This is a genomic window from Archangium lansingense, from assembly GCF_026626635.1.
Classification (GTDB): Bacteria; Myxococcota; Myxococcia; order Myxococcales; family Myxococcaceae; genus Archangium; species Archangium lansingense.
In genome coordinates this window covers 11,372,632-11,487,974 of the sequence record NZ_JAPNKA010000001.1, presented here as the reverse complement: position 1 = coordinate 11,487,974, position 115,343 = coordinate 11,372,632, and the positions used below count along the sequence as shown (strand labels likewise).

Sequence of the window (115,343 nt, the reverse complement as noted above, 5' to 3'; positions counted from 1 at the left end):
GAGGACCTGTCCGTTGGGCGCGACGAACATCCACGGGTAGTAGGGCAGGAGGCGGGAGGCCCCGGTGAGCTTGCGCCAGGAGTTCGTGGCGGGGGACCAGACCTCCGGGATGGTGTTGGCGACTCCGTCCTCGGTGCCACCCGCCACCACGAGCACCTCTCCATTGGGCAGGGTGGTGTTGGTGGGGTACCAGCGGCCCTTGTCCATGTCCGGAAGCCGCGTCCATTGCAGGGTGAAGGGATCGAAGAGGACCGCGTCCGGCAGGCCGTGGTCGTCCATGATGTGGCCGCCTGCGATCAGCAGCCGCCCGTCCGCCAGGAACGAGTGCCCCGCGCAGAAGATGTTGAAGCCCGGTGGCGTGAGTTGCTGGAGACGGTCCACCGTGGGGTCCCAGAGATAGGGGCCATCGTCTCCCGCGTCCCACTCGGAGAAGAACAGCACCTTGCCGGTCGGCAGCAGGTGGGCGTGCACCGCCGGGACGGGCCATTCCTTCACCGGACCCCACTGTCCCACCACCGAGGGGTCGGCGGTCTGTGCCCCCGCCATGGCGCCCAGGCAGAGCACCCACGCGCACAGCGCCCAGCCCAGGTACCGCCCATGTGCCAATGGTTTCATGCGCCCACTCGCTGAAGCTTGAAGCCCAGAGGGTAGACACGGTCCGCCGCCGGACCATCCCTGCCCCGAGTGGGTAGGAGTGTCGCGAACCAGACGCTACGCACGAAGCGCTCGAAGACGTGGGGAAGCCTGTCCGGCGCGATGCCGATGCCGTGGTCCCTCACCGTGAGGCGCGCGATTCCATTGTCCGAGGTGACGGAGAGCTCGACGGGCTTGTGGTCGCCGAACTTGATGGCGTTGGCCTGAAGGTTGGTGATGACCTGCTCGAGGCGGCTCCTATCCCAGCGGCCCATGACGGGGGTGTCCGCCAGGATGAGGAACCGATGCTCTTGTCCTGGGCGATGAGCGGCACGGCCATGACGGACCGGATGTCGAAGGAGCGCATCACCTCGAGGTGCTCGGCATCATGGCTGAGGGCCCGGAGGAGCTCCTCGGAAATCTCGGGAATGACCTGCGGCTCTCCCGTGCGCAAGGCCACCACCCCCGGCTGGCGTATAGGCGGGATAGAAGCCATGTAGAGGGTGAGGGCTGGAGAGGAGTGGCCGAGAAGGGCCGCAGCCGGGGCCAGCAAGGCCGAGCGCCGCGCCGGGACACGGGACGGAGCAACCCCATGGGGCACCCCCCAGCCCTGGCCGCCCACGATTGAGGCGTGTCGCGCGGCCCTCCTGGACGACCACCTTCCCAGGCCCTCTCCCGCACGCTCAGATGGTCGCTATCAATGAAATACAGGAGCGCACGCCGCGATGAACGGCCCATCCACCGCCCAGGGAGGCTTTACGGGTGGACGATCGTGCCCGATCCACCGCCATTGGTATAAACGAAGGCCAGGCAGTTCCCGTCGGCAGTCCTCGTCATGGTGATGTCCCATCGCGTGAGCGTGCCGCCTTCATTGGCGGTGAAGACGCCATGCCAGGGCCACTGACCTTGGTACCACGTGTCCGCGAAAGCCCGGTCTTGCCCACCCGAGTTGTAGTTCAGATCGTTGAAGGCCAGCAGCGCACGTCCATCGATCGCCACGGTCGTCTGAACGGTTCCGGTCGTGACCACGGGTGAATTCGCGAAGAAGAAGGCCTCGTTGTCGGTGGCAAAGCCGTAGCCGCATGTCACGTCGAGCTCGAAATGCTGGTTGCTCGATTGGAGCTGGAGATAGCCACCGCCGAACATGCCTCCGCTGCCCGGAATCGTATAGACCGTGCCGTCGGTGCTGGAAACCAGGCCCTGAACGTTCTGAGCGTGCTGAGCGCCCAGAGAGTCCTGAAGCCTCTGGGGCCGAGTCGCAGTTGGGACGCCCTGAGGCTGAGCTGGACTATGAGGACCGGTGTCGCCCTCGAAGCCCTGCTGCCCCTGGGGCTCGGGCTCGCCCTGAGGGCTGTTCATCTGGCCGTTGCAGGCCGCAAGGGAAATCATTGCCAGAAGTGTCAGTGAGAGTCTCATGTAATTTCCGTCAGGCAAGAGGTGACCCGAAAGGCCGGGGAGTCTGAAATGGACTCTCCGCGCTCGATAGCAAGCACTGGGCCAGCACGGGTTGAGGGTGCATCGCGAGGGGCGCTCCGCGCTCTGCCAGAGGGCGTGACTCCCAAGGTGAACGTCTGTGAGGAAGACATCGAGGGCTTCGAGGGACGTGCCGACATGCCGCCGACATGCCGCCGACATGTCGGCCCCTGGCCGGGCCGGTGGAGGCGCGTTCCAGGCTCCACTGGCCGCGGGCAGCGCCCTCTCGAGAGCACTGCGTCCGCCCAACAGGGGCCCAGTCCTTCCGCTGCTCCCCGTCACGCTCCCGTCACTCCTGCTCTGTTACACAGGCCCGTATGCAGGCTTTCGAGAATCCTATTGAAATCCTTCAGCCGAGGGCGAATACCATGATGAAGCCATCCAGGAAGTGGAACCTGGCCGAAGTGTTGCGGACGCGCGGCGTGATGATTCTCGGTGCGGCGCTCGTTTTGTCAGCCTGTGGGAGCCTCGAGGAGGCCTCGGCTCCCGTCGAGCAGGCGCTCTCGACCGCGAAGCAGGCCGCGGCCTGCGAGGATTGCGAACCCGGGGGCGGGGGCGGAGGTGGAGGGCCCGTCACTCCCCACATTGAATTCTTCGAAGGCAATAATGCCTCCCAGGACTCGCTGGGCAAGGTCTACCTGCCCCCCAACGGCGAATTCCGTTCCTATGATCTGACCGCAGCGGGGACCAACATCGGCATCCCCAACGACGAGGCACGCTCCATGGTGCTTCGCAATATTCCCGCGGGGACCCTCATCGTCCTCTGCGACTGCCCCCACTCGGCGGAGCAGTGCCTGTTCGCGGACTGGGTCTACTACAAGGTCCGGTATGAAACCATCGTGTCGAAGACCATTGGCTCATTCGAGGAGGACCTCCCCTCAAGTTCGGAAAACCTCGTCATGGGCTATTGGCAGCACCCCTGGCGCAGCGGCAGCGAGCGGGTCATGGATGGCAAGGTGTCCGTCATCCAGGTGTTCGCTCCAGGGGTCCCCGACGAGGTCGTCAGCTCCGTGGGCTGTGACTACTGAGCCCGCGCTCCACAACAGGGGGGCGCTGACTCCGTGCTTCAGGGAGCTCCCCTGCTGCCTGCCGGCCTCAGCGCTTGGATTCACTGTGCCCACGCCAATTTCAAAAGTGCGTCAGAACTGAATTTTTCTCAAGATTCGTCCAAATCAGTTAACAGGGACGTTCCTTGGTCGATGGACGGTCGGGACCAAAGACAGCGCTCCAGCTGGGCCTGGATGTCATCGCCGCCGTGGCGCTCCGCGGAGTACCCTCGGGAGAGCTGTCCGCAGGCTGCTTCACGGTCAGGGGTGAGCAACGATGGTCAGGTGGTGGGGCGGGCCGGGGCCGCCACCGGAAGGACGGTGTGCGCTGCGCGCAGCCGTCAGGAGGGACACTCATGTGGAATGGAATGGGCGCGGGAAGCTTTCGCTCCGCGCTGAAGGTCAACCTACTCTCGGCGGCTGCGCTGATGCTGTGCGCATCCTGCGGAACGCCGGAGCGGGGGACAACAGAACGAGAAGGGCAGCTGGGCTCGGTTGCATTTCAGGTCCAGACCCCCAGCGTCGACACGGACGACGATGGCATGGACGACGAGTGGGAGGCCCAGTACTTCGGGAACCTGTCACGCAACGGGACAGATGACTTCGACAGCGATGAGATGACCGACCTGGAAGAGTACAGCCAGGCGTTCAACCCCACCGTCAAGGACTCCTTCCAGGATGCGGATGGAGACCGCTACCCCAACATCTTCGAGCTGCGCAACGGAGGAGATCCGAACAATGCATCGAGCCATCCGTCGCCGACGTACACGGTGAATGCGGCGGGAGGAGGCACGCACACGACGGTCAACGCAGCCGTGACGGCAGCGAATGTGACGAACGGCGCGTATCAGATCATCGCAGTGGCACCGGGGGTCTATGCTGGCAGCGGGAACGTTGGAATCTCCATCGCCGCGTCGAAGCCGAAGCTGCTCATCATCGGCACGGGCGGGGCGGAGAAGACAGTCATGGACGGGGGAGGCACGACGACAGGGTGGACTGTGAACAACTCGTCTGTCATCGAGTCGCTGACAATCCGAGGGACGACGCGGGCATTGTACATATCCAACTCGACGCAGCAGGAAGTGCGGCTGGTGGACGTGTTGGTGAAGGACAACGCCGGGTCATCCCTGCCTGGCGGGCTGTACGTGGGGAGTGGAGCGAAGGTGTACGTGACGGGCTCCACGTTCCTCAACAACACCAACAGCAGCACGTCCACGACGGCTGGACAGCAGGTGGAGGTGAATAACGGAGTGCTGACACTCACCAACACGGTGGTGTGGGGCAGCGGGACAACCGGCACGCCGCTTTACCTCAACCCCACCAATGGCCAGCTGGTGAGTCAGCACAGCCTGGTAAAGGGGAGGACGTTGACGGGGACGGGCAACCTGCCCGGAGACACCGACCCGAAGCTGCGGTTTGACGGGCGGTTGCAGTGGAACTCTCCGCTGCTGCGCGCAGGCGTGGTGGGCACCTTCTCCCAGTGGGACATGGACCTGGAGGCGCGGCCAGCGACGACGCCGGACGTGGGTGCGGACCAGTGGGTAGACGCGGATGGGGATGAGCTGGCGGACGTCTGGGAGATGGAGCAGGCGGGGAACCTGACGACACTGACGGGCAGGGCGCAGGACGCCGACAGCGACGGGCTCACCAACGAGCAAGAGTATGGGCTGGGCGCCAAGGCAGCCGTCGCGGACACGGACGAGGATGGCCTCTCGGATGGTGCGGAGCTGAACCAGCATGGAACCAACCTGCACAAGGCGGACACGGATGGTGATGACATGCCGGACGGGTGGGAGGTGTCCAACGCCCTGAACCCGCTCGTCGCGAATCGGTTCGAGGACGCGGACGGGGACCGTTACCCCAACGTGTTCGAGTATGCCCGGTCGAGCAACCCGCAAGATGCTCAGTCCACGCCGACGCCCAACTACACGGTGAATGCGGCGGGAGGAGGCACGCACACGACGGTCAACGCAGCCGTGACGGCAGCGAATGTGACGAACGGCGCGTATCAGATCATCGCATTGGCACCGGGAGTCTATGCTGGCAGCGGGAACGTTGGAATCTCCATCGCCGCGTCGAAGCCGAAGCTGCTCATCATCGGCACGGGCGGGGCGGAGAAGACAGTCATGGACGGGGGAGGCACGACGACAGGGTGGACTGTGAACAACTCGTCTGTCATCGAGTCGCTGACAATCCGAGGGACGACGCGGGCACTGTACATATCCAACTCGACGGAGCAGGAAGTCCGGCTGGTGGACGTGTTGGTGAAGGACAACGCCGGGTCATCCCTGCCTGGCGGGCTGTACGTGGGGAGTGGAGCGAAGGTGTATGTGACGGGCTCCACGTTCCTCAACAACACCAACAGCAGCACGTCCACGACGGCTGGACAGCAGGTGGAGGTGAATAACGGAGTGCTGACACTCACCAACACGGTGGTGTGGGGCAGCGGGACAACCGGCACGCCGCTTTACCTCAACCCCACCAATGGCCAGCTGGTGAGTCAGCACAGCCTGGTAAAGGGGAGGACGTTGACGGGGACGGGCAACCTGCCCGGAGACACCGACCCGAAGCTGCGGTTTGACGGGCGGTTGCAGTGGAACTCTCCGCTGCTGCGCGCAGGCGTGGTGGGCACCTTCTCCCAGTGGGACATGGACCTGGAGGCGCGGCCAGCGACGACGCCGGACGTGGGCGCGGACCAGTGGGTAGACGCGGATGGGGATGAGCTGGCGGACGTCTGGGAGATGGAGCAGGCGGGGAACCTGACGACACTGACGGGCAGGGCGCAGGACGCCGACAGCGACGGGCTCACCAACGAGCAAGAGTATGGGCTGGGCGCCAAGGCAGCCGTCGCGGACACGGACGAGGATGGCCTCTCGGATGGTGCGGAGCTGAACCAGCATGGAACCAACCTGCACAAGGCGGACACGGATGGTGATGACATGCCGGACGGGTGGGAGGTGTCCAACGCCCTGAACCCGCTCGTCGCGAATCGGTTCGAGGACGCGGACGGGGACCGTTACCCCAACGTGTTCGAGTATGCCCGGTCGAGCAACCCGCAAGATGCTCAGTCCACGCCGACGCCCAACTACACGGTGAATGCGGCGGGAGGAGGCACGCACACGACGGTCAACGCAGCCGTGACGGCAGCGAATGTGACGAACGGCGCGTATCAGATCATCGCATTGGCACCGGGAGTCTATGCTGGCAGCGGGAACGTTGGCATCTCCATCGCCGCGTCGAAGCCGAAGCTGCTCATCATCGGAACGGGCGGAGCGGCGAAGACAGTCATGGACGGGGGAGGCACGACGACAGGGTGGGTTGTGAACAACTCGTCTGTCATTGCGTCGCTGACAATCCGAGGGACGACGCGGGCGCTGTACATATCCAACTCGGCGCAGCAGGAAGTCCGGCTGGTGGACTTGTTGGTGAAGGACAACGCCGGGTCATCCACGCCTGGCGGGCTGTACGTGGGGAGTGGAGCGAAGGTGTACGTGACGGGCTCCACGTTCCTCAACAACACCAACAGCAGCACGTCCACGACGGCTGGACAGCAGGTGGAGGTGAATAACGGAGTGCTGACACTCACCAACACGGTGGTGGGGGGCAGAAGGACAACCGGCACGCAGCTTTATCTCAACCCCACCAATGGCCAGCTGGTGGGTCAGCACAGCCTGGTAAAGGGGCAGACGCTGACGGGGACGGGCAACCTTCCTGGAGACACCGACCCGAAGCTGCGCGCGGATGCACGCCCGCGCAGCACCTCCCCGCTCCGAGGAGCGGGCCTGACCGTGCCTTCCTCCAGGTTCGACATGGAGCTAGAGAACCGGCCACAGGTGAACCCGGACATCGGGGTGGACCAGTGGGGAGATCAGGACGCGGATGGGCTGCCGGATGGGTGGGAGCTGGCAGAGACAGGAGGCCTGTCCGCGCTGAGCGGCACAGACGCCGATGCGGACGAGTTGAGTGACCTGGGGGAGTACGACTGGGAGACCGAGCCACTCAATCATGACACGGACGGCGACCTCGCCCCGGATGGACGCGAGGTGCAGTTCGGCACCAACCCGAACGTCCCGGACAGCATCGACATCGGAGTGGACCTCAACCAGGACGGAATCCTGGATGGAATCGGGGTGCAGCTGGGCTACCTGTTGGGCAGCCTCGACATGGACGGCGACTCCCTCTCCAATGCGGATGAGCTGCTGAGAGGGACGAACCCGCTGCGGGCTGACTCGGATGGGGACGGGGTCTCCGACGGGCAGGATGTCTTCCCGCTGGACCCGCTCATGAACTCGTTCCCTCAGGTGCCTTCGGACGTGACGCCTCCGCTCATCCAACTGACGGCCCCCTGGAACGCTGTCCCGCTCTAGACGCCCTCTCTTCGCCAGACGCGAACACAGGAATTTTCAAATGAAACACAACGCTCGCATCATCGGGCTGGCCCTGCTCATCCTGGGGGGCTTCATCATGGCTGTCGGCATCCTCAAGCCCGCCACCCCTCTTTTCAGGTTCGACCCCACCCTCTCCAGGACCCCCCAGCCGAGCAAGAGCCTGGAGCTGGTGGAGGACTGGGTGCCGCCGGAGCCCATGCGGACCGCCGTGGCGACACGGCAGGCGCGCGTGGAGCGGCCGAAGGAGTTCGGCTTGTCCTCGCGCCCCGTGAGCGCCGAGCCCTCCGTCGAGGAGCTGCGGAGCCTGCCCTTCTTCTCCGAGCCGCTGGTGCCCGTGCCCGGGAACTCCTCGGCTCGCGAAACGCAAGCCCTTGCAGCCGCGCTGCAGGAGTATCAGTCCGCTGCCGACGTGGAACGGACGGAGCCTCTCCTGCGGTTCGTCCGGGAGTACCCGGACTCCCGCTGGTCGCCGGGCCTGCTCCTCAACCTGGGGACGATTGCTTACGAGACGGGCTACTTCCAGCAGGCGCTCGGTCACTGGCAGCGCGCCTGGGAGCTGGCAAAGGCAGGCACGGACCTGGAGTCCCAGCAGATTGCCAACCGCGCCGTGGCTGAGTACGCGAAGATGAACGCCCGCGTTGGCCGCGCGGACGAGCTGGACCGCATCTTCGACGAGGTGAAGGACCGCACCTTCATGGGGGACGCGCGCGTCAAGCTGGAGGGCGCTCTGGAGGGCCGCTGGGTGATGAAGAACCGGCCGGGGGTGGCGTTCCGCTGCGGCCCCTACGCGCTCACCAACATCGCGCCGTTGCTGGATGCCGAGGCGGCCAGGCGCTCCTCGGAGTTCCTCGCGGGCGTCCAGTCTCCTCCCGAGGGCTTCTCCCTGACCGAAGTCATGGGCATGTCCCAGCAGCTGGGGCTGAAGCTCCAGATGGCCAGACGCGCTCCTGGCAGCAGCGTCATCGTCCCGGCTGTCGTCCACTGGAAGGTGGGCCACTTCGGCGCGCTGGTGCGGGAGATGGGGGGCAAGTACCTCCTCGAGGATCCCACCTTCGGAAACGAGGTGTGGCTGAGCCAGGCCGCGCTCGACCATGAGGCCAGCGGCTACTTCCTGGTGCCGGAGGGGCCGCTGCCTTCCGGGTGGGCACCGGCGATGCCGGAGGAGGCCAGCCAGATCTACGGCAAGGGCCATTCGGGCAGCACGGACCCGGATGAGACGGGAGAGGACGACGAGCAGACGCCCACCGACTGTCGGGACGATCCGAATCTGGCGATGGCGACCTACAGCTTCCACATCCTGCTGGCCAGCTTGAGCATCGTGGACACGCCGGTGGGCTACCCGGCCGCCCTGGGGCCGGACGTCCGCGTGCGGGTGAGGTACAACCAGCGCGAAGCCAGCCAGCCTGCGACGCCACAATTCACCAGCTTCAGCCCGCAGTGGGTGAGCAACTGGGTGTCCTACCTCGAGGACAACACGAGCAACCCGGGGGCGGACGTCAAGCTCCGCCTGCGCGGCGGCGGTGGAGAAGTGCACAAGGGCTACAACAGTCAGACGCAGACGTATGCACCCCAGTCCAAGAGCGGCGGCGTGCTTCACAGGCTGTCTGCCAATACCTACAAGAAGGTCCATCCCGATGGGAGGGAGGAGTACTACGAGCACTACATCGGGACGGTGGGGGCCCAGCGCAAGGTGTTCCTGAGCCGCGTGCGAGATGGCCAGGGCAACGAGGTGGCCCTGGAGTACAGCCCCACGTACCCCACTCGTATCCACCGGATCGTGGACGCGACGGGGCTTCCCACGACCTTCTCCTATGAGTACTCGGGCCAGCCCTACCTGGTGACCCGCGTGGAGGAGCCGTATGGCCGCGCGGCGACCTTCACGTACGCCTCCTTCGGCGGGGTGCTGCGTTTGCAGTCCATCCAAGACGTGTATGGGATTATTTCCTCCTTCACGTATGCCTCGAATGGGGAGGTGGTGGCGCTCACCACGCCCTATGGACAGACGACCTTCGAGCTGAGCCCGCTGAAGATCGGGGGCGGCTATGACCTGATCCGGTATGCCGTCGCGACGGACCCCTACGGGAGCAAGGAGCGCGTCGAGTACAACACGGACACCGCGCAGACCGGTGTCCCGCCCACATTGGAGCAGCCCTACCCGAACTCGGCGCTGGTGAGCTTCCAGACGTCTGACAACGACGATCGCAACTCGTTCTACTGGGACAAGCAAGCGATGAAGCTGGGAGAGGGGGACTACTCGAAGGCCTACCTGTACCAGTGGATACAGCCGTCATCCGCGGACGTGGCCATGAGCATCCTCCAGACCGAGAAGCCGCCGCTGGAGGGACGCATCTTCTACAACTACCCGGGACAGACGAGCTCCGCGATTCAAGGCACGCTGGCCCAGCCCTCCGTGATCGCGCGGGTAGTGAGGGACGCGCAAGGCGTGAACAGGACGCAGGCGTACCGCTACCAGTACAACACCATTGGCAATCCGACGAGGTTCATTGACCCGCTGGGCCGCGAGACCGTCATCGAGTATGCGCCGGGTGGCATCGACATCCTCTCGGTGAAGCAGAAGGTGGGAGAGTCCAACGGGCAGCCCGTGTGGGCGACACTGGTGACGTACACCTATGACCCGAGCTTCCCGCCGCACCTGCCCGCCACCCTCACCGACGGCTCCGGGAAGACGACCCACTTCACCTACTCTCCCCAAGGGCAGGTGCTCACCCTCACCAATGCCAACAACGAGGAGGTGACCTTCACATACGAGACGGAGCCGACCCAGAACGGCTACCGGCGGCTGCTCTCCATCACCGGCGCCGTGCCGGGCGGAGACCGCACCTTCACGTATGACAGCTTGGACCGGGTGCGCACGGTGACGGACTCCGAGGGCTTCACCGTCACATATGACTATGACAGCCTGGACCGCGCCCGGACGGTGACCTTCCCGGACAGCTCCTTCGAGCAGGTGGAGTTCGTGGACCACAGCGCGGTGGCCTCCCGCGACAGGGAGGGCCGCTGGACCCGGTACGCCTACAACAAGCTTCGCGAGCGGGTGTTGATCCGCGACCCGGAGCAGCGTGTGACGCAGCTCCAGTGGTGCCGCTGTGGGCAGCTGGGCCGCCTGGCGGATGGTGAGGGCAACGTCACGGAATGGAAGCGGGACGAGCAGGGCCGCGTGATGCAGAAGACCTACGCGAGTGGCGGCTTCACGACGTACGGGTATGACTTCTCCGGCCGGCTCCTCACGCAGGTAGACCCCATGGCCCGGACGAAGACGTACGAGTACACGCTCGACGACCAGGTGTCGAAGGTGGACTACAGCGACTCCGCCACGGCCGACGTCACGTATGCCTATGAGCCGTGGTTCCCGCGGATCAGCTCGCGGACGGATGGCTTGGGGACCACGGCGTACGCCTACAAACCCTATGATGGTATCGCGCTGGGCGCAGGAGAGGTGTCGGACATCGACGGTCCGTTCTCCGATGACTCGCTCAAGTACACCTACGACGCGGTGGGGAGGCTCAAGAAGCTGGAGGTGGTGGACGACGCGACGAAGACCGTCGCCAGCTACTCGGAGGACTTCACCTACGATGCGCGTGCGCGGGTGACGGGCCTCACGAGCGGGCTTGGCACCTTCACGCTCGGCTACGTGGGGCAGTCCTTCCGTCCCTCTGTCGTGGACTACCCCAACGGGATGCAGGTGGCGTACGACTACTACGGACCCACGGGAGACTACCTGCTGAAGCAGATCAAGAACCTCTCCGCGGGCCCTGCCGCCCGGACCGTACTCTCGCAGTTCGACTACACCTTCAACCCGGACCGCACCCTCAGCACGTGGACGGTCAGCCGGCCTCAGGGTGGGCCCACCACCTGGACGTTCGGTCACGACGGTGCGGGACAGCTCACCCGGGCCGAGCGTCGCGACGGAAGCAACACCCTGCTCGAGTCGGCGCGGTATGGATACGACAAGGCCACGAACCGGACCCAGGCCATCTCCGGCGACGTGACGCCGGTGAACGGCGAGTTCAACAACCTGAACCAGCTGCTCTCGGAGCGCGGCTTCGGGCCGACGAACTTCGAGGGGACGGTGGATGAGCCCGCGGCGGTGGTGGTGAACGGGAAGCCCGCGAAGGTGACGTCGACAGCGGGCGGGCCGCCGTACCGGTTCCAGGCCGAGATCGACCTCCCCCAGGGGACGAGCCAGATCGTTGTCACCGCGACGGACGGAAACAACAACTCCGCGAGCCAGACCTATCAGGTGACGGCGGAGGGGACGACGGCGCTCTACGAGTACGACGCGAACGGGAACCTCCGCTTCGAGCGGGACCCGGGGGGCGCCGTGCGCAAGGAGTACCGGTGGGACCAGGAGAACCGGCTCGTTCGCATCCTGGAGGGAGCACACGAATCGGTGTTCGAATATGACGGCAGCTCGCGCAGGGTGCGCATCTCCAAGCTGGAGAACGGAGCCGTGACTCAGAGCCACACCTTCGTGTGGTGTGGCCCCAGGAGCTGCCAGAAGCGCAATGGCGCAACGGTGGAGCGGAGCTACTACCAGTACGGCTACACGGACGGCGCCGGGGCCCACTTCTATACGCAGGACCACCTTGGCAGCATCTGGGATGTCGTCGCTGGCAACGGCACCACGGTGGAAGCGCGGCTCCGGTACAGCCCGTGGGGCCAGGTGACGGAGGAGAGCGGTGCAGGTGTCACCGACTTCGCCTACACCGGCCACTATCTCGACCGGCCGAGCGGACTCAGCCTTGCTCAGTACCGGGCCTATGATTCGAGGAAGGGCCGCTGGCTGTCACGTGACCCGCTGTTCGATCGCGACAGGAGTGGCCACCTCAGCGCATGGTATTCCGGTCAGGCGACCAACCTCTACGCCTATGTCGGAAACAGGCCCCTGGAGCTCGTGGATCCGGATGGGCTGGCCTGGAGGAACTGGAGGAGGGCCGGGCAGGTCTTCGTCCTGGGGATGAGGCTCTTGAAGGGCCAGCTCGATGATGCCGTCGAAACCGTTATCAAGCGTCCGCCCACCAGTGAGGCCGAGAAGGCCCGGAAGATCAAGAAGCACAACAAGTCCAACAAGGAGGATTGTGGAGGCGATGGAGACCCTCCCGATGAGGATCTAGACTTCCTCGAGGAGCTGAAAAGGAAGGGCCTTTACTTTACGCCCGAGGACCTCCTGGACCTCATCCCGTCGCCCCCCATCCTCAATCCCTGCCTGCTCGACCCGAAGCTCTGCTCACAGCAGGATCCGTACAACATGGTAACGTAGCAAGGAGACCCCGAAGGGAGGTTCGGCGGTGGGACTCATCGCGTGGTTGGAGCTTCGCCTCGCCGGAACCGACCTTCCCCAACGGCTGATGGGCGGCGTGCTGGTCTGTGGGGACGCCGCTCAGCAGGAACTCACCGGGGAGGCGCTGGAGCTGATTGACCAGTACTCCCCGGAGAGGAGAGCCCAGCGAAAGGGCTTGCTGAACAGGGTGGTGGCCACAGAGAAAGACTCCAGCTACTCGCGAGAGATTGGCGTCGTGTATGTGAACTTTCGCGAATGGACAGACGCTTTTTCTTTGGGGGTGCTGCTTCTGTATTACCTGGAGCATGGGCGCATGTTTGCGGCATTGCCCAAGGTACGGCTTCCGGACGTGAAGGCGAGGATTCGGGCGAGCTGGATTGCGCCCAGGCGCTTTGCCGCGTGGTATGGCGAGACGCACGACCTGGAGGAAGAGGAGGTCGGGGCCATGATGGAGATGATCGAGGCAATCAAGGACGCCCAGCTCCGGCGAGCAGAGAGGACGGGGCTGTACTGGCGCGTTCGGCGCCTGCTCGAAGCGCTCCGGCTTTAGTACTACATGAGGTCCAGCACGTACGCCGACACGCGCGGGTCCTTCCCCGTCAGCCCCTTGAGCTCCGGAACGAAGTACGGGTTGGGCAGGAATCGCACCCGTCCGCCTTCAATCCGCTACCACCACGTCGAACTCCGGACAGGTACCTACGACCGGGGTATGACTGCGCGTGCGCGAACTTCGGAGTATGAGATTGGACGCGCCACTGGAACGGGCGCTCGCCGATTCCCTCGAGATGCAGAACCAGGAGCAATCTATGTTCATGGTCCGGACGCAGTGGAAGGTCGGGCTGGCCGCCCTGCTCGCGGTGACGGTCCTCGCTATTCCAGGCGCGGTCGTGGCGAGTGGCTCGCACGACTCCATCGCCGAGGCGCGCCAGCAGCCCCTGGATAGCACTGTGACGGTGGTGGGCGTGGCGACGTCGTTCACCGGAGCCTTCTTCCCCAATGACAATGGCTTCGCCATCCAGGAGAAGAAGGCCGGCATCTACATCCTCGACTCGCTCGATGCGGACATCCAGGTCGGCCAGGTGGTCCGGGTGACGGGCAAGCTGACCAACTCCTTCGGGCAGGTGCTCAGCGTCGAACCGACCTCCATCGAGGTGCTGGGCGAGGCGAATGAGCCCCCGCCCCACCCCGTGATGACGGGCGATGTGAGCGAGGAGACCGAGGGCCGCCTCGTCCGCATCAAGGGCACCATCGTCAGCGATATCGAGGATGACGCCCCCTTCGGGTTCAAGTTCGCGGTGGATGACGGCACCGGCCCCACCTTCGTGTTCGTCAATGCCGGCACGGGCATCGACGTGAGCGGGCTGGAGCAGGGCCAGCGCGTCGTCATCCAGGGCTTCAGCGGAGAGTTCCTTGGGGAGTACGAAGTGGACCCCGTGTTCCAGGAGGACATCCGCATCCTCCCGTCACCGTGAGGGCCCCTCTTCTTTCCAACCCCCTGCGTTACGCGCCCGGATAGGCGGAAGTCTCCGGGGAAGGTGTCCGGGGAAGGTGTCGGGGAAGGTGTCAAAGAACTCGTTCCGACACCTCGTCTCCTACGAATCGTCTGACACCCTTCCGGCAGACACCCTTCCGGCACCTTTCGCCTGCCTCCACACTGCGGACAGGCGAACACGTCCAGTGCGAACGTCCTGGGGAGCAGCCCGGCCCAATCGACCCGCGCCATCCTCTGCTTCCTCGGCTCTTCCACCGTTGCGGCCAAGGAGAGGCTCTCCTTCTGTGGGCCCGCCTCCGTCCCCGCTTGAGGGAGCAGAAATGGACGGAGCCTGGCGCCCGGAGCGAAGAGGCCATGAAACCTCGTGAGGTTCGCCCGGGGCGGAGGCACCAGGGACGCCACACGTCGTAACAGTTCCAGTTCGGTGAAGAGCAGGTGCGTGGTGCCGTTCGGCAGCGGGCGCTTCATGCGCCAGGCAATGCGGCCGTCCTCAGCTCGTGACAAACGCGCCAGCGCCAGCGCACCGCGTGCCCCGTAGCGGCCTGGCCGCTCCACATCCCATTCGCAGACTACGACACCTGCAGGGCCGGTTTCGGGCTGCGTAACCATCACCCTGCCGACTCATCCGCTCCAAGGCGTGCAGCTGCCGGTCATCCGCACCGCCCGTAGCCAGGACGGCAGGCGGTACATCGACGTGGAGCACCCACCTGGCTGGTGCATGAGACTTCCCGTCGAGTGGACGGACCGCTCCTCACCTCTGGTCCCACCCAGCATCGGCGGTCGTGAGGTTCGCCTCGGCATTTCCGACCTGCTCAAGCTCGCTGATGCTGTAGAGGTGGCACTTCGCCAAGAGCATGCCCTGCCGCCTGCCTATGACTCAGCGGCTGCGCATAGCTTTATCCATGTTGCCCCCTCCAGCCCTTCAACCCGCACTGCCTTGGCCAACACTGCCCGCCGCAATCCGACAAGACCTCCTCAGAGCGTGGACGACCCTCCTGCACAAAATGCTTCGCGCCGAGGCCGCAAGCGCGGAGGAAAGCGATGAACGAGAAGATTCGAGCAACCCATCTGGAGCGGCGCGCGATTGTCTACCTGCGACAGTCCACACTCAAGCAGGTCCACGAACACCATGAATCCACCGCTCGCCAGTATGCCCTGCAACAGCGGGCCTCGGAGCTGGGTTGGCCGACCGAGCGGATAGATACCTTGGACGAGGACATGGGCCAGAGTGGTGCAAGCGCGAGCTGGCGTGCAGGATTCCAACGGCTGGCCGAGGACGTCGCACGCGGACGAGTGGGCGCCATCTTCTCCCTGGAAGTTTCGCGCCTGGCCCGCTCCTCAGCGGACTGGCACCGCCTGCTCGAACTGTGTGCCCTGGCCGATGTCCTCATCGCAGACGAGGACTCGGTCTACAGCCCTCGGGATTACAATGACCGGTTGTTGCTCGGCCTCAAAGGGACCATGAGCGAGGCCGAGCAGTACTGGATGCGCCTTCGCCTGCAGGGGGGCAGGCTCTCCAAGGCCAAGCGGGGCGAACTCTTTCTCCCGCCACCGGTCGGCTACGAGTGGGATGAATCGACTCAGCGCTTGCGCCTCGACCCCGACGAGCAGGTCCAGCGCATGGTGCGCCTGGTCTTCGAGCGCTTCCGCATGGAGGGCAGTGCCTTCGCGGTCATGCGCTACTTCGAGAGAAATGGGCTGAAGATGCCCGTCCGAGATCAACGCATGCACCAGGTGCGCTGGGGCCCTACACGTCACGGCACCATCCTCCAGATGCTTCACAATCCTGCATACGCGGGTGCCTACGTCTTTGGACGCCGCGAGGAGCAGCTGGCGTTGGTGGATGGTCAGTTGAAGCGACGGCGCATCACCAGGATGCCGCAGGAAGAATGGAAGGTATGCCTGCGCGACCACCACCCAGCATACATTCCCTGGGAGGATTACCTAGCCAACCAGAAGAAGCTTCATGAAAACCGCTCCAACTCCAAGTTGCCAGACCAACGTGGTGCTGCCCGCGAAGGGCACGCTCTGCTGCAGGGCCTCGTGCTGTGTGGGCGGTGTGGCCACCGCATGCAGACGCGCTACCATGGCCGACGACGCCATGCGTACTACGAGTGCCGTAGTCCCACGCCAGAAGGTGGCGACAAGAGCATGTGCTGGATGGTCGCAGCAGCAGCGATTGATGAGGCCGTTGCCAGGCTCTTTCTTGAGGTAACCCAGCCCCCAGAAATCGAACTCGGGCTTGCCGTTGCCCGAGAGGTGGAACGCCAGGTGGGTGAGGTCCATCACCAATGGAAGTTGCGCTTGGAGCGTGTCCGCTATGAGGCTCAACTGGCGGAGCGGCGCTATAAGGCCATTGACCCAGACAACCGTGTCGTGGCCCGGACCCTTGAGCGCGAGTGGAACGACCGTCTTCGCGAACTCGAAGAGACTGAGCATGAGTATCAGGCGGTTCTCCAGCGCGAGAAGCTCGAACTGACGGACAAGGACCGGGCGAAAATAATTGCTCTCGCCAAAGACCTGCCTCGCGTCTGGCATGCGAAGAGCACGACCAATGCAGAGCGCAAAAATCTCCTACGCATCCTCGTGCGAGAGGTAACGCTGAACCCGATCGAAGTGCCCGAGCGGATGACGCGTATTCAGGTGGTCTGGCAGACGGGGGCGGTCAGTGACTTCAGCGTTCCACGCCGTACTCGATTCGATGCAAGGAAGACCTCCGCCGAGGCTATCGAGTGCATTCGCATGCTATTCGAAGAAAAGAAGAGCGATGACGAGATCGCGGCCGAACTCAATCGACGCGGCTTGCGCTCCGGGGTCGAGCGTCCGTGGGATGCGAAGGCAGTGAGTTGGGTCCGCTGGCGCCACGGCCTCCATCGCGTGCCCGTGCCACCGCAGGCAGGGAGGCAGCCCACTCGCCGAGTTGATGGCCTCTACTCCGTGCGCGGGGTGGCTGAGTACTTCAACGTCACCAGGTGGATAGTTTACTACTGGATAAAAGAGGGCTGGCTCAAGGGCGTCGAGGGCGGTGGGATGGGGCGCTGCTGGTGGTTCAAACTGGATGGCCAGGCAATCAAGCGCCTGACTGATGCCAGGGCCCGAGGGTATGGGCCAGGCGGGCGCAGCCATTCCAAAACCCATCTCCAGGAAGAGGGGCATTATGCATAGCGCACCCAGTCCCTGCCTGTCGTTGGCATGCAGGTGCGTCTTGGCGTGCAGGGAGAAGCCCTCCAGGAAGGCGCACCGGGGCTGCTTTCGGGGAGGAGGCCGCACGTCCACCTCTGTCCAGCCCCTCCCCAGCCACACCTCGCCAGGGCACACGCTACCGCCAGGCTCCCACGAGACTCCGCCAGGCCCGCACTGGGAGTGCCAGGCGGCAGGTTCGATTCCCGCCGCCTCCACATTCAGAAGCTCAGTAATCCCGAGGGGTTGCTGGGCTTTTTCTTTGCCCTCGTTTCCGCATGTGCCCTCAGTGTGCCCCTTCGGCGCTTCTGGCCGGAGCGGCGTGGAGCTGGGGCACAGGGAGGTCGAGCTGCTGCACGGCGCTCGCCCGTACCTCGGGGGACAGGTGGGCATAGCGCTCTGTCATCTCGATGGTCGCGTGCCCCATCAGCTCCTGGATCGCCTTGAGCGGCACGCCACGCATCGCGAGATGGCTCCCGTAGGTGTGCCGCAGGTCGTGCCACCCGATGCGGCCCTGCTCGCGGCAGATGTCCGCCTCGCGAAGCGCACGCTCCAGAGGGCCCTTCATGGTCCCGTTCGTGTGTGGCTGCCCGTCCGCCTGACAGAACACGTAGGGACCGCGCAGGTGCCGGTGTGCCTTGAGCGCTTCCAGGGCCGAGCCCGGGAGATCGACCGTCCGCTCGCGCCCGCCCTTGGGAAGCCCCGTCACGCCGCGCCAGATGGTGCGCCGGACGTGCAGCTTGCCGCGCTGCAAGTCCACGTCGCCCCACTGGAGCCCGATCAGCTCGCCTTGCCGCAGTCCCGTCTTGAGCGCCACGAGCACGACCGCGCGCCAGTCAGGGGCCGCAGCGGCGACCACCCGCTCGGCTTCCTCAAAGCTGAGAAAGTCAAACGCCGCCTTCGCAGTCTTGAAGAGCTTGACGCGCGGAACGTGCGTGATGATGCCGTGCTCCTGTGCGAGCGACAGCATTTTGCGAACCACCGTTAGCGCGTTGTTGATGGTCTTGAGGCTCAGAAGCGCGGGCTGGATGTCCTTACGCTTGCGAATGGCTGCCTTTGTGGGGGCATCCTTTCGGGCGCGGGCTCCCGACGTCTTCTTGCGCATGGCCGCTTTGAAATCCTCGATCTCAGCCAGACCGATGGAGTCCAACGGCATACGACCAAGAGCCGGAATGACGTGCTGGTCGAGGATTTGGCGCTTGGAAACGACGCTTGAATATTTGTTGTTGTTCTCGCTGTACGTGAGGAAGCGCGGGACAAACTCTTCGACCGTTGGCACCCGGCCCGCCTCGCTGTGCTTTTCCTTTCCGAAGGAACCCGTCAGGAGTGCGTGCCGGATCTGACGCTCGTATTCCTCAGCGCCCCGGCGAGTGTTGATAGGCGATGCCTTGCGCACGCGCTCAACCCTCCCGCTCGGGTGCTGATACTTGACGTCGATCCACCACGCTTCCTGCACCTTGCCCTCCTTGGTCTTCCACTTCCGCAGTCTGACGCTCATGGTTTCTTTCCAAGCGCGGGACTGCTGTTACCCGGCGTCCAGGATAGCAGAACGCTCCGGCGAAGTCGGACAGATCGACCGATGTGGAGAACTCCCGGCACCTCGCCGCGCCGGATCGACTCATAGAGCGTTTTCCGGTTCACGCGCAGGAGAACGGAGGCTTCGTCCACGGTAAGGAATTCAGGCGCACTGGAATCAGACCCTGGGGGCGTCGGCAGGCTTGGAGCTGGCGAAATGGTGAGCGTTTCCACAGCGCCTAAATGCGTGCGGCTTCTTGACGTGGCTCAGGCAGGCAGCGGCAGCGGGACAGCGGGTGTCAAGCGTCAAGCGTCAATTGGGCTGTTCCAACAATCCTATAGCCGTATACCTCGCGTGTGTTCATATACCCTCATCTCCTACTCCTACATCAACTTTTCTCTAGGGGTTTTATAGAACAGAGGCTTGACGGCTTGACGGCCGGGGCCGTGCGGTCGGCGACCAACCAAGGGCAGGCGTCAAGCGTCAAGCGTCAAGCGAGAGTTCCCAACATCCTCTAGCCATATATCTCGCGTGTGTTCATATGCCCTCATCTCCTACTCCTACATCAACTTTTCTCTAGGGGGTTTATAGAACAAGGCTTGACGGCTTGACGGCGTGACAACAAAGGGAACCGCGTTGCTGTAGCAGCGAGCAATCTAGTCAGTGCTAGGCGCTTATCGGCCCCCCATGCCGTGCCATCCCATGAGGCCCCCCCGGTTCGGATTTCCGGAGCGCCGTCACTTGGAACCTTGCTCGGAGGTCGCACACGCTCAGAAAATTTCCAAAAAAACTCGCGGGCGCGGTTGGGTTTTGCCGTCCGTACCCCCTGAAATCTTGCCGAAACGACCCCCATAACCGGATGGATGCCGCTGCGTCGGCTACGGGCAGAGCAGGCACACCCCGGCACGCTCCACGGTCCCCGAGGTGCCGCTGCCCGCCCTTGGCACCGCACTCGCCCGAGCGTCGGCTGCCGCGCTCCTGGAGCCCCTCCACAGGCCCGCCGTGCTGTCTCTCGCGTCTGGTGGCTCCACTGCCCGGCTTTTGCCCGGCCAGCAACCAAGCGCGCCCCAACAGACTGCGGCGCATTCCGCAGGCAGCTCGGCAGAAGTGAGCGCCGACGCCGTCAGCGGCGAATGAGCCACAGAGAAAAACCGCACCCATTTACCGGGAGGAATGAAGAAGCCGATCACACGATCCCTTCAGCTTGCAGCCGTTCGGAAGGATGCGGCTGCGCTGACCGCCGTCGAGGCTGGGAGCGGTCAACGTGTCTATACGTTCAGGGCGAGCGACGGCGATTTCGATCGGTACTCCGACCGCCTGAGCGTGAAGGGTTGGCGCGTCGACGCCTACAACGCGAACGGCGTCGTCTTGTTCAACCACGACGACGGCGCACAGGCGGCGAGCACGGGAGCCGAGCCCGCGCTGCCCATTGGTAAGGGGCGCGTCTACGTCGAGGGCGACGCGCTGATGATCGACATCGTCTTTGACGACGAAGACGACTTCGCGCGCAAGGTCGAGCGCAAGGTCGCGAAGGGCATTCTTAATGCTGTCAGCGTTCGCTACCTCATGCTTCCGGGGCAGTACCGGCAGAACGAGCGCGGCGGCTTCGACTGTGACACGCAGGAATTGCTCGAAGTCTCGATCGTGACAATCCCGGGGAACGCTCGCGCCTTGCGCGCGAAGTCTCTCGACGGCGAGGGCGACGACATCGTCGAGCGTATCGCGCAGCGGGTTGTCGAGCTGCTTGCCGAGCGCGGCGATGACGTGCCGACGGACGACGAGGACACGAAGCCTGACGCGGGTGAACAACCCCCCGCTAACGAGAGCAAGCCCGAGCCGGGCGAGCCGTCGTCTGACGATGCACCAGCGGAAGACGACGAGGACAAAACCAAGCCGAAGAACTTCGACGCGCCCGAGGCCGCGAAGCAATTCGTCGAGGCGTTCAAGCAACACATCCGAGGAGTGTGAAAAGATGAATCGTCAGCAAATCGCAGAAATGGTCAAGGCGCTTGGTCCGGAGGTCGCGCGGGAGTTGATCGATGCCGCTTCCCGAAGTGCCCCCGGACGCATTGGTACAGGTAGGGCGACGCGCGAGGGCAGCGTCTACGCGAGCGCCGCGAACTTTGGCGCGTTCACGAAGAGCGTCCTCGCCGTGGGTCGCCACACGGGCGTGTCCGAGCTGATCAACGCGGCAAAGCGCTTCGGCAATGCCGACGTGCAGAAGGCGGTTCAGCTCAGCAAGTTCGACTCGGCGGGCGTGCTCGTGCCCGTCCAGCAGAGCGGCGAAGTGATCGAATTCCTGCGGCCCGAGGCGGCCCTGCTCAAGCTCGGCGTGCGAACCCAGCCGTTCAAGGGCGAGTTGCACATGGGCAGGCAGGCCGGGACTTCTGTCTTCAAGTGGGTTGGCGAGGGGGAGACTGTCCCGAGGAGCGCGCCGAAGTATGGGAAGCTCGTGCTCAAGGCGCACAAGGGAATGGTCCTCACCGACGTCAGCAACGACCTGCTGCGCACGCCGGGCATTGGCGATGCTGGCGTTGGCGAGGATCTGCGCGCCACCGTGGCCGATGGCCTCGACGACGCTGGCTTCAACGGTGACGGAACAGGCGCCTCGCCGAAGGGTCTTTTCGTGCAGCTCGACCCCGCTCAGGTCTTCGCGAGCACGGGCACGACCGCCGATGCCTATCTGGCGGACATCGACAAGGCGGTCGAGCTGCCTTTGACGGCGCATGTGCGGATGGGCACTCCGGCGTGGGTCATTCACCCGACCCGGGCGACCGCGCTGATGCAGATCAAGGACACGGGCATCTTCATCTTCCGTCAGGAGATGCTCGACAAGGGCACCATCCGGGGCTTCCCCTTCGTGATGACGACGCGCGTCCCCGTGACGAAGATCGTCTTCTCGGCGGACTGGAAGCAGTACATCTACGGGATCGACGAGGATCTGATCCTCTCCGAGCACGACACCCGCGCCGAGCACGACGAGACGACCATCCGCGCAATCGTGAAGGGCGACTTCAAGCTGCGCCAGCCGAAGGCGTTCAGCTCGATCACCTACTAAGCAAGCGCGGCAAGCTCCGCCTGATGCACGGTCACGTCTGGCATCGAGTCCTGGAGACGGGCACATGCACGGGCCCCGACGCCCCGTAGACGACGAGGCCCGCTTGCTCGTGGCTCATGGAGCCCGGCATTTAATCGCACGCTCCACGCCCCCCGTGACGCTGCTAGCGTCCAGGTGCCTTCCCACAACTCCGCGCGCCGGTTGTTGTCCCCCCTGGAGCCCGCCGCAGGACCGCCGCGCCGTTTCTCGTGCTCCCCGCCCCCCAGGAGTCCCGAGGCATCGGCTGCGGCGGTCCTGGAGCCAGCCAGAGGCCCGCCGTGCCGTTTCTCGCGTCCAGGTGGAACCGGGCCCCCGGCGTACCGGCTGCGGCGCTCCTGGCGCCCTCCACGGCCCCGCTAAGCCCTGCTCGTGCCCCCGTGCCGCTGGACCCCGGGCTTCGGCAGCCGTTCTCCACTGGGGCCCGCCACGGCCCACCCGTGCCGTTTCTCGCGTCCAGGTGAACTCGAGCCCACGGCACCGGCTGCGGCGCTACTAGAGCCCTCTACGGCCCCCCGTTCGCACCGTGGCTGCTTCTCCCCGGTGCCGCCTACCGGCCCGAGCTGCTGGTGCGTGCGGCAGCGCTGGCGTGTTCCACGTTGGCCCGAGTCCTCCCCAGGCGCCCAAGCGTAGGCAGCCGCGCTGCTGGCAGCTCCACCACGCCCGAGCTGCTGGGTCGTGCGGCATTTCTCCCGAAGAGTGGCCGCCGCCGCTGGTGGCTATGGCTGGCCCGAGCTTCGCGGTGTCGCGCCTACCGTTGTGCTGCTGCGATGGAGTGTGGATGCTGGCGCTCTTTACGAGCCTGAGCATCTGCTCGCAGGACTTGGCACTCTTCACAGGCTCCGAAAGCCCATGCCGTGCCCGGGGGTTTTCACCGCGCCCGAGATTGGTTGCCGCTTCGTGCCGAGCGGCTCACCGCTTGCGAAGAGGACAACACGGGGGATGGGAATGTCCCCCGGTTGGTTCGCCCCTATTTAGAGCCTGTCTCGGTAGGGACTATCCGTGGTTGCCTGCTCCTCGGGCGAGGAACTGGCAGAGCGTCCTACCGAAACCGGCTCTTAGACGAATTGTTACGGCGCGACGCCCATTAGTTTGGCGCACTTTTGCCACCCTGGCATGGCCGACAAATTGAGACGCGAGATTTCGGCACTGTGATACTCCGGCAGGTCGATATGCAGAAGCACACGCAACAGGATGATTGGTTGGTTGAAAGCGTAACGAAGCAGGGCGTGAAGAAACGTTTGGTGTTTGTGGATCAATGCGGTGATATTAATGCGATCGTTGCGCGGGAAAAGCGCGAACTCCAACTCTCCCGTCTCGGAAAGGAAGTGTGACAGGCTATCTGAAGCAGGATGAGTAACCTGGCAAAGCAGCCCATAGATGGCGTATGCTTGAGCCAGCCCGAACTTCTCCAATTGTTCTATGTAGGCTCTTGCGCTCTTCGCCGAATGAGACTGCGGCGCTACCTCACCTTTCGCCAGCTTGCGGCCGTGCGAGAAGTGGATCAGCTGATCTTCAAGCTCTCGGCTGATTGTGAACTGGCTGGACTTCAAGCCAAGTGCGTCGTTTACAGCACCTCTGATCTCGGCGAGTGTCTGGGCCACGCCTGCAACGCCCGCTAAAGAATCTGCAACAGATTCAATAAGCGATCGCAAGTTTGCGCAGAACGGTAGATATAGATTCTGTTCGCGAGAAACTTGCACGCCTTTTAGCCACTGTGCCGAGCGAAGTATTGAGCTCGCTGCCGCGAAGTGCGCGCGGCCAACTAGCTCATGCCAGTAAATGCGTTGCGCGTGAGCGGCATCATGAATAATGAGTCGCTCAAATTCTTCCGGCGGCAAGAACTTGTACCTGGCTGATCTTGCGCTGAACTCCACCTCTATGCGGGAGGCGAGCGCTGCAAAGTCATCGGCGCCTTGGCCGAATATTTCGTCTATTGACGGGGATGGAGTCATAGTTTCCGGGCGTCCTGAAACCTGAGTTAAGCCGCACCGCGAAGCGGCGTCGGCTTGGACGAGTTGTTATGCGTCACCCTTTTGGCCCCTTCTTCTTTTCGACGTAGCACGGGCGCGTGCGCTCTATAGCACGTCACGGGCAAGCCCCAACTAAGGAGCCAGCAACCTCCGGCCTGCTCGCCCGCCGATCCTCTGCCCCCTTGCTTCCCCACCGGCCCAAGGTGCCCGGCTGGAAGCGCTGCCTCGTCTCGCTGACTGCCGCTCTCAGGATACCGTCGCGTCCGATGCCGCGTTGCTGGTGCCCGCCATGGCACACGCTGCCGTAGCTCCCGCGATATGCGCGGCATCCGAGCAGGGGGGACTGCGCTCGGGTTACTGGCGCCTTCGACGCCTTCCGTCCCTGTGCGTGCCGCCTTGCACCCTCGGCTCGCGCGGCGGATGCGCTTCCAATTCTCAAAGTTGCCGCGCTGACGGCCTCCGTGGCCCGAGCTGTCGCAGCCCCCCTCCTGCGTTGCTGCTGACGCGCTCTGTGCCCTGCGCCGTACCTGGCACCCTTCACCATGCCCCGCCGCTGTAGGCCCGGCCCGGTAATCACAGGCCATCCCAAACCTTTGCGCGTGAGAACACAGCAGCCCCGCGCCGTGCCGAGTCCTGCAAGGGCACACGCCGCGCACAGTGGCCGGAATATGTGTGGACAAATCTGTACTGATTTCCTCGATTCGGGCCTAAACGCGCAATCTCTGTAATATTTGTTTCTGACTTGTTCGGTAGTCCGGGGCTTCCCCTGTTCACATGACTGTGTTACCTATTCGGGCGCTTCGCAGTCTTACTAGCTACCGCACTGGAGGTGCCCCGTGCCGAGCGAGCCGCGTTCGCTTCGGAAGTGGATTCGTGTTGCCTGCCTTTCGGTTCATGCCCCGCTGAGCTTGCTTGCAGTGCTGGCGTTGCTTGCGTCCGGCCCGGTCGCGTGTGCCAGCCGTCCTCCCTCGGATGCGCTCGCCGCTACCCGTGACGCGCTCGCGGGCCTGGACGAGTTCGGCGCGCTGCTGCTGGGGGCCGGGCTACCCGTTGAAGCCATCCCCCAGGGGCGCAGCGTGTCGCCTGTGCAGGCCGAGCGGCTGCGGCGCTACTTCGCGATCCTGCCCTACCTCCCCCAGCACTACGCGCCCCGGTGCGTTGCCGACGAACTGCTGCGCTACGTCGAGCGGCACGGACAAGGGCTGTCGCGCTGGGATCTGAGCCGGATGGTTCAAGAGTACCGGAGCCTTTTCCTTCTCCGTCAGGATGGATTCCTCGCGGCAGCGCTCACCGGCGAGCCCGCGCAGTGTGTTGGCCCGGTGGCGGTGCGCGACGACGGGGCGGGCGCGGGTGAGTTTGAAATGGGCGAGTTCTACACGCGCGGCGACGGCGAGAGCTGGCGGCGTGCAGACCGTCCCAGTCTCGACAAGCTGTAGGGCTTCGTGAGAACGCACTATGACTGACAGCTCCGGCCCGCGCCTTCGCTTCGATTTCGAGGGCTTCCATTACGAGGTTTACGGCACCCAGGTTGATCACCGGGATTACGACAAGCTTCTTCTCGCTTGGAGACAGCCCCTTAGCGGCGGGGCTCGCTCGCAAGTCATTCTAAAGCCTATGCAGTTGCCGTCGGACTACGAGCGGAGCGAGCGGGCATGGGAAGAGGTGCAGCTCGCGTCGCACCTGGAGCATCCGGGCATCGCCAAGGTTTACGGCTTCGCGGTGCATGCCGATGTTCCCTATGTCGTCACGGAGCACATGCGCGGCTGCTATCTCCTGACCGCGATGGACTTCGCTTTGCTGGTGGGGCGCACGTTGTCGCCCCCCTTCGCTGCCTATGTCGCGGCGGAAGTGGCGGGCGCGCTTGCTTATGCACATGCGCGCAGTGACAGCGCGGGCCAACCGCTGCACATCATCCACCGTGCCGTGGGGCCCATGCGGATCCGTCTCGGGTTTGATGGTCGCGTCAAGCTCGTGAATTTCGGCGCGGCATACTCCGAGCTGCGCAACCGCCTACAGACGCCGCCCGGACTCTTGCGAGGCGATCCCGCCTACTGTGCGCCCGAAATACTGCGCGCTGCGATGGAGTTCACCGGGCGCCGGGTCGACCCGCTAATCGCGGGAGCCATTGACGGCAGAGCGGACGTTTTCTCTCTCGGGCTCGTGCTGCTGGAAATGCTGCTGGCTGAATACCCTCTCGATCCGAGTGATGCGCCTGTACAAAGTACTCCGACGGGGTTCGCGTCTCGTTTGCGAGCCGAGCGAAGCGCGCAGTTAAGTCTAGACGTGTTGGCTTACCGGCTGCTGCGCTTCGACCCTGCGGAAGCTGAGCGTCGGCTTGAGTTCGCACCTGGTCCCTTGCGGTCCATTGTCCGGCGTGCGCTTCAATCGGAGACCTCCGCGCGCTACGGGGCCGCCGAAATGCGCGAAGAGCTGCTCGTCTATTTGGGGGGCGTGGAGCCGCCAGTCGTCGCGGAAGAGATCGCGGCAGAGCTGAAGGCGATTTTCGAGGCTGCCGCGAGGGTCAAGCGGCTGACGGCAAACCCCATCGAGCGAACGGCGCTGTCGCCGGACGAGCAGGGAGACTAGCGCCAATGAATCAAAAGCCTGTCACACGGTCGCCCGAGAAGGACCCGCTGAGCGTCCAGATTGGAAGCGCGGCGCGCAAGGCTCGAATAACGTTAAGACTGTCGCAGGAGGAAGCAGCCGAGCGCGTCGGCGTTGCGACGGAAGTCTATGGGCGGTGGGAGCGAGGCGACCTTCGCCCGAGCACCCCGACGCTTATAAAGCTCAGCAAGGCGCTCGGGACTTCTGTCGACACGTTGATCGGGCTCGCTGGTGAGAGGAAGGCGACGACACCCGAGATAACCGAACCAACGCCCGACCCCATGCCGCGAGAGTTTCGGCGGCTCCGCCGCACGTTGCGGACAATGGATAAGCTCCAGCTTGCCACCTTCACACGCATGGCTGCTGTACTCGTGACGCATAAGCGGCGGCGGCAGGGGTCCCGACGCAAGGCACAAGCGGCGGCGACCTGATAGAGATGCCCTATGGAAGATGACCTTCTGCAAAAGACGATCGGAGAGGCTGCCCGAACCGCACGCGAGGGGCTCGGGCTCACTCAGGCCCAAGTGGCGCAAAAGGCTGGCATGAGCGCGCAGGTCTACGGACGAATCGAGCGCGGCGGAATGATGCCTAGCGTTCCGGCACTCCGACGGCTCGCGGCTGCGTTGGGTGTGTCGCCTGCTGTGCTGCTGGATATGAGCCCGCGCGAGGTGCCGTCATCGGGTAACGACCTGTCACCCGAGACGCGAAGGGTCGTAGGGCTCCTGCGGACGTGGCCCGAGTACAAGGTGGCCATCGGGCGCGAGCTGCTGCTGGTCCTCGACGCTGCGCCGATGCGTGAGGAATAGAGAACCGTCTCTGATTAGGGACTGGGGCGGCGGGTGGAGCGACCGACTTGGAGCGGTCGCCACCTTGGAGGGGTCCACCTACCGCCCCGGTCCCGCTGTCTGAGCCGTATCCCTGCGGTTATGCTACGCTCCCCCATCTAGGAGGTGAGGTAGAGCGTGGGACTGACACTCAGGCACCCGGACATCGACGAGATGATCGGGGACTACAAGATCGTGGGGCTTTTGGGCGCGGGGGGCCTCGGGATCGTCTACAAGGTCGAGCGCGGGGGCCGCTTTTTTGCGTTGAAGCTCCTCTTGGTCTCCACGCTGGACGGAAGGGGCAAGCGTGAGATCGGCATTCTCATTCACTTGGAGAACCCCGGCGTCGTCCGCTACGTGGGCTCGGACTTCTGGCCCGACCCAGTTATCGGCCATCCCTATATCGTGATGGAATTCGTGCCGGGCGACACGCTTTTTGCGTTTGCCTACAACCAAAACCCATCGGCGCGGAAGGCTACGCGCATCGTCCTGGACGCGGCGTTGACGCTTGGGGAGGTACACGCGGCGGGCGTGTTTCACCGTGACGTGAAGCCTGAGAACATTCTCATTCGGGAAGGGAGCGAGAGGCCGATCTTGATTGATTTCGGAATTGGTTCTCTTGCCAGTGCCCCGACTGTCACCGGCTCGCAGCTCCCACCGGGGACAGAGGAGTTCCGATCCCCTGAGCAGATCCGGTTCCAGCGCGCCAACCCGGACGGCGCGGGTCAATACGAGTACGGGCCGACCGACGAGATGTGGGCGTTGGGGGTGACTTATTACTGGCTGCTTACGGATGTGTTTCCCTTTGGCGAGCGGACGGATCCGGGGGGGCTGGATGGGCTGCGCGAGCGCATCTTGAGCCATCGGCCCGAAGCGCCGCACGTCGTGAACCCCCGAGTGCCGCTGGCAGCCTCGCTGCTGTGCATGAGGATGCTTGCTGAGCGACCGGAGGATCGTTTCCCGGTGGTTGCGACGCTGTGCGCGGCTTTGAATGAGTCCTTGTCCAACGCTGAGAACGACGCCACCTGGGATCCGCCGCTCGGGGACCCGGACGATCCGCAGCTCACAACCACAGTCGAGGACCCGGAACGGCAGGAGGCGAGCGAGCAGCGGCGCGCGTTTCTAAGGGCGGTGAAGCGGCGCCCCCGGCGCGGGCGGCCTCTGCCGAAAAGGGACCGGGTGTTCTTCCTGCCCGAGCAGATGGCAGCCCCAAAGGTTCCGGCAGCAGCCGCAAACCCGGACGAGATCCCCACGGTGGATGCGCCCGGTGTGGCCCCCACCCCGGCAGAGCACGAGCTGCCCGTTAAGAGCGCCCCAGTGCCGCCAGCTCGCGAACTCGAGCCCGCCGCCGCCGCTCCCCAGCTCCGTCGCGCCGCGTGGCGCCTGGGGCTCGCTGGGGCCGTGCTGCTGGTGGCCGTCGTTGTCCTGTCCGTGGGCGCGAACCTGGGGGAACCTAGCTCTTTGGGCCGCATCAGCGAGGCAGGGCCAGAGCTGCCGCTACCGCCCACGTCCCCGAGCCATCACGCTACCGATGCAGGCGTGCGCGGTCGTGAAGTGGCGCCCGATGCAAAGGCGCTGGAATCTCTCCCCGGAGGAGACGCGACACCCGTTGGGGCTCAACTTCCCGCGTCTACCGCTAACGCCATGCTTCGCACGTCCGCTCAGACGCCCAAGAACGAAACGCCGAAAACGCAGAGGCAAGGTGCAGGGTTCCGCTTGCCGGTGAAGCCCGCAGCCGTGGCGGTCTGTGCGCTGCTCGATGGGGGATGCACCGCGCCCGCTTCCCAGGTGCGCCCCGAGCCCCCCGCAGTTTCCTGCCCCGAGGGTTGGCAGGAGACCCACGAGAGGCTTCACGTCAAGTCACGGGGGCTTGCCACGTTGAAGGGGTACAAGCACGAGCCCGGGGAGGTGGCCAGGGTCAAAGACGGTCCCGCTACCCTCCGAGTGGAGAGCGTGGATGGGTTGCCCGAGAACACGCTGCTTCTTGGCACGTTGCAGCTTGGGGAGGAGCGCCTATTCGGCACCTTCACCCAGGCGCAGATCCCCGGCGCGGGGACTGTGCCCGTGTGTCTGGTCATTGGCCTGGATACCCAGGCGCCCTTTGTGGACGAACGCGGCAAGAATTACGTTTGCGGCTCTGGCTTGGGCGTCTGCCTCGACCCCGGAAGCAAGCCCGGCAATGCCAAGGTATACCCGCGCTTTCAACTCCACTGGCCGACCCGGTTCTAGGCTTGCCCCGCTCTGAGGCTGAGATCCCATGCTGCCCCCTTCGCCCAGTGCCGTCCTGCTGGCCGCCCTGCTCGCTGGTGCTGCGCAAGCCGCAGAACCGCCCCCCGTTCCCCCCTGCGTCTCAACGGCTCGCTTTGACTTGGCGATGGGCTCTCCGGAGGGGGCTCCCGACGTGTGCGCTAGCGCGGACGAGACGACGACCTTCGTCTTTGACTCCCGCGTCGCTGTGGGGGCGGTGGAGTTTCAGCCAGGGGAACGCCTCGCGCATTGGGCACTCGGGCATGACGGGCTGAGTCTCTACGCCACTCCAAAGACGGACTACCTGCCGGGGGAGCGGGTAAAGGTGACGGTGCGCTTCGCGGATGGCGCGGCACCGGCGAGCGCGAGCTTTTGGCTTGTGGGTCATGCGTCAAGAGGGACGCGCCGGGTGGAGGTGTTCCGGCAGCCGCGCCCGCCCGACGTGCTCAAGAAAGAGCGTGACGAGGCACAGGCCGAAGCGCGCCAGTGCCAGGAGGACAAAGCGCGGCTTCTGGCCGAGCGTCAGGAGCCGGGCGGACTCATGGGGGCCGCGTGGCTGGAGCGGGCCGGGACCCTCACATCGCAACCGCTTTTCGGGTCGGTGAGAGAGCAGCCGGGAAACGCGCTCGGGTTGGAAGCGACGAAGAGCTTCAGCTACACGCTCAGCGACGAGACCCGCCCGGTGAGCGTGGCTGCGCGACTGGCCCTCAAGAACCCCGGTGCCGAGCCCTGGACGCTCGCGGGGGCGGCGCTGGTGGACAAGGCGGGGGAAGAGGTGGAGCTTGCCCGGTGGCAAGAGGCGCCTATTCCCGCGAATGGGGCCGGTGCCGTCGTGGTGGGCATCGAGGGGGAGCGCGCGCAGCTCGGCTGCCCCTGCACCCTCAAGCTGTGGGAGGCAACCGGGCCGCGCACCGTAACCCTTGGGAACGTCACGTTCCCCGAGGGCAAAGCGAAGGGGCCCTGAGCACGGCCCGCTATGTACCCCCAATGTGCTCCTCCAGTGGTTAAGCATAGAAGGATAGAAGGCCTATTGAAGACGAGGACGAGAGCGGAGGGGGCGAGGCCCCCCTGGGACCTTCATCCAGCGAGGCATAGCAGCCGCCCACTTCCATAGGCAGCGAAATACTCGAACACAAACTTATGAGGCGCCCCCACCAGCGGGGCTGACCTCCAGCCGCCTGAGGAGTTTCTCCACCGAGGTCGTGTACTTCGCCTCGTCGGTGAAGTCAGCGTAAAGCTTGGGCATCAGGAATGGAGGAAGCTCACACTTTTGAATCAGCAGAGGGAGCACCTTCACCGAACGCGACTCCACCTCCATTGCCATTGCCGACTCCAGTTCCCTCTCTACCCACTTCGATGCCACCGAATGAGGAGACAGAACAACGCCGACGAACTCAGACTTCGTAATGCCCTCCTGAATCTTCTTGATCAGGGAGTCACCAATCTGAATCTCGAACTCATCCACCCAAACCTGCTTGACGCCTCGTGCCATCAAGGATTCGCGCAATCTCCGAACGAAGGGCTTGTCCTCACTGGAATGCGCCAAAAAGATGCCGCGGTACTCCACCACCTCGGTTTGCCCCTTCTGCATCTTGAGGGCGCTTCGTACCAAGGCGTTGACAGCGGCAGGTGTCGGCGGCGGCGTCACCAGCCAGACACGACTTCCGTCCAACTCAAGGACGCTGCCGAGGACGCCGCCATCTGGAGCCTCCAGCAGTCGCTGTTCGGACGCTTTTCCGTGATGGCGCCATGTCAAGGTCCACCCATCCGCTCGAAGCGCATCAAAATAGTCGGCCAAGTCCGGAGCGGTCCCCACAGAGCGCACCTTTCGTGACTGTTTCTGCTCAAGGTCCGCGAGCTTAAAAAACTGCCTGAGGCCTTCGTGCAGATAGCCCAGGTGGCTTGAGCGCTTGCCGAAGAACGATTCCAACTTGGGAGGCGCGGCCACAAAGATCACCCGAGTGCCTTCGCTAAGAGCCCCCTCCAGCTCACGCTCGCGTTCCACTCGATGGAACACGTCATCAATGTCCTTGCCTGGATCTACATGCTTTAGCCGAATCAGCTCGTCGGGCTTACTGGAGTGTTCGGTTGGTCCTCCGAACATGAAATGTGAATAGCTTTGGGGGTTGATGATAATCACATCGTAGTCGTACAGCGGTGCGGCGGCCTGTTCACCGATCACACTAGGGTGCCCGAGCCCCTTCGTTTCGATCATCACGCCGTCAGGAGGCTTCCCGTCGAAGGTCAGCCCTACAAGGAGCACACGTACTGGACTGGTCATGACTCCAGCCTACTGACGCTCCAGCACCAGATACAGTCCCAACTGCAAGTTGCCCGCACTGCGAAGATGGATGCCGCTCTTCTCGGCGCCCTGTGGGTGGCTCTGCCTGCTCGGAGGTGGCCACACCGATACGATGCTTCTGCGCATAGGTGGAAGAGAAGTCGTGTTGAGGTGAGGGCTGGAGCGGAGGGGCCGAGGAGGGCCGCTGACAGGGGCCGCCGGAGCAGTGCGCCCGGTCGGTGGAGAGGTCGCGCAGCCCCTTGTGGGACACGCCTGCCCAGACCGCCCTCCCATGAGGCGCGCGGGCAGGAGCCTGGGCTTGTTGGCGCTGTGAAGCCGTGCGCCAGCACTCCGCATTCCCGGTACCTAGCGAAGTCCCGCTCCACGTACCGGGGCAGTCGCGCCCAACCTCGCTCGTCTCCGCCAGCAGTGTGGCGAGGTTGTCCCTCACCGCCTCGTACAGCACCGTCCCCTCCGGCGGCCTCCGCCGGTATTCCCCCCCGCGCTCCTTCACCTGCCCCTCCCCAGCCACACCTCGCCAGGGCACACGCTACCGTCCGCCTCCCACGGGCTTCTCGTGGGCCCTGGGAGACCGGGGATCCCTGGCCGCTCGCGTCCGAGAGCGGCTTGACCTGGTTGGGCTGAATGTGCCCCCAGTGTGCCCCTCCAGCGGGGAAAGGGGCGGAACACGAGGGCACGGGGTGGGACGGGACGGGATGACGAACCCGAGGAGAATCAAGGCGATAGCGGGTAACAGCGCGTCCTGCTTAGGGTTTTCTATCGCCTTGTTCACGGGTTCGATTCCCGCCGCCTCCACTCCCCCCGCTCACCGGGTGCCAGGTGCCGGAGGGCGGCGGAACGCCTCCCTTGATGCGTCGCAACCCACCGGAATTACTGCTGTGGCGAAGATGGGACGCAACTTGCGGTCCCCTGAGGGCGATAACCTTCCAACGGTCTCATTTTACGAGGTTTTCGAAATGCGTGTCTCTGCCGCCCCACGCAGCACCCTCACCGCAGCCAGCTCGCCTTCGAAGCCCACCTTGAAGCTCGGCGCGTCCGGCGCTTCGGTGAAGACCCTTCAGCAGGCGCTGGCCAACGCGGGCTTTTCGCCGGGCGCGGTCGACGGCCAGTTCGGTCCGAAGACGGCCGCGGCGGTGAAGGCCTTCCAGAGCGCGAGGGGCCTCGTCGCCGACGGCATTGTCGGGCCGAAGACCTGGGCCAAGCTGACCGCGGCTCCCGCAGGCGGCGCGACCCCCACGCTCAAGCAGGGGGCGACGGGCGCCTCCGTCACCAACCTGCAGAAGCTCCTCGCCCAGCACGGCTTCAACCCGGGCGCGGCGGACGGCCAGTTCGGTCCGAAGACGGCCGCGGCGGTGAAGGCCTTCCAGAGCGCGAAGGGCCTCGTCGCCGACGGCGTCGTCGGGCCGAAGACCTGGGCCAAGCTGAATGGCGCGGCAGCGCCGGCTCCTTCGGCTCCGGGCGGTAGCGGCCCCACGCTCAAGCAGGGCCACAGTGGCGCTCCGGTGACCGCGCTTCAGAACCGGCTCAATCAGCTCGGCTTCAATGCCGGTGCGGCGGATGGCCAGTTCGGTCCGAAGACCACCGCGGCGGTGAAGGCCTTCCAGAGCGCGAAGGGCCTGGTCGCCGATGGCGTCGTCGGGCCGAAGACCTGGAGCAAGCTCGGCATCACGGTGAGCGGCACGCCCACGACCCCCCCCAGCACCGGTGGCGTGCGCGGCAGCTCCGCTCTCGCCAACAACGCCCGCTCGGTGGCGTTGAGCATGGGTGGCTACTCGAGCCAGGGCCTCTGTGCCACGGGCGTGAGCCGCGCCCTTCAGCGCACCTACGGCATCAAGGTGTGGGGCGACGGCAACGACATCGACAACAACCTGCCGAGGGACAAGTTCAAGCAGGTGAACCTGTCGCTTGCCGAAGCGCTGAAGATTCCCGGCCTCGTGCTCACCTGGGAGAAGACCTCCACCCGCCTCGGCAGCATCTACGGCCATACCGCTATCACCTCGGGCGACGGCCGCAGCTCCTACAGCGACTTCGTGGAGAGCAACACCCTGGGCGTGGGCGGCCGCAGCGGCTTCAAGGTCTTCATGCCAATCTAGATGGCTCCGGGGCTGTGCGAGGTGCTCATCGGTGAAAGGCATGGGCGGCAATGACACCCATGCGCGGCTGCTCGCCCTGCCGTGAGCTCAGTTGTTCGTGAAGGTGACGATGGCGCCGACGTTCGTGTAGTTGCTCCACTTCGTGCAGTCGGTGGTGTCCCCGTCGCAACGGCCCATCCGCATGTGGACGACCGCCCCCTCCGGGAGGCCCTTCTCGCAGATTCCGAAGGTCGTGCTCCCCGTCGTCAGCCGGCAAAGGCCACGACGGCTGCCATTGTCCAGCCACCAATAGACGCCCGGGCTGCGGCCGTCGGATTGCTGATCCTCGACCAGGAATGCGTCCGACCCCTGCTTCCACCAGGCCTGCCCATACGCCCACCCTCTGGAATCGTAGCCTTCCGCATTGGGACCGCTCTGCGCGTAACCAGCACTGTTGACCACCGTCACCTGGTACTCGAGCGTTGCCAACGCGCTTTCCGCCCTTCCGTCAGCCTGCGGCTCGGGAGCCAGCTCCTCTTCGGTACCACCACAGCCGGTGACGGCCAGCGAGAGGGAGAGAAGGGACAGCGCCGCGCGCTTCATCTGGGCTCGAAACATGGGGGAATGGCTCCGTCGGTGATGTCCTGCCAGACCTGGAATACGAGCTAGAGCAGAAAATGACAACACGCCCTCAACACAGGCTGCGCCATCTGGCGCCGTAGGGGCACGAAGAAATCCCGCCGAAAATCGATTTCTGGGATGCGGGCACTCCCGAGCCCACGCGCTCCCACGCAGAGAGCGTGGCCCATCCCACCGAATAGGTGAAGGAGTCCTCGCCAACGAAATCGGGGGCGGGCGCATAAAGGAACGCGGTCTCCGGGCCGGTGACACGCCCGGAGGCGGGGGGCGTCACGCTCGTATAGGTGAGGGGCTCTCCATCCTCGTCGCTCGCCGGGCGTGGGATCGAGAGGCTCGTGTTCCTGCGCGTGGTGGCGGTGAGGGGCGGGGCGGACGGCCGACGTCAGGCTGCGTTAAGGTGCGCGCCCCAGTTGGAAAGCTCCACCTGTCGTACCGGCGGATGACAGCGGTGCGCTCGGCCCACCCGCTCTGGAGTGGCGGTTTCTGGGAGGGAGTGCAGTACCTGGACGGTCTGGTTTGACTCGAGGGCGAGGCAATATGAGCGTTGATTCAGGTAGGTCTCACCTCGTCGCGTGTGCATGCGGCCAGGTGGTGTTCGAGGCGGCGGGTGCGCCGATCCTGACCGCGGTATGTGATTGCGCGAGCTGCCGCGAAGCGGGCCGGCGGATCGAGGCGCTTCCCGGCGCGGCGCCGGTGATCGATGCCGATGGCGGCACCAGCTTCGTGCTCCATCGCAAGGACCGCGTGCGCTGCACGAGCGGTGGGGAGCAACTCAAGGAATATCGCCTCAAGCCCGATTCGCCGACGCGGCGGGTGGTGGCGACCTGCTGCAATTCGGCGATGTTCCTCGAATTCAACAAAGGCCATTGGCTGAGCCTGTACCGGAACCGCATCCCCGGCGCGCCGCCGGTGGAGATGCGGGTGATGGCCCGGGATCGCCCCGACGGCGCGCCCCCGGCCGGAGACGTGCCCGCCTATGCCACGCATTCGGTGGCGTTCATGTGGCGGCTGTTCGCGGCGTGGTTCGCGATGGGACTGCGCACTCCGCGAGGCATCGACGGCACGAAGATCGGGGCATGAGCGGCGTCGGCGACGAGATGGCGACTGTGTTTGACCCGATTACCGCTCAGCGTCCGCTGCGCTTACGCGCTGGAGCCGCTTTGCGAGCCGGGCGCTTCGCCGCGCTCTTCCCGGCCGGGCGCTTCGCCTCGCCGCGGGCTCCCTTCCGGGCCGCAGCCTTCCGAGGCGCGCTCTTCTTGGCGAGCTTGCGGGGCGTGGTCTTCTTCTGGGGCTTGGGCGCTGCCTTTGTCTGAGGTGTGGTCAGGAGCGTCTCCAGTGCCTTCATCGCATCGATGGTGGTGAAGATGCCCTCCACGCGTCCCTCGCGAGCGACGACGGCGGAGCCGTACTTGTGCATGGCCATGGTGCGCGCCACCTCGAGCAGCGCGGTCCCCGGTGGCACCGTATAGGCCTCCTGCGCCATGGCCTCCTCGACCGGGACTTCCTTCGGGTCCACGCCCTTGAGGGTCTCGATGAGGTGCAGATCCCTCATGGATACCACCCCCACCAGCTTCCCACCCTCCAGCACGGGCAGGTGGCGGATGGCGTGCTCGTTCATGATCCGGTGCGCTTCGGCCAAGGGGCTCTGCGTTCCGATGGTGTGCACAGTGCGGGTCATGAAGTCATCGACGACATAGGTCATGGCGGTCCTCGTGTGTGCTCGGGTCTCACGCTAGCAAGGCTCCGGCCACTCCTGAGCCGGGAGGTACCGGCGGCGGGGCGAATCTGTTCGGCGCGCAGCGTCTGCGTCCGGGCCTGAGGCGGACGCAAGGGATGCGTCCTTCGGCCCGCATGGCTGGAGGCACCTGGCACGGCGCATTTCGTGACATGACTTCGGCGGTCATCTACAGTGGGGTGACCGCAGAAGACACCCGAGAGGAGACCCAGGAATGCAGTCCGCGACCGCGCTGCCCGGATTCGAGCGCCTGTTGGAGGTGTGCCGGAGCCGGGCCCATCCCCTGAAGGTGGAGCCACCGCTTCCGTCCGCCAGCCCCGTGGAAACGTCCGTGGCGGGGCAGCCGATGGATTCCCAACTGGCGGCTGTGTATTCGCGCGTGGGCTACCTCTGGGTGCGTGACGAGCTCTACCTCCTCCCCGAGCACCATGAGCGGCGGCCCGATCTGCACCGGGTGAATGCGCACTGGCGCAAGGATTGGGTGGAGCCGTTCGGCTCGTTGCTCGTCTTCGCCAAGGATGACCGGCTGGCCTACTGCTACGCCACGGTGCCGGCCCTGGTGGATGCACGGGGTCTGCAGCCGGTGGTGTGGGTCGACGTCTACGAGGCGCTCTACGCCGTCCCCGTCGCTTCAAGCCTTGACCACTTCTTCGCCACCTACGCGCGCTACCTGGAGGCCGCGCCGAAGGTCACCGGAGACGAGGAGTACGCACCTCCCCTCCGCACCTTTCCCTGGAGCGCCTCCGAGGCCATCGCTCAGGACGCGGAGCTGGTGCGGAGCCTCCGGGCCGGGCACTTCGACTTCCTGATGAAGGCGAGCGCCCGGGCGCGCGAATGGGTGGAGCAAGTGGGGTCCCGAGGCTGAAACGGTGGTGTTGCTCTCCACGGCGCCGCGCCACCCCTCGCCCGCAGAGAGCATGCTATGGCTATGAAATGCATGGAGGAGCGGTCACGTGGATGCTGCTGGCTGCCTTGCTGCTGGCTCAGGGGTGCACGGGCACTTGGGGGGCGGCAATAGGTGGCGCGGGTTGGGAGCCGGAAGGGAGGTTGACGGGTCCAGAAAGAGCCGCTCAAGAGGATGCGCGCCTGGCGGAGGCCGAGGCGGCACTGGAGTTGGTTTGGGACCTGGCCAAAGGGCGGCGGGAGGTAGGGTCTCGTCTGGTCTTCACTTTCTGGGCGCATGATGGCGCGTTGACGCTGCTGAGGTACGAGGAGCAGTCAGGCCGTCGAGCGGGGCTACCGGCGAACGCGGAGCCCCTCACCCGGCAACTTCGACCGGTTTTCGTTGACTACCTGCGCGGACACATCGGCGAGGTGGTGCTGACATTGACCCGAGCGGAGTCGAACTGGACAGTGGATTACGACGCCAACTCCGCAAGCACTCGCCCGCCGGAAGCGAAGACGCTGCCTGTCAGTCGTCGGGGTACCCCAGCCCAATCCTTGGTGAAGGCCCTGGAGGTGGCCACCAGGGTGGTTCGTCTGATGCCCGTGCCTCCTGATGGGATTTCCTCGCTGCGGGCAGAGATCATGTTGGTGGATGATCGAATCATCCATTGGGAACACCGCGGGTTCCAGGTTCTGGAAGGGGAAGGGAGTCCTCGGTTTCTCTCCCAAGAGGCGGTGGAGCGGCTTGCTCGTGTGCTGCTGCCCTTCACACACGGAGTGGGCCAGCGCACGGTGTCTCTGGACCTCGAAGGCACACAGCGCAAGGGTGAACCCATCCCGCGTGTTCAAATCACCGAGGCGCGTATTCTCACCCCAACTCCGCCGTACAACGAGGATCCGGAGTTCGCCGTTGAGTATCGGGCTCTTCACGAGGAGATATTGTGCCGTTGGCGCGAGGGGGTGCGAGACGGAGCGGAGTTATTGGCGCGCTACTCGGTGGAGGAGTTGGCCCTCTGGTACGTGGGTGGCATGCTCACGCGTGGCGCGGGCCTGCTCTTCGAGGCCGCCTCTCCTACGGTGACGCGGGTGCTGACGCGTGGTGGAACGGAAGCCGCCGGTTGGCTCCGCACAGCGCTCTTCCGGATTCCCAAAGCCGAAAGAGCAGTCTTCAATAATTTGTGGTTGAAGGTGCAAATGGAGGGCGCCGAAGCGCTCTCTCGTGCTGAGAAGAACAAATTGCTCCTGCTGATGAATCGCGTCGAGTGGCTCGTTCGTTCCCCCCCTGAGCAAGGAAGAGAAGGAAATACTGCGAGGTGCTGCCCGTCGCTCCTACAAGAAGTTTCAGGATGGGCTCGCTGAATCGATGAAGCTCAAGGGCTCCTATGAGGTACATCACCGCCGCCCACTGGAATATGCCCACCTCTTTCCGGAGAAGGACATCAACGCTGCGGCAAACCTCAAGGGGCTGGGGGATGAGGTTCATCAGCACATCAACAGTATCTGGGCTGAGTTTCGGAGCAGGCGGCCCAACGCGACCCCTGCAGAAGTGGATGAAGTCGTGGCCATTATCGATGAGCGTTTCGGGCGCTGGTATGATGTCCCCTACTCAGCCAGTGATTCGATGGTTGTTCTTGGCGAGGCCGTCAAGGCTGCCCGGCGGAGGTTGGGCGACTATTTTCCCAGTCGTTGAGAGGATTCGTGATGATGCCTTCAGATGGGGCACTCCCAGGCTTGGAGCGTTTGATGGAGGTGTGCCGGAGGTCGGGGTTACCCATACGGCAGGAGCCTCCTACTTCAGCCGCGCTCGTCACGGGAGAGCGCGTGGCCGGCCTTCCCGTCGATTCACTTCTCGCCGCGCTTCATTCGCGTGTGAGCTTTGTTGGTCTGGAGGAGGGATTCGTCCTTCTGCGGGCCGGGGGCGCACAAGAATCCGGCATGACCCGAGTGAACGAGCGCTGGCGGCACGATTGGGCTGAGCCTTTTGGCTCCCTGCTCGTTTTTGGCAAGGAAGACATGTTGGCTTACTACTACGCCACGGTTCCCAGACTGGCGGATGCGCGGGGATGGCAACCGGTGGTGAAGCTCGACATGCACGAAGCGCCCTATGCGCTCCCGCTCGCTTCGAACATCGACAGCTTTCTTGATACCTACTCGCGTTACCTCGAGGCGCTCGTTGAAGAGCCCGAGTATGAGGAGCTTGGGTCTGCCGCGCTCGCGTTTCCCTGGCAGGTGCCCGAAATATTCGCTCGGGACCAGCAATTGGTGCAGATGCTCCGAGACGCTCGCTTTGACTTCCTGCTGCCCGGAGATGATGAAACCCGGGCGTGGATCTCCCAGGTCCTGGCCGCATCCGTCAGAAGATGAACTCGAAGTAATGCACCTCTTCGCGGAGCTCGGCACAGGCCCGGATGTCCGCTGTCCACGCATGGGTGGGCAGGGTGCCCCGGGCCTCGAAAACCAGCTCCAGCCGGTCCTGGCGTGCCAGCTGCGCCACGCTCGCTGCTTCCACCCCACGCAGCGTCAGCCGCGAGGGTGAGAACGCCTGCGAGGGCTGCTGGTACTCGAGCAGCGTCCGGATGACCTCCTGCGCTCCTGGCCGCCTCAGTGACACCTTCGCGTACTCGAGCGTGCTCAGGTCCACCTCGCCCCCCATGACTTCGAGCTCGAACAGCTTCAGCCGGAACTCTGTCTCGAGTTGCCCCTCCGGCATGTCCGTGCCGATCTGCCCCAGCGGGAACTCGAAGGTGTACTCGAGCGTCCCCGGGCTCGCGCTCGGGGCGGGGGCGGGGAACTCGATGCTCCGCCGGGTCTTGCAGATCTCCTCGGTCTCGGCCTTCACCACGAAGAAGGTCTCGGCGATCTTCCGGCAGCCGGAAGCGAGCAGCGTGGTAGCGGTCAGCAGGAGGACGCGGGGAAGGGCACGCATGGAGGAGCCTGTCAGTTGAAATAGACGAGGAGGCCCAGCTTCGCCACCGGGCTGGAGAGACCGAGGTTGAGCGGCCGGGCGGTGATCTCCGGATCATCCTCCGCCTCGGAGATGAAGGTCTTCGCATTGGCCACTTCGATGAACCAGTAGCTGATACCCACGCCGCCAAAGAGCGTCACATAGCGCGAGGGGGAGAATTGCAGGCCGACGCTGCCCGCCACCTGGTGGTAGCCCACCCGGCGGATGCCCGTGGCCGGCGTGGTGGGCTGGCCGTGCAACTGCGTCAGCAGCTTCTCGTAGTCCGCGTTGAAGTAGTAGCCGTACTCCAGCTCCAGCAGGGGCGAGATGATGAGCTCGAGGGGGATGAGGCTCAGTCCTCCGCGCGCCCCGAAGCCCAGGGTGTTCCTCGTGGCCCCCACGTGCGCCCGCAGCCAGCGCCGGGGATGGATGACCGCCGAGAGTCCCACGCCCTCGGGCGCGCCCGCGGCCAGCCTCACGCCGTACCGGGTCTGCCAAGGCGGGACGGCGTCCGCATCCGGGGTGGAGGGGGTGACCACCGTGCCCTCCGTCTCCGAGGCCGGCATGTCCAGGTCGTCCGGGTCCTGTTGGGCCCGAGCACCCGGTGCCAGCGCCAGCATCAGCAGACAGGTGACGGCGCGGGCACATCGGGCGTACCCCTTGATGAGGCCCGGTGTGGCTGGACCACCCCTTGGATTGATTGTCATGGTCATCGCTCCGTCCCCTCCGGACCCTCCTGGCCCGGAGCGAATCATTCGCGAGTCGGGGCCGGGAGTGAAACCCTGAAGACGCGGTTCACTTCCTGGCAGGGCAGCCGGGCGGACAAGCGGGAGTCGGCGGGGGGGTGACAGGTGCCTGCCTCCGGGAGGGCTCGACCGATCGCCGGGGTCTGCTACGGTGTGCCCTCCGGGTGTAGCTGGCCCCTGGAATTGCTCGATGCTCAAGAAGATCCTGATCGCCTTCGCGACCCTGGTGGGGCTGCTGCTCGTCATCGGCTTCGCGCTGCCGTCGAAGTTCCGCGTCGAGCGCTCGACGATCATCCAGGCCCCGCCCGAGGTCATCTACGGCCATGTGGCCAACCTCGAGCGCTGGCAGGAGTGGGGGCCGTGGAGCGCGAAGAAGTACCCGGGCAGCAACTGGATGTACGGAGGGCCCCAGGTGGGCGTCGGCGCCGTCCATAGCTGGAGCGGCGGGAGCGTGGGCAATGGCACCCTCTCCCTCACCCAGGCCGACCCCAAGACGGGCGTGGTCTATGACATGTCGGTGGAGCACGGCCGGTACCTCCTGCACGGCAGCATCTCCTTCGCCCCCGAGGGCCAGGGCACTCGGGTGACGTGGGTGGACGAGGGGGACGTCGGCGCCAGCCCCCTCGCGCACTACCTGGTCCTCCTCATCCGCTCGAGACTGGGCCGCTACCTCGAGGAGGGCCTGGCCAACCTCGGCAAGCAGGTGGAGGCGAGCTTCTCTCCGCTCGTGGCCGAGCCTGAGCCGGCGCCCGCTCCGGTTCCGGTGGAGCAGGCCGAGGCTCCGGCGCAGCCATCCGCTCCCGCACCGGCCGCTCCTCCTCCGGCGGAGGGCGCGCAGGCGGGTGCCCCGACCGTGGAGGGCTCGCCCGTGACGGGTTCTCCGGCCGGTCCTCCGGCGGAGGTCGCGCATGTACCCGATGCGGGCGAGGTGGTGCCTCCGGTGGCATTGCCTCCAGCGCCTGAGGGAGAGGTCGCCCCTGCCTCGCCTGGCACGACGGCTCCTACCGGTGAGCCGACTCCCGCGGAGGCCTCGCCCACTGTTCCGGCTTCGACGCCTGCTCCGGCTCCGGCTTCGTCCGAGGGGCAAGCGGCGTCGCCGACCTGACACCGGTGGGCCGCGCGCGGACGTCGCGGGCCCGCGCACCCGTTATGCTGCTCGGCCACCATGTCCGAGCGCTTGCGCACAGAGGTTTCCCCTGCCCGGGTGGGGGTCCCCAGCGCTGAGGACATGCGCCGTCAGCTCGAGGGTCGTGTCGAGGTGGTGGAGGCTTCGCGCGAGCGCTACGCCGCGCTGGAGTCGCTCCTCTCGGGCAAGAGGTGGAAGCGCCACCTGCGCGCGCAGCTTGGTGCACTCGAAGCGGTGCTGCGCCACGAAGCCGCCTTCGACGAGGCCATGGAGCGCATTCAGCGCCGCGCCCAGGCGGACGGCTGGCCGGTGCAGTCCCCGGTGCTCGTCACGATTCGGGACGTCTGGATGCTCCGGAGCCGGCTGGAGGCGCTCGTTCGCAAGCGGCTCGATGAGCTGGCGCCCGTGTCTGGTGCTCCTTCCCTGGTGGAAGCGCTCTCCCGGCTCGAGAAGCTCGTCTTCGAGGCCATTTCCCTGGAGCCCATCCCGGGCGAGGTGCGCCTGTTCGAGGGCGACACGGCGGACTTCGCGTTCGCGCTCCGGCTCTACCTGTCGCTCATCGGGACACTCGTCCTGGGGCCGCTCGCCAACCGGTGGGGCGGAGGGCTCCTGGCCTTCGTGCTGCTGTCGCTGCTCTTCGCGAACATCGTCCATGGCGTGCTGTGCTCCGGCAAGTACTGGCTCACCAGCAAGCGGCTCGTGTGGAAACCCTACACGGGCGAGCCGGTGCAGCTCTCGCTGCGCTCCATCATGGAGGAGGGGCTCCAGGTCTCCTTCCTCGGCGTGCGCGTCCTGGGCGAGCGGAAGCTCTTCATCCAAGACATGGCGCAGAGCCATCTCCTCGCGGTCCTGATGGAGCTGCGCCGCCAGCCGCCGCTGCTGGACTCCGTGCGCACCGAGCGTCTGGCGGATGTGCTCTGCTTCGAGGCCACCCTTCAGGACGGCACCTCCCGAAGGGGGTACGCGGTGCTTCGTCCCGGTTACGTCGCCTTCCTGCCGAGGCATCAGGGGACGGAGGTGCTGCGAGCCATCATCGGCACGCGCTCTACCCTGCGTGTGAGAGCGGGCGAGATGCCTCACCTTATCGAGCAGCTCCGGTACCTGCCCTCGGAGGCCGCGTTCGATGCGTGCGTGGAGCGCGCCGTGGCCGCCGCGGGCGGTGAGCGTTGGAGCGCATGGGAGGCTCGCTACGACGCGATCGCACCGGTGTGGAAGGAGATCCGCCTCCTGACCCCCGGTTCGAGCCCGCGCATGTTGAGCGGCAAGGTGGGGTGGAGCCAGCAAGAGGAGGCCGTGCGGCTGTTGGCGGACTGGCCGAAGCGCTGAGCACCGCGCTCGTTGCAGCACCCGAGTGTCAGCGCGCGGACGCCCCTACCTCCCCTGGGACCAGTTCCTTGGCCTTTGGCACGTGCCCAGTCTCGCGGCACTCCGAGGAAGGGTACGCGAGCCAACTCTCGAAATCCCCGAAACCTCGGCGAAGGGGCTTATGATCGACGAGGTCGATCAACGCTTGAAGAGCTGGGTAGGGCGGGTGCTTGGCGATGCGCCTGTCTCTCTGGCCGTGCCGGAGCGCGAGTCCGTGGAGCGGCGCGTGGGGCTCTACTTGTTGGAGCTCGCTCCGGCGCCACCGCCCCGCACGTCGCGCCGGCCCCCGCTGCGGGTGTCGCTCTGCTACCTCGTCACCACGGGTGGGGAATCTCCGGAGCGTGCCCACCACCTGCTGGGCGAGCTCGTCTTCGCGGCCATGGAGGAGCCGAGCTTCGAGGTGGACCTCACGCCTGTACCGGTGCCGCTGTGGGCAGCGCTGGGCGTGCCACCGAGGCCCGCTTTCCGCCTGCGTGTGCCGCTGGAGCGCGAGCGTCCGCTTCCGGCCATTCCTCGCGTGAGGGTGCCGCTCATCACCCGGACCGTGCCAGGAGCGGTGCTGCTGGGCCGTGTCGTAGGGCCTGGGGACATCCCCATTCCGGATGCCCAGGTGGAGCTGCCGTCCATGGGCCTGAGCGCGCGCACCGACGCGAAGGGCCGCTTCCGCATTGCCTCGGTGCCCGCCGACACGCCGCTCGGACGGCTGGAGGTGCGTGCGAAGGGAGAAGTGCTCGCGGTGCGTGCCGAGGAGCTCCCCACCGAGGAGGGGGCGCTGTTGGTGCGGCTGCCGTTGAAGGAGGGATGACGTGGCGACGAGCTATCTGACACCCGGTATCTACATCGAAGAGGTGTCCACCGGGCCCAAGCCCCTGGAGGCCGCGGGGACGAGCACGGCGGGCTTCGTAGGCAGGGCCCCCAATGTTGGCGCGCGTCTCCACGAGCCGGTGGCCATCAACAACTGGTCCCAGTTCGTGAAGGAGTTCTGCCAGGGCAAGGACGTGAAGAGCACACCGCTGTCGCTGGCCGTCTACGGCTTCTTCGAGAACGGCGGGCGGCGCTGCTTCGTCGTCAACATCGGCGACAGCCCCAGTTTGCTGGGCAGCGGACCGAAGCGCGAAGGGCTGGACGTGCTGCGCGAGGTGGATGAGGTGGCCATCGTCGCGGCACCTGGCTACACGGACCCGGGCTCCTACAACGCGCTGCTCACCCATGCCGAGCAGATGCAGGACCGCGTGGCGGTGCTGGACGCGCCCGAGGACGCCACCGTCGAGCGGCTGTGCGAGGTGGGCACGGTCTCGGCGCCACCGGCGGGCAAGGAGGGGGAGGGCGGGCCGGGACCACGCCGCTCCCGGGGCGAGCGGGCCCGGGACTCGAAGTACGGCGCGTACTACTTCCCGTGGGTCTCCATGTACGACCCGTTCGATCGGAAGCGGCTGGTGAACGCGCCGCCGTCCGGACACATGGCGGGCATCTACGCGCGGGTGGATGGAACACGCGGGGTGCACAAGCCGCCGGCCAACGAGACGGTGAATGCGGCGGAGGGCCTGGCGACACCGCTGACGCGCGAGGAGCTGGGGGTGCTCAACCAGTGCGGCGTCAACTGCATCCGCTTCTTCCCTCGGGACGGCATCAAGGTGTGGGGCGCCCGGACGCTGTCGAGCGACCCCGAGTGGCGCTACATCAACGTGCGCCGGCTCTTCTGCATGGTGGAGGAGACCATCGGCCAGGGGACGCGCTGGGTGGTGTTCGAGCCGAACGATGACTCGCTCAAGCGCGCTGTCATCCGCGATGTGAGCGCCTTCCTGAGGCGGTTGTGGCGGGACGGGGCGCTGGTGGGCCGCACGGAGCATGAAGCGTTCTTCGTGAAGTGCGACGACGAGACGAACCCGCCCGAGGTGGTGGACGCGGGCCAGTTGATCTGCGTCGTCGGAATCGCGCCGGTGAAGCCGGCGGAGTTCATCATCTTCCGCATCGGCCAGCACTCGGGCGGTGTGGAGCAGACGGAGGAGGTGGCTCGTGGCTGATCCGAAGACGGCGGAGACTCCACCCCCACAGGAGCCGGGTGCCCAGCCGGGAACGCAGGCGGAGCTGCTGCGTGGATACAACTTCAAGCTGGACATCAACGGGGTGAACGAGGGGCACTTCACCGAGTGCTACGGGCTGGAGGTGACGGTGAACGCGCTGCGCTACCGCGAGGGCGGGGCGGGCGCGGTGGTGCGCCGGCTGGCGGGGCCGGTGGCGTACGGGGACGTCACCCTGCGCTACGGGCTGACCACTTCGCGCGAGCTGTGGAACTGGTTCATGGAGTCGGTGAACGGCACGCCGAGCCGCAAGAATGTCTCCATCCTGATGACAGGACCGGACGGACTGACGGAGGTGTTCCGCTGGAACCTGTTGGATGCGTGGCCCTGCGGGTGGAAGGGCTCGGCGCTGGATGCGCTGGGGCAGATGGTGGCCATCGAGTCCGTCACGCTCGTCTTCGAGTCCATCAACCGTGGCGGCTGAGCATGCCGACAAGAGCCGGGGGAGAGCCCTGGTGCGAGTGGTGGCGCGGTGGGTGAAGGATTGGGCGGAGTCCGTCCTGAACGAGCCCACCGTGGAGCCGCCCGTGGAAGACTCCCTCTCCCTCTGGGAGAGGGGAGGGGTGAGGGTCGTCCCGCCGTCGTCCGCGTCGTCCGGGTCCTCCGCGCAAGACACGAGGGGACCGGAAGGGGGAGGCCCACCGGAGCACTGGCAGCGATTGGTGCAATCCACGCGGCGAGGCCCTCCCGCGGACTGGGTGGAGCGCGTGCGCCATGGTGCGCCGCACCTGCTCGTGGGTCTCGATCTGGGGGATGCGCAGCCGCCTCCGCCCGAGGCTCCTCCTGAGCTTGTGCCTCCTCTGCCCCGGGCTCCCGTGGTCCCTCCTCGTCAGGAGCCCGTGCCTGGCGTGGGTGCTGTGCCCGTGCCCTCGTCGCGGCCACGTGTTCGTCTGGCGAAGCCCTCGCCGCCCACTCGCGAGGAGCAGGTGGGCACCCGGCGAGTGCAGCCCTCCGAGCCCCAGGTACCGGCGAATGCGGCCTCGTTCGTGGAGAACGCGAAGAACGTTACGTCCGTGCCCGCGCCGCTCACTGGGCCTCACGCCGCCGAGCTTTCGTCTCGTCCGCTGCCGGAGTCCGGGTCTGAGTTTCCTGTGTCCGGCTCCACGCGCCGGGAAGCTCGGGGTGGTCTGCTCGTTCCTCGTGAGCAGGCTTCCACTCCGATGCCGCGTGAAGGTGGCTTTGCTCCCGCGACATCCCGTACGGGCACGCAAGAGGGCGCGCGCTTCACCCGTGCGCGAGCGCTGCCACTCCGCCCGCTTCCCGAGACCTCTTCGTCCCCGGAGAACCAGAGGCCCACACCCTCTCTCGAGACGCGTACGGTCGAGCGAGGGAACCCGGGGCCGGAGTCTTTCACACCCTCACCCCGTCCCTCTCCCAGAGGGAGAGGGGTGATGGGCGCCGTCCCATCGCCGGTGACGCGGTCCTCTCTGTTCCCGATGCCGGAATCCATTGGCTGGGAGACTTTGCTCCCCCGGGAACTGGTCAGGGCTGAGTCGTCCTCTACTCCCGGCGTGGCGCTCTCCTCGGATGCTTCATCCTCGTGGCCAGAGCCCCCAGAGCTTCCTTCCCCCGAACCCGGCGATCCGCTGGCGGCGCTCCGCGATTGGGAGCGTTTGCGCCGGCTGGATCGCGAGCAGCGAGGTGAGTGATGGAGCGCGTGGCCTTCCTCATCGAGCCCGAGGGCCTCCGGCTGGGCGCACTGCTCAATCCGGAGACGCTCGTGGTGCGCCGGACGGCGGGAGTACGGCCCCGGCGCGCACTGGGCATGCCGCTCACGGGGACGGGACTCATGGACGATCCGCTCCTCTTCACAGGTGGCGGCACCACCGAGCTCAAGCTGGAGCTGCTCTTCGACGTGACGCTGGCGGGCTCCTCGGTGACGTCGGAGGACGTGAGGGACCTGACGCGACCGTTGTGGCAGCTCGCGGAGAACGCGCATGCCGAGGAGGGGTACGGCCGCCCCTCGTTGCTGCGCGTCGTCTGGGGCAAGGTGCTGAACATGGCGTGCGTGGTGGCCTCGGTGGCCGAGCGGCTGGAGCACTTCACCGCCACCGGTGCGCCTCGGCGCTCCTGGCTCTCGCTGCGCCTGTTGCGCGTGGAGGAGGAGGTTGCCCGGCAGGTGGAAGCCCCACGCGCTCCCCCGGGCGGCGTCGGCGCCGAGAGTGAGCAACTGGCCAATCAAGTCGCCGGGAGTCTCCCTCCCGAAGCCTTCGACACCCAGTCGGTCCTCAGTGGTGGGCCGGATCCGGGCTCGGGCCAGCGCCTGGATGAGATCGCCTGGGAGCGCTACAGGGACCCGTCCATGTGGAGGCTCATCGCCTCGCTCAATGGCATCAACGACCCGATGCACCTGGGCACGGGCACGGTGCTGCGCCTGCCGCCGGCCTCGGCGATTCGGGGGTCGACATGAAGTCCGTCCGGGGACTACCCGAGCTGCGGGTGGAGGTGGACGGGACGCCGATGGCGCCCGAGGAGCTGCGCGCCCTGGAGTCGGTGCGTGTGCAGCAGCACCTGTCCCTGCCCGCGCTGTGCGAGCTCACCTTCACGGACCCGCGAGGAGCCCTGGCCACCCGCGGCCTGCCTCCTGGCAGTGCGCTGCGCATCGCGGTGGCCGCTCGGCGTGAGCCGCTCTTCGTGGGAGAGGTGACGGCGGTGGAGTACGTCCATGGGGCCTCCGGAACGCGGCAGGTGCGCGTCCGGTGCTATGACCTGCTCCACCGCCTGCGCAAGCGGCAGCCGGTGCGGGTGCACGCGCAGGTGACACCGAGGGACCTGGCGCGCGAGCTGGTGTCGGACCTCGGCCTGTCCGTCGAGGCCTCCGAGCCTGGTCCACTCTCCCGCCACCTCATCCAGCACGGGCAGTCGGACCTCGAGTTCCTCGTGGAGCAGACGGAGCGCAGTGGCTTGTGGCTGGCGCTGGAGGAGGGCGTGCTGCGCCTGCTGTCGCTGGACGGATACGGGGACCCCGTGCCGCTGGTGATGGGCGAGTCGCTGCTGGAGGCGAGCGTGGAAGTGAATGGGGACCCGGCGTGCCGCTCGGTGTCCTCGGCGGGGTGGAACGCCCTCCAGGGCGAGGTCTACAAGGCGAGCCCCTCCGGAGGCCGCGTGGGCCGGCGAGTGGAGGCCTCGGTGTCACCGGAGCGCGTGGGGGGCAGCGGCGAGCGGGCCCTCGTCAACGAGAACGCCGAGGGCACTGCACACGCCGAGGCGCTGGCCCGGGCGGAGCTGGACCATCGGCTGGCGCGCGAGGTGGTGCTCACCGGGGTGGCGGAGGGAGACCCCCGGTTGCGCCCCGGTATGCGCGTGGACGTGCGCGGCGTGGTGCCAGTGGTCTCGGGCCAGTATGTCCTGACCGCCGTCACGCACACGCTGGATGCGATGCACGGCTTCATCTCCGAGCTGTCCTCCGCGCCTCCACCCCGGCGGGCCCGGCCACGTGCCTCCTCGGTGGTGCCGGGTGTGGTGAGCCGAGTGGATGACCCCGACAACAAGGGCCGGGTGCGCGTCTCGCTGCCCACCTGCGGCGATGTGGAGACGGACTGGATGCAGGTGCTCTGCGCGGGCGCCGGCGCGGGCAAGGGCCTGGTGATGTTGCCGGACGTGGGGGACAGCGTGTTGCTCATCCTTTCGGGGGAGGACCCGGCCCAGGGGGTGGTGGTGGGGGGCCTCTACGGGACGAACGGGCCACCGGACACGGGCATCTCCGGCGCGGCGGTGCGCCGCTTCAACCTGCTCACCCCGGGAGGGCTCAAGCTGCGCTTCAACGACGAGACGCGCACGCTCCGCCTGGAGGACCAGCAAGGCAGCTACCTCCAGCTGTCTCCCGGTGTCGTCCGTCTGCACGCCGAGACGGCGCTCGAGATCGAGGCCCCCGGCAAGTCCGTCACGATCGAAGCCGCCACCATCGATTTCCGGAGGAGGGACTGAATGCGTTGGGTGACCGTGGACGCATTGCTGCAGTGCGCGCACCTGGGCAAGGTCGGCCTCACCCATTCGCAGTCGTGGGTGACCATCGAGGGCCGCCCGGTGCTCGTCCAGGCGGACCCGGAGGGCCGGCCCATCACGGGTTGTCCCAACATCGGGCCCACCATCAAGCCGTGCACCACCACGCTCAAGGTGCAGGCGGGCTACTCCACGTGGATTCGCGTGGACGGAAAGCCTGTCGTCCTCGACATCGTCACCGGGCTCACGGATGGCACCCCGCCGGGCGTGGTGAAGTACCACTGCACCACTCCCGGTCAGCCGTTCGTGTCGGAGGGCCGATGAACGCTCCCCGCTACCGCGCCTGGCGCTTCCTCCACCCGGACCTGGACCTCGTTGGCATCGGGCCCGGCGGCCTGCGGCTGTCGCCCTCGGGTGGCATCGCCATGGTGCAGGAGGAGGCCTCGGTGCGTCAGGCCATCCTCTTGCTGCTGTCCACCGTGCCCGGCGAGCGCGTCATGCGCCCGGACTACGGCTGCGAGCTGCACCGGCTTGTCTTCGCTCCCAACGACGACACCACCGCGGGCCTCGCCATCCACTACGTGCGCCGGGCGCTGGAGCGCTGGGAACCGCGCATCGACCTGCTCGACCTGGACGCCAACCGGAGCGCCGAGGAGCCCTTCCGGCTCGACATCTCGCTCGAATACCGCGTGCGCACCACCCAGCGCACGGACCGGCTGCTCTTTGGCCTCGAGCTCGCGGGAGGGGCCGCCTGATGCCGCTGATCTCACCCAACCTGGATGACCGCAGCTTCCAGCAGCTCCTGGAGGAGGCCCGCAACCGCATCGTGCGGGCCAGCCCCGAGTGGACCGACCTGACCCCGCATGACCCGGGCATGGTGCTGCTGGATGTATTCGCCCACCTGACGGAGACGATGCTCTACCGGCTCAACCGGCTGCCGGAGAAGGCCTACGTCGAGTTCCTCCGCCTGCTCGGCGTGCGGCTGCAGCCCCCGAGCGCCGCCACGGTGCGGCTGCGCTTCAGCCTCGCGCGTCCCGCCACGAGCGTGGTGGAGATTCCTCGCGGCACGGGTGTCACCACCTCGCGGGCCGAGGCTGGAGCCGAGCCCGTCATCTTCCTCACCGCCGAGGCCGTGCGTATTCCCGCGGGAGGCACGGAGGTGGAGGTGCTCGCCTACCACGGCGAGCAGGTGGAGGCAGAGCTGGCGGGAGTGGGTACGGGAATGCCGGGCCTGTCCGTAACGGCGCGCCGCCCGCCCATCGTGGCTCCCACGGGAGATGGCAGGGACCTGATGGTGGGAGTGGAGGCCCTGCCCGGAGAGCTGGACGGGCGCGTGCCGGCGCGCAAGCTGGGGGACAAGACGTACCGCATCTGGCGCGAGGTGGAGAACTTCACCAACCTGCCGTCGGACGAGCCCGCCTACGTGGTGGACCGGATGACGGGCACCGTCATCTTCGCGCCCGCGGCCCGCATGACGGGAGAGGACGGCGCGTTGTCCACGGAGCCTCGCGCCCTGGCGGCCGTGCCGAAGGCGGGCCGGGCCATCATGCTGTGGTACCTGCGCGGTGGAGGGCTCACGGGCAACGTGGCCGCGGGGACCTTGGACACCCTGAAGACGGCGCTACCCGGCGTGAAGGTGACCAATCCCTCTCCGGCCGTGGGTGGCCGTGCGGCGGAGACGCTGGAGAACGCCCTTGTCCGGGGCCCGCAGGAGCTGCACTCGCTGGGGCGCGCCATCACCGCCCAAGACTACGAGCGGCTGGCGCTGCGCAGCTCGGGAGCGGTGGCCCGCGCCAAGGCCTTCACTCAGGCGCAACTCTGGGCGCACGCGCTGCCGGGCGCGGTGGAGGTGCTGCTGGTGCCCTACCTGCCTCCCAACGTTCAGGGCACTTCGGGCGAGGGTGTCACCCAAGAGTCGCTGCGCCAGCACGAGACAGAGGAGGCGCGCTCTCGTATCGAGAGGGCGCTGAACGAGCGGCGGCCCTTGGGCACCACGTGCCAGGTGGGCTGGGCGCGCTACAAGATGGTGCGTGTGCGGGCACGCGTGGTGGTGCACCGGGCGGAGGACCAGGCCGCGCTGAAGCGCCGCTCGCTGGAGCGGTTGCACCAGGCCCTCAACCCGCTGCCCACGAAGCTTCAGCCGGGGGGCTGGCGCTTCGGCCAGTCGCTGCGCGTCTCGCACGTCTACGACACCCTGCTCGCCGAGCCCGGCGTCAGCTACGTGGACCAGGTGCGCCTGGTGGTGGACGAGGTGCCGAAGGACGTGCGCACGCTCACCGAGGACGCCTTCCAGCTCCGCACCTTCTACGCCGGTGGGGGTGATGCCCTCTTCCGGACGGTCTCCGACGCGGATGGTTGGGAGCGCGTGGGCCGCTTCCCCGGAGAGCAGGTGGAGGTGGTGGAGGCCCATCCGCAGCGCGCGGGACTGGTGGCTGTGGCCGCGCGGCTGACGGACGAGCCCCAGCGCTCGCGCATCCATCTCTCGCTGGACAGCGGCGAGACGTGGGAGAGCACCACGCACACGCTGGACCACGTGGAGGACCTGGCGTGGATGGTGCGCGATGGCGTGCCCGTGCTGCTGATGGCCACGCGCGTGGGCCTCTTCGAGCTGGCGGTGGAGGAGGGTGCCACCCCCTTGCAGGTGCTGGTGGACCCCTCGGACCACGACTTGGGCTTCCTCTCCGTGGCCGCCTCCACGGATGCGCGCGGCGGGGTGAGCGTCGCGGTGTCGGGGATGAGCCTGCGCGGCGTCTACCTCTCCAGCAGCGGCGGGCGCGGCAATAGCTTCCGGCACATCGGCCTGCGCAACCAGGACGTGCGCGTGCTGGAGGTGCAGCGCGATGGGCCTCGCTCCTTCCTCTGGGCAGGACTGGCCGCGGCCAGCGGCGCGGATCCGGGCAAGGGGTGCTTGAGCTGGGAGCTGCTCGGCTCGGCGGATCCGCCGGATGGGTGGCGCCCCCTGGACAAGAACTGGGATGGAGGGAGCTGCCTCGCGCTCGCCTTCGATGGGGCCATGGCCTATGCCGCCACACACCGCGCGGGCGTGTTGTGGATGGACGCGAGCCGACGCGAGGCCTCGTGGAGCCGCCCCGGGGTGGACAGCGGCCTGCCCTTGCGTGAGCGCGAGCGCCTCTTCCAACCGGTATTCGCGCTGGCGGCGGCGCCCGGAGGTGGGCTGCTGCTCGCGGGAGGCCCGGCCGGTGTCCATCGCCAGCGCAAGGCAGGGGGCCAGTTCGAGAATTGCTCAACGCAGGAGTTCACGGAGAAGGTGACGCTGCCGCCCACCTGGCTCCTGGTGTCGGGCCCGCATGAGCTCGAGGTGGTGACCGTCGATGAAGCGGAATGAAATCGTCCGGCTGCTGCCCGGCGTCTTCCAGCGGACCCTCCATGAGAATGGTCCGCTGGTGGCGTTGCTGGACGTGATGGAGACGCTGCACGCGCCCTCCGAGGCGTTGCTGGCCGAGCTGCCGGCTCTCTTCCACCCGCTGCGCGCGCCGGAGCGCTTCGTACCCTTCCTGGCGCACTGGGTGGACCTGGGAGTGCCCGTCACCACGGGCTTGGGACGGATGCGCGAGCTGGTGGCCGCGGCGGTGGAGCTGTCGCGCTGGCGTGGCACGGCCCGAGGGCTGCTGCTCTTCCTGCGGACGGCCACCGGGCGCGAGGACTTCGTCATCGAGGAGCAGGTACCCGGCCCCAGTGGGCGTCCCCGGCCCTTTCACCTGCGCGTGCGCGCTCCGGCGGAGCTGGCCGCGCACCGGCCCATGGTGGAGGCCATCATCGAGCGGGAGAAGCCCGCCTACGTCACCTACGAGCTGCACTTCGAGCAGCCCACACCAGGAGCGAGCTGATGCCGCGCGCCTTCGACATCACCGCCACCACGAGCAGCGTGCAGCTAGACGCCTCGGGCCGCGGCGAGGTGTCCTTCACCATCTCCAACAAGCTGGGGACGGGAGTGACCGTCCGGGCCACGGTGGAGCCGGCCGGCAACACTCGCGCCGAGTGGTTGACGTTCGCGGATGGGATGGAGAGGACCCTGTCGCCGGATGGGACAGCGGTCATCCCGGTGCGAATCTCCGCTCCAGCGGGCACGCCGCCGGGCTCGTACAGCTTCAATCTGGTGGCGGCGAGCATCTCCAACCCGGACGAGCACTACGACCGGGGACCCGCGGTTGCCTTCACCGTGCGGGAAGCGGCGGCACCCGTGAAGAAGCCCTTCCCCTGGTGGCTGGTGGCGCTTGCCGCGGGGGGGCTGCTCATCGTGGGGGTCGTGGTGGCCATTCTCTCCTCGCGTGGAGGGGGAGAGGGGCCCGGGCTCGGGGTGGCCTGCGCGAAGAAGGAGCCGCGGTGCGGGAAGGACCTCACCTGCGGCGCGGGCAACGTCTGCATCGGCACGGCGGGCTTCAAGGGGTGCGCGAGCGGCGAGCAGTGCGCCACGGGCCGCTGCGAGGTGGACACCTGTCAGGAGCGCGTGGCCCTGATGGACAAGTGCGACAGCCCGGATGACTGCCAGGAGCCCCTGGCGTGTCACGAAGCGGCCTGCCGGGGGCTCGCGGGGTTCACCGGCTGCGAGAAGCCCGAGCAGTGCGTCACGGGACGCTGCGAAGCGGGCGCGTGCAAGGAGCAGGTGTCGCTGGGAGACACCTGCGACAGCAACGACGATTGCCGCTCTCCGCTGACGTGCTTCCAGGGCTTCTGCCTCATCCCCATGGGGGAGAAGTGCACCCACCCCTCCCAGTGTGTCACCGGCGACTGCAACGGGACCTGTACGCGGGGCGTCGTGCTGTGCCCCAGGTGCCCGCTCGGAACGGTGTGTGTCGAGGGCCAATGCGTGAGGCCGGCCATCATCCGGGACCACCGCCTCCTCCAGGAGATGCAGCTCGAGCCGCGGCGCACGATTCCCACTCCCTAAGGAGCGCGTGCCATGGCCCAGCCCAAGCCCTCCACCATTCTCCTCATCCTGGCGGTGTTCGCCTGCGTTGCGCTGTACGTGCTGGGGGTAGGGCTGGGCGCGCAGGACCACTCCTCCAGGGGCTCCAGTCCGACGTCGAAGCAGGAGCGCGAGCGGTTGCGCGAGCGCTTCGTCAAGCCGCGGCCGGTGGCGGAGGAGGACCTGAAGACGACCGGCTGTGTGTTGTCCGATGGCACCGTGAGGGTGGCGCGGGGGCTGGCGTGCCGGGTGGACATCGCGAAGGCCGGAGCGCGGGTGCGCACGGTGAACGTGGAGCCCCTGTCGGGGAGCCGGGTGGACGTGAGGCTCGAGCCGAAGGGCGGGCCCGCTGTTCCCGCCTCCATTGATGGACTGGGAGAGCGCCGGGGGCTGGACGTACCCGAGGAGGGGGCCACGCTCTCGCTGACGTGTACCCTGGGCGTGGGGAACACCTCCGAATGCCCGGTGAAGCTGCGCTGAGGCTCAAGTAGCGGTGCGCTTGAGCTTGAGCACCCGGAAGATGGAGACGAGCGCGCCGATGAAGAGCACCACGGCCCAGATGAGGCCGAGGATGGCCACGATGATGGCGCCCAGCGCATCGGTGATGCTGACAAGGATGATGGGTACCCAGCCGTGCAGGATGCTGAGGAGGGCGCCGGCCACCAGCGAGGTGAGGAAGAGCAGCACCAGGCCCTTGTTCTGGAGGAAGCGCGGCTGGGCGAGCACGAGGCAGATGCCAGCGGCCACCTTGAAGGCCATGAGGAGGCCGAGCGTGGCGGAGGCACCGCCGCGGTTGAAGAAGCCCCAGATGGCCAGGTAGGCAATGGTGCCGAAGGGTACCGAGGTGAAGAGGGCGATCATGAGCAGCAGCAGGCCGATGGCGCCCACGAGCATGCCGATACCGGCCAGCAGGGCCACGATGGCGCCCACGAGCGATACCACCCCTTGGACCTGACCGTGGACGCGCTCGGGGATGAGGAGGCTGGCACCCATGAGCCCGAGGGTGAGCAGCAGCAGCCCGTCAACGAGCGCGAGGTAGGGGATGCCGAGGCCCGGGGTCGGGGGGTTCTCGCGTTGCATGGCGAGCACCTCCTCGACACTCACATCGTCCTGAGCGCCCTCGCTGCGCAGGTTGGCCTCGATGTCCGCACGGCTGGCGACGGGGCGGGGCAACACGATGGAGGCGCCCACCTCGACGAGGACACAGAGGCCGAGCAACACGAGTGCCGCGATGAACAGAGGTTTGCGCAGCTCCATATGTTGGCTCCCCCCGGCTCGCGCGTGCCGCCATGAGCCGCGCGGAGGATAAGCACGGGGGGCGGGACCGGCCGGGTGTAGGCGATACGTCTGTCCGGGCGCGGACGGGCGGTGATGACTTGCCATGGGCGGGCCCCTGCACTAGTGCTCCCCTCATGGCCGACGTGCTCCCCGAGGCGTTCCTCCGTGCTGTTGCCGATGGTTTCCCCGCGGACTTTCTCACCCGCGAGTCCAGCGAGCTCCAGGAGTACGGGCGCGACTGGACGCGCGTCCATGCCCCTGCCCCGAGCGCGGTCGCCTTCCCGCGCACCACGGACGAGGTGGCGCGGTTGCTGGCCTTGTGCAACCAGTACCGGGTGCCGGTGGTGCCCTCGGGTGGGCGTACGGGGCTCGCGGCTGGAGCGGTGGCCTCGCGCGGCGAGCTGGTGCTGTCTCTTCAGCGGATGAACCGGATGGAGCCGGTGGAGCTGCTCGGCAACACGGTGCGCGTGCAGGCGGGGGCCGTCACCGAGGCCGTGCACCGGCACTGCGCTGAGCACGGCCTCACCTGGCCGGTGGACTTCGCCTCCAAGGGTTCGAGCCAGGTGGGCGGTAACATCGCCACCAACGCGGGCGGGGTGAAGGTCATCCGCTACGGCCTCACCCGCCAGTGGGTGCTCGGCCTGCAGGTGGTGACAGCGCAGGGGCAGGTGCTGGAGCTCAATGGCGCGTTGGAGAAGAACAACACCGGTGCGGACCTGCGCCAGCTCTTCATTGGCAGCGAGGGCACGCTGGGCGTCATCACCGAGGCCACGCTCAAGCTGACGCCGCTGCCGGGCAAGCAGGACGTGTTCCTCTTCGCCGTGCCGGACGTGGCCGCCGTGCTGCGGCTGTTCCGCGAGGCTCGCCGCGCTCCGCTGCTACTGAGCGCCTACGAGTTCTTCACCGACAAGTGCCTGGCGCGTGTGCAGCGCCACCGCAAGCTACGCTCGCCCTTCGAGGCCCCGAGCGGGTGCTATGTGCTGATGGAGGCCGAGGGCAAGGACGCCGCCGAGGTGGAGGGCTGGCTGGGCTCGCTCTTCGAGCGCGGGCTGGTGACGGACGGCACCATGGCGCAGAGTCCCTCGCAGGCCAGCGAGCTGTGGGCCCTGCGCGAGAGCATCAGCGAGAGCCTGTCCGCCACGGGACTGCCGCACAAGAACGACGTGTCGCTGCCGGTGGCGAACCTGGAGGCCTTCTGCTCCGAGCTGGATGCAATCTTCAGCGCGCGTTACCCGGGCTGGGAGATCGCCCTGTTCGGCCACATTGGCGACGGCAACCTCCACATCAACATCATGAAGCCCGAGGGCATGGAGAAGGCCGAGTTCCTCGCGCACACGAAGAAGGCCGATCCCACGATGTTCGAGCTGGTGCGCAAGCATGGCGGCAGCATCTCCGCCGAGCACGGCATCGGCCTGCTCAAGAAGGACTACCTGGCCTTCTCGCGCTCGCCCGCTGAGCTCGAGATGCTGCGCACGCTCAAGCGGGCCCTGGACCCGAACAACATCCTCAACCCGGGGAAGATCCTCGACGTGTAGAGGACCCCCACGGTTTCCGAGTCGCCCGAGCCCGGTTGAAGCACCGGGCTTCGAGGCGCTCCAGGCTCAGGACACGATGCGCGTCTTGATGTCCGTCGTCAGGCCCGCGATGGCATTGCACACCGGGTTGGCCACGTCCTGGTCCAGGTCCATCACCAGGTAGCCGATGTTCGCGTCCGTGCTCAGCACCTGCGCGTGGATGTTGGCATTGAGGTCCGAGACGATCTTGTTGATGTCGCGGAGCACGCCCGGCGTGTTGCGGTGCACATTGAGGATGCGGTGCGTTTTCGGAATCAGCGGCGTCTCCACCTGCGGGAAGTTCACCGCTCCCGTGGTCGCCCCGCTCCTCACGAACTTGATGAGGGACGTGGCCACCTCCTTGCCAATGGACGCCTGCGCCTCCTCCGTGGAGCCGCCGATGTGCGGGGTGAGGATGACGTTGGACAGCCCCTGCAGCTCGGTGGCGAAGCCGTCGCTGTTCGTCTCCGGCTCGGTCGGGTAGACGTCCACCGCGGCGCCGCTCAGGTGGCCCGACTGGAGGGCCTTCGCCAGCGCGGGAATATCCACCACCGTGCCTCGGCTCGCATTGATGAGGCAGCTCCCCTTGCGCATCCGCGACAGCTCGGCCGCGCCAATCATCCACTCGGTGGACGGCGTGGCCGGCACGTGCAGCGTCACGAAGTCCGAGTTCTCCAGCAACTCGTGCAGCGTGGCCGTCGGCCGCGAGTTGCCCAGCGGCAGCTTCGTCATGACGTCGTAGAAGAGCACGCGCATACCCATGGACTCGGCCAGCACGCCTACCTGGGTACCAATGTGTCCGTAGCCGACGATGCCCAGCGTCTTGCCGCGCACCTCGTGGCTGCCCGTTGCCACCTTGCGCCACTGGCCCGCGTGTACCTCGCGGTTGCGGTCCCCGAGCTGGCGCGTGAGCATGACGATCTCCGCGATCACCAGCTCCGCCACGCTGCGCGTGTTGCTGAAGGGCGCGTTGAAGACGGGCACACCGTGGGTGTTGGCCGACTTCAAATCCACCTGGTTGGTGCCGATGCAGAAGGCTCCCACCGCCAGCAGGTTGGGGGCCTTGGCGAGCGCCGGCTCCCACACGTTCGTCTTGCTGCGGATGCCCAGCAGGTGGACGCCTTGAATCCGCTCCTCCAACTCCTCGGGCTTGAGCGCTCCCTTGAGCCGCTCCACCGCGAAGCCCTCTGCCGCGAGCATCTCCTCGGCGGACGCGTGGATGTTCTCCAGCAGCAGGACCTTCAGGGGGCCTTCGATGGACACCGGCGTGGACGGCGACGGGAACTTGGGCGTGCTCATGAAGCACCGCGTTAGACCTCGCTCCCCGAGCTGTCAAGCGTCTACCGCGCCCAGAGGGGGGCCGCCCGCCACGAGGGCGAGCGGCCCGATACAGCCTACGGTTCGCCGTGTGACCTACTGGATGGTGTAGGCCACCGTTCCGCTGCAGGTGTTGCTGGAGTAGCAGCCGGCGCGGATCTGATACGAGCCGGCCGCACTCGCGGGGACGGTGTACGTGAGGTACGACAGGGTGCCGCAGCCGCTGCCGTCGTCGTTGCCGGCCACCTGCGTGCCCGTGGGGCCGTACAGGCGCAGGTAGGTGTCACCCGTGCCGGAACCGCCGCTCACCGTGCAGGTGCCCAGCTGGATGACCTGGCCGGCCGCCGCCGTCACGCTCTGGTTGACGGTGTTCTGCTGGGCGCTGTTGGTGTTGCTGGCGCTGAAGTTGAACGAGCCGCTGGAGCCACCGCCGCCCGGGGTGCCCGGCGTCACCTTCCACACCAGGGTGCCGCCGCAGCTGCCGCTGGAGTAGCAGCCGCCGCGGATGGTGAAGGAGCCGGCCGCCGGCACGGTGTACTTGATGTAGGAGCCACGGCCTCCGCACGAGTCATCGTTGTTGGCCACTTCGGTGCCCGCGCTGTTGGTGAGGCGCAGGAAGGAGTCACCGTCCACCACGGCGCCGTCCACGCCGCAGGTGCCCAGCTCCACCACGTCGCCCGCGGCGAACGTGAGCGTCTTGTCCACCGTGTTCTGCTGGGCGCTGTTGGTGTTGGTCGCGGTGTACGCGTACGAGTTGGCCGGCGGGGGCGGGGGCGGCGGCAGGCCGCTGCACAGCTGCGTGTTGCCGTTGTTCGTCGCGGCGCAGAAGGCGCGGATGGCCGGGTAGACGTAGGTGATGTCCTCGCCGCGGCAGCCCGTCTCGCTGCACACGTTCACCACCCGGCAGCTGCCGCTGGTGACGTAGTCCGTCTCACCGCGCACCAGGATGCCCGCCACCGTGTAGCTGCTCGTCTCGTACACGCCCGAGCCCGAGTTGCCGCCGAAGGTGTCCGTGGTGGCCACGAAGTAGTCCAGCGTGCCCGAGCGCGTGTCACGCACCGTGCCGCCCGAGTCAATCTTGAACGGGATGCCGCTGCCCGAGCCGATGACGGCCACGTTCTGCCCCACCGTCAGCGCGGTGTTGCCCGTGCGCACCGGCGCCGGGGTGAAGCGCGGCGTGGCCGGCCGGTCCAGCCGCAGCACGGCGTAGTCCAGGTTCTGCCCGTTCACCGTGCCCTGCTGGCGCGCCACGATGGAGGTGCAGCTATAGATGTCCGCCGTGGTGACCGTCTGCAGCGAACCCGCCGCGGTGCGGTAGTAGTTGAAGACGAGCCGCGTTTCGGTGCAGGCCGAGGCGCTGGTGACGCAGTGGCCCGCGGTGAGCACCAGGTCGTCGGCGATGAGCGTGCCCGAGCAGAAGGCCGACGTCGGATCATCCCGGAAGCGCTCGGTGGAGCACAGGTTGTAGGCGCTGCCCAGCGCCGCGCCGGTGAAGGTGACGTTGTTGGGGTTGGACGCGTTGAAGTCAGACGGGTTCATCAGCGCCACCGTGGCCTGCTGCGCGCGCAGGCGCAGCGTAGCGTTCGTGTGCGCGTAGACGTCCTGCCGGTTGTCCGTGCCGTAGACGACTTCGCTCTGCTTCTCGCCGAGCTCCGGGGCCGGCACGCCCTGGGCCGCGTCCAGCTCTTCCGCGGGACCACACGCAGCAAGCGTGAGGGTGCACATCAGCGCGCCCACGAGGGGACGTGCGTGCAGCCCGAACCTGGGATGTCGCATGGGGATTCGCTCCTGTCTTCTTAGGGGGTGGGAAAACAAGCCAGACGGGGAAGTCCAGCGACCCCATGATGCCCCAAATAAACCCCATCAGGTAAACTGTTTGATGGGTGCGTGACGGAGCGAACGGCCCGGGGGGCGGGGCGGGCTACTCGTCGTCGGGGTTGCGCAGCCAGGCGAGGGCGGCGTCGCGGGTCTCGAAGGTGCGCGTGGGGATGGTGAGCATGGCCTTCTTCGTCATGCGCCAGGCCTGAAGGCCAGAGGCGGCATCGCTCACCACGCGCGCGGAGCGCTTCATCCCGTGGAGCTGTGCGAAGGCGTTGAGGCTGGCCATGGTGGCCACCATCTCCGGCGGCATCACGCGCAGCTGCCCCTGGTCCACCAGCGCACTCCAGGGGCCGCCAATGCGAACGATCGTCTCACGGATGCGCTTGAGGTAGTCCGACACGTCCTCCGCGCTGGGCTGCGGTGGGTAGACGACGTCGATGATGCGGTCTGCCTCGTAGACGGTGATCTGAAAGGGCATGTGTTGCTCGGTGCTCGCGGACGCGCAGGCGGGGGGCCGGCGCGGGCGGCCGCACTCTAGCCTCAGAGCGGCCCAGGTCGAAAACCCCTGTCAGCTCTTCGGGCCCCATCCGTCTTTGGGGGCTGGACCGGAACCGGTACGCCAGAGGGGCGTGGCCGTGGTCTCGGCCGGAGAGGGGGAGTCATGAACACGAAGCTGTATGTGCTGGGCGCGGTGCTGGGGACGGCTCCGGCCCTGCTTCCGGTGACGTGCTCCTCGTGGGCACCTCCCGGGCAGAAGCGGGAGGACGAGTCGCGGGGTGGGACGTCGCGGCCGACGGAGCGGTTCATCGGCGGCAACGGCGCCGAGGTCCCGTTGTCCACGCAGGAGGCTCCGGGCCTGGAGCCCGGCGTTCCGTCGCACCCGTGCGAGCTCATCACGGTGATGCAGGTGCCGTGTGAGCCCACCGCGGCCACGTGCGAGTACACCTACTGGCAGTGCCCTGAGAGCGTGAAGCCGCTCAGGGCCTGAGGGTGCCAAGGGGGGGCGCCTCCAGGGCCCGGCGGCCTGCCTGTCCTGCTCCCGGGTGGCCGGGCCGCGGGGATTTGGGGCGTGGAGCTTCTTGGCGCCCCTCTTCCCGGGTTCCTAGCTTCGCAAAGGCGCCGAGCCTGGCGCGTGCCAGGCCGGGCCAAGCCAGGGAGGTTCCGATGAGGACGCGCGTGATGGTACTGGGTGCGGTCGCGCTGGCGGCGGTGCTGGGCGGCGCGGGCTGCGCGGGGACGAAGGAGGCGAAGCAGGACGTCGAGTCCGCGGTGCCCGGCCTCTCGCAGAAGGAAGAGGGCGTGGTGACGAACGTGGACAAGGACGCCCACCGCATCGCCGTGAAGAGCGTGAGCGAGCCGGCGGCACAGGAAGTGTGGTTCGCCCTCACCGTGGACACGAAACTGGAGCGCGACGGGCAGATCGTGACCTGGGATGACCTCTCCGAGGGCACGCCGGTGCGCGTCAGCTTCGAGCCAGCCACGGGCGCCGAGAAGGCCTACAGGGTCGAGGTCCTCACGGGCCTGGAGGCCGATGAGGTGAGAAAGAAGGCCGAGCTCCTGGGCCAGTAGCACCCGGGTGGGAGCCGGAATGAAGTGGGTAGGGGGAGGGGCGGTGCTCCTCGCGCTCTGCGTGGCGAGCACCGCGGCGCTGGCGGCGCCCTGGTCCAACCTTCGCGAGCTGTCCGTGAGCGCGGGGGGCGGTGTGGAGGGCTATACCCTGGACCTGGCGCCGCGCATCGACCCGGGTGTCACGTACGGGGTGGCGGTGGGCGTCGTTCCCCCCAAGCTGCTGGGCCTGCTGGATGTGGGCCTGGAGGCTGGCTACTCGGGTGCGGTGAACGGGCTCGATACGCGGACTCCGCAAGCCTCTGCGGACGGCGTGAAGTTGGTGCGCCATGGCGCCTACGCGGTGGCCACCGTGGGACTCTTCCCCTCGGTGGTGCGGCCCTATGTGATGGGCGGCCTGGGCATCAGCGTCTACAACATCCGAGGCACCGTACGGGGCCTTGGTGATGACTTCGTGGGCAACATTCCGCTCGGAGCGGGAGTGCGCGCGTCCTACAGGAGCCTCACCGCCGACGCGCGCCTCAGCTACAACGTCCTCTTTGATCAGCGCTACGCCACGGGAGCGCCCGTGAGCAACGTGGGAGACCCCCCGACCCTCACCATCGGGAGGGCGGGCCGCTACTCCGGCACGCTGAACCTCGGCATGGCGTGGTGACGGCCCGGCCCGCCGGCCCGTGAGGACCGGCGGGGACTCGGAGACGTCAGTTCACCGGGGCGGGGCCCGCGGCCTTCAGGTGCGTGTCCAGGAAGCCGCGCATCCGCGAGTAGGCCTCCACCTCGTTCTTGCGCTTGGTGAAGCCGTGGCCCTCGTCCGGGAAGATGACGTACTCCACGGGGACGCCGTTCTTCTTCACCGCCTCGACGATCTCATCCGACTCGGGTTGGATGACGCGCGGGTCATTGGCACCCTGGAGGACGAGCAGCGGCTTGGAGATCTTCTCCGCGTGGAAGAGGGGCGAGATGTCGCGCAGCATCTGCTCCTGCTTCGTCGGGTCACCCATCTCCTTGTAGAGGGCCTCGCGCTGGCTCTCCCACCAGGGCGGGATGCTCTTGAGGGTGCGCAGCCAGTTGGACACGCCGAAGACGTCGATGCCCACCTTGAAGGCGTCCGGGTGGAAGGCGAGCGCGGCCAGCGTCATGTAGCCGCCGTAGCTGCCACCGGCGATGCCAATGCGCTCGGCGTCCACGTAGGGCAGGCTGGCCAGGTACTTCTTCGCCTCGACGCAGTCGAGCAGCGGCTCGCGGCCGTGCTTCTGGTCATCCGCGGTGAAGAAGCTCTTGCCGTAGCCGGAGCTGCCGCGGTTGTTGATGCCCAGCACCACGTAGCCGTGGTTGACGAGGTACTGGATCATCGGCGAGTAGCCCTTGCGCGTCTGCCCACCGGGGCCGCCGTGCACCCAGACGATGGCGGGAGCCTTGGCGCTGGCGGTGGCCTGGTGCGGCTTGTAGAGGATGTTGGGAATCTCCATCCCGTCAAAGGACTTGAAGCGCACCACCTCGGACTCGGCGAGGTCCTGCGCGTCGATGTCCCGGCTCATCGTGTCGGTGAGGCGGGAGACCTTCTTCGTGCCGAAGTCGTAGACGTGGAGGTTGGACGGGGAGCGGTCGCCGTTGTGGTAGAAGGCCATCCGCTTGTCGCTGTCGGAGATGCGCACCGAGGTGATGTCGCCCGCGGGGAGCTGCGGCAGCGCCAGGGGCTTGCCGGCCTTGACGTCATGCACGCGGATGACGGTGCGGCCGTCCTCGTTGAGCGCGGTGACGCGGTAGCCGCCCTTGCGCGAGAAGTAGGTGTACATCACGTCCCAGTCGGCGCGCTCCACGTCCTCCACCTTGCCGGTGGCCAGCTCGTAGCGGGCCACGCGCTTGAACTCGGAGCCCTGGTCCGTGAGGAAGTAGAGGGCGGTGGAGCCCGGGTCGAAGGTGCTCGCGGAGAAGTCCACGTCACCCTCGTGCGGGGTGATGTGCTTCATCTCCTTCGTCTCCACGTTGTAGAGGTGGATGTCCGTGTCGTAGTTGGTGCGCGGCTTGTCGAAGGCCAGCCACTTCCCGTTGGGCGAGACGTCCGCGAAGTTGAAGCCCTGGTCGTTCTGGTAGACGAGCGTGCGCGCGTACGTCTTCGCGTCGTAGCGGTAGAGGTCGAAGAAGCGTGCATCGCGCTCGTTGGTGAGGACGTAGAAGGCCGAGTCGTCCTCGCTCCAGGCCGCGAAGAAGGCCTTGAGCTTCTCGCCGGGCGTGAGGTCGCGCTCCTTGCCGTCCGGGGTGCGCACGTAGAGGTGGGTGTGCTCGTTTCCTCCCTGGTCGCGCGTGAAGAGGATGCGCTCGTCCTTGGGGAAGAAGCCGACGGAGAAGGTGGAGTCCGTCTTGGACTGGGTGAGGGCCTTCGCCTTCCCACCGCTGAGGGGCAGGGTATAGGCGTTGAAGATGCCGCTCTCGTTGGAGGAGAAGAGGATGCGCTTCTCGTCCGGGGAGAAGGAGGCGCCCGCGAGCCTCGTCGTCGCCATGAACTGCTCGACGGTGTACTGCTTCGAGGGCCTGGCGCCGGCCTGGGCTGGTGCCGTCTTGGGCGCCGCGAGCGCGAGGGTGGGCACGAGCGTGGCCGCCGCCAGCACTCGGAAGAGGGTGGACCTGAGCTGCATGGATTCTCCGCGTTGAAGAGGAATCGCCCGGAGCGAGGGAGGCGCTCGGGGCGGGTGCACCTTTGCATGGTGACGAACACCCTACGAGGAGCCGTCATCCCGATTTCCCGCTGTCCCACCCCTGAATTTCTTGCCGCATTCCGGCATGGCACCGCGGGACGGGTTGGCCAACCCCTTGGATTCCATGAGGTGGGGGTTGGCATGCGATGCGCAATGGAAAGGGCCCGGGTTGGGTGTCGGGGGTGGGTTGGTGGGATTGGGGCTGGGAGCGCTCGGGCGGGTTGGGTGGTGGGGGGGTCGGGGGGCGCCCGAGCGCGTGTAGTTGTTGGGGCGTGTGGCGTGGGGGGTGGTCGTGGGCGTGCGGCGGATGCGGCTGGGCGAGCTGTGGGTGGCGAGCGGGCTGTTGGCGTCGGCGCAGGTGGAGACGGCGCTCGCCTTTCAGGCGCGGTGGCGGTGCAGGTTGGGGGAGGCCGCAGTGCGGATGGGACTGCTCGGGCCGGAGCAGCTGCTCATCTCGTTGGCTCGGCAGCTCCAGGTGCCCTTCATCCGCCGCGAGGGCCTGGAGCGTGTACCGGAAGGCATGGTGCGCTGCGTGCCGCCGCGGGTGCTCGAGCGCCTGCGGATGTGTCCGTTGCGGGTGGAGTGGCGTGACGAGGGGCGGGGCACCGTCTACGTGGCCACCAGCGAGCCGGGCAACCTGAGCCTGCTCGACGACATGGCCTTCGCCACCGGCTGCACGGTGCGCCCGGTGCTCGCGCTCGCCGACGACATCGAGCACCTGCTGCAGCGCCTGGGCATCCTGTCCACGCGCGCCCGCGCCATCGAGCTCAATCCCGAGGACGCGCACGTGCGCCTGCGCATCACCCGGGACTACTTCGCCGTGTAGGTCAGCCGTGGCTCCGCTACCCGCCGAGCACCTGGAGGGCGCGGGCGTAGTAGGCATCGCGGCTGGCCTTGCCGTTGTAGCCGCCGTTCACCCGGTAGGTGATGGCGTCGAAGTTGCCCGCGTCCGCGTAGCTGTTGAGGTGGCGGTTGTTCCAGTACCAGGCGGCGGTGCGGAAGCCCACGTCGGGGTCCGCGGCACGCGTCGGATTGTTCTCCAGGTCGATGCCCAGGGCGCGGCCCGCAGCGCGGTAGTTGGCGCGGCCGCTCAGCTGGATGGGGCCACGGCCCTTGAAGCGCACGCCATCACCCGGCTGCGTGTTGACCAGGTCCGCGCGGCCCTCGTAGGCGGCGCCGGAGGCGAGCTGCTGGCCCACCTGGATGAAGTTGGGGTTGGAGATGCCGTTGGCCTGGGCGATGGCGCCTACGCTGGTGCCGTAGCGGGAGGCGATGCCGCTGAGCGTGTCACCGGGCCGCACCGTGTAGCGTCCCCCGTTCCCATTGAAGCTGTCCGAGGAGGTGGAGGGGTTGCCGGCTGCCGGCCGACGCGGTCCATCGAAGCCGTCGGGGACGACCAGGGTCTGACCTGCGAAGATGCGGTTGGGGTCCCGGAGGTTGTTGGCCTTCGCCAGTGCATCGATCGAGGTGTTGTACTTCCGGGCCAGCGCGCTGAGCGTGTCGCCCGGCCGGATGGTGTGCACGGCCATGATGAACCCCGTAGATGTGGAGCGTCCGGGGTAATTGTCGCACGCACGCTTCTTGAAGTTACGTCTCCCCTATCATTTTGGATCACCCGCCCTCCTGCCCCCCAGACCAGCGCCGGGCCGGCGGCTTTCGCCAAGGGAAGGGAGTGGAAGGTCTCTTCGTTTTGGTGGCGATGGAAGGACCTCCCTCCTCTTCGAGCGATGCTGCTTCTCCTGGTCATGCCCCAACCCCGCGGAACAAATTGGCCTCGCCTGTGATGGAGTGGGTCGATTGGAGCGATGCCTTCGTCCGGGCCACCTCGTGGCTGGATGACATACACGCGCAACTCACCCAGGGTGGAGATATCCAGTCTGGTATGGATTCTCTGCACCGGGGACTGCGGACCTTACGCCGCAAATGGGACCGAGAGGAGTGGCGTCGCTTCTGCCTGGAAGCCGTGCGTACCCACCCTCTGCGTGAGGTGATTCACCAGTGTCCCTTCACCCGGCACGCGTTCGAGCGTCCTCGTGGTTATGCGGGGGATGCCGAGCTCATCGACTACCTCTATAACGACCACGCGCACGTGGATGGCCTGGAGCACGAAGCCCGGGAAATCTACCGCTACATGCACGACCAGCCGAGCGCCCGCAGTGTGCGGGAGCGGCGCGAGCTGTTGGCGCGGGAGATCGACGCCACCGCCGAGCGCGTGCATCTGCCGCGAATCCTCTCCGTGGCATGCGGGTACCTGCGCGAGGCGGAGCTATCGTCCGCCGTGCGGGACAACCGGCTAGGAGAGCTGATCGCCTTCGATCAGGATCCCCTCTGTCTGGCGGAGATTGCCCGGGTGTTCCCTACCGGCCCGGTGCGGACGGTGTGTGGCTCCGTGCGCTCCATGCTCCTGGGGAAGACCTCCTTCCGGGACATGGACTTCGTCTACTCGGCGGGCCTGTACGACTACCTCGCTGAGGGCACGGCCGCGCGGCTCACCCGGCTGCTCTTCAACATGCTGGGCTCGGGCGGGAAGCTGCTGGTGGCCAACTTCGCCGTCTACCCCCCTGAGTCCGGGTACATGGAGGCCTTCATGGACTGGTGGCTCGTCTACCGCGACGAGAACCAGATGAGGGCTCTGACCGCGGAGATCGATCCCTCGGAGCTCGCCGAGGTGAAGCTGTTCCGCGACAGCGTGGACAACGTCATCTACCTGTCGCTCACCCGGCGCTAGCCGCGCGTCCACTTCGGCGCGCTAGTGCGTCTCATGCACCTCCCGCGGCTCCTCGGGGCCGCGGCGAGGCAGGGTGACGGTAAAGATGGCGCCCTTGCCCAGGGCGCTCTCCACCTCGATGGTACCCCCGAGCGCCTGGACAATCTCCCGGACGATCCACAGCCCGATGCCGAAGCCGCCGTAGTGGCGCACGGATACGGCGCGCTCGAAGCGCTCGAAGATGCGGGCCGCGTCCTCTTCGGCGATGCCGATGCCCTCGTCGCGCACCCGCAGCCGCGCCAGGGTGGCGTCACCCTCGAGAGTGACTTCAATCGGCCGGCCCGCGCCATACTTCGTTGCATTGGTGAGCAGGTTGACCACTACCTGCTCCAGCCGCATGGCGTCCCAATGGCCCACCATCGTCGGCGGCAGGTTCATCCGCAGCTCGCACTCGGCGCGCGCGAGCGACTCGCGTGAACGGTCCACCACCCCGCGCACCACCTGCACCAGGTCCACGTCCTCGAGCTTGCCCAGCAACTGCCCCTGGGCGATGCGCGAGATGTCCAGCAACTCGTTCACCAGCTTGCCCAAGCGCTGCGTCTGGAGGTTGGCCGACTCCAGCTTGGCGCCAAGCCGCTCCGGGGGCAGTCGCTCCAGGCCCTGGCGCACCTGCGACATGAGGCCCTGGATGTGGAGCTGCAGCGACGTGAGGGGCGTCTTCAGCTCGTGCGCGGCGATGGAGAGGAAGTCGTCGCGGCGCCGCACCGCCTCCTGCTCCTCGCGGTAGAGCCGGCCCCGCTCCTCGGAGAGGGCGGCCATGCGCTCGAAGCCCTCGGCGTTCTCCAGCGCCGCGCCAGCCAGGATGCAGACGAAGGAGGCCAGGCGCTCCTCGTCCTCGCCGAAGAGCTCGCCCACCTGCCGGTGGCTGACGCACACGCAAGCCACCGTCTTGCCGCGCACCTGGATGGGGGCGCAGAGGAGCGAGCGCACGCCTAGCAGCTCCATGCTCTCGCTCACCCCGCCGGGCATGCCCTGGCCCATCACCGCCGGGCGCCCCGTCTCCAGCGTCCGGCCAATGGCGGTGCGGCCCACCCCCGCCGCTGCCAGCTCGTCCTCGGGCAGCAGGGCCTCCGGGTCGAACACCACGCAATGCTCCGGGCGCAGCAGCTCCATCATGGACTGGCGCGCGGCCTCGAAGACGGCCTCGCGGGTGAGGGCGGAGGCGATGCGCCGGCCCGCCTCCAGCACCCGGGGAAAGCGGTCCGCCAGGGAGAGGGTGTCCGAGCGCTCGGAGCCTCCCGGGCCCTCCTGGCCCAGGCCCTGCTCCAGCTCCTGCAGCTCGCGGGTGGCCGCCTCGATGTCCGCGGTGGCTCCCGGCCAGCCGAGCGCCCGCCCCACCTGCCCGCGCGCCAGCAACGACTGGGCGCGCTCATGGCGCATGCCCAGCTCCCCGGCCACGCTCAGGCTCTGCTCCAACCAGCGGCGCGCACGGCGAGGGCGGCCGGACATGGCCGCCAGCAGCGCCCGTTCGCGCAGGGCGTGGGGGAGGTTGTTGCGATAGGAGCTCGCCACGTGGTGGGCCCGCCGCGCCACGTGCTCGGCGCGCTTGAGCAGGGCCCGGTGCTCGTGCGGGGCCAGCGGAGACACCTGCTCGGCGCGCTGGCGCAGGGCGGTGGTGAGCCACCCCGGGATGGGCGCCACGTACTCCGAATGCAGGTGGGCCGCCTCGGCGATGCGCTCCGCCTCCTCCAGCGTGGCCACCGCGCCCGCGGTGTCTCCCTCGCGCAACTGGCGGATGGCCTCGGCCTGGAGCACGCCCGCGTGCGACTGCGGGTCCGCCTCCGGGTCGGAGATCTCCGCTTCCAGCAGGTCGCGCGGGATGCGGCCTCCCGAAGCCTTGCCCCAGGCCTCGAGCGCCAGGCGCACCGCGTACCGGTCCCCGATGGCGAGCGCGTCCCCGTGCAGCCGCTGGCTGGCCTCGAGCGCCTCCTTCAACTTCCCCTGCCGATAGAGGCACATGGTGATGTTGAAGGTGGCGTTGTTGACCTCCCAGCGGTCGCCCGTGCGCTCCAGCAGGCGCACCGCCTCGCGGAACTTCTCGATGCTCTCCTCGAAACGGCTCTCCGCGTAGAGGGCCAGGGCGTAGAAGTGCAACGTCTGTCCCTGCCCCCACACGTCGCCCATCTCCCGGCGCATGGCCAGGGACTTCTCCGCGTAGGCGTTGGCCCTGCGGAACCAGGGCAGGGTGGTCATCGCCGGGGAGTGCTCCGAGTAGGCCTGGGCCAGCTCGGGGGTGGGTGGGTAGCGCTCGGCGATGTTGAGGTCCCTCAGGTGCGCCCAGATGACCGCCATGCGGCCGCGCAGGTACCAGTAGTTGTAGGCCAGCCGGCTGTAGATATGGACGGCCAGCAGATCCTCCTCGCTCTTGTCGAGGGGCCGGCGCGCCAGCCACAGTTTCGGCAGGAGGGTATGGCCTGCCTGGACGCCCACCTCCCAGAGGGCCGCGAGGGTCAGGGCGGCGGACGAGCGGGGGACGAAACGGCCGAGCAGCCGCAGCGCCTGCTCCATGGCCGCGTTACCCTCGTCCACGTTGCCGCGCCGGAAGGCCAGCTCGCCCAGCTTGGCCAGCGTGCGAGCCTGCTCCAGGCGGTCATACGCCAGGGACTGGGCGAGCGAGAGCTGGTGCTGGGCGGCGTCGTAGCGGCCGCGCAGCATGAGCACGTCCCCGAAACCGGCGCTGATGCGGAAGCGGATGCCCGGGTCGGCCCCGGACGCGCCGCGCTCGGCGATGCGGTAGTTGTGCTCCGCCGTCTCCAGGGCGAACTGCTGCCGGGCCCGCTCGGCGGCTACCAGCGCGTACGGCAGCGCCTGGGCGTACTCGCCCGCGGCGTCGAAGTGGTAGGCCAGCTCGAAGGGGTCCGCAGGCGGATTGGCCGCGATGGCGCGCGCCGCCAGCCGGTGCAGCTCGCGGCGCTCTTCGGGCTTGAGCAGGCTCAGCAGCGCCTCGCGTAGCTTGTCGTGGACGAAGGTGTAGCGTCCGCCACTGCCCTCCCACAGCATGTGTCGGCGCCGCGGCTCCATCAGCGCGGCCACCACCCGCTCGCGCGGCGTGCCAGACAGGCTCGCCACCCGCTCCAGGTCGAAGCTCTTGCCCAGCACCGCGCCCACCGACAGCAGGCGCAGGGCCTCCGGCGGCAGCAGCTTCAGCCGGCGCACCAGGAAGGAGGCCGCCTGGCGCGAGGAGCGCACGTGCGCCATGGCCTCGGGCTCCACCTGCCAACCCCGAGGGCCCGGCACCAGCGCGCCGTCCTCCACCAGTCCGTGCAGCACCGCCGAGGCCATGAAGGGATTGCCCTCGGACAGACGCACCACCAGGTCCGTGGCCTCGCGCGGCAGCGTGCCGGCCATGGATTCCAGCATTCGCGCTACGTCCGCGGGCCCGAAGGCCGTCAGCCGCAGGTGGGCCGCCGGATTGAGCCGGCGCAGCACGTGCCCGGGTCCCACCTCCTCACTGCGGAAGGACACGATGATCAGCACATGTCCCCCCACGGTACGGCGCGCCTGCTGCCAGCTCTCCAGCGAGCGGAGCGTCGGCTCATCGGCCCATTGGGAGTCCTCGAGCAGCACCACGGCCGGTTCCGTCTCAGTGCCCAGCGCGCCCAGTAACGTGGTGAGGGCCCAGATGCCGCGGCTCTCGCCCAGCGACTCGGGGCCCAGACCCTGCTGCGCGGGACGCAGCACCGGCTGTAGTTGAGGGAGCACCGTGCACACCGAGGCGGCCTGCTCCTTCAGCCGCTCGCGCAGCAGCTCCGCCAGCGCGGGCCGCTCCAAGGCCGCCGACGCGATGCCCGAGGCCACGTCCGCGAAGAGCTGGAAGGGGCGCTGTGCGGACTGGGCCACGGCCTGACCCTGCAACAGCCAGGCGCGGTGCTGGCGGGCTCGTGTGGCGAACTCCTCCAGCAGTCGGCTCTTGCCTCCGCCGCTCTCCGCCTCCACCACCAACAGCCGCCCCGGTTCGGTACGGGAGCGCTCCAGCTCGCGCTCCAGCAGCGCCAGCTCCTCGTGCCGACCCACGAAGGAGGGCTCGGTGAGGCTGTGGCGCATGTCATGAGCGCCCGCCACCAACTCCGGATCCTGCTCGCCGCGAGCCAGCGCCGCCTCAATGGCACGCAGATCCTCGCGCGCGGACTCGGCGGACTGGTAGCGGTCCATCGGATCCGTCTGCAACAGGCGGGAGACGACCTCCTCCAGCGCGCGGGGTACCTCCACGCCGGTGGTGCGCAGCCGGGGTCGCGTGGTGAGGTGCTGGCGCAATACCTCGCCTACAGAGGCCCCGTCGAAAGCCGGGTGGCCCGCGAGCGCCTCGAAGAGCACGGTGCCCACCGCATAGAGGTCCGAGGTGGCCTCCACCGGACGGTTGAGGAGCCCGGCCTGCTCGGGCGAGAGGTAGCGCGCGGTGCCCACGGGCAGATCTCTCAGGGACGGGTCCAACCGTTCACTGCGCGCCAGACCGAAGTCCACCAGGGTGGCGCGGGAGAGGGTGGGGCGGCCCTCGACGATGATGTTGGAGGGCTTCACATCCCGGTGGAGGATTCCATGAGTGTGCGCCTCGGCGAGGGCGGCCAGCACACACTGGCCCACGATGAGGGACTCGGGCACGGACAGGGTGCCGCTGGCGAGCCGCTCCTGGAGCGATATGCCGGGCACGAAGGGCGTCACCAGGTAGAGCAGCTCTCCGCTGGTGCCAAAGTGCAGGACGGGCACGAGGTAGGGGCTGTGCAGAGAGCGCAGCACACCCGCCTCATGCTCCAGGCGCTGGCGGGCGGTGGCGACGAGGGAGACGGCGGATGTCGTCTTGATGACAAGCCGGGCCCCAGTGTGCAGGTCGACCCCGAGCCACGTGGTGATGCCACGGCCCTGCTTGATGCGCTGGGTCAACTCGAAGCGGTTGCCCAGTCGCCTGCCGGGATGCGCCCCTTCCAGAGAGGGTCCAGCCTGTTCGTAGCCCTCCGCCATCAATGCCCTCCCCCTCTGGTCGCACCACCGACGGTGGTGGGGTCGGCGCGTCATCGACAAGCTTGGGACCGCCGAGTGCGGTGCCAAGGGGGGCGAGGCGGCTCATGCTCCAGAGGGTAGGGTGCTTCAAATGAGCAGGCGGCCTCACTTGTGCATCCCCTCGTGCATGGACACGGGGGCTCGTGTTGTCGCCTGGAGAGCAGGCGGACGGGCCCGGGAGCTGACTCAAGGGCCCGTCCTGGAGACGAGGTTGCGGCGGGGCTACTTGTACTCCACCGTCAGGACGGCGCCGGTGCCCTCGGTGAGGAAGACGTAGGCGGTGCCGGACGGGTTCTGCTTGAACTGAAGCCGGGCCTGCGTCTTGCCCGTCTTGTTGATGGCGGCGAGCCCCGAGGCGTTGAAGTCGGCCGAGCTCTGGGCGCCGGTGGTGAACTTGATGAGCTCCGCGACTCCGGCGGCGGTGGCGGCCGCGGCGTAGTCGGTGGTCTCCATGGTGGCGGCGCCGAACGTCCCGTTCTTCAGGTCGATGGTGAGGGTGTTGCCGGCGGCGGGGTCGGCCCACGGGTCACCGCTCGAGGAGGACAGCGTCACCTTGAGCGAGGCGCGCATGATGGTGGCGGTGTCCGGGAGCGACGAGGTGTCGAACGAGAAGATGGACCGGTTGAGCTTGCCATCCGTGCCCTTGCCAACGGCCGGGGTGGTGATGGTGCCCACCGCCGGGGAGGTCCCATCCGCGTTCGCCTTCACGTATCCGTCATCCGCCGCGATGCTGCTGAAGGTGACGGTGGTCGTCCCGCCGCTGGTGTTGCTCACGGTGACGGAGGTGTCGTTGTCCGTGCTCACGTTGTTGGCGGCGTCATACGCCTTGGCCATGAGCGAGTGGCTGCCGTTGGCCACGCCCGCCGTGTTCCAGGTGAACACATACGGCGCCACCGTGTCGGTGTCGGCCAGCGAGCCGTCGATGTAGAACTCGACCTTGTTCACGCCGACGGTATCCGAGGCGCTCGCCGTCACGTCGACGGTGCCGCTGACGGTGGCCGCGTTGGCCGGGGCGGTGACGTTGACGGTGGGGGGCGTGGTGTCGGCGGAGGCGCTTGGCGGGCCCACGGAGATGCTGTCCACCCACGCCTTGGCGCGGGTGAGGGTTGAGCCCGTGTCCGTCGCCGTGACGATGAACTTCAGGATGACGGTCCGGTTGGCATATGCGGACAGGTCGATGTCGGCCCGCTGAGTCCAGTTGGCCTCGGTGATAGTGCCCACGCCGCTCTTCGTCACGGAGTCCACGACGTTGTCGGTGCCGTTGTTGACGACGACCCGGAAGCTGGCCGAAGCCGAGGTGTTGGCGCCGGAGAGGTCCAGCTTGCGCCAATAGGTGAGCCGCGGGTTGGAGGTGAGCGTCACGCTGACGCTCGCGGTGCGGGTGACGGTGTTGAAGGACGGCGTGGCGGAGCCCAGGATGGACTGGCTTCCCGTGACGCCCGTCTGGTCGCTGGCGTCCAGGGCCCACTCGGTGATGCTCCAGTCCGCGTTGTCGGGGCCGGCGTTGGAGAAGCGCTCGGTGAAGCGCACCGAGTTCTGGTCCACCGTCACAGCCACCGTGGCCGAGGCCGCCGTATTGCCCGCGGCGTCGTAGGCCCTTGCCTGGAGGTTGTGGACGCCCGTCGAGTACGAGGTGGTGTTCCAGTTGTACGTGTACGGCCCGGCCTGCAGCGACGCGACGCCTTGGCCCACCACGGCGCCGTCGATGAGGAACTCCACCTTCGTCACCCCGGTGTCGTCCGAGGCGGTGGCGGCGATGTCGATGGCACCGGCCACGGTGGAGCCGGCGGTGGGGAAGGTGATGGCGACGGTGGGCGCCGTGGTGTCGGAGATGCCGCCGGTCACGGTGACGGAGAGGGTGCTGGAGGTGGAGGTGTTGCCCGCGGTGTCATAGGCCCGCGCCACCAGCGTGTGCGCGCCATTGGTGGCCGCAGCGGTGTTCCAGCTGTACTCGAAGGGCGACGCCGTGTCGGTGCCCACCAGGGTGTTGTCGATGGAGAACTCGACCTTGGCGATGCCAACGTTGTCCGTGGCGCTGGCCGTCACCAGTACCGTGCCGCTCAGGGTGGCGCCGTTGGCCGGCGCGGAGAGGCTCACCGTGGGGGGGACGGCGTCGGAGTTGTCGAGCCCGAAGAACTTCGCCACGTACCAGGTGGAGCAGATGTCCGTGTCCAGGATGAACGCGCCCGCCGTGCCGCACGCCACGGTGCCGCCGGGGAATTTGGTGGCGGGGTCGATGGGCGTGCCGTGCCCCATACTGGTGATGGCGTACGTCTCTACCAGCACGTTGCCCGCAGCGTCCTTGTAGCCCTTGTGGGGGTAGCCGGCGACCGTGTCATTGACGTCCGCCGTCAGGTCGATGCCGTGCACCGCCGTCCACTGCTCCAGGGCCTCCGTCTGGTTGGTGTTCTTCACGACGTAGTCACTCGTGCCGTGCCAGAGGGAGATCTTCGGGTAGGGGCCCGTGTAGCTGGGATAGGCGTTGCGGACCAGGTCCCTCCACGCCGTGGCCGTCTTGTCCACGCCCGGGCTCATGCAGGTGAACGCATCGTTCATCGAGGTCGCGCACTTGTACGGGACGCCGGCCATCGGGGCCGCACCGGCGAAGACGTCCGGATAGGCAGCGGCCATGACGAGCGTCATCGCGGCTCCCGCGGACAGGCCGGTGACGAAGACGCGGCGGCCATCGATGGAGTGGTCGGCCTTCATCTTGTCGACCATCTGCTTGATGGAGAGCGCCTCGCCCTGGTCTCGAGCGATGTCACCTGGCTCGAACCAGTTGAAGCAGATGTTCGTGTTGTTCTCCTTCAACTGCTCCGGGTAGAGCACGTAGAACTTGAGCTGGTCCGCCAGGGCGCTCCATCCGGTGTTGGGGTAGGCGCTGGCCTGCTGGGTACAGCCGTGCAGCGCCACCACCAGCGGGGCATTGGCCGGCATGTTGGCGGGCACGTACTTCCACATCTTCAGGTTGCCGGGGTTGGTGCCGAAGCTCGTCACCTGCGTGAAAGGACTCTCGGCCACTCCCAACGCTTCCAAGGGGGGCGCCGCCTCTTGCGGCATGCCCTCGCACCCGAGCACCGCCAACGTGAGAAGTGCCCCCACTGCTCCTCCGAAACGACGCTTCATCATGGGTCTCTCCCTGGAAAGGGGAGGTAATGCCTTACCATAATCCTCTGAATGCTGCTTATTCAGCCTTGTGTAAGGGAATCGCGTCGGACATGACGCGCAATGTCAAACTCGCGCGAATATGAAGCTAGCATCATGAAGACATGAACCCGGCGTCAGGTTGAGCCACCGAGTATGACGCGTGACGTCAAGGCTCCGCCGGCCGCGCGAACATGAACCCGGCATCATGCAAACATGAGTCCGGCATCATGTTGCGCTAGGATGCCGTCGCCGCCCCCAAGGCCGGCCAACGGCAGGCGCCCCCCGACCCAATGCAGTCCCCCAGCGCCTCTCGTCTTCCCACAGGAGCCACATATGAGGATGTCCAAGTTCTCCCTCCGCCTCACCGCGACCGGACTCGCTGCCTGCGCGCTGCTCGCGTGCGAGAAGCCCAAGCCGGACGGCGATGGCGACGGCAATGGCGAGGGAGATGAAGTCACGGCGGAGAGCTGCAAGAAGCAGATCGCCGCCCGGCAGGACGAGCTGGCGGCTGCGGGTGTGAACGTGGCCAACTGGTCCTTCCGTGATGCGCCCGAGATGTTGGATCCGGGCCTCACCGCGCGGCAGACGCCCGAGACCTACGAGCAGTACGACGGCAAGTACCGTCCGCTGGGCAACCACCCTGGCTGCTCCATCGAGAACCTCTACTACGATACGAAGAACACCTCGACGGCGTCCGGTGCCACGCCCTTCATCGACGGCAATAACGATGGCAAGTGGACCGGCCGCAGCGACTTCGGCGGCCCCAACGTCGCCACCGACCACATCGACGGGGACGTGGCCGACATCGACGGCTATCCCTGCGCCGCCAAGGAGTACACGCAGACCAACGAGGACACCACCAAGCCCATCGTCATCCTCGTGCACGGCAACTCCACCCGGCCGCACACCTGGGAGAAGTTCCTCATGCCGGCGGGCTCGCAGATCAACTCCTCGCTCGAGAAGGTCCAGTTCAATCCGGACACCGCGCAGCGGGTGCAGCTGGCCGAGAAGCTGATCTCCGAGCGCTACCGCGTCATCGCGGTGGACTTCCGCACGGACCTGGTGGCCACCGTGGACCCCACCACCGACAGCACCAAGTACAACGCGGCCGGCAATATCGACCATGGCTGGTCCACGCCCATCCTCGAGTCGCTCGTCAAGGCGGTGATGAAGAACAACCCCAGCCGCAAGGTGGCTCTCATCGGGCACTCGCTGGGCGTGACGGTGGTGCGTGACGCCATCCGCCGCATGTACGTGGAGCACGCGGACGGCGCGGCCGGGTCCGTGAATCCCTTCCCGCAGCTCAGCCACGTCATCCTCGGCTCGGGCGCCAACCACGGCGTGTCCACCTACGACTCGCCCTACCTGCTGTGTAGCGGCAACAACAAGACGATGCGCGGCACCATCGTCTGCGAGATGGGCAGCCGCTCCAACTACCAGCAGACGTACTTCCACAAGCCGCTCAACGGTCCTCGCGACCTGTTCGCCACCCCGTGCGCGGACGGTGACTACGCCTTTGGCAAGACGGGCCAGTGCGGCGGCAACGTGGTGAAGTACTACACCATCACCATGACGGACATCGCCCAGGGCTCCAACTACCAGGATCTGTACGTGTCCGAGTTGGCCTCGCGCATCGAGATGCCGGGCTGCGTGGTGAACAAGCTGACGTCGCTCAACGACTACGACACCAGCGGCTACTTCAACAAGGGCTTCATCGCCAACCACTTCGGCTCTCTTCGCTCCGAGGCTGGGTTGAAGCTCACCATGGAGTATCTGGCGCAGTAGCCGCGGTCCCTGGCAGTCTTCTTCCGCCGCCCGTGGCAGTGGCTGCTGCGCGGGCGGCGGTCTCCCCTCTGGAGTGCAGCCCAAGCGAGTCTCCCCCTCATGAATCCGTCCTTCTCCGCCGCGTCCCGCGTGGCGCTCGTGTGCACGCTGGCGTCCGCCCTGGTGTCGGCCCCGGCCCGGGCGCAGACCTCCGAGACCCCCGCTCCGGCGCCCTCCGATTCCCCTGTCGAGGCGGCCGCGCCCCCGGCCGCTCCCGCCCTCACCCCGGAGGCTCCCGCGAAGCCGGATGTCGAAGCCAAGCAGGACCCCGAGGCGCTGGTGCTGGGCGCGCCCACGCCCGCCACCCGGCCCATCTTCGCCCTGGGCAACGACACGTACTTCATCAGCCCGGTGCTCTCCATCGCGGGCGGTCTCCAGTCGGAGAACCTGCTGGTCAACCCCAACCCGGAGCGGGAGAGCCGCATCACCACGGTGGCCATCGCGCGCTTCGGCGCCGAGGGCCGGCTGGGTCCCTACGTCACCTTCCGCAGCGAGTTCGAGCGCAACATCCGCAGCCACGGCTCGGGCATCTGGGAGGGCACGGCGTCCATGTCGGTGCGCGACCAGCTGCTGCGCCTGCAGCGCTGGGGCGCCACGGTGGAGGCTGGTATCATCCTGGACCCCTCCAGCGTGGACTACTTCTCCGCGCACATGGGCGACGTGCTCCTGGCGGACAAGTACACGCGCGACCCACTCCTCTATAGCGGGTTCAACCGCGGCCAGGGCGTGCAGGCGCGCTACTCGCGCTGGGGGCTCACCGCTGGCCTGAGCTACACCGAGGCCAACCCGCTGAGCTCCTCGGCATCCTTCATGGTGGGCGGCTCCTTCGGCGGCAACAGCCGCTTCTGGGAGCGGCCCTTGGGCAACTTCCGCAACGGCCAGCCTGACGACGACATCCACTTCCGCGTCATCAGCCCCTCGCTCTCCTATGAGCACCCCTGGTTCGAGGCCAAGGCCATGGTCCAGGTCTTCAGCATCAACTACCAGGCCAACTCGAAGCTGGACCCGGCGCTCGAGGGCTACAACCTGCGCGGCAACGTGAAGCTCAAGCTCAAGGGCATGGTGCCGTCGCTGCCCTTCGACGTGGTGCCCTTCTTCAATGTGTCGCGCGTGGAGAACGACGTCCTCAACTCGGCGTCGGGCTACGGCAACCAGCTTCTGGAAACGCCCTTCGACGCGCTCACCCTCACCGGCGGCTTGGACATCTTCCTCTTCGGCCGCTCGGGCGTGGGCTTCAACTTCGCGCGCGTGTCGGATCGCACGCCCTCCTTCATCCCGCCCACCGGCAGCACTCCCGCCAGCGAGCCCGTGCTCGCCACGGAGACCACGTACCTCAACGTGGGAGCGACCTGGTGGATGTTCGATCAAGTGGCGCTGGGGGCTCGCGTGGCCACCTTCGAGCGGGAGATCGAAGGCAAGCCCGAGCTGAAGGAACGCGACCTGTCGGCTTTCCTCACGCTGCGGCTGGCTCTGTGAAAGGTGCGAACATGGGAGAGCTGACTGGGAGGACCGCGCTCGTCACGGGCGCGGCGAGTGGTATTGGCCGGGCGGTGGCCGAGGATCTGGGCGCGCGTGGGGCCCGGGTGCTGGTGTCGGACCTGGACGAGGCCGGCGCGCGCGTGGTGGCCGCGGGGATTCCGGGCGCCATCGCGCAGCGGGCCGACGTGTCCTCGCGCGAGGAGTGCCGGGCGCTGGTGGACCGGGCCCAGAAGGAGTGGGACCGGCTCGACATCCTGGTGAACAACGCGGGGATTCAGCACGTGTCTCCGGTGGAGGAGTTCCCGGAGGAGCGTTGGGAGCTGATGCTTCGCATCATGCTGGTGGGGCCCTTCGTGCTGACGAAGTACGCCCTGCCGCTGATGTACGCGCGCAAGTGGGGACGCATCATCAACGTCTCCTCGCTGCACGGACTGGTGGCCTCGCCGTACAAGTCCGCCTACGTCTCCGCCAAGCACGGGCTGATGGGGCTGACGAAGACGGTGGCGCTGGAGGCCGCGGACAAGGGCGTGACGGTCAACGCCATCTGCCCCGCTTACGTGCGCACGCCGCTGGTGGAGAAGCAGATCGCCGACCAGGCCCGTGTGAATGGCCTCTCCGAGACGGAGGTCATCGAACGCATCATGCTGGCCCCCGCGGCGGTGAAGCGCCTGCTGGAGCCGAGTGAGGTGGCCGCGTACGTGGCCTTCCTGTGCTCGGAGGCCGCGGGCGGCATCACCGGGGCCGCTCAGGTGATGGACTGCGGCTGGACGGCCCGTTGAGTTGAGCTGAAGCACCCGTACCACTTCATGACAGGGGAAACACCGTGACGGTACCCGACGCCTCCCAGGCGCCCGAGCAGGCCCAGCACACGAACATCTGGAAGGTGGCCGCCGCGAGCTTCATCGGCACGGCCGTGGAGTGGTACGACTTCTTCCTGTACGGGACGGCGGCGGCGCTCATCTTCAACCGCCTCTTCTTCCCCTCGTTTGATCCGTTGATGGGGACACTGGCCGCGTTCGCCACCTTCGCGGTGGGCTTCGTGGCGCGGCCGCTCGGCGGCATCATCTTTGGCCACTTCGGCGACAAGCTCGGGCGCAAGTCCATGCTGAGCGCCACGCTGATGATCATGGGCCTGGCCACGTTCGCCATCGGCCTGCTGCCCACCTACGAAACTATCGGCGTGGGGGCGCCCATCCTGCTGGTGCTGCTGCGCATCCTCCAGGGCTTCGGCCTGGGCGGCGAGTGGGGCGGCGCGGTGCTGATGGCCGTGGAGCACGCCCCCGCGAATCGGCGTGGCTTCTACGGGAGCTGGCCGCAGATGGGGGCGCCCGCGGGCCTGCTGGTGGCGAACGCCGTGTTCTCCCTCTTCTCCCGGCTGCCTGAGGAGCAGTTCGTCTCGTGGGGCTGGCGCGTGCCCTTCCTCTTCAGTGCGGTGCTCATTGGCATCGGCGTCTTCATCCGCGTCAGCGTCGCCGAGTCTCCCGCCTTCCGTGCGCAACAGGCTGCTCACCAGGCGCCCAAGGCCGAGAGCGCCGGAGCGAAGCTTCCCATCCTCGAGGTGCTGCGCACCTATCCCCGGCAGATCCTCCTCGCCATGGGGGCGCGCTTCGCGGAGAACGGCTTCTTCTACATCGTTACTACCTTCGTCCTTACCTACGGCACCGAGCAGCTCAAGCTGGACAAGGCCACCATGCTCAATGGCGTGCTCATGGCCACCGTCATCCACCTGGTGGCCATCCCCGCCTTCGGAGCCCTCTCGGATGTGGTGGGGCGCCGTCCCGTCTACCTTGGCGGCGCGGTGGGCTGTGCCCTGCTGGCCTTCCCCTTCTTCTGGCTCATCGAGACCAAGTCCATGGCCCTCATCGTGCTGGCCATCTCGCTGGGCATCATCGCCCACGCTGCCATGTACGGGCCCCAGGCCAGCTTCTTCTCCGAGCTCTTTGGCACGCGCGTGCGCTACAGCGGCGCGTCGCTGGGCTACCAGCTCGCCTCCGTGTTCGCCGGCGGCTTGTCGCCCCTCACCGCCACCTTCCTGCTGGCGCGCTTCGGGGGCAAGGCCTGGCCCGTGTCGCTCTACATGGTGGGCCTGGCGCTCGTCACCCTCGTCTCTGTCTACCTCTCCGCCGAGACGTTCCGCGAGCACCTCACCGAGCCGGCCCCCAAGGCCCCCGCGGACGGTGCCGCGGGGACCGGTGAGCGGCGCGAGGTGGCCTGAGCTTCAGGCCGGCCTACTTCGCGTACGTGGCCACGTCGGCGCGGACCACGCCGACGATGTTCTCCCAGTTGCCGTTCTGGTAGTGATTGTGGGCCTCGCTGTCGTCGCGGAACGACACGGTGTGGTAGCTCCACTTGGCCTTGCCGTTGCTGGTGGCCGCGGTGCCCGTGTTCAGGGTGCCGTCGCAGAACCAGTCACCGGGGTTGCAGAAGCCTCCCTTGGCGGAGACACCACCGGTGGAGTGGTAGGCCACGGCCTCGTCATCCTGGCCATCGAGGATGCCGGAGTAGGCCGTGCCCTTGGCGCCGGCGAACATGTAGAACCAGACGGAGCGCGTGGTGTTGTGGTTGTACATGGCGCGCGCCGTGGAGGTCATCAGGTCCCCCACGATGGCATCACCCGTCGCCCACTCACCGTAGTCGGCCAGCTCGCTGCCGCCGCCAGCGCCCGAGGCCACGTTCACCCACTTGATGTTCCAGCCCACCTGGGTGCCGCCCGCGTCGCCGCACACGCCCGAGGAGTTGGGGGTGGCGTTCTTGATGTTGCGCGTGGAGCCACCGTACAGGGACAGCGCGTAGCCAATCTGCAGGTCGCCCGCGCTGTGCACGGCGACGTAGCACCAGTTGGTGCCGGTGCAGAAGCAGTCCAGCGCGTCACGGATGCGGAAGTTCTCCACGGAGATCTTCTGCCGGCCGTCCCAGTTCACGGCCTTCTTGTTCACTCCGGCCGCAGCTGAGGTCGGGCCCCAGTTGGCGAAGTCGGCGTAGTTGCCGCGCTGGGTACCGCCGCCGTTCTTGCCGTGAATCCACAGCGTGTAGTTGGTGGCCGAGGCCTCCGGGGCCACGAGGAGGGCGGCGGTGGCCGTCGCCGCGAGGACTGCCGTACGGATGTGCATGGGGGGACTTCCTGTGTGGGGGTGTTACGCCCGCCCGTCTGCCAGGAGGGCGAGCGTAAAGCCTACCACCAAGAATTCCCGTTTAATACAGACAGACCCTCAAAACCGGATGAGTGTTCACCCGGTGGGGCCAGGCTGTCGCCCGAGTGCGCGAGCCAGCTCCGTGCGCGCGGTGGCCAGGTTGTAGGTGGCCTGCACGCGCTGGACGGCTGCGTTGGTGGAGGAGAGCTGCGCGTCGGACAGCTCGATGATGTTGCCCACGCCCGCGCGGTAGCGGCCCTCGGCCAGGCGCAGCCGCTCGCGAGCATTGGTCAGCGCCTCCTCGGTGGCGGACACGCTCTCACGCGCGGCGTTCACGGCGAGCTGCGCGCGCTCGACTTCGAGCCGCACCTGCTGGCGCAGCGCGTCACGTTGGGCCTGGAGTCCCGTGAGGTTGGCCTGCTGCTCGCGCACCTGGGCCCGGGTGATGCCGCCCTCGAACAGCGGCCAGCTCAGCCCCACCTGCCCGTTCACCCCCCACTGGAGCTTCGTTGGGTCCACGCCCGCCTGCGAGCCAGACACCGAGGCAGAGAGCCTCGGCCAGTACCCGCCGCGCGTGGCGGAGAGCTGTAGCTCCTGGGCGCGCAACTGGTGCTCACTCGCGGCCAGTTCCGGCCGGTCCTGGAGCGCGACGTCCACCAGCGCGTCCACTGTCTGGGCCTCTCCCTCCACCGGGCTCACCTCCACCTCCTGGACGGTGTAGTGGGTGGGGCCCTCCAGGCCCATGGCCTGGTTGAGCTGCGCCTTGCTGGTGGCGGCGTTGTTCTTCGCTTGGATGAGCTGCACCTGGGCGTTGGCCACCGCGGTGCGTTGCTGCAGCAAGTCAATCTCCGGGCGGGTGCCCACCTGCACCTGGGCGTTGACCTGCCCCAGGCGCGCCTGCTCGTTCGCCAGCGTCTCCTGCGCCACCTGCACCAGCGCCTGCTGCGCCAGGACGTTGAAGTAGGCGGTCTGCACGTTGGCCAGCACGTCCACCAACGTCTGGTTCTCCGTCTCCCGCTGGGCCTGGGCGGACTGCTGGGAGGAGCGCCACCGGCCCGTGGTGCGGCCGAAGTCCCAGATGAGCTGGTTGACGGAGGCGCCTGCGTTGAAGCCCTCGCGGCTGATGAAGCCAGAGGGGGTGGTCGTGTTCACGGTCCCGCCCGCGGACACGGAGCGCTGGTAGGTGAGGTTGGCGCTCACCTGGGGCAGGAACGAGGCGAAGTTCTGGTCCACCCGGGCATTCGCCGCGGAGGTGCTGGCCTGGGCCTGGCGGATTTGCGGCTGCCGCTCGGCGGCGGTGCGCAGGGCCTCGTCCAGGGTGAGCACGCGCTGCTGGGCCCACGCGGGACTGGCGGCGAGCAGCAGGGTGAGCAGGGGCAGAAGGGTTCGCATCACTCGTACCTCAAGGCGTCGATGGGATCGAGCTGGCTCGCCTTGCGCGCGGGGTAGAGGCCGAAGCCCACGCCCACGAGCGCGCTGAAGCCGAGCGCGATGAAGATGACATCCGGGCGGATCAACAGGGGCCATTGGAACTGGGTAGCGAGGAACCGGGCCACGCCCAGCCCCGCAGCCGCGCCGATGAGCCCTCCGAGCAGTGCCAGCGTCAGCGCCTCGATGAGGAACTGGGCGAGGATGTCCCGGGGCCTCGCGCCCACCGCCACGCGCACGCCAATCTCCCGGGTGCGCTCGGTGACGCTCACCAGCATGATGTTCATGATGCCGATGCCGCCCACCACCAGGGACACGGCGGCGATGGAGGCCAGCAGCAGGCTGAGCGTCTCGGTGCTCTGCTGGCGGCTGTTGGCCAGCTCGGACAGGTCCCTCACGTCGAAGTCGTCGGGGGTGTCCTCACCCAGTCGGTGTCGCTCGCGCAGCAGCGTGGAGACGTCCTGCCGGGCCTTCGCGGTGCCGGCGGTGGCATCCGCCTGCACGTTGAGGACGCCGGTGATGTACTTGCCCAGGCTCTGCGACTGGAGCTGGCGCTGGAAGGTGGTGGCGGGGACGAGGATGCTGTCGTCGTAGTCCTGCCCCATGGGGGACTGTCCCTTGCGCGCTGTCATGCCGATGATGGTGAAGGGCGTCTTCTTGATGCGGATGACCTGGCCCACCGGGTCGAAGCCCGTGCCATAGAGCTTCTCCACCACCGTCTGGCCAATGACGGCCACCTTGGCTCCCGCCTCCACGTCCGCCTCGGTGAAGCGCTGGCCCGTGGCGATGGTCCAGCCGCGCACGTCGAAGTAGTCGGGCGTGGTGCCCGTCACGCTCGTCGTCCAGTTCTGGTCCTCGGAGAACACCTGGGTGTTGGTGCGCATCTCCGGGGCGGCGGCGCGCACGCTCGGCAACTGGGTGCGGATGGCCTCCAGGTCGTCCCAGGTGAGGGTGGGCTGGCTGCCAAAGCCTCCCCGCGCGCCGCCCGAGTTGGTGGAGCCGGACATGACGATGAGCATGTTGGTGCCCATCGAGTCGAATACCTTCTGGACGCTGGCCCGAGCCCCATCTCCAATGGCCACCATGGCGATGACGGCTCCCACGCCGATGATGATGCCCAGCGCGGTGAGGAAGGAGCGCATCTTGCTGCGCAGCAGCGAGCGCACCGCCAGTGACATCGTCTCGAGCACGTTCATGACACGGCCTCCTCGAGTGGTACTTCCGCGGGCACCGGCTGCTGACGCTTGTCCGAGATGATGCGCCCGTCCTTCACCACCACCACGCGTCCGGCATGGCTGGCGATGTCCGGCTCGTGCGTCACCAGCACGAGAGTGATTCCCTCGTGACGCAGCTCCTGGAAGAGCGCCATCACCTCGATGCTGGTGCGCGAGTCCAGGTTGCCCGTGGGCTCGTCGGCGAGGATGACGCGGGGCTGGCTTACCAGCGCCCGGGCGATGGCCACGCGCTGCTGCTGGCCACCGGAGAGCTGGCGCGGGTGGTGGTCCAGGCGCGCGCCCAGGCCCACCCGCTCGAGCGCCTCACGGGCCCGCCGCTTGCGCTCGCGCGGGGGTATTCCGGCGTAGAGCATGGGCAGCTCCACGTTCTCCAGGGCGCTGGTGCGCGCCAGCAGGTTGAAGCTCTGGAAGACGAAGCCGAGGGTGCGGTTGCGCACGATGGCCAGGCCGTTGCGGTCCAGACGCGACACATCCTGGCCATCCAGGAAGTACTGGCCCGAGGTGGGCCGGTCCAGGCAGCCGAGGATATTCATCAGCGTGGACTTCCCCGAGCCGCTCGAGCCCATGATGGCCACGAACTCGCCCGGCTCCACGTTGAAGTCCACACCCCGCAGGGCCGCCACCTCCACGTCTCCCGTCTGGTAAATCTTGCTCACGCCCCGCAGTGCGATGAGCGGCATCTGCTGTAGCTGACCGTTCATGTCGCGCCTCACGCCTACCTAGAAGGGCCCCGGGGTACGGAATCCGCCACCGGCCCTGCCGCCACCGCCGCCCGGCCGCTGGCCGGCGCTCGCGCCCTGCGAGGGCTGTGCTCCCTGCGCACCCGTGGCCAGGGCGGTGATGATCTGATCGCCTTCGTTCAGCTCGCCTTCCACCTCCGTGTACGAGCCGTCCGTTACACCGGGCTTCACACGCACGGGCCGGGGCCGCCCGTCTCGGAGGACGAACACTGTCTTGGTGCCGGGCGCGGGCTTCTCGAATCCTCTCGCTCCGCCCTGGGCTCCCGCGCCGCCCTGAGCGCCCGCGCCGCCCACGCCGGGGTCCTGCCGCGTCGTTCCCTCGGTGGGCTCCGGGGGCCGGAAGCGCAGCGCCGCGTTGGGCACGGTCACCACGTTCTCGCTGCGCGCGGTGATGAAGGTGACGTTGGCCGTCATGCCTGGCTTGAGCTTCAGCTCCGGGTTGGCCACGTCGATGACGGCGTCATAGGTGACGACGTTTTGCACCGTCTGGGCCGCGTTGCGGATCTGCCGGATGACGCCCTCGAAGGTCACGCCCGGCCAGGCATCCACGGTGAAGGTGGCGCGCATGCCGTCCTGCAGCCGGCCCACGTCGGACTCGGCCACGCTGGTGTCCACCTGCATCTTGCGCAGGTCCTCGGCGATGGTGAACAGGGTGGGCGCCTGCAGCGAGGCCGCCACCGTCTGGCCCACGTCCACGCTGCGCGAGATGACGATGCCGTCGGTGGGCGACACGATGGTGGCGTAGCGCAGGTTCACCTCCGCCTCGTTGAGCGCTGCCTGGGCTTGCGCCAGCGAGGCCTCGGACGAGGTCACCTGGGCCTGGGCTGTCTGGGCAGAGGCCTCGGCGGTGTCCAACTCCGCCTGGGAGATGAACTGCTGGTCGCGCAGCGACTTGGAGCGCTCGGCCTGGCGGCGGGAGTTGTCCGCCTCCACGCGAGCCTTCTGCACGTTGGCCCTCGCGGCGATGAGGTTGGCCCGGGCCCGCTCCACCGCGGCCTGCAGCAGCTGCGGGTCGATGCGGGCAATCACCTGGCCCTTCTTCACCGGCGAGTTGTAGTCGACGAGGATCTCCTGGATGCGGCCGGACACCTGGCTGCCCACCTGCACTGTCACCAGGGCGGACACCGTGCCGGTCGCCGTCACGCGCGACTCGACATCACGCCGCTGCACCGCCGTCGTCTCGAAGCTGGCCGCCGGGTCCTTCGCCTTTGGCTGGAGGAGCCACACGCCCGCGGCCACCACCACCGCGACTCCCAGCAACCACAGTCCCCAACGCCTGGGCAGGCGGGTGCTCCGGGCCGGCTCGTTCGGCACGGGCGTGGGCCGGGTGGTGACAGACAGCTCCTCGTTTCGCGGCAACTCGGTCGTTGACCTCATGGGCCCAGATCTAGGCGCCGCGATGTTTCGGTGAATCTCGCCTCTATTACGGAATATGACGGGCCGCGTCCGTCAACCCGGCCGCCTGCCCTGCGTCAGGGCCGTCGAGCCATGCCTCTCTCGTCAGGGGACCTTTTCCGGCTCACTGATGAACAGGGCGTGAAACAGGGTCGTGTCGGGCGGCTCCTGCGGCTCCACGATGAGCGGGATTCGAGTCTCGGCGATCTCTCGAGGAAGCGCCTCTGCCCCGAAGGCCGCCTCGATTCCCCGGGCAATGATGGAGGCGCGAGCCTGCATCTCGGCTGGGAGCGAATAGAGGAAGACCTTGTCGGTCCACTCCCGGCCCTTGTCGGTGTACCTGTAGGTGGTTTGTACGCCGTACACCGTGTAGACAGGCGCCAGAATACTGAGACAGCCGACGACAGCCGAGCTACTCGATATTGGCCTGATGATATTTTTCGGATACGTGGCGCAGCGAAAGCAGGAATCACATGTGGCTGTGATGTTACCGATGTCGAAGTCAGGTAGCGCTCTTCCGATGTCGCGTAACAACGCCCGCCATTGGTCCATCCGCTCGAGAGCCTGCTCCCATCGCTTCGAGAACCGCTCATGCTCGGGACTGCTCTCCAGCCTGTAGTTGAAGTCCTTGTCCGGACGGAAGTAGTTCCGGACGACGGAAAGCAGGTCTTCTGCTGAAAGGGGCATGAGGTTACAGGTTGAGGGTGATGGTCGTGGGGGTTGTTCTCTCGTGACACTCTGTCATTACACGCGAACCTTTCACTGCGCGGCCCAGGATTTCGTTGAACTTCTTCTTGAATTGCTCGCAGACAAGGCCGGGACTCGGAGAGGAGGGGGCTCTGAGCACGATTCTCCCTGCCTCGGTGGCGCAGTCGGCGGCGATGCGCTGTGCCAGCGTCTCGGATATGTACCCTTCCGCTTCGGTTTCGATGGGCATCTCGACACCAAATCTGCAAACAAATGTACTCAGGCCTTGCGAGTTGATGACGGGCACGTGGAGGCAGGCGGCACGCCAGCCGCCCGCTCCTGGCTCGGTCTTTTCCACAACCGTCACGAAGTCGAAGTGACGGGGTAGATAGTGGTTGATGGTGCACCCAGCGAGGAGGAGCAGCATCACGAGGGACAAGCGGAGCGGTCGGAGTCCAGGCATTCGTGCCGGCGGCATGTGAATGCCCACGGTACCATCCCCCGATAGAGGCGAGTCCTACGTGCCAGTCAGTGGCTGCCCTGCCTCCGGCGCGGCGGGGAGCGTGATACGGATCGTGGTTCCCTGGTCGGGCTGGCTCTCCAGCGTGAGCGTGCCCCCGTGGGCGACGATGATGCGGCGTGCCAGCGCGAGCCCCAGTCCTACGCCGCCCGTCTTTCGGGCGCGGCTGCGGTCGCTGCGGAAGAACGGGGTGAAGAGATGGGGTAGGTCATTCGGGTCGATGCCGATGCCCTCGTCGCGCACCTCCACCTGAAGGCCATGCTCCAGCGGACGGGCGAGCAGCCGGACCGTCGTCTGGGGTTCGGAGTACTTGCCCGCGTTGTCGAGCAGGTTGTCGAGCGCGCGCCGCAACAGCACCGGGTCCGCCTCCAGCACGGGCAGCGTCCCCCCGTCCACGCGCACCTCCAGCCGGTGCACCGGGTGGGTGGAGCGGAAGCGCGCGGCGGCCTTGTCCACCAACGTCTGGGCCTCCACGAGCTCCCGTCGCAGCGGTGGGGTGGCGCCAGGGGTCTGCTCCGTGGCGAGGTCCAACCGGGCCGCGGTGAGCACGTCCGACACCAGCCGCTCCAGCTCGTTCAAGTCCTCGGCGATGTCCGCCAGGGACTCGCGCGCCAGGGTGGCGTCCCCCTCGTTGGCCAGATCCAGCGCCACGCGGATGCGAGAGAGCGGGGTGCGCAGCTCGTGCGAGACGTTGGCGAGCAGCTCCTTCTGGGAACGCAGCAGGTGGGTGATGCGCTCGGCCATCTCGTCGAAGGCCTCGGCCACTTGTCCCAGCTCATCGCGTCGGCGCACGCCCGTGCGTGCGTTCAGCGTGCCCGCGCCGAAGGCTCGAGCCGCCTCTGCCAGCTTCTGGAGGGGCACGGCCAGGGAACGGGCGAAGACGATGGAGGTGATGGCCGTGCACCCGAGCACCACGGCGAGCATGATCCCGAGGTCGGGCGGAGGCCCAGGAGGCTTGGGCAGGTCGATTGTCGCATAGGCCCGCATCGTGCCCGTCTTCGGGATGGCCACCCGCACGAGGTGGGGCGGCTCGGGGTTGCTCAGCATGCGCTCCTGTTCGAGCCGGCGCAGCTCCTCGGCGGACAGGGGAGGGCGGGGGGATGAGACATTGGAGGCGAGGAGCTGGCCATCGGCAGTGCGTATCGTCACCTGCATCCGGAGCTGCTGGCCCGCCTCGTCCACCACCTCCTGCAACTTCTCGGGCTGGTCCAGGAACAGGGCCCAGCTGGAGACGGCGTAGGACGCGGCCCGCTCGGAGAACCGCGGCCGGTTCCCTTCCTCGGCATACTTGCGGGCCAGGTTGAACGCGAAGGCGATGAGCAGCAGCTGCGCGAGCCCCACCAGATAGATGCGCAGCAGCAGGCGGCCAGGGAGGAGCCGGGAACGCCGGGTGCTCATGAGTCGTCACCGGTGGCGAGCAGGTAGCCCGCGCCGCGCACCGTCTTGAGCAGCTTCGGGTTGCGCGGGTCCTCTTCGATCTTCTGGCGGATGCGGAAGATGTGCACGTCCACGGAGCGGTCGAACACCTCGTCCGCGTTGCCCTTCACCAGGTCCAGGAGCTGCTCGCGGCTGAGCACCCGCCCAGCGCGTTCGGCCAGGACGCGCAGCAGTCCGAACTCGTACGAGGTCAACGGCAGCACCTTGCCATCGAGCGTGGCACTGAGGCTGCGGGGGTCCAGCGACAGCTTGCCCGCCTGGATGGGCTGGGAGGACGGACCGGCGCGCCCGCGAGCCCGGCGCACCTGGGCGCGGATGCGCGCGAGTAGCTCGCGTGAGGAGTAGGGCTTGGCGAGATAGTCGTCCGCGCCTGACTCCAGGCCGAGCACCCGGTCAGCTTCTTCGCCACGGGCCGTGACCATGATGATGGGGACATCACTGCGCGTGCGCAGCTCGCGGCATACCTCCATGCCATCGCGCCCGGGGAGCATGAGATCCAACAGGAGGACGTCGTAGGCATGGCGGCTCGCCTCCGCCAGTCCCTCGGGGCCGGTGCGAGCGACGGTGACGAGGATGCCGTGCTCCTGGAGGTAACGGCTGGTGAGCCGGGCCAGTCGCTCATCGTCCTCGACCAGCAATACCTGGATGGTTCCTTCGTCCGTGGCGGGGTGTGTCGTCGTATCCATGCGAGTGTCTCTCCTCCCGCTGTGCCTTCCGCCCCGAGGGGCTCAGCGATAGAAGATACGACCCGGGAGCACTTGGAGGGGGAATAGCTACGGCTGGATGCTTGCTCCCGGGTCGCATTCTGGAAGATGCCTACCGGTTATTAACCGCGCGCTTCGCGGGGATGACGAAATATTTCTGAGCGGACACAGCAGGCGCGGGCCCTGGCCTGGCTGCTTATGATTCGCGGCATGTTCAAGACTGTATTTGTCATGACCGCCGTCCTGGGGTCATCGCCAGCGAAGCAGCCGGCAGTCCCCGCTCCCCAGAACATGCAGGCGCCTCCGGCTCCGGCCATGAAGACCGTGACCTTCGCGGGCGCGTGTGATGCGTCAGGAGCCGTGGTGCAGGGCCAGTGGATGTTCACCGTCGCCGACGACGAGGACAATGTCATCCGCGTCTACGATGGCAAGACAGGAGGTGGCCCGGTCAGGACCTTCGACCTGTCCGCGGCGCTGGAGCTTCCCGCGGGAAAGAAGCGCGCTCCCGAGACGGACATCGAGGCCGCGACCGAGATACCCCCGCTCTCCTTCTGGCTGACCTCCCATGGGCGCAAGAGCTCCGGAAAGGTGGACGCCAACCGCTTCCGCTTCTTCGCAACCCGTACCCTGCCGGATGGGACGACCCAGCTTGATGGAAAGCCCTACACCCGGCTGCTCGATGACCTGCTCGCGGCCCCTCAGCTCGAGGCGTTTGGCCTCGCCTCGGCTGCCACGCGCGCCCCGAAGGAGGAGGGGGGCCTCAACATCGAAGGCATGACGGCGATGAAGGACGGGAAGTCCATCCTGATCGGCTTCCGCAATCCGCTGCCCCAGGGCAAGGCCCTCACCGTCGTGCTCTTGAACCCCACGGAGCTGCCGCAGGGAAAGAAGGCGCGTCTGGGGCCCGCACGGTTGCTCGACCTGGGTGGGCTGGGGATTCGAGCCATCTCCTGGTGGCGGGGTCAGTACCTCTTCATCGGAGGCCCCATCACCGGTCACGGAGGCTCGCGCCTGTTCACGTGGGATGGGGGGGCCGGAGAGCCCAAGGCGGTGGAGGGCGCCGACTTCACCGGCCTCAACCCCGAGGCCTTTGTCACGTTCGAGGACAAGGAGGAGATCCTCGTCCTCAGCGATGACGGGAGCAGCCTGGTGGACGGCGTCGAGTGCAAGCGGCTCCCGGATGCGGCGAAGAAGCGCTTCCGGGGTGTCTGGTTGCGATTGCCCGGGAAGAAGTGAGCCCGCCGCCGGCAACCTGTGGCTGGCCCCCGCGCCCCCAAGGGTTCGATGGGCGGGGTCACCGCACCGCGAGCACCGCCAGCCGGGCGAGCCCGTAGACGAGCGAGGCCATCAGGGCCGCGGCCGGGAGGGTGAACACCCAGGCCCAGAGGATGCGGCCGGCCACTCCCCACTTCACCGCCCGCCAGCCCCGGGTGGAGCCCACGCCGACGATGGCACCGGTGATGGTGTGCGTGGTGGAGACGGGAATCCCCAGCTTCGCCAGGGCGATGATGGTGACGCCGCCACCTGTTTCCGCGGCGAAGCCTCCGATGGGCGCCAGCTTCGTGAGGCTGTGGCCCATCGTCTTCACGATGCGCCAGCCGCCGAAGAAGGTGCCCAGGGCGATGGCCGCGTGGCAGGAGAGGATCATCCACCGCTCGATCTGGAACTCGCGGTCCTTCCAGATGGTGCCGAAGAGCACCACCGCGATGATGCCCATGACCTTCTGGGCGTCATTGGCCCCGTGGCTGTAGGAGAAGATGGCGGACGAGACGAGCTGCAGCCGCCGGAACCACGTGTCCACCTTCAGGGGGGACTGCCGGTGCATCACCCAGGTGCTCACCGTCATCATCGTCACGCCGAGCAGCACTCCGAGCACCGGCGAGAGCACGATGAAGACGATGATCTTCGCGATCCCCGCGCCCACCAGGCCCTGGAAGCCCAGCACCGGCAGCGTGGCTCCCACCATCCCCCCGGCCAGCGCGTGGGACGAGGAGGAGGGCAGCCCCCACCACCACGTCAGCAGGTTCCACACGATGGCGCCCATGAGGGCGGAGAAGATGACCAGCAGCACCCCGGTGGAGCCCTGGGCCCGCAGCAGCTCGAAGTCGATGATGCCCTTGCCCATCGTGTTGGCCACCTGCACTCCGCCGCCAAACGCCGCCACGAAGTTGAAGAAGGCGGCCCAGGCCACGGCCAGGTTCGGCGACAGCACCCGCGTGGACACCACCGTGGCGATGGAGTTGGCCGCGTCGTGGAAGCCGTTGATGAAGTCGAAGAGCAGCGCGACCGCGACGATGAGGACGACGGCGGTGAGCAGCATCACGAGTGCTCCAGGACCACTCCCTCGATGACGTTGGCGACCTCGAGGCACTTGTTGGTGGCGGTCTCGATGAGGTCGTAGATCTCCTTCCACTTGATGATGGTGAGGTGGTCCACGCCGCTCTTGAAGAGCTTGCCCTTTCCGGCGCGCAGCAGCTCGTCCGCCTGGCGCTCCAGCTGCTTGATGGCCCTGCAACCGGCGAGAATCTGCTCCGGCTGCTTGATGAGCCGCAGCATCGCCACCACCTCACGGATCTTCTCCGTGCACAACACCAGCACTCGCGCCAGCTCGGTGGCCTCCGGCAGGCTGCTCTGGATTTCGTAGTAGTGGAGCCGGGCGGCCGCCGCGTTGGTGAAGTCCAGCACGTCGTCGATGCGCGACAGCAGGGAGTGGATCTGCGTCCGATCGAACGGGGTGATGAACTGCTGGTGCAGGCGCTTGAAGGCCACGGACGTCACGGAGTCGCCCTTGTGCTCCACCTCCTTGAGCGCCTGGACCCGGTTGGCCACGTCCCGGTAGTCGCTCAGTAGCGTGTGCAATATCCGGGCACCCTCTACGGTCACGGCACACTGGGCGTCGAAGTCGTCGAAGAACTCGTCGGACCTGGGCATCAGCTTCTCGAGCATACGAACCTCCTGAGGGTGTGGTGTTGGGGTGGATGCTCAACCCGGATCGATGGACGCGCTCCGGACTCCCGGCAGCGCGCCGCGTACGGCTTGAAGCAGCTCGAAGCCATCCATCCGCTGGGGCATGGCGATCTCCACGACCGCCGTGCCTCCCAGTGTCGCGGGCGCTTGTTCCAGGGTGACGACGCGCGCGCCCGGGTGCAGCGCCCGGAGCGGCGGTAGCGCCGCACTCACGTCTTCCAGGTCCAGGGACAGCTTCACCCATTGCGTGTCGTTCCGGGCCGTCGTGTCCAGGACGAGCAGCACGGCGCCGAGGAAGAATGTCGCCACCACGGCGATCTGGAAGGCGCCCAGTCCACACGCCATGCCCACGCCGATCAGCACGAACATGACGGCCGCATCGCGCGGGTCCTTGATGCCCGAGCGAAAGCGGATGAAGCCGCCCAGGCCCACCAGGCCGAAGGCGCGCGACATGCTGTCGCCGATGACGGTCGTCATCACCGCGCCGGCCACGGCGATGAGGAGCTGGGTATGGGTGGTGGAGAGGACGGGGGCCGGAACATTGGGCATCCACCGGCGCCAGGGCCGGTAGGCCAGGACCGAGCCGAGCAGCAGGGCGAGGCTGAAGCGCAGCAGGGCCTCGAGGGTGGGCAGGATATGGGGGCTGACGGAGGACGCTTGCGTCAGGGCATCAGGCGGAGGCATCGCGAAGCTCCTGGGTGGTGGGGTCCTGCGTGGCGCGGACGGCCTGGCGCAGCAGGGCGAAGTCATGGGGGTGGCTCTCCAGCAGCCGCTCGATGAGCGACCTCCCCCGCGGAGTGAAGGCCAGGGGCCCGAGGTTCTTCACCGTGGCCGCGGGCCAGGTGTCCGCCAGTGCCAGGCGCAGCTTCCACGCCGTGGCTCCCTCCATGCCCACGAACGAGTCCAGGACCTCCTCGCACTGCACTCCGAAGGACTCGCGCAGGGCCCAGGCACGAGGGACATCCAGGCCCTCCATGGTACCCAGCACCGCCCGGGGCGCGCGGGCCACGTGCCGCTCGCGCAGCTCCCAGGCGCGTTCGCTGTCGAGCCTGTCCAGGGATCGCAGCACTGCATCCGGTGCCGCCTCCCAGGCGCGCTCGCGCCATTCCCAGGCCCGCTCGTCATCGACTCCACGGATGGAGCGGCAGGCGATACGCGCCACCCGCTCCAGGCCGAGCGCCGCCTCTCCTCCCATGTCCGAGAGCCAGCGGCCCCGCTCCTCCCAGGCCCGCTCACCGCCGAGCCCCGCCAGCGAGCCGACCACCTGCTCCGCGGCGGAGAAGTAGATGCGCTCGCGCAGCGTCCAGGCCCTCTCCGCGTCGAGCCCTTCGAGGGAGTCCGCGATGGCCTCCTGCTTGCGCGTCTCCCAGCGCTCCCGGAGTGCCCAGGCCTCTGGGTCTTCCGCGGCCAGGTCCTTCAGCGAGCCAAGCACCTGCACCGGCGCCGCCTCCTCCAGCTGTCTCCGCAGGTCCCACGCACTCGCGTCCGTGAGCCCGGTCAGCCCGTGGGCAATCAGCGCGGGGCACTGCCCGGCCAGCAGCTTCCGGCGCTGCTCGATGTCCGGTCCCTCCAGGCCCGCCAGGAACCACGCGGCGAGCTGTGGCTCCTCTTTCATCCAGCCATCCAGCCGCGAGAGGAACCGCACTCGGGCTTCGGCCAGCGAGCGGATGGGCGACACCGGGCGGGCGCGCACGGGCGCGGCGTCGGGGGCCTCGCCCTTCACGAGCCGCTGTACCTCCTGCACCAGCAGGGTTACCAGCGTGTCGAGCGGAACGTCCGCGTTCTCGATGAGGCTCCAGCGCTCGGGAGACTCCGCCGCGAGGGACCGGTAGCCCGCTCGCAGCCGTGCCTGCATCCCGACTCCCGCCAGCCCCTTTCGGGAAGAGGTGCCCTGGGGCGGCGCCAGCAGCTTGGAGATGCGGCGGCGGGCGCGAGCAATCGCCGGGTCCACGTCGATGAGGAAGACGCGGTCCGGTTGCAGACCCCGGGCGCAGGCGTCCAGGACGGGCCGCACCTCGTGCTCCGGGAGCCCTCGTCCCCAGCGGGCGAGCACTTCCGCGGTGTAGAGGAAGCGGTCCGCGATGACGATCTCGTACTCGGCGAGAGCGGGGCGCGTCACCTCTTCCAGGAGCTGCGTCTCGCGAGCGGCGTAGAGCAGCAGCTCGGCCATGGGGGTGAGCGCGAGGTTGCGCGGGTTCTTGGTGAAGAGCCGCAGGCCCTCGGACACGGGGGAGGCCAGCTTGCCGTCCTCGCGGACGTGACGCACGCGCAGCCCCGCCCGGCGCAGCTCGCGCGCCACGCGGTTGGACAGCGTCGTCTTGCCGGAGCCATCGATTCCTTCGAAGACAATCAACATCAGAAGCTCACCTCCATCTGCAACATCACCGCCCGCCGTTCGGTCAGGCTCTTGTCGAGGGACTGGACCGCGGCGGGCACGGAGGCCTCGGCCCGACGGCTCTCCACATGGGCCTGAAACCGCCAGCGATTCCTCTGTCCGAAGTTGAGTCCACCTCCCAGCTCCCAGAGCCGGTCGTTTTGGAGCTGGAGATTCGTGTCGAGCGCCGAGAGCATCACGAAGGGCTCCACGTACAGCGCGCCCTTCTTGACCCCGCCGATGCGCCAGGCCGTCAGCGCCCGGGCCATGAGCAGCGGCCCGTCGCTTCCCACGAGCTGGGTGGTGCGTCCCACCAGCACCTCGGCCCAGGTGCGCAGCTCGGTCGGGCCGATGGGCAGCGCGTGCCTCGCGTCGAGCCCGGCCGTCCATTGAGACGAGGTGCCCAGGGCGGAAGCACCCAGCTCCAACGAGTCCAACACCGCCCATGTTCCCCGGAAGCCCGGCACGAGTCCCAGCCCGTTCTGAAGGGCCACATCCTCGTCCGCGCCCAATTGCCACACGCCCGCACGCAGCTTGAGAGTCCGCTCGCAGCCCATGCACTTCCACTCGAGTTGGGCGCCCAGGCGGCGGCCGGTGAGCCCCAGCCCGTCATTCAGCACATCGCGCAGCAGGCCCCGGCGCACGAGCGGGAGCTTCGTCGTGGACTCCAACTCCACGAGCGACAGGGGCACCTTGAACTGGCCGGCCCGGACGGAGAAGCCTCCGGCGATGTCGAGCCAGGCATAGGCGTCCTTCAGGCCATCCAGGCCATCGCCGAAGTCGTACTCGACCACGGCCTTCAAGAGCTTCTTCCAGGAGTAGGTGACCTCGATGCGCGCGGCGGGAATGGAGAGCTTGCCGGCCCAGGCCTCCGCGCCCTTCGCGTCCACCGCTTCGCGGATGGAGAAGCGGCCCCCCACCTCCACCGTGCCGAACGCCGAGGGCAGCTTCAGGCTTCCCTCGGACTCGCTGGCGGGCGGAGTGGGAGCGGATGGATTCTGGGGGACCTCTGGGGTCTTGGGGGCCTCGGAGGCTTCCGGGACCGCGGGGGGCGCATCGTCCTGCGCGTAGGCAGAGGACACGAGCAGGAGCGCGGCAAGGGGAATCCATCCGGCGGCGCGAGTCCGGCCGGTGGTGAGAATGCGAGGGCTGTGCACGGCTTGGATTTCCTCGAGAGTCACTGCGTGGAAGGCGTGCTGGCGAGACGTGCGCGCATGCCTTGTTCGAACTTCGAGCCGCGGGTCTCGAAGGGCTCCAGCGTCCAGAGCAACCACTCCAGCCAGGGAGGGGAGCTGCCCCGCCACTTCACCTCCAGCAGCGAGGCGGGGGCGCGGTGAAGCAGCCGGGAAGGGGTGGCCGGCTCATTCATCGCGCTCCGCTCGGGCGGGAGTGCGAAGAGCAGCTCCTCGTCCACGGTGATGCGGACGCTGGCGTCCTCGGTGGCGTACGTGTGGCGGCGGTACCAGGCCGTCACCCAGGGCTTCACCGGAGCGGGGGCCGCCTGCCGCAGGAGCGTGGCCGCGGCGCTCTCCTTGGGAAGGGGCGCCCCCGTGAGCAGCGCCCCCGCCTCGTCCGCGGAGAGCGAGGCGCGGATCTTCGTCCGCCGCTGCCCGGAGCTCGTCTTCATCTCGAGGAAGCGCATTCCCGTCAGCATGGGAGGGCAGGAGAGGTTCACCGTTCCCGCGTACTCCCTCAGCCGCAGGCGTTGGGGGCGCCCGGCCCGGCACGAGCCCAGGAAGTCCAACCGCTCGGTGTCGAAGTAGGTCGTCCGTGTGAAGGAGATGGGAAGACCGGTGTCGTACACGCAAGGGGTTGTCCATTGCCGGGTGTCCCGGAGAAACGTCTCCAGAGCCTCGCGCGAGGGCTGGAAGCGCCGCTCATGGTCCAGCTCGGGCGCGGGGGCCGACATGGGGGGCGGGCTCATCCGGGCCGGGGCGTTCATGGGCTCGTTCCGAAAGCGGCTTCGACCTCGGTCTGACGCTTCGCCGCGAAGTTCAGCAGGCCGTTGGTGCCACTGAGCGAGTCCTCGAAGGCCTGGGCGTTGCTGATGAAGGTGTAGCCCGCCTGCTCCGCGTTCTCGCCCACCACGTATGGGGCGATGAGCTCGTGCGCCTCGCGCATGCGGGCCTGCAGCGCGTCCGGGGCCAGCGGTCCCCGCGCCGCCTCCAGCGCGTACTGCTTGTAGGTCTCCGCGTAGGTGGGGTCATCCATCAGGAAGCGGATGAGTGGCCAGGTCGCATCCACGGTGTTCTGCGTCAGCGACGACGACCGCCCCATGCCGTCACCCATGGCCCGGTCGTGGTCCCAGGTAATCCAGTGCAGGCGCCCGCCCTCGTTCGGGTTGGCATAGAGGTAGTAGTTGTGCGGCATGGCGCCGTAGGCGTCCCAGTTCTGGAGCACCGTGTTGACGGCGAGCCACTTGAGGAAGCCATCCACGTTCAGCTTCGCCTCCAGGCGCGCACGCCAGGCCGCCGCGTCGGTGCGGTCCGAGTTGAGCGCGGCGATGGCCTCCTCCACCGGCGTCCAGCCCTGCTCCTCGTTCGACTGGATGTCGAAGGACTCCTGGTCGAAGGCCTGCCACCGGGCCCCTACGCCATCCGCCTCGTAGAGCGCTCCCTTGTGACCGTCGAAGCTCCTGTCGAGCAGCGGCTCATCCGGGTCCTCGTTGAGCGTGTAGAGGCCGAAGTATTGGGGCCCATTGCCGTGGTCCACGTACAGGGCGACGAAGGAGGTGTGTCCGGCGGGCACGCCGAGCTCACGGAAGATGTCCGTGGCCAGCTTGTCGCGCATCAGCGACGTGTCGGCCGCGCCGTTGCCGAGCGACAGCTTGTCGAAGCCGTAGAAGCGCTGGTCGTCGATCTCCGGGTGCTCGTCCTCGAACTCGTCGAAGTTGAGCCGCAGCGGCAGCTTGCCCACGCCGCTGCGCCACGTCTGCGACAGCGAGGAGTTGCCCTTCATGCGCACGCCTACGTAGTTCCAGGTCTTGCCGTTGAAGTGCACCGTGGAGGGCACGTACACCGGCGTGTTGGGGATGATGTCCCCGCCACCGCCACCCCCTGGAGCGCCACCGCCGCCGCCTGGAGCGCCGCCGCCACCACCGCCGGGCCCTCCTGGGGGCCGGCACAGGAGCTGGGCGCCATCCGGCGATTTGGCGCAGGTGCTGGTGAAGGTGGTGCCGTTGATGGTGGCGGTGCAGGCCTCTCCCTCCGCCTTCTCCTTGCAGGCCTCCGTGAGCTCGGGGGGAAGGCCGCCGCCGCCGGGAACGCCACCACCACCACCGCCACCAGGCATGCCACCACCGGTGCCAAACTCACCCAGCATGGCGGTCATGTCGTCCTGCATCGTCTGCCAGTCCTCCGGCGTGATGACGAGGTCGATCCGGTTCACCTTTCCCTGGGCGAAGACGACGTCATAGGCGGGGGGGGCATCCTTCCCGTGCGACTCTTCGCCCCAGCCCTCGGGCCGTTCGATGCCGCCGCAGGCGGTCGCGAAGGTCAAGGCGAGCGTGGCGAGTGCTCCAAGGCGCGGACTGCTCTTCATAAGGGTCCTCTCGAAGGGGGGCGTAGTGCTTCGAGTGGGCACCCTGACGCTGGCGCGTGACCTGTTCTTTACGCCTCTGTGACGAAATATTTTGGATGTGAATACGGGTCCGCGGCCCTCTCATGTTGAGAGAAAAGATCCACTCCCCGACTTTCTCCTCAATTCCAACTCAGGAGCCCCCACCAGGCATGGGGGTTCGAGTTTCGAGTGGAGGAGCCACGACATGAAGATGCGAGGCGGCATCCAGGGCCGTGTGGGTGGAACGAGGTTCAGGTGTGGACGGCTGTTCATCGCGCTGGGAGTGCTGTCCACGGCGGGGGCTTGCGGCACCACGGACTCGAAGGAGGGCACGAAGACGCAGGGCGAGGACAACCTCGCGGAGCGTTGTGAGGTGCGGCCTCCCACCACAGGTGGTTTCGAGCCCGAGCTGCAGTGGGCGTGGACGGGCAGCGAGGTGATGCCCGAGCACAATCAGGTGATGATGACGCCCGTGGTGGTGGACGTGAACGGGGACCATGTCCCGGACATCGTCTTCAGCACCTTCGCGGGGGCCAACTACAGCGCGGACGGAGTGCTCCGGGCCGTGAGTGGGGATGACGGGCGCGAGCTGTGGAGCGCAACGGACCCCTCGGCCCGGGTGAAGCCCGCCGCGGGCCTCGCCGCCGGTGACATTGACGGCGACGGCAAGGTGGAGCTCTGCGGCATTCCCGAGAACGGCCGCGGCATCCTGTGCTTCGAGAACGATGGCACCTTCAAGTTCCGCTCAGCCGAGGACGCGTATGACTACAACGAGTGGGGCGGCCCCTCTCTGGCGGACCTGGAGGGCGACGGCTCCGTGGAGATCCTCGACGGCAACCGCGTCTACAGCCACACCGGGGCACTGAAGTGGGTGGGCTCCGATGGCATGGGCGGCGCCCTGTACACGGGCCCCGTCTCCTTCGCCGCCGACATCGACCAGGACGGCACGCAGGAGGTCATCAACGATCGCGCCATCTACCGGGCCGACGGCAGCCTCAAGTGCGCCAATACGGAGATTCCCCACGGCTTCGCCGGCGTGGCCAACTTCGATGGTGACGCTGCGGGTGAGATCGTGGTGGCGGGGCAGGGCAAGGTGAGCCTGCTCGACGACAACTGCGAGCTGCTGTGGAGCGTGGACGTCCCCGCCGGAGGCCATGGTGGCTCGCCGAACATCGCGGACTTCGACGGCGACGGCCAACTGGAGATCGGCCTGCCCGGTGAGTGGGCGTACACCGTCTTCGAGGCCGATGGCAGCATCAAGTGGTCCAGCTCCATCCAGGACTACAGCTCCGGCCGTACCGGCTCCACCACCTTCGACTTCGAGGACGACGGCAAGCTCGAGGTCGTCTTCGCCGACGAGCTGAAGCTGCGCATCTATGACGCCGCCACCGGCACGCTGCGCTGGGAGATTCCCAACACCTCTTCCACCACGCACGAGAGCCCCGTCATCGCGGACGTGGATGGGGACCGCGCCGCGGAGCTCGTGGTGGTCTCCAACAACCACTCGTCTCCGGGCGGCACCCACGGCCTGCGCGTGTTCCATGACCGCGAGGAGGACTGGGCTGGCACGCGGCGCATCTGGAACCAGCACGCCTACTCGGTGACGAACGTCAACGATGACGGCACCATCCCCACGCGCCCGGCGGCCCACTGGCTGAACCCGAAGCTCAATGCCTTCCACGCCAACGTCGCCAACTACTTCGGCGAGGGCCCCAGCCCCTTTGCCGCCGCGGACCTCACCGTGTCCGAGGTGTCCGCCACGTGTGACGGCGAGGGCTCGCTCGGGCTTGGCGCGCGCGTGCGCAATCAGGGTCAGGCGGAGGTGGCGGTGGGCGTGAAGGTGGCCTTCTTCGCGGGAGCCCCGGCCTCGGGTGGCACGCTGCTCGGCGTGGCCACGCTCGCCGAGCCGCTGCCCGTGGGCGCGGACACCCTCGTGTCGCTCTCCGTGGCCTCCTCTGTCTCCGGCAACGCCGAGCTCTTCGTCCGGGTGGACGACGATGGCACGGGCACGGGCCGCGACACCGAATGCCGCGAGGACAACAACGCCGCCTCCGCCACGGTGGACCTCACGTGCGAGCCGCCCGCGGGCAACCTGCCGCCGGTGGCCGTCTGCCGTGACGTCACCGTGCCGGCCGATGCCTCCTGTCAGGGCCGCGCCAGCGTGGACAACGGCAGCTACGACCCGGACAACGGGCCGGCGCCGCTCTCCCTCTCGCAGTCTCCGGAGGCGTCCTTTGGCCCGGGGAGTCACGCTGTCACGTTGACGGCCTCGGACGGCGAGGCGAGCGCGCAATGCGTGGGCATCGTCACCGTGGTGGACTCCATCAAGCCCACCATCACCTGCCCCCTGTCGGTGGATGCGAGGGTGAGCCTCGGCAGCATCGGCCTCTCCTTGCAGTACGCCGTCTCCGCTCGCGACAACTGCGGCCCGGTGCCCGTCACCTGCTCGCACCCCTCCGGCGCGCTCTTCCTGCTGGGACTGACGAACGTCACCTGCACCGCGAAGGACACGTCCGGTAACACCGCTTCGTGCAACTTCGGCGTCAGGGTGAGCCTCGGCATCTCCCTGCCACTCGCTCCGGACACGCAGCCGTAGGGCGTCAGTGGCGGCAGCAGGTCGGGAAAGCTCTGCGAACCCAGCGGCTTTTCCGACCTGCTGTTCGAACGACAACGCGCTCCGCACTCACGGCAAAATTTCTCTCTACCTGACCGGACGAACGTGGGGTAGGGTGCACCCACGTGTGTCGAAACCGACACCGCCTGGTGTCCCAAGAGACCTGTCCCCCCGCAGAGTCTCCAGCACGAGGGAAGATGTATGGGTCATGTTCAGCAGTCGCCTGCGGCCGTTCCTCCACGGCCCGCTCGGTCCTCATCCTCTGCCATTGTCGCCCTGGCCTCTCCGGCTCTGAGCACCCTTTGGGGTGACCGGGAGCCCGTGGTGACAGAGGGCTCGCAGCTTCACGAGGAGCTGAGCCGGCAGGAGCTGTTCGCGCGCATCTGCGTGAGGGACCCGTACTTCGCGCTGAGTGAGCTGCGGGTGGTGGGAGATGGGGAGCTGACGGCGCGAGTGCCGGTGGAGCAGGAGACTGAGGGCGAGGCCTCGCCCATCAACGCCGCGGAGGTGGGACGGCACCTGGCCATCCTCGGCTCGTGTGCGGCGTCGCTGGTGAACCCCAAGGAAGGGCAGCACTACTACCTGGCGCGGCGTGCGCGGCTGGAGCGGCTCCACGAGGGCCCGCTACCCCGGGCCACCGAGCTGCTGCACGGGACGGCACGGGCGGAGTTCCGGGAGAAGCGCACCGCGACCGCGCAGACGCAGCTGACGGACGCGCGGGGCCAGCCGCTCTTCTCGCTGGAGGTGGACTACAACGTGCTGTCCGCGGCGGCCTTCCTGCGCCTCTTCCAGGGTGCTCGTCAGGAGATGCGCCGCGAGCCTCGGGCCGAGCGTGGGCCGCGCGACACGTCCGCGGACTTCGCCGCCCTGCGGCAGAACCCTCACCGTCAGCCGCCGCCGCTCCATAGCTACGTGCGCGATGGCGAGTGCCTGAAGGCCACGCTGGGCCCGGTGAGCGCGGAGCTGTGCAAGGGCCACTTCGCCATGCACCCGGTGCTGCCGGTGGCGGTGGTGATGAGCGGCCTGTCTGGGCTGGCCGGCACGCTGCTGCGCGAGTTGGTGGGCAACCCGTCCGCGCGCTACCTGGTGACTCAGGGCGAGGTGCGCGCCGACAGCCTGGCCTACGCCGGCGAGTCGGTGACGTTTGGCACCCATCTCCACAGTGCGGAGGGCCGTGACTACCGCTTCTACTGCTGGGCCTCGGTGGGTGAGCGCCTGGTGGGGGTGATGGAGCTGACGCTCACCTGCCTGGAGTGAGCCTCACTCCCAGGTGATTTCGTAGTCCACCGACTCGAGGTTGAGGGGGCGTGCCGTCACGGTGCCCTTGAAGCCCAGGGCCTCTAGCGCGCCCTCGAAGATGCCCACGTGGTAGGCCGGCGGCTGCATGTCGCCGCGGTAGGAGAGGATGCACGCATTGGGTCCCGCGGGGCTGTGCTCGCGCTTGCCGTACGTCACCACGGTGCTGAAGGCCACCCGCGTCTGGGCGAAGAGCCGCTGTGGGTCCCCCTTGCCGAGGATGCCGAAGACGATCTGCCCCGGCCCCTTGGAGAAGGTCTGCACGCACGCCCTGCCACAGGCGTTGAAGACCGCATCCTCTCGGCCCAGCTCCTTCTCCAGCGCGTCCGCCGCGTTGTAGAGCATGGTGAGGTACTCGGAAGCGGGGTAGGTGCGCAGGTCCGCGATGTCCTTGGCCAGCGCCCCGGTGCGCACCCGGCGCAGTGCCTCCGGGCCTCCCTTGCGCTCGATGAGCTCGAACACCACCCGAAAGAAGAGGCCCCGCACGGCATCGGTGGGCCGGGTAACGGCGATGCGATCTGCGAGCTCAGTCTTGTTCGAGGGCATGGGGACCGTACCTACCCTGGGGGCGAGAGGAGGTTGGCGCGGCAGCTTACCGGGACCGCTACCCGGGTCGAGAAAACGATACTCCGGGTAGGGAAACTGTTACCCAACCTTCACCCCAGGTGCGAGCGCAGGACAGCCTTCGCTTGACACCCTGGCCTCGGCACGGGAAAGCGCGGGGCCAAGGCGCCGGCCTGTCTTGTCCTCTTTCCCCCGGCCACCTGGAGCCCGACGCGTGAAGCTCGCGACCCTCAACGACGGAACCCGCGACGGACGGCTCATCGTCGTCAAGCGTGACAACTCGGCCTATGCGTTCGCCACCAACGTAGCCCTCACGCTCCAGGCCGCGCTCGACCAGTGGGACGAGCTGGAGCCCCGGTTGCGTGCCCTGGCCGAGGAGCTCGAGGCCGGCCGCGTGCAGAGCCGTCCCCTCGACGTGAGCGCTCTGCTCTCGCCACTGCCCCGCGCCTACGAGTGGGTGGATGGCAGCGCCTACCTCAACCACGTCATCCTCGTGCGCAAGGCGCGCAACGCCGAGCCCCCGCCGACGCTGAAGACGGATCCGCTCGTGTACCAGGGCGGCTCGGGCACCTTCCTCACGCCCTCGCAGGACCTCCCCCTGGTGGACGAGGCCTGGGGCATGGACTTCGAGTCCGAGGTGGCCGTCATCCTCGGCGACGTGCCGCTGGGCGCCCAGGCGAAGGACGCGGAGAAGTACGTGAAGCTGGTGATGCTCTGCAACGACGTCACCCTGCGCAACCTCATCCCCAACGAGCTGGCCAAGGGCTTCGGCTTCTTCCAGGGCAAGCCCTCCACCGCCTTCAGCCCCTTCGCGCTCACCCCGGACGAGCTTGGCCCCGCCTGGAAGGATGGCCGCGTCCACCTGCGCCTGCGCTCCGCCCTCAACGGTCAGGTGGTGGGGGACACGGACGCTGGCCCGGAGATGCACTTCTCCTTCTTCGAGCTCATCCAGCACATCGCCAAGACGCGTGCCTTTACCGCCGGCACCATCCTCGGTAGCGGCACCGTGTCCAACGAGGACCGCGAGCGCGGCATCTCCTGCCTCGCCGAGCGCCGGATGATCGAAACCATTGAGTCGGGTGGCCCCAAGACGCCCTTCATGAAGGTGGGGGACATCATCGACATCGAGATGTTTGGCCCGGAAGGCCAGAGCCTCTTCGGACGTATCTCCCAGAAGGTGGTGAAGCCGTGAAGCTCTACAACTACTGGCGCTCGTCGGCCTCGTGGCGCGTGCGCATCGGTCTCAACCTCAAGGGCCTGTCCTACGAGTACGCGCCCGTGCACCTGGTGAAGGACGGAGGCGAGCAGCACTCCGAGGCCTACCGCGTCATCAACCCCATGCGCTCCGTGCCCACGCTGGAGTTCACCGAGGGTGGCAAGGTGCGTCATGTGGCCCAGTCGATGGCCATCCTCGAGTACCTGGAGGAGCGTCACCCCTCGCCCGCCCTGCTGCCGGCCGAGCCCTACCTCCGGGCCCGCTGCCGGATGTTGTCTGAGATGGTGAACTCGGGAATCCAGCCCCTGCAGAACCTGGGCGTGCTGCAGCGCATCAAGGGGGAATTGAAGGGAGACGAGAAGGCCTGGAGCGCGTATTGGATAGACCGGGGCCTGGCGGCCTTCCAGGCAGCCGTGCAGGAGACGGCGGGGACGTACTGCCTGGGAGAGGCAGTGTCGTTCGCCGACATCTTCCTGATTCCTCAGCTCTACGGAGCCCGGCGATTCGGAGTAGACCTGCAGCCGTACGCGCTGCTCACGCGGATTGAAGCGGCGTGCGCCAGCCTTCCCGCCTTCCAGGCGGCACATGCGGACCGGCAGCCTGACGCGGTGCCGGCTTGAACTGAAGGAGTCGACGAATGGCAAAGCTCGAGTCGCTGGGCATCAAGGGTCTGGAGAGTGTCCACTGGTACGTGCACGACCTGGAGCGCAGTCGGCGCTTCTACGTGGACGGGCTGGACTTCGCGGAGCAGGGCGTGTCCTCGCCGGAGCTGGAGAAGGAGGGCAAGCAGAAGTCCGTCGTCTTCCAGGCGGGCAACGTGGTGCTGGTGGTGAGCCAGCCCGTGGGCGAGGGCAGCCGCGCCTGGCGCTATCTGCGCAAGCACCCGGACGGGGTGGGCACGCTCAACTACCAGGTGGAGGACATCGACAAGGCGTACCGCCTGCTGGAGCAGCGGGGCGCCACCTTCATCACCGACATCCAGCGCTACACCGACGACAAGGGCGGCAAGCTGGCGCAGTTCTCCATCACCACGCCGTTCGGTGACACCACCTTCCGCTTCATCCAGCGCGATGGCTACAAGGCCCTCTACCCGGGCTTCGTGCAGTACGACAAGCCGCGCGGCGGCAACAACCGCTACGGCTTCACGCACATCGACCACATCACGTCCAACTTCCAGACCATGAGGCCCATGCTCCTGTGGATGGAGCACGTGATGGGCTTCGAGAAGTTCTGGGAGATTCAGTTCCACACCGACGACGTGTCCGCCCAGCAGAAGCGCTCGCACGGCTCGGGCCTGCGCTCCGAGGTGATGTGGGATCCGGTGAGCCGGGTGAAGTTCGCCAACAACGAGCCGCTGCGGCCGTTCTTCAAGGCCTCGCAGATCAACATCTTCAACGAGGACCACAAGGGTGATGGCGTGCAGCACCTGGCCCTGGTGGTGAGGGACATCCTCACCGCGGTGAAGGAGATGCGCGAGAAGGCGGGCATCTCGTTCATGCCCACCCCGGGCACGTACTACGACGCGCTGCCCCAGCGCATCCAGGACCTGGGCATCAAGAAGATCGACGAGGACATCAAAGTCCTGCGCGACCTGGAGGTGCTCGTGGATGGTGGTGGCGAGCACAGCTACCTGCTGCAGATCTTCATGAAGGACGCGGCGGCGCTCTACAAGGATCCGCACGCGGGCCCGTTCTTCTACGAGATCATCCAGCGCAAGGGAGACCAGGGCTTCGGTGGCGGCAACTTCCGCGCCCTGTTCGAGAGCATCGAGCGCCAGCAGAAGTCCGAAGGGCGCGCCTGAGCCTCCTCTCCCTCTCCCCCCGGGAGAGGGGTTGTTGCCGTGTTGTCAGCGCTTGTTTCTAGAGGTGCACCTTCAGCGCTACCGGCAGGGGTAGTTGCTCTTGGTGCACGTCACGCCGTTGTTATAGGCGTCGTTGAAGTGGTTGTAGTACCCGTCGTAGAGCGGGTGCACCGTTCCGGTCTCGGGCGCCATCTTGACGAACATTTCCTCGTTCTCGTTGAGCGCGTCCTGCGACCAGTTCTGCGAGCCGGTGTAGACCCGGTAGGCGTAGCTGGTGCCGTACTTGCCGTAGACCAGGAAGAACTTGTCGTGCACCTTGTCCTTCCTGCGGATCTTCACCCCGGCGTCGAGCAGCTCGTTGTAGACCGACTGCGGCATGCTGATGCCGTCGGTGGCGTCTCCACCCACCACCATCCAGACCGCGCAGCCACCCGCCCGGTAGCGCTTCACCTGTGCGAGGAGCTCTGGACGGCCCGTCGTGACGAACGCCATGCCGATGCGCAGCCGGCACTCCGCGTCGGGCGTGACGTCGTTCAGCCGGGTGACGATCGTGTCCGTCTGGTTCAGCCCCTCGGGAGACGCGTAGCCGTCCGCCGGATTGGCCAGGTAGTAGCCGCGCCCGCTGGCCGAGTCGTAATAGTCATTGCCGGAGTAGTGCTTCCGGTTCCACATGTCCGAGAAGTTGGCATTGAAGCCGTCGTACAGCGTCTGGGCGTCGTAGATGGTGATGGTGTTGTTGAACGCATCCGGGCCGCTCGCATAGGTCAGGTTCGACGAGCCGAACCACACCACGTATGGCCGAGCCACCCCGTTGGGGTCCGTGCTCTGGCTGAACGTGAACATCTTCGTGTGCATGTTGCCGGCGGCACTCGTGCCGATACAGCCTCCGCCTCCACTCGAGTTGGTGCAGAACTTGTGCTGGGTGAGCTTCTTGATGGTCGCCACCGCGGGGTCCGTGGAGCTCGCGTTCTTGCCGTCCAGCACGACCTGCACCGTTACGCCCCGGGTCTGCGCCGCCAGGAGTGCATCCGCCACGCCGTCAATGCTGATGGAGTGGATGGTTCCCCGGATCGTTCCGCCCGCAGGCGTGGCGTTGACGAGCCGCTTCAGCTCCTCGGTGATGGTGTAGTCCCGATCTGCGAACGCGGGCGGGTTGCTGAAGTGAGCCCAGACCGCCTTGCCCCCCACCGTTCCGGACGCGGAGCTGACCCCCGACCGGATGGCGCTCACGTCCACCTCTCCGCTCTCGTGCTCTGCCGCGAACGGCTCGCACCCCGTAGCCGCCAGCGTGCAGAACCCCACCGCCAGGGCCCTCAGAACGCTACCGCCTGCCTTCGAACGCATCGTGCCTTCTCCTTCTTCTCGGCAGTGTCTCCACTGCGAAAACCGCTCGGGACCCCGCGTCTCTTCTCTTTCTCTAGAAGAGGATGGGAAAATCTGTATCTCGGTAATAAAGAAGATTTCAAGCTTATATGGATAAAGCAGGGAGTGCTCTGGAGGCGTGCTGATGCCGTTCACGGACAGTCGCGTCCGCGTGCCATGCCCCGGAGGAGCCCTTCGTGACAGGCTTCCGCGCGTCCAGAGGCCGGCTGGTTCCCCGTGCCCGTGAGAGGTGCCCATGTCCCGCAGGACGCTCCGCCGTACCTTCACCTGTCTGCTGTTCGTTGTCCCCACGCTCGTGCTGTCCGGCTGCTTCGACTACTGCGAGAATCTGAGCGATACGTTTGAGGACACGTTCGACGTGGCCGACATCCTCGGGGAGGCGAATACCCCATCTCCGGCGGGCACCACCTGCGAGGAGTTGTGCAAGCGCGCCGCCGGCTATGAACAGGTGCCGTGCAGGATGAACAACGTCGGGACCAAGCAGGAATCCGTGACGTGCATCGTCAACTACCAGTGCGAGGAGTGAGGCGCGGAGCCGTCCGCGTCCTTCACATGCTACGCTGTCGTCCTGGAGCAGCGGGTGCTTGCGTCCGGAAGTTCCTCGAGCCGCTGCTCGGGCCGCGCGAGTAGAGCCTCCAGCACCGCGCGCCAGTGCAGTGGCAGAGGCTCGATGAGGTTCGCATCGAAGCGGCCCTCCTCGTGCGACAGCTCGAGCTTCAGCCGAGGTCCGGGCAGCACCACCGCGTCGAGCGCGGTGAAGGGCTGCTCGATGGAGCGGATGTTCCGCAGGCCGAGTCCCCTGCTGCGCGTGCCCACCGAGGCGTCCAGCGGGTAGTTCTCGAAGACGTAGAGCGTGTCGGATAGCGGGACGTGCGCTGGCAGTCCGCTCCAGCGATGGATTGCCTCCAGGTCGTCGTGCGCGTGCTCGGCCAGCGAGAGCTGCCGGGCCTGAAGCGCTTGGAGCCAGGTGAGGACTGGCTCTCCGCCAGGCAGTGGGATGCGCAGCGGAAGGACGTTGATGAAGGGGCCGATGATGGACTCGACGCCCGGGAGCTCCGGGGGGCGGCCGGAGACGATGACGCGCGTGACGAGCTCGTCGACGCCCGCGTGGCGGCCCAGCACCCAGGCCCAGGCACCCAGCGCCAGTGTGCTCGGCGTGAGACGGTGTCTCCTCGCGAAGTCGTGGAGTGTCGCTGTTAGCTCCTCCGGAAGCGCGTGCGTGTGCTCCACCCAGGCTCGCGGGCCAGGGGCGTGGGTCGGCTGGGGGCCGCGGTCTCCCGGTAGAGGTGCGGGTCTCGTGAGGTCGGCGAACTCCTCGCGCCAGAAGGACTCTGCGCGGGCCTCGTCCTGGCGCTGCTGCCAGGTGATGAGGTCCCGGTAGGGGGGGCGTGTCTTTCGGGACGGCGGCTCTCCCTGTGAGAGGGCCTCGTAGGTGGCGAGCAGCTCGTCGACCAGCATGCCCACGCTCCAGCCGTCCAACAGCAGGTGATGGAAGCTCCAGGCGAACCGGTATGTCTGCGGGCCCGTCCGCGCCAGTGTGCAGCGCAGCAGCGGTGCGCTCGATGGGTCGAAGCCGATGGCTCGGTCTTGCCGGAGGAAGGCGTCCCACTGCTCGCGCTGCGCTTCTTCGGCGTGCTCCCGCCAGTCGAACTCCTGCCAGGGAAGGCCGACGTGGGGGTGGACTCGCTGCGCTGGTGCCGTGAGGTCGTCGATGGGGAAGCTGGTGCGCAGCACGGCGTGGTGCTGGACCAGCTCCTCCCAGGCTCGACGGAACGCGGACACGTCGAGCCCCTGGTGTAGCTCCCAGGTGAGCTGTGTCACGTAGGCGCCCGTGCCCGGGGTGCGCAGTGTGTGCCGCAGCATCTCCCGCTGGAGCGGAGAGAGTGGATAGGTGTCCTCGGGTTGGGCGGTGGTCTCGTGCGTGGGTCTGGAGCGCAGTAGCTCGCGGAGGCCATCGAGGCACGCGTGGGCGAGGCGCTCGATGGTGGAGCACTCGTGGAGGTTGTCGCTGTACGTCCAGCGCAGCACCAGCTTCCCGTCGATGACGAGCCCATTCACGTCCAGCACGTGGCGGCGGAGCCCGTGCTCACCGTGGTCCGGGCCCGCTGGCTCCAGCGTGAGTCCGAAGAGGGTGTTGGCGTCTCTGAGGCCGTCGAGCTGGCCGAGGTAGTTGAAGCTGAGCTCGGCGGAGGGGAGGGATTGGAGGGAGGAGGAGAGGGAGTCCTGGCGCAGGTAGCGCAAGAGGCCGAAGCCGATGCCCTTGTGAGGAACGGAGCCGAGGGCCTGGCGGACGAGGGAGAGGGCGTCGCCCGGGGAGGAGGAGGGAGGGACGGGAAGAACGACGGGGAAGAGGGTGGTGAACCAGCCGGCGGTGCGAGAGAGGTTGACGTCGTCGAAGAGGTGCTCGCGGCCGTGGCCTTCGAGGTGGACGGCGAGGGCGGAGTGGCCCGTCCAGGCAGAGAGGGCACGGGCGAGTGCGGAGAGCAGGACGTCGTTGATGTGAGAGCGCCAGGAGGAGGGAACCTCTTGGAGGAGCAGGCGAGTCTCGTGTGCGTCGAGGGAGACGGAGAGGTGGCGAGCGGAGGAGAGGGAGTTGTCGCCGAGGGAGGAGTCGCGGGGGAGGGGACGGACGGAGTGCCAGGGCTGGCCCGTCCAGAAAGAGGACTCGTGGGAGAGGGAGTCAGAGAGGGCGTGGGAGTGGAGCCTGAGAGCCCAGGACTGGAAGGAGGTGGACTTGGGAGGAAGGGAGGGAGACGCACCGCGAGAGAGGGCGAGGCAGCAGGAGTGCAAGTCCTCCAGGAGGAAGCGCCAGGAGAAGGCGTCGACGACGAGGTGGTGGAAGGCCAGTAGGAGGCGAGGGGAGAAGCCCGGGCCGCGGTGGAAGAGGGCAGCGCGCAAGAGGCTGCCGTCCTCCAGGGACATGGAGGACTGGAGGTGGGCGCAGGCGGAGGAGATGGCCTGGGGTTGCTCGGAGAGGGGCAGGTGGGAGACGTCGACCTGGTGCAAGGTGAGGGGCGGCACTTCGGCGGGGTTGTGCTGGAGCCAGTGGCCGTCGGGGTGACGGGAGAAGCGCATGCGCAGGGCGTCGTGGTGCTCGCACAGCAGGCGCAGGGCGTGCTGCAGCACTTCGGGGGAGAGGGGCTGGCGGACCTCCAGGAGGAAGGCCTGGTTGAAGTGGTGCGGAGCGGGTAGCTCCCAGTCGAAGAACCAGTGCTGGATGGGCGTCAGCGGCACCTCTCCAGACACTCGCCCCTGTTCTCCGATGGAGGAGGTGGCCGCCTGCGCGATGCGGGCCAGGTCCTCCACTGTCGGGTGCTCGAAGAGCTGACGGGGCGTGAGCGCGAGGCCGGACTGGTGGGCACGCGCGATGATTTGCAGGCTGAGGATGGAGTCTCCGCCCAAGGCGAAGAAGTTGTCGCATATGCCTACGTGCTCACGTCTGAGGACGGAGGCCCAGATGGAGGCCAGCTTCTCTTCCACGGGCGTGCGGGGCGCTACGAAGCTGGCCGTGTCTCCTGTGCGCTTGTCTTCTGGAGCGGGCAGGGCTTTGCGGTCCACCTTGCCGTTGGGAGAGAGGGGCAGGGACTCCAGTATTACGAAGGCCGAGGGCACCATGTGCTCGGGCAACGTCTGCTTGAGCCAGGTGCGCACAGCTTCGAGGTTCAACCCAGGGGGCGAGATACCCTCACCCCGTCCCTCTCCCGGGGGGAGAGGGGAAGTAGTCGCGAGAGGGGAAGTGGTGACAGTGGGCACCACGTAGGCGACGAGTTGCTTTGCTCCTGGCCCGTCCTCTCTCGCGATGACTACAGCTTCGCGCACGTGAGGGTGACGCAGCAGGGCGGCTTCTATCTCGCCCGGCTCGATGCGGAAGCCACGCACCTTCACCTGCTCGTCGGTGCGCCCCAGGAATTCCAACTGGCCGTCGCCACGCCAACGCACCCTGTCGCCAGTGCGGTAGAGGCGAGCACCGGGCTGGGCACTGAAGGGGTGGGGGATGAAGCGCTCGGCGGTGAGGGCAGGCCGGCCGAGGTAGCCGCGCGCCAGTCCTTCGCCACCTATGTACAACTCGCCCGGTACGCTGGGAGGCACCGGCTGCATGCCCGCGTCCAGCACGTACACCTGGGTGTTAGTGATAGGACGGCCGATGGAGGGCAGTCCCGATTCGGAGCCTTCCTCTGCGACGGGAGCGCAGGTGGCCACCACGGTGGACTCGGTGGGGCCGTAGTGGTTGACCAGTTGGAAGCGAGTGCCAGCGTGTGGCCGCTGGCGCAGCCTGTCTCCTCCCGTTAGCAGCACCTGGAGGGATGGGGCTGACAGTCCGTCTTGAGTCAGCACGGCCTCGGCCAGGGGCGTGGGCAGGAAGCAGTGGGTGATGGACTCGGACGTCAGCCAATGCAACAGCAGCGGAGGGCTGGCGCGCACCTCGTCGCTAGGAATGTGGAGGCTGGCACCACTGGCCAGGGCAGGCCACAGCTCCCATACGGAGGCGTCGAAGGCGGTGCCCGCCACCTGGGTGAGACGGTGTTGCGGAGTGAGGGCGTAGTGGCGCAGGTGCCAGGAGACGAGGTTGGCCAGGCTGGAGTGAGTCACCTGGACGCCCTTGGGCTGACCAGTGGAGCCCGAGGTGTAGACGACGTAGGCCAGGTGCTGAGGGGACACGCCTGGGTCAGGCGTGGTGGTGGGCCAGGCCTCCAGCAGAGCGGCATCCGTGTCCAGGCGCACCAGGAGGGCCTCCGCGGAGGGCAGGGAGTCAGCGACGGCGCGAGTGGTGACAATCACGGAGGCGCCGCTGTCGTGCAGCAGGAAGGAGAGGCGTTGGGAGGGGTAGGCCGGGTCGAGTGCCACGTAGGCACCCCCGGCCTTGAGGATGGCGAGCGCGCCCACCACCCAGCGGCACGAGCGCTCCACGCACAGGCCCACGCGCACCTCGGGCCCGACGCCCAGGGAGCGAAGATGGTGAGCGAGTTGGTTGGCGCGTGAGTCCAAATGGCGCCAGGAGAGCGATTCCTGAGCATCGGTCACGGCCAGTGCGTCCGGAGTGCACCGTGCCCACTCCTCCACCTGCTGGTGCACGCACGAGTACGCTGAGAAGTCCGCCCCGGTGTCATTCCATTCCACCAGCAATTGCCGCCGCTCTTCCTCGGGCACCAGCGGCAGTGAATCGAGTGGTTGGTCCGCGCGGGTGAGCATGCCCTCCAGCAGTGTCAGGTAGTGCCCCGCCAACCGGCGCATGACCTCCTTGTCGAAGCGGCCCGCTTCGAATTCGAGCTTCAGCAACAGCTCCCCCCAGCGGGGCAAGACGACCGCCGTGAGTGGATAGTGCGTGTGCTCGACGGAGCGCAGGCCCCGGATGGCCAGACGGTCCGCCCGCTCCTTCACCGAGCCGTCCATCGGGTAGTTCTCGAAGGCGAAGAGTGTCTCGAAGAGCGGTGTGCCCCGAGGCACCTCGCTCCAGCCCTGGACCTGGGCCAGTGGCGTGTGCTCGTGCTGGCGCACCTGGCTCTGCCTCGCCTGGAACTCCTGGAGCCATTGCACCAGCCGATCCCGCGAGGGCAGCCGCACGCGTACAGGGAGCGTGTTGATGAACAGGCCCACCATTGATTCGGCACCCGGTAGCTCCGGCGGGCGGCCGGCCACCGTCGTCCCGAACACCACGTCGCTCCTTCCGCTGTAGCGGCTCAGCAGCAGCGCCCACGCGCCTTGCGCCAGCGTGTTCATCGTGAGGTGGTGCCGCCGCGCGAAATCCCGCAGCCTCCCTGTGAGCTCCTCCGGAATCCGCACCACCTCCCCGGCTGGTGTTCCCGCGAGCGCTGCTCCGTGCCCCGACCGGGTATCGCCGGGCAGGGGTGTCGGCTCGCTGCATCCGGCAAGCACCTCGCGCCAGAACGTCTCCGAACGGGCCGGGTCCTGGCGTCTCAGCCACGCGATGTGCTCCCGGTAAGGCGGGCGGGCCTTCCGGAGCGGAGCCTCTCCGCACGAGAGGGCCTCGTAGGTGGTGAAGACCTCGTCGAGCAGCGGTCCCACGCTCCAGCCGTCCAGCAGCAGGTGGTGGTGGCTCCACACGAGCCGGTATACCGCTTCGTCCATCCGGACGAGCAGCAGGCGCAACAGCGGCGCCCTCGTGAGCTCGAAGCCGAGCGCCCTGTCCTCAGCGAGCAGTACCTCCAGGCGCTCCTCTTGCGCTTCTGGTTCCAGTCCTCGCCAATCGAGCTCCTGCCAGGGCAGGTCGACGCGAGCGTGAACTCGCTGAAGGGGCTCGGGCAGATCCGCCCAGATGAAGGCGGTGCGGAGGATGGCGTGGCGGTGGACCACTTCCTCCCAGGTGCGCCGGAACGCGGGCACGTTGAGCTCCTGGTGCACTTCCCAGGTGAGCTGCGTGACGTAGGTGCCCGCGCCAGGTGTCAGCAGCGCGTGGAAGAGCAGCCCCTGCTGCAAAGGGGCGAGTGGGTAGAGATCCTCGAGGCCTGGGGTCGCCTGGAGCACCCGGTCCAGCGTGGCTGGCTCCAGGCGGGCCAGCGGGAAGTCCGCGGGACGCAGGCGCCGTGCCTCCTCCGTGCTTCGGCCTTGGATGAGGGCACGGAGGCCCTCGAGGCACGCGTGGGCGAGGCGCTCGATGGTGGAGCGCTCGTGGAGGTTGTCGCTGTACGTCCAGCGCAGCACCAGCCTCCCTTCCAGCACGTGGCCATTTACCTCCAGCACATGACGGCGTGGGCCCCGGTCGTCGTGCATGGGGCCGCTCGGCTCTTGCGCCAGTGCGAAGAGTGAGTCGGTGCCCGCGAGGCCATCGAGTTGGCCGAGGTAGTTGAAGCTGAGCTCGGCGGAGGGGAGGGATTGGAGGGAGGAGGAGAGGGAGTCCTGGCGCAGGTAGCGCAAGAGGCCGAAGCCGATGCCCTTGTGAGGAACGGAGCCGAGGGCCTGGCGGACGAGGGAGAGAGCGTCGCCCGGGGAGGAGGAGGGAGGGACGGGAAGAACGACAGGGAAGAGGGTGGTGAACCAGCCGGCGGTGCGGGAGAGGTTGACGTCGTCGAAGAGGTGCTCGCGGCCGTGGCCTTCGAGGTGGACGGCGAGGGCGGAGTGGCCTGTCCAGGCAGCGAGGGCACGGGCGAGGGCAGAGAGCAGGACGTCGTTGATGTGAGAGCGCCAGGAGGAGGGCACCTCTTGGAGGAGCAGGCGAGTCTCGTGTGCGTCGAGGGAGACGGAGAGGTGGCGAGAGGAGGAGAGGGAGTTGTCGCCGAGGGAGGAGTCGCGGGGGAGGGGGTGGACGGAATGCCAGGGCTGGCCCGTCCAGAAGGAGGACTCGTGGGAGAGAGAGTC

The 115,343-nt window shown here is 67.3% G+C and carries 89 protein-coding genes and 4 pseudogenes (2 of these 93 only partly in view); 51 read left to right on the top strand and 42 right to left on the bottom strand.

The features are described from left to right. From OV287_RS45945 to OV287_RS45935, 4 genes and pseudogenes are all read right to left on the bottom strand, one after another. Positions 1-615, bottom strand: partial view of a galactose oxidase-like domain-containing protein gene (locus tag OV287_RS45945; RefSeq protein WP_267540399.1) — the 5' portion only. Its footprint begins 2,115 nt before the window's first position; the window shows 615 of its 2,730 coding nt (coding positions 1-615); it begins with the start codon at positions 613-615; the stop codon falls past the left edge of the window. Next, positions 612-908, bottom strand: a complete 297-nt coding sequence (locus OV287_RS45940; protein ID WP_267540398.1) for an ATP-binding protein — start codon at positions 906-908, stop codon at positions 612-614. Before OV287_RS45940 ends, OV287_RS45945 begins: the two co-directional genes overlap by 4 nt. A 38-nt stretch (positions 909-946) precedes the next feature. Further along, positions 947-1,129: pseudogene (locus OV287_RS56630) on the bottom strand (GAF domain-containing protein); the annotation flags it as partial. A gap of 260 nt (positions 1,130-1,389) precedes the next feature. Continuing rightward, positions 1,390-2,049 carry a hypothetical protein gene (locus OV287_RS45935; RefSeq protein ID WP_267540397.1) on the bottom strand — a complete coding sequence of 220 codons (660 nt, stop codon included), beginning with the start codon at positions 2,047-2,049 and terminating at the stop codon, positions 1,390-1,392. A 425-nt stretch (positions 2,050-2,474) separates the two neighbouring features. On the opposite strand from OV287_RS45935, the gene OV287_RS45930 reads away from it, so the two are divergent. The 4 genes from OV287_RS45930 (at position 2,475) to OV287_RS45915 (ending at position 13,392) form a co-directional block, all read left to right on the top strand. Next, entirely contained in the window at positions 2,475-3,134 is a 660-nt protein-coding gene (locus OV287_RS45930) for a hypothetical protein (protein ID WP_267540396.1), read from the top strand. Positions 3,135-3,694: 560 nt separating this feature from the next. Further along, complete coding sequence (locus OV287_RS45925) at positions 3,695-7,519, top strand: hypothetical protein (RefSeq protein ID WP_267540395.1); 3,825 nt, start codon at positions 3,695-3,697, stop codon at positions 7,517-7,519. A gap of 40 nt (positions 7,520-7,559) precedes the next feature. Further along, a complete protein-coding gene (locus OV287_RS45920; protein ID WP_267540394.1) occupies positions 7,560-12,821 on the top strand; it encodes an RHS repeat-associated core domain-containing protein in 5,262 nt (1,753 codons plus the stop codon). A gap of 28 nt (positions 12,822-12,849) precedes the next feature. Further along, the gene (locus tag OV287_RS45915) at positions 12,850-13,392 is read left to right on the top strand and encodes a hypothetical protein (protein ID WP_267540393.1); all 543 of its coding nucleotides are present in this window, start codon (positions 12,850-12,852) and stop codon (positions 13,390-13,392) included. A 14-nt stretch (positions 13,393-13,406) separates the two neighbouring features. Here OV287_RS45915 and OV287_RS45910 read toward each other — a convergent pair. Beyond that, positions 13,407-13,490, bottom strand: a pseudogene (locus OV287_RS45910) (RapZ C-terminal domain-containing protein); the annotation flags it as partial. A 158-nt stretch (positions 13,491-13,648) separates the two neighbouring features. Here OV287_RS45910 and OV287_RS45905 point away from each other — a divergent pair. Then, positions 13,649-14,314 carry a single stranded DNA-binding domain-containing protein gene (locus tag OV287_RS45905; RefSeq protein ID WP_267540392.1) on the top strand — a complete coding sequence of 222 codons (666 nt, stop codon included), beginning with the start codon at positions 13,649-13,651 and terminating at the stop codon, positions 14,312-14,314. 374 nt (positions 14,315-14,688) lie between these two features. Here the strand turns inward: OV287_RS45905 and OV287_RS45900 are convergent. Next, positions 14,689-14,943, bottom strand: a pseudogene (locus OV287_RS45900) (transposase); the annotation flags it as partial. Between OV287_RS45900 and OV287_RS56840 the strand changes: the two are divergent. Beyond that, positions 14,942-15,379, top strand: a complete 438-nt coding sequence (locus OV287_RS56840; RefSeq protein WP_506344833.1) for a DUF5372 family protein — start codon at positions 14,942-14,944, stop codon at positions 15,377-15,379. The pseudogene OV287_RS45900 and the gene OV287_RS56840 sit on opposite strands and share 2 nt — an antisense overlap. Beyond that, positions 15,376-17,499 carry a recombinase family protein gene (locus tag OV287_RS45895; RefSeq protein ID WP_267539254.1) on the top strand — a complete coding sequence of 708 codons (2,124 nt, stop codon included), beginning with the start codon at positions 15,376-15,378 and terminating at the stop codon, positions 17,497-17,499. The genes OV287_RS56840 and OV287_RS45895 overlap by 4 nt, the downstream gene beginning before the upstream one ends. 301 nt (positions 17,500-17,800) lie before the next feature. Here OV287_RS45895 and OV287_RS45890 read toward each other — a convergent pair whose 3' ends face one another. Beyond that, positions 17,801-19,012 carry a tyrosine-type recombinase/integrase gene (locus tag OV287_RS45890; protein WP_267540391.1) on the bottom strand — a complete coding sequence of 404 codons (1,212 nt, stop codon included), beginning with the start codon at positions 19,010-19,012 and terminating at the stop codon, positions 17,801-17,803. Further along, positions 19,009-19,182: a helix-turn-helix domain-containing protein gene (locus OV287_RS45885; RefSeq protein ID WP_308809795.1), complete on the bottom strand. Its 174-nt coding sequence runs from the start codon at positions 19,180-19,182 to the stop codon at positions 19,009-19,011. Before OV287_RS45885 ends, OV287_RS45890 begins: the two co-directional genes overlap by 4 nt. A 1,021-nt stretch (positions 19,183-20,203) precedes the next feature. On the opposite strand from OV287_RS45885, the gene OV287_RS45880 reads away from it, so the two are divergent. Together OV287_RS45880 and OV287_RS45875 are read left to right on the top strand one after the other, a co-directional pair. After that, positions 20,204-20,998: an HK97 family phage prohead protease gene (locus tag OV287_RS45880; protein WP_267540390.1), complete on the top strand. Its 795-nt coding sequence runs from the start codon at positions 20,204-20,206 to the stop codon at positions 20,996-20,998. 4 nt (positions 20,999-21,002) lie between these two features. Beyond that, on the top strand, positions 21,003-22,088 hold the full coding sequence (locus OV287_RS45875; RefSeq protein WP_267540389.1) for a phage major capsid protein: 1,086 nt from the start codon (positions 21,003-21,005) through the stop codon (positions 22,086-22,088). 1,106 nt (positions 22,089-23,194) lie between these two features. Here OV287_RS45875 and OV287_RS45870 read toward each other — a convergent pair. Next, entirely contained in the window at positions 23,195-24,079 is an 885-nt protein-coding gene (locus OV287_RS45870) for a hypothetical protein (protein WP_267540388.1), read from the bottom strand. A gap of 854 nt (positions 24,080-24,933) precedes the next feature. Between OV287_RS45870 and OV287_RS45865 the strand changes: the two genes are divergently transcribed. The 6 genes from OV287_RS45865 to OV287_RS45840 all read left to right on the top strand — a co-directional run bounded on the left by OV287_RS45865 (position 24,934) and on the right by OV287_RS45840 (position 30,736). Continuing rightward, positions 24,934-25,533 carry a hypothetical protein gene (locus OV287_RS45865; RefSeq protein WP_267540387.1) on the top strand — a complete coding sequence of 200 codons (600 nt, stop codon included), beginning with the start codon at positions 24,934-24,936 and terminating at the stop codon, positions 25,531-25,533. 19 nt (positions 25,534-25,552) lie between these two features. Continuing rightward, complete coding sequence (locus OV287_RS45860; RefSeq protein ID WP_267540386.1) at positions 25,553-26,683, top strand: serine/threonine protein kinase; 1,131 nt, start codon at positions 25,553-25,555, stop codon at positions 26,681-26,683. A 5-nt stretch (positions 26,684-26,688) separates the two neighbouring features. Further along, positions 26,689-27,132 (top strand): helix-turn-helix domain-containing protein, encoded by a 444-nt coding sequence (locus OV287_RS45855; RefSeq protein ID WP_267540385.1) that lies wholly within the window; start codon positions 26,689-26,691, stop codon positions 27,130-27,132. A 12-nt stretch (positions 27,133-27,144) separates the two neighbouring features. Next, on the top strand, positions 27,145-27,507 hold the full coding sequence (locus tag OV287_RS45850) for a helix-turn-helix domain-containing protein (protein WP_267540384.1): 363 nt from the start codon (positions 27,145-27,147) through the stop codon (positions 27,505-27,507). 156 nt (positions 27,508-27,663) lie between these two features. Beyond that, entirely contained in the window at positions 27,664-29,754 is a 2,091-nt protein-coding gene (locus OV287_RS45845; RefSeq protein ID WP_267540383.1) for a serine/threonine protein kinase, read from the top strand. A gap of 28 nt (positions 29,755-29,782) precedes the next feature. After that, a complete protein-coding gene (locus OV287_RS45840) occupies positions 29,783-30,736 on the top strand; it encodes a DUF2381 family protein (protein ID WP_267540382.1) in 954 nt (317 codons plus the stop codon). A 174-nt stretch (positions 30,737-30,910) separates the two neighbouring features. Here OV287_RS45840 and OV287_RS45835 read toward each other — a convergent pair whose 3' ends face one another. Next, on the bottom strand, positions 30,911-32,053 hold the full coding sequence (locus OV287_RS45835; RefSeq protein ID WP_267540381.1) for a toll/interleukin-1 receptor domain-containing protein: 1,143 nt from the start codon (positions 32,051-32,053) through the stop codon (positions 30,911-30,913). 977 nt (positions 32,054-33,030) lie between these two features. On the opposite strand from OV287_RS45835, the gene OV287_RS56290 reads away from it, so the two are divergent. After that, on the top strand, positions 33,031-34,167 hold the full coding sequence (locus OV287_RS56290) for a peptidoglycan-binding domain-containing protein (protein ID WP_308809794.1): 1,137 nt from the start codon (positions 33,031-33,033) through the stop codon (positions 34,165-34,167). A gap of 87 nt (positions 34,168-34,254) precedes the next feature. Here the strand turns inward: OV287_RS56290 and OV287_RS45815 are convergent, their stop codons facing one another. Together OV287_RS45815 and OV287_RS56625 are read right to left on the bottom strand one after the other, a co-directional pair. Continuing rightward, the gene (locus OV287_RS45815; RefSeq protein WP_267540380.1) at positions 34,255-34,764 is read right to left on the bottom strand and encodes a hypothetical protein; all 510 of its coding nucleotides are present in this window, start codon (positions 34,762-34,764) and stop codon (positions 34,255-34,257) included. Between the two features lie 73 nt (positions 34,765-34,837). Beyond that, positions 34,838-35,134: pseudogene (locus OV287_RS56625) on the bottom strand (Ig-like domain-containing protein); the annotation flags it as partial. A gap of 188 nt (positions 35,135-35,322) precedes the next feature. Between OV287_RS56625 and OV287_RS45810 the strand changes: the two are divergent. Further along, positions 35,323-35,865 carry a GFA family protein gene (locus tag OV287_RS45810; RefSeq protein WP_267540379.1) on the top strand — a complete coding sequence of 181 codons (543 nt, stop codon included), beginning with the start codon at positions 35,323-35,325 and terminating at the stop codon, positions 35,863-35,865. Positions 35,866-35,911: 46 nt separating this feature from the next. On the opposite strand, the gene OV287_RS45805 is transcribed toward OV287_RS45810, so the two are convergent. Next, positions 35,912-36,487: a CBS domain-containing protein gene (locus tag OV287_RS45805; RefSeq protein ID WP_267540378.1), complete on the bottom strand. Its 576-nt coding sequence runs from the start codon at positions 36,485-36,487 to the stop codon at positions 35,912-35,914. 247 nt (positions 36,488-36,734) lie between these two features. Between OV287_RS45805 and OV287_RS45800 the strand changes: the two genes are divergently transcribed. The 4 genes from OV287_RS45800 to OV287_RS45785 all read left to right on the top strand — a co-directional run bounded on the left by OV287_RS45800 (position 36,735) and on the right by OV287_RS45785 (position 39,769). Next, positions 36,735-37,385 carry a hypothetical protein gene (locus OV287_RS45800; RefSeq protein ID WP_267540377.1) on the top strand — a complete coding sequence of 217 codons (651 nt, stop codon included), beginning with the start codon at positions 36,735-36,737 and terminating at the stop codon, positions 37,383-37,385. 182 nt (positions 37,386-37,567) lie between these two features. Beyond that, positions 37,568-38,764 carry a hypothetical protein gene (locus OV287_RS45795; protein WP_267540376.1) on the top strand — a complete coding sequence of 399 codons (1,197 nt, stop codon included), beginning with the start codon at positions 37,568-37,570 and terminating at the stop codon, positions 38,762-38,764. A 4-nt stretch (positions 38,765-38,768) separates the two neighbouring features. After that, on the top strand, positions 38,769-39,095 hold the full coding sequence (locus OV287_RS45790; RefSeq protein ID WP_267540375.1) for a hypothetical protein: 327 nt from the start codon (positions 38,769-38,771) through the stop codon (positions 39,093-39,095). Between the two features lie 131 nt (positions 39,096-39,226). After that, positions 39,227-39,769 (top strand): hypothetical protein, encoded by a 543-nt coding sequence (locus tag OV287_RS45785; protein WP_267540374.1) that lies wholly within the window; start codon positions 39,227-39,229, stop codon positions 39,767-39,769. Here the strand turns inward: OV287_RS45785 and OV287_RS45780 are convergent. Together OV287_RS45780 and OV287_RS45775 are read right to left on the bottom strand one after the other, a co-directional pair. Further along, positions 39,759-40,331, bottom strand: coding sequence for a hypothetical protein (locus OV287_RS45780; protein ID WP_267540373.1), 573 nt, complete (start codon positions 40,329-40,331; stop codon positions 39,759-39,761). The two genes, OV287_RS45785 and OV287_RS45780, sit on opposite strands and share 11 nt — an antisense overlap. Positions 40,332-40,342: 11 nt before the next feature. Next, the gene (locus OV287_RS45775; RefSeq protein ID WP_267540372.1) at positions 40,343-41,056 is read right to left on the bottom strand and encodes an autotransporter outer membrane beta-barrel domain-containing protein; all 714 of its coding nucleotides are present in this window, start codon (positions 41,054-41,056) and stop codon (positions 40,343-40,345) included. A 229-nt stretch (positions 41,057-41,285) separates the two neighbouring features. Between OV287_RS45775 and OV287_RS45770 the strand changes: the two genes are divergently transcribed. From OV287_RS45770 to OV287_RS45710, 13 genes are all read left to right on the top strand, one after another. Next, complete coding sequence (locus tag OV287_RS45770) at positions 41,286-42,200, top strand: SRPBCC family protein (protein WP_267540371.1); 915 nt, start codon at positions 41,286-41,288, stop codon at positions 42,198-42,200. Between the two features lie 123 nt (positions 42,201-42,323). Continuing rightward, positions 42,324-43,547, top strand: a complete 1,224-nt coding sequence (locus OV287_RS45765; protein WP_267540370.1) for a hypothetical protein — start codon at positions 42,324-42,326, stop codon at positions 43,545-43,547. A gap of 160 nt (positions 43,548-43,707) precedes the next feature. Next, entirely contained in the window at positions 43,708-44,391 is a 684-nt protein-coding gene (locus tag OV287_RS45760) for a carboxypeptidase-like regulatory domain-containing protein (RefSeq protein WP_267540369.1), read from the top strand. 1 nt (position 44,392) lies between these two features. Then, entirely contained in the window at positions 44,393-45,610 is a 1,218-nt protein-coding gene (locus tag OV287_RS45755; protein ID WP_267540368.1) for a phage tail sheath family protein, read from the top strand. Continuing rightward, complete coding sequence (locus OV287_RS45750) at positions 45,603-46,091, top strand: phage tail protein (protein ID WP_267540367.1); 489 nt, start codon at positions 45,603-45,605, stop codon at positions 46,089-46,091. The genes OV287_RS45755 and OV287_RS45750 overlap by 8 nt, the downstream gene beginning before the upstream one ends. Before the next feature lie 1,224 nt (positions 46,092-47,315). Then, on the top strand, positions 47,316-48,077 hold the full coding sequence (locus OV287_RS45745) for a CIS tube protein (protein ID WP_267540366.1): 762 nt from the start codon (positions 47,316-47,318) through the stop codon (positions 48,075-48,077). After that, positions 48,074-49,594: a phage baseplate assembly protein V gene (locus OV287_RS45740; protein WP_267540365.1), complete on the top strand. Its 1,521-nt coding sequence runs from the start codon at positions 48,074-48,076 to the stop codon at positions 49,592-49,594. Before OV287_RS45745 ends, OV287_RS45740 begins: the two co-directional genes overlap by 4 nt. Then, positions 49,595-49,933, top strand: a complete 339-nt coding sequence (locus OV287_RS45735; protein ID WP_267540364.1) for a hypothetical protein — start codon at positions 49,595-49,597, stop codon at positions 49,931-49,933. It begins immediately after the preceding gene. Then, positions 49,930-50,364, top strand: coding sequence for a GPW/gp25 family protein (locus tag OV287_RS45730; RefSeq protein WP_267540363.1), 435 nt, complete (start codon positions 49,930-49,932; stop codon positions 50,362-50,364). The genes OV287_RS45735 and OV287_RS45730 overlap by 4 nt, the downstream gene beginning before the upstream one ends. Continuing rightward, positions 50,364-52,955: a putative baseplate assembly protein gene (locus OV287_RS45725; protein WP_267540362.1), complete on the top strand. Its 2,592-nt coding sequence runs from the start codon at positions 50,364-50,366 to the stop codon at positions 52,953-52,955. The genes OV287_RS45730 and OV287_RS45725 overlap by 1 nt, the downstream gene beginning before the upstream one ends. Continuing rightward, on the top strand, positions 52,942-53,457 hold the full coding sequence (locus OV287_RS45720) for a phage tail protein (RefSeq protein WP_267540361.1): 516 nt from the start codon (positions 52,942-52,944) through the stop codon (positions 53,455-53,457). The genes OV287_RS45725 and OV287_RS45720 overlap by 14 nt, the downstream gene beginning before the upstream one ends. After that, entirely contained in the window at positions 53,457-54,518 is a 1,062-nt protein-coding gene (locus OV287_RS45715) for a COG1470 family protein (protein ID WP_267540360.1), read from the top strand. Before OV287_RS45720 ends, OV287_RS45715 begins: the two co-directional genes overlap by 1 nt. Before the next feature lie 12 nt (positions 54,519-54,530). Beyond that, positions 54,531-55,016, top strand: a complete 486-nt coding sequence (locus tag OV287_RS45710; RefSeq protein ID WP_267540359.1) for a hypothetical protein — start codon at positions 54,531-54,533, stop codon at positions 55,014-55,016. Between the two features lie 3 nt (positions 55,017-55,019). On the opposite strand, the gene OV287_RS45705 is transcribed toward OV287_RS45710, so the two are convergent. Next, complete coding sequence (locus OV287_RS45705; RefSeq protein WP_267540358.1) at positions 55,020-55,793, bottom strand: hypothetical protein; 774 nt, start codon at positions 55,791-55,793, stop codon at positions 55,020-55,022. Positions 55,794-55,948: 155 nt separating this feature from the next. Between OV287_RS45705 and OV287_RS45700 the strand changes: the two genes are divergently transcribed. Next, a complete protein-coding gene (locus tag OV287_RS45700) occupies positions 55,949-57,349 on the top strand; it encodes an FAD-binding oxidoreductase (protein ID WP_267540357.1) in 1,401 nt (466 codons plus the stop codon). Positions 57,350-57,415: 66 nt separating this feature from the next. Here OV287_RS45700 and serA read toward each other — a convergent pair whose 3' ends face one another. The 3 genes from serA to OV287_RS45685 form a co-directional block, all read right to left on the bottom strand. Beyond that, on the bottom strand, positions 57,416-58,666 hold the full coding sequence (gene serA / locus OV287_RS45695) for a phosphoglycerate dehydrogenase (protein WP_267540356.1): 1,251 nt from the start codon (positions 58,664-58,666) through the stop codon (positions 57,416-57,418). Between the two features lie 114 nt (positions 58,667-58,780). Continuing rightward, positions 58,781-60,460, bottom strand: a complete 1,680-nt coding sequence (locus OV287_RS45690) for a trypsin-like serine peptidase (RefSeq protein WP_267540355.1) — start codon at positions 60,458-60,460, stop codon at positions 58,781-58,783. 145 nt (positions 60,461-60,605) lie between these two features. After that, positions 60,606-60,983 carry a SpoIIAA family protein gene (locus OV287_RS45685; RefSeq protein WP_267540354.1) on the bottom strand — a complete coding sequence of 126 codons (378 nt, stop codon included), beginning with the start codon at positions 60,981-60,983 and terminating at the stop codon, positions 60,606-60,608. A gap of 183 nt (positions 60,984-61,166) precedes the next feature. Here OV287_RS45685 and OV287_RS45680 point away from each other — a divergent pair, with 183 nt between their 5' ends. The 3 genes from OV287_RS45680 (at position 61,167) to OV287_RS45670 (ending at position 62,726) form a co-directional block, all read left to right on the top strand. Further along, on the top strand, positions 61,167-61,493 hold the full coding sequence (locus OV287_RS45680) for a hypothetical protein (protein ID WP_267540353.1): 327 nt from the start codon (positions 61,167-61,169) through the stop codon (positions 61,491-61,493). A gap of 188 nt (positions 61,494-61,681) precedes the next feature. Beyond that, a complete protein-coding gene (locus OV287_RS45675; protein ID WP_267540352.1) occupies positions 61,682-62,074 on the top strand; it encodes a hypothetical protein in 393 nt (130 codons plus the stop codon). A gap of 19 nt (positions 62,075-62,093) precedes the next feature. After that, complete coding sequence (locus OV287_RS45670) at positions 62,094-62,726, top strand: hypothetical protein (RefSeq protein WP_267540351.1); 633 nt, start codon at positions 62,094-62,096, stop codon at positions 62,724-62,726. 46 nt (positions 62,727-62,772) lie between these two features. Here the strand turns inward: OV287_RS45670 and OV287_RS45665 are convergent, their stop codons facing one another. Then, on the bottom strand, positions 62,773-64,707 hold the full coding sequence (locus OV287_RS45665; protein WP_267540350.1) for a S9 family peptidase: 1,935 nt from the start codon (positions 64,705-64,707) through the stop codon (positions 62,773-62,775). Between the two features lie 334 nt (positions 64,708-65,041). On the opposite strand from OV287_RS45665, the gene OV287_RS45660 reads away from it, so the two are divergent. Continuing rightward, positions 65,042-65,593 carry a GspE/PulE/PilB domain-containing protein gene (locus OV287_RS45660; RefSeq protein WP_267540349.1) on the top strand — a complete coding sequence of 184 codons (552 nt, stop codon included), beginning with the start codon at positions 65,042-65,044 and terminating at the stop codon, positions 65,591-65,593. Between the two features lie 16 nt (positions 65,594-65,609). Here OV287_RS45660 and OV287_RS45655 read toward each other — a convergent pair whose 3' ends face one another. Then, positions 65,610-66,296: a LysM peptidoglycan-binding domain-containing protein gene (locus OV287_RS45655; RefSeq protein WP_267540348.1), complete on the bottom strand. Its 687-nt coding sequence runs from the start codon at positions 66,294-66,296 to the stop codon at positions 65,610-65,612. 434 nt (positions 66,297-66,730) lie between these two features. Here OV287_RS45655 and OV287_RS45650 point away from each other — a divergent pair, with 434 nt between their 5' ends. After that, positions 66,731-67,495: a class I SAM-dependent methyltransferase gene (locus OV287_RS45650; protein WP_267540347.1), complete on the top strand. Its 765-nt coding sequence runs from the start codon at positions 66,731-66,733 to the stop codon at positions 67,493-67,495. 21 nt (positions 67,496-67,516) lie between these two features. Here OV287_RS45650 and OV287_RS45645 read toward each other — a convergent pair whose 3' ends face one another. Both OV287_RS45645 and OV287_RS45640 read right to left on the bottom strand, forming a co-directional pair. Then, on the bottom strand, positions 67,517-72,490 hold the full coding sequence (locus OV287_RS45645) for a protein kinase domain-containing protein (RefSeq protein WP_267540346.1): 4,974 nt from the start codon (positions 72,488-72,490) through the stop codon (positions 67,517-67,519). Positions 72,491-72,751: 261 nt separating this feature from the next. After that, positions 72,752-75,658, bottom strand: a complete 2,907-nt coding sequence (locus OV287_RS45640; RefSeq protein ID WP_267540345.1) for an extracellular catalytic domain type 1 short-chain-length polyhydroxyalkanoate depolymerase — start codon at positions 75,656-75,658, stop codon at positions 72,752-72,754. Positions 75,659-76,015: 357 nt separating this feature from the next. On the opposite strand from OV287_RS45640, the gene OV287_RS45635 reads away from it, so the two are divergent. The 4 genes from OV287_RS45635 to OV287_RS45620 all read left to right on the top strand — a co-directional run bounded on the left by OV287_RS45635 (position 76,016) and on the right by OV287_RS45620 (position 81,194). After that, the gene (locus OV287_RS45635) at positions 76,016-77,461 is read left to right on the top strand and encodes an esterase/lipase family protein (RefSeq protein ID WP_267540344.1); all 1,446 of its coding nucleotides are present in this window, start codon (positions 76,016-76,018) and stop codon (positions 77,459-77,461) included. A 99-nt stretch (positions 77,462-77,560) separates the two neighbouring features. Continuing rightward, positions 77,561-78,976, top strand: coding sequence for a hypothetical protein (locus OV287_RS45630; protein WP_267540343.1), 1,416 nt, complete (start codon positions 77,561-77,563; stop codon positions 78,974-78,976). An 11-nt stretch (positions 78,977-78,987) separates the two neighbouring features. After that, complete coding sequence (locus tag OV287_RS45625) at positions 78,988-79,758, top strand: 3-hydroxybutyrate dehydrogenase (protein ID WP_267540342.1); 771 nt, start codon at positions 78,988-78,990, stop codon at positions 79,756-79,758. Positions 79,759-79,802: 44 nt separating this feature from the next. Further along, on the top strand, positions 79,803-81,194 hold the full coding sequence (locus tag OV287_RS45620; RefSeq protein WP_267540341.1) for an MFS transporter: 1,392 nt from the start codon (positions 79,803-79,805) through the stop codon (positions 81,192-81,194). A 13-nt stretch (positions 81,195-81,207) separates the two neighbouring features. Here the strand turns inward: OV287_RS45620 and OV287_RS45615 are convergent, their stop codons facing one another. The 9 genes from OV287_RS45615 to OV287_RS45575 form a co-directional block, all read right to left on the bottom strand. After that, positions 81,208-82,089 (bottom strand): hypothetical protein, encoded by an 882-nt coding sequence (locus OV287_RS45615; RefSeq protein ID WP_267540340.1) that lies wholly within the window; start codon positions 82,087-82,089, stop codon positions 81,208-81,210. 117 nt (positions 82,090-82,206) lie between these two features. After that, positions 82,207-83,502 (bottom strand): TolC family protein, encoded by a 1,296-nt coding sequence (locus OV287_RS45610; RefSeq protein WP_267540339.1) that lies wholly within the window; start codon positions 83,500-83,502, stop codon positions 82,207-82,209. Further along, the gene (locus OV287_RS45605; RefSeq protein WP_267540338.1) at positions 83,502-84,734 is read right to left on the bottom strand and encodes an ABC transporter permease; all 1,233 of its coding nucleotides are present in this window, start codon (positions 84,732-84,734) and stop codon (positions 83,502-83,504) included. The genes OV287_RS45610 and OV287_RS45605 overlap by 1 nt, the downstream gene beginning before the upstream one ends. Further along, entirely contained in the window at positions 84,731-85,474 is a 744-nt protein-coding gene (locus tag OV287_RS45600) for an ABC transporter ATP-binding protein (RefSeq protein WP_308809793.1), read from the bottom strand. The genes OV287_RS45605 and OV287_RS45600 overlap by 4 nt, the downstream gene beginning before the upstream one ends. Positions 85,475-85,492: 18 nt before the next feature. Next, on the bottom strand, positions 85,493-86,890 hold the full coding sequence (locus OV287_RS45595) for an efflux RND transporter periplasmic adaptor subunit (protein WP_267540337.1): 1,398 nt from the start codon (positions 86,888-86,890) through the stop codon (positions 85,493-85,495). 123 nt (positions 86,891-87,013) lie between these two features. Then, positions 87,014-87,595: a hypothetical protein gene (locus OV287_RS45590; RefSeq protein ID WP_267540336.1), complete on the bottom strand. Its 582-nt coding sequence runs from the start codon at positions 87,593-87,595 to the stop codon at positions 87,014-87,016. Between the two features lie 4 nt (positions 87,596-87,599). Further along, positions 87,600-88,025, bottom strand: a complete 426-nt coding sequence (locus OV287_RS45585; RefSeq protein WP_267540335.1) for a hypothetical protein — start codon at positions 88,023-88,025, stop codon at positions 87,600-87,602. 87 nt (positions 88,026-88,112) lie between these two features. Further along, positions 88,113-89,513: a sensor histidine kinase gene (locus tag OV287_RS45580; protein ID WP_267540334.1), complete on the bottom strand. Its 1,401-nt coding sequence runs from the start codon at positions 89,511-89,513 to the stop codon at positions 88,113-88,115. Next, positions 89,510-90,238: a response regulator transcription factor gene (locus OV287_RS45575; RefSeq protein WP_267540333.1), complete on the bottom strand. Its 729-nt coding sequence runs from the start codon at positions 90,236-90,238 to the stop codon at positions 89,510-89,512. The genes OV287_RS45580 and OV287_RS45575 overlap by 4 nt, the downstream gene beginning before the upstream one ends. Positions 90,239-90,571: 333 nt before the next feature. On the opposite strand from OV287_RS45575, the gene OV287_RS45570 reads away from it, so the two are divergent. Further along, positions 90,572-91,492 carry a DUF3616 domain-containing protein gene (locus OV287_RS45570; RefSeq protein WP_267540332.1) on the top strand — a complete coding sequence of 307 codons (921 nt, stop codon included), beginning with the start codon at positions 90,572-90,574 and terminating at the stop codon, positions 91,490-91,492. A gap of 58 nt (positions 91,493-91,550) precedes the next feature. Here OV287_RS45570 and OV287_RS45565 read toward each other — a convergent pair whose 3' ends face one another. The 7 genes from OV287_RS45565 to OV287_RS45535 are packed head-to-tail and all read right to left on the bottom strand — an operon-like array spanning position 91,551 to position 99,137. Then, a complete protein-coding gene (locus OV287_RS45565) occupies positions 91,551-92,576 on the bottom strand; it encodes an inorganic phosphate transporter (RefSeq protein WP_267542553.1) in 1,026 nt (341 codons plus the stop codon). Then, positions 92,576-93,202, bottom strand: a complete 627-nt coding sequence (locus OV287_RS45560) for a DUF47 domain-containing protein (protein ID WP_267540331.1) — start codon at positions 93,200-93,202, stop codon at positions 92,576-92,578. The genes OV287_RS45565 and OV287_RS45560 overlap by 1 nt, the downstream gene beginning before the upstream one ends. Positions 93,203-93,238: 36 nt before the next feature. Beyond that, entirely contained in the window at positions 93,239-93,907 is a 669-nt protein-coding gene (locus OV287_RS45555) for a DUF4956 domain-containing protein (protein ID WP_267540330.1), read from the bottom strand. After that, positions 93,894-95,579: a dTMP kinase gene (gene tmk, locus OV287_RS45550; protein ID WP_267540329.1), complete on the bottom strand. Its 1,686-nt coding sequence runs from the start codon at positions 95,577-95,579 to the stop codon at positions 93,894-93,896. Before tmk ends, OV287_RS45555 begins: the two co-directional genes overlap by 14 nt. Further along, entirely contained in the window at positions 95,579-96,754 is a 1,176-nt protein-coding gene (locus OV287_RS45545) for a porin (RefSeq protein ID WP_267540328.1), read from the bottom strand. The genes tmk and OV287_RS45545 overlap by 1 nt, the downstream gene beginning before the upstream one ends. A gap of 20 nt (positions 96,755-96,774) precedes the next feature. Then, complete coding sequence (locus OV287_RS45540; protein ID WP_267540327.1) at positions 96,775-97,539, bottom strand: VTC domain-containing protein; 765 nt, start codon at positions 97,537-97,539, stop codon at positions 96,775-96,777. Next, entirely contained in the window at positions 97,536-99,137 is a 1,602-nt protein-coding gene (locus OV287_RS45535) for a CotH kinase family protein (RefSeq protein ID WP_267540326.1), read from the bottom strand. Before OV287_RS45535 ends, OV287_RS45540 begins: the two co-directional genes overlap by 4 nt. Before the next feature lie 223 nt (positions 99,138-99,360). On the opposite strand from OV287_RS45535, the gene OV287_RS45530 reads away from it, so the two are divergent. Both OV287_RS45530 and OV287_RS45525 read left to right on the top strand, forming a co-directional pair. Further along, the gene (locus tag OV287_RS45530; RefSeq protein WP_267540325.1) at positions 99,361-101,751 is read left to right on the top strand and encodes an FG-GAP-like repeat-containing protein; all 2,391 of its coding nucleotides are present in this window, start codon (positions 99,361-99,363) and stop codon (positions 101,749-101,751) included. Between the two features lie 342 nt (positions 101,752-102,093). Beyond that, on the top strand, positions 102,094-103,026 hold the full coding sequence (locus OV287_RS45525; protein ID WP_267540324.1) for a hypothetical protein: 933 nt from the start codon (positions 102,094-102,096) through the stop codon (positions 103,024-103,026). Positions 103,027-103,029: 3 nt separating this feature from the next. Here the strand turns inward: OV287_RS45525 and OV287_RS45520 are convergent, their stop codons facing one another. Then, on the bottom strand, positions 103,030-103,611 hold the full coding sequence (locus tag OV287_RS45520; protein WP_267540323.1) for a TIGR02265 family protein: 582 nt from the start codon (positions 103,609-103,611) through the stop codon (positions 103,030-103,032). A gap of 232 nt (positions 103,612-103,843) precedes the next feature. Here OV287_RS45520 and OV287_RS45515 point away from each other — a divergent pair, with 232 nt between their 5' ends. The 3 genes from OV287_RS45515 to hppD are packed head-to-tail and all read left to right on the top strand — an operon-like array spanning position 103,844 to position 106,646. Further along, a complete protein-coding gene (locus tag OV287_RS45515; RefSeq protein ID WP_267540322.1) occupies positions 103,844-104,821 on the top strand; it encodes a fumarylacetoacetate hydrolase family protein in 978 nt (325 codons plus the stop codon). Next, positions 104,818-105,465 (top strand): maleylacetoacetate isomerase, encoded by a 648-nt coding sequence (gene maiA / locus OV287_RS45510; protein WP_267540321.1) that lies wholly within the window; start codon positions 104,818-104,820, stop codon positions 105,463-105,465. The genes OV287_RS45515 and maiA overlap by 4 nt, the downstream gene beginning before the upstream one ends. 17 nt (positions 105,466-105,482) lie before the next feature. After that, positions 105,483-106,646: a 4-hydroxyphenylpyruvate dioxygenase gene (gene hppD, locus OV287_RS45505; RefSeq protein ID WP_267540320.1), complete on the top strand. Its 1,164-nt coding sequence runs from the start codon at positions 105,483-105,485 to the stop codon at positions 106,644-106,646. A gap of 78 nt (positions 106,647-106,724) precedes the next feature. Here hppD and OV287_RS45500 read toward each other — a convergent pair whose 3' ends face one another. Further along, positions 106,725-107,990: a phospholipase D-like domain-containing protein gene (locus tag OV287_RS45500; RefSeq protein WP_267540319.1), complete on the bottom strand. Its 1,266-nt coding sequence runs from the start codon at positions 107,988-107,990 to the stop codon at positions 106,725-106,727. A gap of 274 nt (positions 107,991-108,264) precedes the next feature. On the opposite strand from OV287_RS45500, the gene OV287_RS45495 reads away from it, so the two are divergent. Next, a complete protein-coding gene (locus OV287_RS45495) occupies positions 108,265-108,555 on the top strand; it encodes a hypothetical protein (RefSeq protein WP_267540318.1) in 291 nt (96 codons plus the stop codon). A gap of 29 nt (positions 108,556-108,584) precedes the next feature. Here OV287_RS45495 and OV287_RS45490 read toward each other — a convergent pair whose 3' ends face one another. Beyond that, positions 108,585-115,343: the final stretch of a non-ribosomal peptide synthase/polyketide synthase gene (locus OV287_RS45490; protein WP_267540317.1), read on the bottom strand. 10,263 nt of this gene lie beyond the right edge of the window; the window shows 6,759 of its 17,022 coding nt (coding positions 10,264-17,022); its start codon lies off the right edge, out of view; the stop codon is at positions 108,585-108,587.

Coding starts and splice junctions, on each gene's coding strand:
- OV287_RS45935 (WP_267540397.1), bottom strand. CDS start 2,049: ATGAGACTCTCACTGACACTTCTGGCAATGATTTCCCTTGCGGCCTGC.
- OV287_RS45710 (WP_267540359.1), top strand. CDS start 54,531: ATGGCCCAGCCCAAGCCCTCCACCATTCTCCTCATCCTGGCGGTGTTC.
- OV287_RS45905 (WP_267540392.1), top strand. CDS start 13,649: ATGTTCATGGTCCGGACGCAGTGGAAGGTCGGGCTGGCCGCCCTGCTC.
- OV287_RS45610 (WP_267540339.1), bottom strand. CDS start 83,502: ATGCGAACCCTTCTGCCCCTGCTCACCCTGCTGCTCGCCGCCAGTCCC.
- OV287_RS45860 (WP_267540386.1), top strand. CDS start 25,553: ATGACTGACAGCTCCGGCCCGCGCCTTCGCTTCGATTTCGAGGGCTTC.
- OV287_RS45920 (WP_267540394.1), top strand. CDS start 7,560: ATGAAACACAACGCTCGCATCATCGGGCTGGCCCTGCTCATCCTGGGG.
- OV287_RS45565 (WP_267542553.1), bottom strand. CDS start 92,576: ATGCTGCTCACCGCCGTCGTCCTCATCGTCGCGGTCGCGCTGCTCTTC.
- tmk (WP_267540329.1), bottom strand. CDS start 95,579: ATGTTGATTGTCTTCGAAGGAATCGATGGCTCCGGCAAGACGACGCTG.
- OV287_RS45760 (WP_267540369.1), top strand. CDS start 43,708: ATGATCGACGAGGTCGATCAACGCTTGAAGAGCTGGGTAGGGCGGGTG.
- OV287_RS45570 (WP_267540332.1), top strand. CDS start 90,572: ATGAAGACCGTGACCTTCGCGGGCGCGTGTGATGCGTCAGGAGCCGTG.
- OV287_RS45875 (WP_267540389.1), top strand. CDS start 21,003: ATGAATCGTCAGCAAATCGCAGAAATGGTCAAGGCGCTTGGTCCGGAG.
- OV287_RS45740 (WP_267540365.1), top strand. CDS start 48,074: ATGAAGTCCGTCCGGGGACTACCCGAGCTGCGGGTGGAGGTGGACGGG.
- OV287_RS45770 (WP_267540371.1), top strand. CDS start 41,286: ATGCTCAAGAAGATCCTGATCGCCTTCGCGACCCTGGTGGGGCTGCTG.
- OV287_RS45580 (WP_267540334.1), bottom strand. CDS start 89,513: ATGAGCACCCGGCGTTCCCGGCTCCTCCCTGGCCGCCTGCTGCTGCGC.
- OV287_RS45840 (WP_267540382.1), top strand. CDS start 29,783: ATGCTGCCCCCTTCGCCCAGTGCCGTCCTGCTGGCCGCCCTGCTCGCT.
- OV287_RS45690 (WP_267540355.1), bottom strand. CDS start 60,460: ATGCGACATCCCAGGTTCGGGCTGCACGCACGTCCCCTCGTGGGCGCG.
- OV287_RS45780 (WP_267540373.1), bottom strand. CDS start 40,331: ATGCGTGCCCTTCCCCGCGTCCTCCTGCTGACCGCTACCACGCTGCTC.
- OV287_RS45590 (WP_267540336.1), bottom strand. CDS start 87,595: ATGCCCCTTTCAGCAGAAGACCTGCTTTCCGTCGTCCGGAACTACTTC.
- OV287_RS45880 (WP_267540390.1), top strand. CDS start 20,204: ATGAAGAAGCCGATCACACGATCCCTTCAGCTTGCAGCCGTTCGGAAG.
- OV287_RS45520 (WP_267540323.1), bottom strand. CDS start 103,611: ATGCCCTCGAACAAGACTGAGCTCGCAGATCGCATCGCCGTTACCCGG.
- OV287_RS45715 (WP_267540360.1), top strand. CDS start 53,457: ATGCCGCGCGCCTTCGACATCACCGCCACCACGAGCAGCGTGCAGCTA.
- OV287_RS45890 (WP_267540391.1), bottom strand. CDS start 19,012: ATGAGCGTCAGACTGCGGAAGTGGAAGACCAAGGAGGGCAAGGTGCAG.
- OV287_RS45595 (WP_267540337.1), bottom strand. CDS start 86,890: ATGAGGTCAACGACCGAGTTGCCGCGAAACGAGGAGCTGTCTGTCACC.
- OV287_RS45720 (WP_267540361.1), top strand. CDS start 52,942: ATGAAGCGGAATGAAATCGTCCGGCTGCTGCCCGGCGTCTTCCAGCGG.
- OV287_RS45775 (WP_267540372.1), bottom strand. CDS start 41,056: ATGACAATCAATCCAAGGGGTGGTCCAGCCACACCGGGCCTCATCAAG.
- OV287_RS45630 (WP_267540343.1), top strand. CDS start 77,561: ATGAATCCGTCCTTCTCCGCCGCGTCCCGCGTGGCGCTCGTGTGCACG.
- OV287_RS45855 (WP_267540385.1), top strand. CDS start 26,689: ATGAATCAAAAGCCTGTCACACGGTCGCCCGAGAAGGACCCGCTGAGC.
- OV287_RS45655 (WP_267540348.1), bottom strand. CDS start 66,296: ATGGCCGTGCACACCATCCGGCCGGGCGACACGCTCAGCGCGCTGGCC.
- OV287_RS45640 (WP_267540345.1), bottom strand. CDS start 75,658: ATGATGAAGCGTCGTTTCGGAGGAGCAGTGGGGGCACTTCTCACGTTG.
- OV287_RS45940 (WP_267540398.1), bottom strand. CDS start 908: ATGGGCCGCTGGGATAGGAGCCGCCTCGAGCAGGTCATCACCAACCTT.
- OV287_RS45835 (WP_267540381.1), bottom strand. CDS start 32,053: ATGACCAGTCCAGTACGTGTGCTCCTTGTAGGGCTGACCTTCGACGGG.
- OV287_RS45530 (WP_267540325.1), top strand. CDS start 99,361: ATGAAGATGCGAGGCGGCATCCAGGGCCGTGTGGGTGGAACGAGGTTC.
- OV287_RS45805 (WP_267540378.1), bottom strand. CDS start 36,487: ATGACCTATGTCGTCGATGACTTCATGACCCGCACTGTGCACACCATC.
- OV287_RS45600 (WP_308809793.1), bottom strand. CDS start 85,474: ATGAACGGTCAGCTACAGCAGATGCCGCTCATCGCACTGCGGGGCGTG.
- OV287_RS45765 (WP_267540370.1), top strand. CDS start 42,324: ATGCGCCGTCAGCTCGAGGGTCGTGTCGAGGTGGTGGAGGCTTCGCGC.
- OV287_RS45735 (WP_267540364.1), top strand. CDS start 49,595: ATGCGTTGGGTGACCGTGGACGCATTGCTGCAGTGCGCGCACCTGGGC.
- OV287_RS45730 (WP_267540363.1), top strand. CDS start 49,930: ATGAACGCTCCCCGCTACCGCGCCTGGCGCTTCCTCCACCCGGACCTG.
- OV287_RS45560 (WP_267540331.1), bottom strand. CDS start 93,202: ATGCTCGAGAAGCTGATGCCCAGGTCCGACGAGTTCTTCGACGACTTC.
- OV287_RS45625 (WP_267540342.1), top strand. CDS start 78,988: ATGGGAGAGCTGACTGGGAGGACCGCGCTCGTCACGGGCGCGGCGAGT.
- OV287_RS45925 (WP_267540395.1), top strand. CDS start 3,695: ATGGACGACGAGTGGGAGGCCCAGTACTTCGGGAACCTGTCACGCAAC.
- OV287_RS56290 (WP_308809794.1), top strand. CDS start 33,031: ATGCGTGTCTCTGCCGCCCCACGCAGCACCCTCACCGCAGCCAGCTCG.
- OV287_RS45680 (WP_267540353.1), top strand. CDS start 61,167: ATGAACACGAAGCTGTATGTGCTGGGCGCGGTGCTGGGGACGGCTCCG.
- OV287_RS45635 (WP_267540344.1), top strand. CDS start 76,016: ATGTCCAAGTTCTCCCTCCGCCTCACCGCGACCGGACTCGCTGCCTGC.
- OV287_RS45870 (WP_267540388.1), bottom strand. CDS start 24,079: ATGACTCCATCCCCGTCAATAGACGAAATATTCGGCCAAGGCGCCGAT.
- hppD (WP_267540320.1), top strand. CDS start 105,483: ATGGCAAAGCTCGAGTCGCTGGGCATCAAGGGTCTGGAGAGTGTCCAC.
- OV287_RS45495 (WP_267540318.1), top strand. CDS start 108,265: ATGTCCCGCAGGACGCTCCGCCGTACCTTCACCTGTCTGCTGTTCGTT.
- OV287_RS45685 (WP_267540354.1), bottom strand. CDS start 60,983: ATGCCCTTTCAGATCACCGTCTACGAGGCAGACCGCATCATCGACGTC.
- OV287_RS45500 (WP_267540319.1), bottom strand. CDS start 107,990: ATGCGTTCGAAGGCAGGCGGTAGCGTTCTGAGGGCCCTGGCGGTGGGG.
- OV287_RS45800 (WP_267540377.1), top strand. CDS start 36,735: ATGCAGTCCGCGACCGCGCTGCCCGGATTCGAGCGCCTGTTGGAGGTG.
- OV287_RS45645 (WP_267540346.1), bottom strand. CDS start 72,490: ATGGCGGAGGGCTACGAACAGGCTGGACCCTCTCTGGAAGGGGCGCAT.
- OV287_RS45930 (WP_267540396.1), top strand. CDS start 2,475: ATGATGAAGCCATCCAGGAAGTGGAACCTGGCCGAAGTGTTGCGGACG.
- OV287_RS45615 (WP_267540340.1), bottom strand. CDS start 82,089: ATGCACATCCGTACGGCAGTCCTCGCGGCGACGGCCACCGCCGCCCTC.
- OV287_RS45725 (WP_267540362.1), top strand. CDS start 50,364: ATGCCGCTGATCTCACCCAACCTGGATGACCGCAGCTTCCAGCAGCTC.
- serA (WP_267540356.1), bottom strand. CDS start 58,666: ATGAGCACGCCCAAGTTCCCGTCGCCGTCCACGCCGGTGTCCATCGAA.
- OV287_RS45810 (WP_267540379.1), top strand. CDS start 35,323: ATGAGCGTTGATTCAGGTAGGTCTCACCTCGTCGCGTGTGCATGCGGC.
- OV287_RS45700 (WP_267540357.1), top strand. CDS start 55,949: ATGGCCGACGTGCTCCCCGAGGCGTTCCTCCGTGCTGTTGCCGATGGT.
- OV287_RS45815 (WP_267540380.1), bottom strand. CDS start 34,764: ATGTTTCGAGCCCAGATGAAGCGCGCGGCGCTGTCCCTTCTCTCCCTC.
- OV287_RS45575 (WP_267540333.1), bottom strand. CDS start 90,238: ATGGATACGACGACACACCCCGCCACGGACGAAGGAACCATCCAGGTA.
- OV287_RS45535 (WP_267540326.1), bottom strand. CDS start 99,137: ATGAAGAGCAGTCCGCGCCTTGGAGCACTCGCCACGCTCGCCTTGACC.
- OV287_RS45745 (WP_267540366.1), top strand. CDS start 47,316: ATGGAGCGCGTGGCCTTCCTCATCGAGCCCGAGGGCCTCCGGCTGGGC.
- OV287_RS45705 (WP_267540358.1), bottom strand. CDS start 55,793: ATGGAGCTGCGCAAACCTCTGTTCATCGCGGCACTCGTGTTGCTCGGC.
- OV287_RS45670 (WP_267540351.1), top strand. CDS start 62,094: ATGAAGTGGGTAGGGGGAGGGGCGGTGCTCCTCGCGCTCTGCGTGGCG.
- OV287_RS45540 (WP_267540327.1), bottom strand. CDS start 97,539: ATGAACGCCCCGGCCCGGATGAGCCCGCCCCCCATGTCGGCCCCCGCG.
- OV287_RS45790 (WP_267540375.1), top strand. CDS start 38,769: ATGAAGCTCAAGGGCTCCTATGAGGTACATCACCGCCGCCCACTGGAA.
- OV287_RS45850 (WP_267540384.1), top strand. CDS start 27,145: ATGGAAGATGACCTTCTGCAAAAGACGATCGGAGAGGCTGCCCGAACC.
- OV287_RS45605 (WP_267540338.1), bottom strand. CDS start 84,734: ATGAACGTGCTCGAGACGATGTCACTGGCGGTGCGCTCGCTGCTGCGC.
- OV287_RS45895 (WP_267539254.1), top strand. CDS start 15,376: ATGAACGAGAAGATTCGAGCAACCCATCTGGAGCGGCGCGCGATTGTC.
- OV287_RS45665 (WP_267540350.1), bottom strand. CDS start 64,707: ATGCAGCTCAGGTCCACCCTCTTCCGAGTGCTGGCGGCGGCCACGCTC.
- OV287_RS45555 (WP_267540330.1), bottom strand. CDS start 93,907: ATGCCTCCGCCTGATGCCCTGACGCAAGCGTCCTCCGTCAGCCCCCAT.